108 protein-coding genes, 4 tRNA genes and 3 pseudogenes (1 of these 115 running past the window's edge) are annotated in these 115343 nt (G+C 51.6%); 67 read left to right on the top strand and 48 right to left on the bottom strand.

Annotated elements, in window-relative coordinates:
- The 3 genes from ACTHTA_RS07735 to nth form a co-directional block, all read left to right on the top strand.
- A protein-coding gene (locus tag ACTHTA_RS07735; RefSeq protein ID WP_308887819.1) for an alpha/beta fold hydrolase crosses the window boundary here: on the top strand, positions 1–105 show its 3' end. 519 nt of this gene lie to the left of the window's left edge; the window shows 105 of its 624 coding nt (coding positions 520–624); its start codon lies beyond the left edge, outside the window; the stop codon is at positions 103–105.
- Positions 106–285: 180 nt separating this feature from the next.
- The gene (gene nhaC / locus ACTHTA_RS07730; protein WP_308887821.1) at positions 286–1665 is read left to right on the top strand and encodes a Na+/H+ antiporter NhaC; all 1380 of its coding nucleotides are present in this window, start codon (positions 286–288) and stop codon (positions 1663–1665) included.
- A 136-nt stretch (positions 1666–1801) separates the two neighbouring features.
- The gene (gene nth, locus ACTHTA_RS07725; RefSeq protein WP_003685196.1) at positions 1802–2431 is read left to right on the top strand and encodes an endonuclease III; all 630 of its coding nucleotides are present in this window, start codon (positions 1802–1804) and stop codon (positions 2429–2431) included.
- 55 nt (positions 2432–2486) lie between these two features.
- Here the strand turns inward: nth and putA are convergent, their stop codons facing one another.
- The 4 genes from putA to ACTHTA_RS07705 all read right to left on the bottom strand — a co-directional run bounded on the left by putA (position 2487) and on the right by ACTHTA_RS07705 (position 11562).
- Entirely contained in the window at positions 2487–6095 is a 3609-nt protein-coding gene (gene putA, locus ACTHTA_RS07720) for a bifunctional proline dehydrogenase/L-glutamate gamma-semialdehyde dehydrogenase PutA (RefSeq protein ID WP_308887822.1), read from the bottom strand.
- Positions 6096–6319: 224 nt separating this feature from the next.
- Positions 6320–7846: a sodium/proline symporter PutP gene (gene putP / locus ACTHTA_RS07715; RefSeq protein WP_003684856.1), complete on the bottom strand. Its 1527-nt coding sequence runs from the start codon at positions 7844–7846 to the stop codon at positions 6320–6322.
- Between the two features lie 456 nt (positions 7847–8302).
- A complete protein-coding gene (locus ACTHTA_RS07710) occupies positions 8303–9097 on the bottom strand; it encodes a formate/nitrite transporter family protein (RefSeq protein WP_063076251.1) in 795 nt (264 codons plus the stop codon).
- Between the two features lie 251 nt (positions 9098–9348).
- Entirely contained in the window at positions 9349–11562 is a 2214-nt protein-coding gene (locus ACTHTA_RS07705; RefSeq protein WP_308887823.1) for a RelA/SpoT family protein, read from the bottom strand.
- Positions 11563–11650: 88 nt separating this feature from the next.
- Here ACTHTA_RS07705 and ACTHTA_RS07700 point away from each other — a divergent pair, with 88 nt between their 5' ends.
- Positions 11651–12361, top strand: a complete 711-nt coding sequence (locus ACTHTA_RS07700; RefSeq protein WP_308887825.1) for a GrxB family glutaredoxin — start codon at positions 11651–11653, stop codon at positions 12359–12361.
- A 56-nt stretch (positions 12362–12417) separates the two neighbouring features.
- Here ACTHTA_RS07700 and ACTHTA_RS07695 read toward each other — a convergent pair whose 3' ends face one another.
- Genes ACTHTA_RS07695 through ACTHTA_RS07685 form a run of 3 tightly spaced genes read right to left on the bottom strand, consistent with a single transcriptional unit; the run spans position 12418 to position 15904 of the window.
- The gene (locus ACTHTA_RS07695; protein WP_308887827.1) at positions 12418–12936 is read right to left on the bottom strand and encodes a PqiC family protein; all 519 of its coding nucleotides are present in this window, start codon (positions 12934–12936) and stop codon (positions 12418–12420) included.
- Positions 12936–14597: an intermembrane transport protein PqiB gene (gene pqiB / locus ACTHTA_RS07690; RefSeq protein WP_440364404.1), complete on the bottom strand. Its 1662-nt coding sequence runs from the start codon at positions 14595–14597 to the stop codon at positions 12936–12938. Before pqiB ends, ACTHTA_RS07695 begins: the two co-directional genes overlap by 1 nt.
- Positions 14594–15904, bottom strand: a complete 1311-nt coding sequence (locus ACTHTA_RS07685; RefSeq protein ID WP_083290081.1) for a paraquat-inducible protein A — start codon at positions 15902–15904, stop codon at positions 14594–14596. The genes pqiB and ACTHTA_RS07685 overlap by 4 nt, the downstream gene beginning before the upstream one ends.
- Before the next feature lie 402 nt (positions 15905–16306).
- On the opposite strand from ACTHTA_RS07685, the gene ACTHTA_RS07680 reads away from it, so the two are divergent.
- Complete coding sequence (locus ACTHTA_RS07680) at positions 16307–16930, top strand: biliverdin-producing heme oxygenase (RefSeq protein WP_070630747.1); 624 nt, start codon at positions 16307–16309, stop codon at positions 16928–16930.
- A 120-nt stretch (positions 16931–17050) separates the two neighbouring features.
- Here the strand turns inward: ACTHTA_RS07680 and ACTHTA_RS07675 are convergent, their stop codons facing one another.
- Positions 17051–18592, bottom strand: coding sequence for a surface lipoprotein assembly modifier (locus ACTHTA_RS07675; protein ID WP_308887829.1), 1542 nt, complete (start codon positions 18590–18592; stop codon positions 17051–17053).
- Positions 18593–18960: 368 nt separating this feature from the next.
- On the opposite strand from ACTHTA_RS07675, the gene ACTHTA_RS07670 reads away from it, so the two are divergent.
- Together ACTHTA_RS07670 and ACTHTA_RS07665 are read left to right on the top strand one after the other, a co-directional pair.
- The gene (locus ACTHTA_RS07670) at positions 18961–19953 is read left to right on the top strand and encodes a Slam-dependent surface lipoprotein (protein ID WP_440364405.1); all 993 of its coding nucleotides are present in this window, start codon (positions 18961–18963) and stop codon (positions 19951–19953) included.
- A gap of 56 nt (positions 19954–20009) precedes the next feature.
- Complete coding sequence (locus ACTHTA_RS07665; RefSeq protein ID WP_193617979.1) at positions 20010–22427, top strand: TonB-dependent hemoglobin/transferrin/lactoferrin family receptor; 2418 nt, start codon at positions 20010–20012, stop codon at positions 22425–22427.
- A gap of 209 nt (positions 22428–22636) precedes the next feature.
- On the opposite strand, the gene mnmC is transcribed toward ACTHTA_RS07665, so the two are convergent.
- Positions 22637–24247: an FAD-dependent 5-carboxymethylaminomethyl-2-thiouridine(34) oxidoreductase MnmC gene (mnmC, locus tag ACTHTA_RS07660; protein ID WP_308887832.1), complete on the bottom strand. Its 1611-nt coding sequence runs from the start codon at positions 24245–24247 to the stop codon at positions 22637–22639.
- Between the two features lie 125 nt (positions 24248–24372).
- On the opposite strand from mnmC, the gene ACTHTA_RS07655 reads away from it, so the two are divergent.
- Positions 24373–24963 carry a tyrosine-protein phosphatase gene (locus tag ACTHTA_RS07655; RefSeq protein ID WP_308887833.1) on the top strand — a complete coding sequence of 197 codons (591 nt, stop codon included), beginning with the start codon at positions 24373–24375 and terminating at the stop codon, positions 24961–24963.
- A gap of 73 nt (positions 24964–25036) precedes the next feature.
- Here the strand turns inward: ACTHTA_RS07655 and cysE are convergent, their stop codons facing one another.
- Positions 25037–25855: a serine O-acetyltransferase gene (gene cysE / locus ACTHTA_RS07650; protein WP_070749276.1), complete on the bottom strand. Its 819-nt coding sequence runs from the start codon at positions 25853–25855 to the stop codon at positions 25037–25039.
- A gap of 150 nt (positions 25856–26005) precedes the next feature.
- Here cysE and grpE point away from each other — a divergent pair, with 150 nt between their 5' ends.
- From grpE to ACTHTA_RS07635, 3 genes are all read left to right on the top strand, one after another.
- A complete protein-coding gene (gene grpE / locus ACTHTA_RS07645) occupies positions 26006–26578 on the top strand; it encodes a nucleotide exchange factor GrpE (RefSeq protein WP_308887835.1) in 573 nt (190 codons plus the stop codon).
- A 304-nt stretch (positions 26579–26882) separates the two neighbouring features.
- Complete coding sequence (gene dnaK / locus ACTHTA_RS07640) at positions 26883–28814, top strand: molecular chaperone DnaK (protein ID WP_308887836.1); 1932 nt, start codon at positions 26883–26885, stop codon at positions 28812–28814.
- Between the two features lie 267 nt (positions 28815–29081).
- Positions 29082–29300, top strand: a complete 219-nt coding sequence (locus ACTHTA_RS07635; RefSeq protein ID WP_154954394.1) for a hypothetical protein — start codon at positions 29082–29084, stop codon at positions 29298–29300.
- 73 nt (positions 29301–29373) lie between these two features.
- Here ACTHTA_RS07635 and ACTHTA_RS07630 read toward each other — a convergent pair whose 3' ends face one another.
- Positions 29374–30714 (bottom strand): DUF2868 domain-containing protein, encoded by a 1341-nt coding sequence (locus ACTHTA_RS07630; protein WP_308887837.1) that lies wholly within the window; start codon positions 30712–30714, stop codon positions 29374–29376.
- Positions 30715–30834: 120 nt separating this feature from the next.
- A tRNA-Leu gene (locus tag ACTHTA_RS07625) sits at positions 30835–30919 on the bottom strand.
- A 161-nt stretch (positions 30920–31080) separates the two neighbouring features.
- On the opposite strand from ACTHTA_RS07625, the gene ACTHTA_RS07620 reads away from it, so the two are divergent.
- From ACTHTA_RS07620 to ACTHTA_RS07605, 4 genes are all read left to right on the top strand, one after another.
- Positions 31081–31746 (top strand): hypothetical protein, encoded by a 666-nt coding sequence (locus tag ACTHTA_RS07620; RefSeq protein WP_308887838.1) that lies wholly within the window; start codon positions 31081–31083, stop codon positions 31744–31746.
- On the top strand, positions 31739–32332 hold the full coding sequence (gene ribA, locus ACTHTA_RS07615; protein ID WP_063068903.1) for a GTP cyclohydrolase II: 594 nt from the start codon (positions 31739–31741) through the stop codon (positions 32330–32332). The genes ACTHTA_RS07620 and ribA overlap by 8 nt, the downstream gene beginning before the upstream one ends.
- 124 nt (positions 32333–32456) lie before the next feature.
- Positions 32457–32532: transfer RNA gene (locus tag ACTHTA_RS07610), tRNA-Val, on the top strand.
- 33 nt (positions 32533–32565) lie between these two features.
- Positions 32566–32642, top strand: a tRNA-Asp gene (locus ACTHTA_RS07605).
- 187 nt (positions 32643–32829) lie between these two features.
- On the opposite strand, the gene parE is transcribed toward ACTHTA_RS07605, so the two are convergent.
- Entirely contained in the window at positions 32830–34815 is a 1986-nt protein-coding gene (gene parE, locus ACTHTA_RS07600; protein WP_308887840.1) for a DNA topoisomerase IV subunit B, read from the bottom strand.
- A gap of 68 nt (positions 34816–34883) precedes the next feature.
- On the bottom strand, positions 34884–35420 hold the full coding sequence (locus ACTHTA_RS07595; RefSeq protein WP_308887841.1) for an RNA pyrophosphohydrolase: 537 nt from the start codon (positions 35418–35420) through the stop codon (positions 34884–34886).
- Between the two features lie 328 nt (positions 35421–35748).
- On the opposite strand from ACTHTA_RS07595, the gene ACTHTA_RS07590 reads away from it, so the two are divergent.
- The 3 genes from ACTHTA_RS07590 to ACTHTA_RS07580 all read left to right on the top strand — a co-directional run bounded on the left by ACTHTA_RS07590 (position 35749) and on the right by ACTHTA_RS07580 (position 38645).
- Positions 35749–36894 (top strand): polyamine ABC transporter substrate-binding protein, encoded by a 1146-nt coding sequence (locus ACTHTA_RS07590; protein WP_308887842.1) that lies wholly within the window; start codon positions 35749–35751, stop codon positions 36892–36894.
- Between the two features lie 107 nt (positions 36895–37001).
- A complete protein-coding gene (locus ACTHTA_RS07585; RefSeq protein WP_308887844.1) occupies positions 37002–37274 on the top strand; it encodes an ACT domain-containing protein in 273 nt (90 codons plus the stop codon).
- A gap of 15 nt (positions 37275–37289) precedes the next feature.
- Complete coding sequence (locus tag ACTHTA_RS07580) at positions 37290–38645, top strand: PFL family protein (RefSeq protein WP_308887845.1); 1356 nt, start codon at positions 37290–37292, stop codon at positions 38643–38645.
- A gap of 48 nt (positions 38646–38693) precedes the next feature.
- Here the strand turns inward: ACTHTA_RS07580 and ACTHTA_RS07575 are convergent, their stop codons facing one another.
- From ACTHTA_RS07575 to ACTHTA_RS07565, 3 genes are all read right to left on the bottom strand, one after another.
- Positions 38694–39194 (bottom strand): glycosyltransferase family 9 protein, encoded by a 501-nt coding sequence (locus ACTHTA_RS07575; RefSeq protein ID WP_191620539.1) that lies wholly within the window; start codon positions 39192–39194, stop codon positions 38694–38696.
- Between the two features lie 208 nt (positions 39195–39402).
- Positions 39403–39891, bottom strand: coding sequence for a GNAT family N-acetyltransferase (locus ACTHTA_RS07570; RefSeq protein WP_440364367.1), 489 nt, complete (start codon positions 39889–39891; stop codon positions 39403–39405).
- Between the two features lie 130 nt (positions 39892–40021).
- The gene (locus ACTHTA_RS07565) at positions 40022–41551 is read right to left on the bottom strand and encodes a helicase HerA-like domain-containing protein (RefSeq protein WP_308888500.1); all 1530 of its coding nucleotides are present in this window, start codon (positions 41549–41551) and stop codon (positions 40022–40024) included.
- A 240-nt stretch (positions 41552–41791) separates the two neighbouring features.
- Between ACTHTA_RS07565 and ACTHTA_RS07560 the strand changes: the two genes are divergently transcribed.
- From ACTHTA_RS07560 to ACTHTA_RS07545, 4 genes and pseudogenes are all read left to right on the top strand, one after another.
- Positions 41792–43021 carry a multidrug effflux MFS transporter gene (locus ACTHTA_RS07560; protein ID WP_440364366.1) on the top strand — a complete coding sequence of 410 codons (1230 nt, stop codon included), beginning with the start codon at positions 41792–41794 and terminating at the stop codon, positions 43019–43021.
- A 61-nt stretch (positions 43022–43082) separates the two neighbouring features.
- A complete protein-coding gene (gene murI, locus ACTHTA_RS07555) occupies positions 43083–43892 on the top strand; it encodes a glutamate racemase (RefSeq protein WP_308888502.1) in 810 nt (269 codons plus the stop codon).
- An 11-nt stretch (positions 43893–43903) separates the two neighbouring features.
- Positions 43904–44095, top strand: a pseudogene (locus ACTHTA_RS07550) (UvrB/UvrC motif-containing protein); the annotation flags it as partial.
- Between the two features lie 24 nt (positions 44096–44119).
- Positions 44120–44776 (top strand): hypothetical protein, encoded by a 657-nt coding sequence (locus ACTHTA_RS07545; protein ID WP_308888503.1) that lies wholly within the window; start codon positions 44120–44122, stop codon positions 44774–44776.
- A 74-nt stretch (positions 44777–44850) separates the two neighbouring features.
- Here ACTHTA_RS07545 and ACTHTA_RS07540 read toward each other — a convergent pair.
- From ACTHTA_RS07540 to ACTHTA_RS07525, 4 genes and pseudogenes are all read right to left on the bottom strand, one after another.
- A pseudogene (locus ACTHTA_RS07540) lies at positions 44851–45006 on the bottom strand (IS110 family transposase); the annotation flags it as partial.
- A 234-nt stretch (positions 45007–45240) separates the two neighbouring features.
- Positions 45241–45906 (bottom strand): beta-phosphoglucomutase, encoded by a 666-nt coding sequence (pgmB, locus tag ACTHTA_RS07535; protein ID WP_313971310.1) that lies wholly within the window; start codon positions 45904–45906, stop codon positions 45241–45243.
- Positions 45907–45918: 12 nt separating this feature from the next.
- Complete coding sequence (locus ACTHTA_RS07530; RefSeq protein WP_308888225.1) at positions 45919–48177, bottom strand: glycoside hydrolase family 65 protein; 2259 nt, start codon at positions 48175–48177, stop codon at positions 45919–45921.
- A 74-nt stretch (positions 48178–48251) separates the two neighbouring features.
- Positions 48252–49604 carry an SLC45 family MFS transporter gene (locus ACTHTA_RS07525; RefSeq protein WP_313971311.1) on the bottom strand — a complete coding sequence of 451 codons (1353 nt, stop codon included), beginning with the start codon at positions 49602–49604 and terminating at the stop codon, positions 48252–48254.
- 340 nt (positions 49605–49944) lie between these two features.
- On the opposite strand from ACTHTA_RS07525, the gene ettA reads away from it, so the two are divergent.
- Positions 49945–51621: an energy-dependent translational throttle protein EttA gene (gene ettA, locus ACTHTA_RS07520; protein ID WP_049329133.1), complete on the top strand. Its 1677-nt coding sequence runs from the start codon at positions 49945–49947 to the stop codon at positions 51619–51621.
- 65 nt (positions 51622–51686) lie between these two features.
- Here ettA and mtrR read toward each other — a convergent pair whose 3' ends face one another.
- On the bottom strand, positions 51687–52322 hold the full coding sequence (gene mtrR / locus ACTHTA_RS07515) for a multidrug efflux system transcriptional repressor MtrR (RefSeq protein WP_250601116.1): 636 nt from the start codon (positions 52320–52322) through the stop codon (positions 51687–51689).
- Between the two features lie 228 nt (positions 52323–52550).
- On the opposite strand from mtrR, the gene ACTHTA_RS07510 reads away from it, so the two are divergent.
- Genes ACTHTA_RS07510 through ACTHTA_RS07500 form a run of 3 tightly spaced genes read left to right on the top strand, consistent with a single transcriptional unit; the run spans position 52551 to position 58506 of the window.
- Positions 52551–53819, top strand: coding sequence for an efflux RND transporter periplasmic adaptor subunit (locus ACTHTA_RS07510; protein ID WP_440364365.1), 1269 nt, complete (start codon positions 52551–52553; stop codon positions 53817–53819).
- A gap of 11 nt (positions 53820–53830) precedes the next feature.
- Entirely contained in the window at positions 53831–57043 is a 3213-nt protein-coding gene (locus ACTHTA_RS07505; RefSeq protein ID WP_107820280.1) for an efflux RND transporter permease subunit, read from the top strand.
- A gap of 56 nt (positions 57044–57099) precedes the next feature.
- The gene (locus ACTHTA_RS07500; RefSeq protein ID WP_440375752.1) at positions 57100–58506 is read left to right on the top strand and encodes an efflux transporter outer membrane subunit; all 1407 of its coding nucleotides are present in this window, start codon (positions 57100–57102) and stop codon (positions 58504–58506) included.
- A gap of 74 nt (positions 58507–58580) precedes the next feature.
- On the opposite strand, the gene ACTHTA_RS07495 is transcribed toward ACTHTA_RS07500, so the two are convergent.
- Both ACTHTA_RS07495 and ACTHTA_RS07490 read right to left on the bottom strand, forming a co-directional pair.
- Positions 58581–59918 (bottom strand): GTPase/DUF3482 domain-containing protein, encoded by a 1338-nt coding sequence (locus tag ACTHTA_RS07495; protein WP_440364603.1) that lies wholly within the window; start codon positions 59916–59918, stop codon positions 58581–58583.
- A gap of 575 nt (positions 59919–60493) precedes the next feature.
- Positions 60494–60955, bottom strand: coding sequence for a winged helix-turn-helix transcriptional regulator (locus tag ACTHTA_RS07490; protein ID WP_003747450.1), 462 nt, complete (start codon positions 60953–60955; stop codon positions 60494–60496).
- Between the two features lie 206 nt (positions 60956–61161).
- Here ACTHTA_RS07490 and alr point away from each other — a divergent pair, with 206 nt between their 5' ends.
- The gene (gene alr / locus ACTHTA_RS07485) at positions 61162–62220 is read left to right on the top strand and encodes an alanine racemase (protein WP_440364604.1); all 1059 of its coding nucleotides are present in this window, start codon (positions 61162–61164) and stop codon (positions 62218–62220) included.
- Positions 62221–62279: 59 nt separating this feature from the next.
- On the opposite strand, the gene ACTHTA_RS07480 is transcribed toward alr, so the two are convergent.
- Positions 62280–63023, bottom strand: coding sequence for a pseudouridine synthase (locus ACTHTA_RS07480; RefSeq protein ID WP_440364605.1), 744 nt, complete (start codon positions 63021–63023; stop codon positions 62280–62282).
- A gap of 330 nt (positions 63024–63353) precedes the next feature.
- Here ACTHTA_RS07480 and ACTHTA_RS07475 point away from each other — a divergent pair, with 330 nt between their 5' ends.
- Positions 63354–65435: a carbon starvation CstA family protein gene (locus ACTHTA_RS07475; RefSeq protein ID WP_308888216.1), complete on the top strand. Its 2082-nt coding sequence runs from the start codon at positions 63354–63356 to the stop codon at positions 65433–65435.
- Positions 65425–65619, top strand: a complete 195-nt coding sequence (locus tag ACTHTA_RS07470; RefSeq protein ID WP_308888215.1) for a YbdD/YjiX family protein — start codon at positions 65425–65427, stop codon at positions 65617–65619. The genes ACTHTA_RS07475 and ACTHTA_RS07470 overlap by 11 nt, the downstream gene beginning before the upstream one ends.
- Before the next feature lie 116 nt (positions 65620–65735).
- On the opposite strand, the gene ACTHTA_RS07465 is transcribed toward ACTHTA_RS07470, so the two are convergent.
- The 5 genes from ACTHTA_RS07465 to ppsA form a co-directional block, all read right to left on the bottom strand.
- Positions 65736–66026 (bottom strand): chaperone modulator CbpM, encoded by a 291-nt coding sequence (locus ACTHTA_RS07465; RefSeq protein WP_063076280.1) that lies wholly within the window; start codon positions 66024–66026, stop codon positions 65736–65738.
- Positions 66027–66041: 15 nt separating this feature from the next.
- Entirely contained in the window at positions 66042–67001 is a 960-nt protein-coding gene (locus ACTHTA_RS07460; protein WP_036491296.1) for a DnaJ C-terminal domain-containing protein, read from the bottom strand.
- A gap of 205 nt (positions 67002–67206) precedes the next feature.
- Entirely contained in the window at positions 67207–67689 is a 483-nt protein-coding gene (locus tag ACTHTA_RS07455) for a hypothetical protein (RefSeq protein WP_049352594.1), read from the bottom strand.
- A gap of 172 nt (positions 67690–67861) precedes the next feature.
- A complete protein-coding gene (locus ACTHTA_RS07450; RefSeq protein WP_308888214.1) occupies positions 67862–68566 on the bottom strand; it encodes a peptidoglycan DD-metalloendopeptidase family protein in 705 nt (234 codons plus the stop codon).
- 270 nt (positions 68567–68836) lie between these two features.
- Positions 68837–71221 (bottom strand): phosphoenolpyruvate synthase, encoded by a 2385-nt coding sequence (gene ppsA / locus ACTHTA_RS07445; RefSeq protein ID WP_440375751.1) that lies wholly within the window; start codon positions 71219–71221, stop codon positions 68837–68839.
- Positions 71222–71637: 416 nt separating this feature from the next.
- Here ppsA and ppsR point away from each other — a divergent pair, with 416 nt between their 5' ends.
- Positions 71638–72459, top strand: a complete 822-nt coding sequence (gene ppsR, locus ACTHTA_RS07440) for a posphoenolpyruvate synthetase regulatory kinase/phosphorylase PpsR (protein ID WP_049352599.1) — start codon at positions 71638–71640, stop codon at positions 72457–72459.
- Positions 72460–72514: 55 nt separating this feature from the next.
- Here ppsR and dcd read toward each other — a convergent pair whose 3' ends face one another.
- The 4 genes from dcd to ACTHTA_RS07420 all read right to left on the bottom strand — a co-directional run bounded on the left by dcd (position 72515) and on the right by ACTHTA_RS07420 (position 75423).
- On the bottom strand, positions 72515–73081 hold the full coding sequence (dcd, locus tag ACTHTA_RS07435; protein ID WP_003680541.1) for a dCTP deaminase: 567 nt from the start codon (positions 73079–73081) through the stop codon (positions 72515–72517).
- Positions 73082–73206: 125 nt separating this feature from the next.
- Positions 73207–73638, bottom strand: a complete 432-nt coding sequence (locus ACTHTA_RS07430; RefSeq protein ID WP_440364182.1) for a hypothetical protein — start codon at positions 73636–73638, stop codon at positions 73207–73209.
- 24 nt (positions 73639–73662) lie between these two features.
- Positions 73663–74445, bottom strand: a complete 783-nt coding sequence (locus tag ACTHTA_RS07425) for an ADP-ribosylglycohydrolase family protein (protein ID WP_440364219.1) — start codon at positions 74443–74445, stop codon at positions 73663–73665.
- A 78-nt stretch (positions 74446–74523) separates the two neighbouring features.
- Entirely contained in the window at positions 74524–75423 is a 900-nt protein-coding gene (locus ACTHTA_RS07420; protein WP_440364183.1) for a recombination-associated protein RdgC, read from the bottom strand.
- Between the two features lie 132 nt (positions 75424–75555).
- On the opposite strand from ACTHTA_RS07420, the gene ACTHTA_RS07415 reads away from it, so the two are divergent.
- Both ACTHTA_RS07415 and ACTHTA_RS07410 read left to right on the top strand, forming a co-directional pair.
- A tRNA-Glu gene (locus ACTHTA_RS07415) sits at positions 75556–75631 on the top strand.
- Positions 75632–75849: 218 nt separating this feature from the next.
- Positions 75850–76860: a site-specific integrase gene (locus ACTHTA_RS07410; protein ID WP_440364184.1), complete on the top strand. Its 1011-nt coding sequence runs from the start codon at positions 75850–75852 to the stop codon at positions 76858–76860.
- 25 nt (positions 76861–76885) lie between these two features.
- Here the strand turns inward: ACTHTA_RS07410 and ACTHTA_RS07405 are convergent, their stop codons facing one another.
- From ACTHTA_RS07405 to ACTHTA_RS07360, 10 genes are all read right to left on the bottom strand, one after another.
- The gene (locus tag ACTHTA_RS07405) at positions 76886–77173 is read right to left on the bottom strand and encodes a hypothetical protein (RefSeq protein ID WP_283119340.1); all 288 of its coding nucleotides are present in this window, start codon (positions 77171–77173) and stop codon (positions 76886–76888) included.
- Positions 77160–78494, bottom strand: a complete 1335-nt coding sequence (locus ACTHTA_RS07400; protein WP_440364185.1) for a DNA cytosine methyltransferase — start codon at positions 78492–78494, stop codon at positions 77160–77162. The genes ACTHTA_RS07405 and ACTHTA_RS07400 overlap by 14 nt, the downstream gene beginning before the upstream one ends.
- A gap of 2 nt (positions 78495–78496) precedes the next feature.
- A complete protein-coding gene (locus ACTHTA_RS07395) occupies positions 78497–78988 on the bottom strand; it encodes a hypothetical protein (protein WP_440364186.1) in 492 nt (163 codons plus the stop codon).
- A gap of 13 nt (positions 78989–79001) precedes the next feature.
- Positions 79002–79160 carry a hypothetical protein gene (locus tag ACTHTA_RS07390; protein ID WP_440364187.1) on the bottom strand — a complete coding sequence of 53 codons (159 nt, stop codon included), beginning with the start codon at positions 79158–79160 and terminating at the stop codon, positions 79002–79004.
- A gap of 60 nt (positions 79161–79220) precedes the next feature.
- Positions 79221–79478 (bottom strand): hypothetical protein, encoded by a 258-nt coding sequence (locus ACTHTA_RS07385; protein ID WP_440364188.1) that lies wholly within the window; start codon positions 79476–79478, stop codon positions 79221–79223.
- Between the two features lie 362 nt (positions 79479–79840).
- Positions 79841–80695 carry a DUF2303 family protein gene (locus tag ACTHTA_RS07380; protein WP_440364189.1) on the bottom strand — a complete coding sequence of 285 codons (855 nt, stop codon included), beginning with the start codon at positions 80693–80695 and terminating at the stop codon, positions 79841–79843.
- A 39-nt stretch (positions 80696–80734) separates the two neighbouring features.
- Positions 80735–81088 (bottom strand): hypothetical protein, encoded by a 354-nt coding sequence (locus tag ACTHTA_RS07375; protein ID WP_440364190.1) that lies wholly within the window; start codon positions 81086–81088, stop codon positions 80735–80737.
- 21 nt (positions 81089–81109) lie between these two features.
- Positions 81110–81592, bottom strand: a complete 483-nt coding sequence (locus ACTHTA_RS07370; RefSeq protein ID WP_440364191.1) for a hypothetical protein — start codon at positions 81590–81592, stop codon at positions 81110–81112.
- A gap of 46 nt (positions 81593–81638) precedes the next feature.
- Positions 81639–81869 (bottom strand): hypothetical protein, encoded by a 231-nt coding sequence (locus ACTHTA_RS07365; RefSeq protein ID WP_440364192.1) that lies wholly within the window; start codon positions 81867–81869, stop codon positions 81639–81641.
- Positions 81870–82049: 180 nt separating this feature from the next.
- Positions 82050–82742, bottom strand: coding sequence for a S24 family peptidase (locus tag ACTHTA_RS07360; protein ID WP_250589654.1), 693 nt, complete (start codon positions 82740–82742; stop codon positions 82050–82052).
- A gap of 118 nt (positions 82743–82860) precedes the next feature.
- Here ACTHTA_RS07360 and ACTHTA_RS07355 point away from each other — a divergent pair, with 118 nt between their 5' ends.
- From ACTHTA_RS07355 to ACTHTA_RS07280, 16 genes are all read left to right on the top strand, one after another.
- Entirely contained in the window at positions 82861–83082 is a 222-nt protein-coding gene (locus ACTHTA_RS07355) for a transcriptional regulator (protein WP_440364193.1), read from the top strand.
- A 150-nt stretch (positions 83083–83232) separates the two neighbouring features.
- Positions 83233–86115 (top strand): DUF5906 domain-containing protein, encoded by a 2883-nt coding sequence (locus ACTHTA_RS07350; RefSeq protein ID WP_440364194.1) that lies wholly within the window; start codon positions 83233–83235, stop codon positions 86113–86115.
- 406 nt (positions 86116–86521) lie between these two features.
- A complete protein-coding gene (locus ACTHTA_RS07345) occupies positions 86522–86917 on the top strand; it encodes a hypothetical protein (protein ID WP_440364195.1) in 396 nt (131 codons plus the stop codon).
- A 140-nt stretch (positions 86918–87057) separates the two neighbouring features.
- The gene (locus tag ACTHTA_RS07340) at positions 87058–87813 is read left to right on the top strand and encodes a hypothetical protein (RefSeq protein ID WP_440364196.1); all 756 of its coding nucleotides are present in this window, start codon (positions 87058–87060) and stop codon (positions 87811–87813) included.
- A gap of 217 nt (positions 87814–88030) precedes the next feature.
- Complete coding sequence (locus tag ACTHTA_RS07335) at positions 88031–88522, top strand: terminase small subunit (protein ID WP_440364197.1); 492 nt, start codon at positions 88031–88033, stop codon at positions 88520–88522.
- Positions 88482–90518, top strand: coding sequence for a phage terminase large subunit family protein (locus tag ACTHTA_RS07330; RefSeq protein WP_440364198.1), 2037 nt, complete (start codon positions 88482–88484; stop codon positions 90516–90518). The genes ACTHTA_RS07335 and ACTHTA_RS07330 overlap by 41 nt, the downstream gene beginning before the upstream one ends.
- 536 nt (positions 90519–91054) lie before the next feature.
- Positions 91055–91336, top strand: coding sequence for a hypothetical protein (locus ACTHTA_RS07325; RefSeq protein WP_440364199.1), 282 nt, complete (start codon positions 91055–91057; stop codon positions 91334–91336).
- 9 nt (positions 91337–91345) lie between these two features.
- A complete protein-coding gene (locus tag ACTHTA_RS07320) occupies positions 91346–92905 on the top strand; it encodes a phage portal protein (RefSeq protein WP_440364200.1) in 1560 nt (519 codons plus the stop codon).
- Positions 92886–94778: a phage major capsid protein gene (locus tag ACTHTA_RS07315; protein WP_440364201.1), complete on the top strand. Its 1893-nt coding sequence runs from the start codon at positions 92886–92888 to the stop codon at positions 94776–94778. The genes ACTHTA_RS07320 and ACTHTA_RS07315 overlap by 20 nt, the downstream gene beginning before the upstream one ends.
- Positions 94779–94835: 57 nt before the next feature.
- The gene (locus tag ACTHTA_RS07310) at positions 94836–95045 is read left to right on the top strand and encodes a hypothetical protein (RefSeq protein WP_049351691.1); all 210 of its coding nucleotides are present in this window, start codon (positions 94836–94838) and stop codon (positions 95043–95045) included.
- A complete protein-coding gene (locus ACTHTA_RS07305) occupies positions 95038–95343 on the top strand; it encodes a head-tail joining protein (RefSeq protein WP_440376368.1) in 306 nt (101 codons plus the stop codon). Before ACTHTA_RS07310 ends, ACTHTA_RS07305 begins: the two co-directional genes overlap by 8 nt.
- Before the next feature lie 97 nt (positions 95344–95440).
- Positions 95441–95878 carry a hypothetical protein gene (locus ACTHTA_RS07300; protein WP_440375749.1) on the top strand — a complete coding sequence of 146 codons (438 nt, stop codon included), beginning with the start codon at positions 95441–95443 and terminating at the stop codon, positions 95876–95878.
- Between the two features lie 11 nt (positions 95879–95889).
- Positions 95890–96063, top strand: a complete 174-nt coding sequence (locus ACTHTA_RS07295; RefSeq protein WP_082887733.1) for a DUF2635 domain-containing protein — start codon at positions 95890–95892, stop codon at positions 96061–96063.
- Positions 96060–97526: a phage tail sheath subtilisin-like domain-containing protein gene (locus ACTHTA_RS07290; protein WP_440364204.1), complete on the top strand. Its 1467-nt coding sequence runs from the start codon at positions 96060–96062 to the stop codon at positions 97524–97526. The genes ACTHTA_RS07295 and ACTHTA_RS07290 overlap by 4 nt, the downstream gene beginning before the upstream one ends.
- Before the next feature lie 53 nt (positions 97527–97579).
- The gene (locus ACTHTA_RS07285) at positions 97580–97948 is read left to right on the top strand and encodes a phage tail tube protein (RefSeq protein ID WP_049258259.1); all 369 of its coding nucleotides are present in this window, start codon (positions 97580–97582) and stop codon (positions 97946–97948) included.
- 14 nt (positions 97949–97962) lie between these two features.
- A complete protein-coding gene (locus tag ACTHTA_RS07280) occupies positions 97963–98256 on the top strand; it encodes a phage tail assembly protein (protein WP_049258260.1) in 294 nt (97 codons plus the stop codon).
- 202 nt (positions 98257–98458) lie between these two features.
- Here the strand turns inward: ACTHTA_RS07280 and ACTHTA_RS07275 are convergent, their stop codons facing one another.
- Positions 98459–99316 (bottom strand): phage antirepressor N-terminal domain-containing protein, encoded by an 858-nt coding sequence (locus ACTHTA_RS07275; protein WP_440364205.1) that lies wholly within the window; start codon positions 99314–99316, stop codon positions 98459–98461.
- 314 nt (positions 99317–99630) lie between these two features.
- Between ACTHTA_RS07275 and ACTHTA_RS07270 the strand changes: the two genes are divergently transcribed.
- The 18 genes and pseudogenes from ACTHTA_RS07270 to ACTHTA_RS07185 all read left to right on the top strand — a co-directional run bounded on the left by ACTHTA_RS07270 (position 99631) and on the right by ACTHTA_RS07185 (position 112431).
- The gene (locus tag ACTHTA_RS07270; RefSeq protein ID WP_440364206.1) at positions 99631–99975 is read left to right on the top strand and encodes a hypothetical protein; all 345 of its coding nucleotides are present in this window, start codon (positions 99631–99633) and stop codon (positions 99973–99975) included.
- A 46-nt stretch (positions 99976–100021) separates the two neighbouring features.
- Positions 100022–101776, top strand: a complete 1755-nt coding sequence (locus ACTHTA_RS07265) for a tape measure protein (RefSeq protein WP_440364207.1) — start codon at positions 100022–100024, stop codon at positions 101774–101776.
- A 10-nt stretch (positions 101777–101786) separates the two neighbouring features.
- Positions 101787–102053 (top strand): annotated as a pseudogene (locus tag ACTHTA_RS07260) (DNA circularization N-terminal domain-containing protein); the annotation flags it as partial.
- A gap of 9 nt (positions 102054–102062) precedes the next feature.
- The gene (locus ACTHTA_RS07255; protein WP_440376370.1) at positions 102063–103076 is read left to right on the top strand and encodes a hypothetical protein; all 1014 of its coding nucleotides are present in this window, start codon (positions 102063–102065) and stop codon (positions 103074–103076) included.
- A gap of 10 nt (positions 103077–103086) precedes the next feature.
- Positions 103087–104283, top strand: a complete 1197-nt coding sequence (locus ACTHTA_RS07250) for a phage baseplate assembly protein (protein WP_070826999.1) — start codon at positions 103087–103089, stop codon at positions 104281–104283.
- A complete protein-coding gene (locus ACTHTA_RS07245; RefSeq protein ID WP_371464692.1) occupies positions 104283–104834 on the top strand; it encodes a phage baseplate assembly protein V in 552 nt (183 codons plus the stop codon). The genes ACTHTA_RS07250 and ACTHTA_RS07245 overlap by 1 nt, the downstream gene beginning before the upstream one ends.
- 5 nt (positions 104835–104839) lie before the next feature.
- A complete protein-coding gene (locus ACTHTA_RS07240) occupies positions 104840–105262 on the top strand; it encodes a phage GP46 family protein (protein WP_371464693.1) in 423 nt (140 codons plus the stop codon).
- A 37-nt stretch (positions 105263–105299) separates the two neighbouring features.
- Positions 105300–106259: a baseplate J/gp47 family protein gene (locus ACTHTA_RS07235; protein ID WP_440364209.1), complete on the top strand. Its 960-nt coding sequence runs from the start codon at positions 105300–105302 to the stop codon at positions 106257–106259.
- A complete protein-coding gene (locus ACTHTA_RS07230; RefSeq protein ID WP_371464695.1) occupies positions 106250–106846 on the top strand; it encodes a YmfQ family protein in 597 nt (198 codons plus the stop codon). Before ACTHTA_RS07235 ends, ACTHTA_RS07230 begins: the two co-directional genes overlap by 10 nt.
- A 12-nt stretch (positions 106847–106858) precedes the next feature.
- The gene (locus ACTHTA_RS07225) at positions 106859–108187 is read left to right on the top strand and encodes a gp53-like domain-containing protein (protein ID WP_440364210.1); all 1329 of its coding nucleotides are present in this window, start codon (positions 106859–106861) and stop codon (positions 108185–108187) included.
- Between the two features lie 15 nt (positions 108188–108202).
- Positions 108203–108832, top strand: coding sequence for a hypothetical protein (locus ACTHTA_RS07220; RefSeq protein ID WP_440364211.1), 630 nt, complete (start codon positions 108203–108205; stop codon positions 108830–108832).
- Entirely contained in the window at positions 108829–109302 is a 474-nt protein-coding gene (locus ACTHTA_RS07215; RefSeq protein WP_440364212.1) for a hypothetical protein, read from the top strand. The genes ACTHTA_RS07220 and ACTHTA_RS07215 overlap by 4 nt, the downstream gene beginning before the upstream one ends.
- Positions 109295–109834 (top strand): hypothetical protein, encoded by a 540-nt coding sequence (locus ACTHTA_RS07210; RefSeq protein ID WP_440364213.1) that lies wholly within the window; start codon positions 109295–109297, stop codon positions 109832–109834. The genes ACTHTA_RS07215 and ACTHTA_RS07210 overlap by 8 nt, the downstream gene beginning before the upstream one ends.
- Positions 109831–110220 (top strand): hypothetical protein, encoded by a 390-nt coding sequence (locus ACTHTA_RS07205; protein WP_064089291.1) that lies wholly within the window; start codon positions 109831–109833, stop codon positions 110218–110220. Before ACTHTA_RS07210 ends, ACTHTA_RS07205 begins: the two co-directional genes overlap by 4 nt.
- A 270-nt stretch (positions 110221–110490) precedes the next feature.
- Complete coding sequence (locus ACTHTA_RS07200) at positions 110491–111039, top strand: TIGR02594 family protein (protein WP_440364214.1); 549 nt, start codon at positions 110491–110493, stop codon at positions 111037–111039.
- Between the two features lie 24 nt (positions 111040–111063).
- Positions 111064–111195 (top strand): hypothetical protein, encoded by a 132-nt coding sequence (locus ACTHTA_RS07195; RefSeq protein ID WP_440364215.1) that lies wholly within the window; start codon positions 111064–111066, stop codon positions 111193–111195.
- 4 nt (positions 111196–111199) lie between these two features.
- On the top strand, positions 111200–111697 hold the full coding sequence (locus ACTHTA_RS07190; RefSeq protein WP_440364216.1) for a DUF2514 family protein: 498 nt from the start codon (positions 111200–111202) through the stop codon (positions 111695–111697).
- A gap of 56 nt (positions 111698–111753) precedes the next feature.
- Positions 111754–112431 (top strand): DNA-methyltransferase, encoded by a 678-nt coding sequence (locus ACTHTA_RS07185; RefSeq protein WP_440364217.1) that lies wholly within the window; start codon positions 111754–111756, stop codon positions 112429–112431.
- 76 nt (positions 112432–112507) lie between these two features.
- Here the strand turns inward: ACTHTA_RS07185 and ACTHTA_RS07180 are convergent, their stop codons facing one another.
- Both ACTHTA_RS07180 and ACTHTA_RS07175 read right to left on the bottom strand, forming a co-directional pair.
- Positions 112508–112927, bottom strand: coding sequence for a type II toxin-antitoxin system HicB family antitoxin (locus ACTHTA_RS07180; protein WP_440364218.1), 420 nt, complete (start codon positions 112925–112927; stop codon positions 112508–112510).
- 68 nt (positions 112928–112995) lie between these two features.
- Complete coding sequence (locus tag ACTHTA_RS07175) at positions 112996–113178, bottom strand: type II toxin-antitoxin system HicA family toxin (RefSeq protein WP_225747594.1); 183 nt, start codon at positions 113176–113178, stop codon at positions 112996–112998.
- 365 nt (positions 113179–113543) lie between these two features.
- Here ACTHTA_RS07175 and serS point away from each other — a divergent pair, with 365 nt between their 5' ends.
- The gene (gene serS, locus ACTHTA_RS07170; protein WP_308888210.1) at positions 113544–114839 is read left to right on the top strand and encodes a serine--tRNA ligase; all 1296 of its coding nucleotides are present in this window, start codon (positions 113544–113546) and stop codon (positions 114837–114839) included.
- A 66-nt stretch (positions 114840–114905) separates the two neighbouring features.
- Here serS and ACTHTA_RS07165 read toward each other — a convergent pair whose 3' ends face one another.
- On the bottom strand, positions 114906–115145 hold the full coding sequence (locus tag ACTHTA_RS07165) for a putative hemolysin (RefSeq protein WP_250601081.1): 240 nt from the start codon (positions 115143–115145) through the stop codon (positions 114906–114908).
- Between the last annotated feature and the right edge of the window lie 198 nt (positions 115146–115343).

Raw genomic sequence — 115343 nt, 5'->3', positions numbered from 1 at the left:
GATCATGTCGTTTTGCCTGTCAGCCATAGCGGTATGCTGTTTAACCGTAAAACGGTCGAGCAAGTGGTGGCATTTTTGCATGACGGACGTTTCAAAAAGCAATAAAATTTCATTTATTTCTATTTAAAAATATTTAATTTTAATAATTCGATATATTTTAAAGAAAGTGTCGCAGTTTTACTGAAGCTGTTTTTATAAAATAACAGGCAGGCCGTCTGAAAATCGGGTTTCAGACGGCCTGTTATGCTAAAATCTGTTAAATACTTATTAAAAAGGCAAAGAACAATGTTTGCTTTCAAATCCTTACTGAATATGCCGCGTTTTGAGGCCATCGCTGTGGCCTTGGCTTTGGTGGCGGCAATAGGTTATACGATTATTTCGCTTGAATGGCTGCCGCATATGTCGATTGTGACGGCGATTGTGGTCTTGCTGTTGTACGGTTTGATGCGCGGCTTGAAATATCAAGACATGCAAAACGGTATGATAGGCGCGGTCGGGCAGGGTATGGGCGCGATTTATCTGTTTTTCTTTATCGGCCTGATGGTCAGCGCGCTGATGATGAGCGGTGCGATTCCGACGTTGATGTATTACGGTTTCGGATTGATTTCGCCGACTTATTTTTATTTCTCGGCGTTTGCGCTCTGCTCGATCATCGGTATTTCCATCGGCAGCAGTTTGACGACTTGTGCGACTGTCGGCGTGGCATTTATAGGTATGGCGGCTGCGTTTCATGCCGATATGGCGATGACGGCAGGCGCGATTGTGTCGGGTGCGTTCTTTGGCGATAAAATGTCGCCGCTTTCCGATACGACCGGTATTTCCGCTTCGATTGTCGGCATTGATTTGTTCGAACACATCAAAAACATGATGTACACCACTGTGCCTGCGTGGTTGATCAGTGCGGCGTTGATGTTGTGGCTCTTGCCCAATGTTGCTGCGCATGACATGAACAGCGTCGAAGCTTTCCGCGCACAATTGGAGGCAACCGGTTTGGTGCATGCCTATTCGCTGATTCCGTTTGCCTTGCTGGTTATCCTCGCCCTGATGCGCGTGAATGCCATTGTGGCCATGTTGTTTACCGTTATAGTGGCACTGATTGTGACTTACTTCCACAGTACGCCTGATTTGAAACAGCTGGGCGCGTGGTTTTACAGCGGATACAAACTCGAAGGAGAAGCATTTAAAGACATTGCCCGTTTGATTTCTCGCGGCGGCTTGGAAAGCATGTTCTTTACGCAAACCATCGTGATACTCGGCATGAGTTTGGGCGGACTGTTGTTCAGCATTGGTGTGATTCCGTCTTTGCTGGAAGCCATTCGTGCGTTCCTGACCAATGCCGGACGCGCTACTTTCAGCGTGGCCATGACATCGGTCGGCGTCAACTTCCTGATTGGCGAACAATATTTAAGTATCCTGCTTTCCGGCGAAACCTTTAAGCCGGTATATGACAAACTCGGCCTGCATTCGCGCAACCTTGCCCGTACGCTGGAAGATGCGGGTACGGTCATCAACCCGTTGGTGCCTTGGAGCGTCTGCGGCGTATTCATCAGCCATGCCTTGGGTGTGCCTGTTTGGGAATACCTGCCTTATGCCTTCTTCTGCTACTTGAGTTTGGCTCTGACGCTGGTGTTTGGCTGGACAGGGCTGACTTTGAGTAAGAAGTAAACCGCATTTAAAATAGCAATGCTTTTATCAAACAAGGCCATCTGAAAACAATTTCAGACGGCCTTATTTACTTGAAGTAGCCGTATCAGCATGATTTCACTATAATTGCTGCGCCAATAAGAAAATAATCTAAACAATGAACAAACAAATCCGCCAAGAAATTTTCGAGCGTTTCCGCGCTGCTAATCCTCATCCGACTACCGAGTTAAATTTTAGCTCGCCGTTTGAGCTGCTTATCGCCGTTTTATTGTCCGCTCAGGCAACTGATGTCGGTGTGAACAAAGCGACTGCCAAGCTCTTTCCCGTTGCCAATACGCCACAAGCCATGTTGGATTTGGGGCTGGACGGCGTAATGGAATACACCAAAACCATAGGCCTCTACAAAACCAAATCCAAGCACATCATGCAAACTTGCCGTATTTTGCTGGAGAAATACAACGGCGAAGTACCTGCTGACCGCGAGGCTTTGGAATCTTTGCCCGGTGTTGGCCGTAAAACAGCCAATGTGGTGCTGAATACTGCATTCGGGCAACCTGTTATGGCGGTCGATACCCATATTTTCCGTGTCTCCAACCGTACTAAAATTGCTCCGGGCAAGGATGTGCGCGAGGTTGAAGACAAGTTGATGCGCTTTATTCCCAAAGAATTTTTGATGGATGCCCATCACTGGTTGATTTTGCATGGCCGCTATACGTGTAAGGCTTTGAAACCGCAATGCAGCAAATGCCTGATTAACGATTTGTGCGAATATCCGGCAAAAATGTAAATAAAAACATAAAAAAGGCCGTCTGAATTTCAGACGGCCTTTGATTTGGCTACGATTAGTCGGCAACTGCCATCAGGCTGGCATTACCGCCGGCAGCGGTAGTATTGATACTGCAAGAGATTTCTTCAAATACTTGCAGAATGTCCAGACCTTGTTCGGAAGGCAGGATGCGGATAAGCGCACCGTCGCGGCCGGCCAACTCTTGTTTGCGCTCGCTGCTCAAAGGCTCGATGGCGGCAACATGGCTGATGCCTGCGTTTTCAGGTTTGCTGTTGACTTGCAACAAACCGTCCAAATCGGCTGAGTAGGAAGCCAGTGGGCTGTTTGGCTCAACAACGGTTTGAATGCCTGCGGCTGCCAGCTCGGTCAGGGCAGAGAAGGCTTGCAGCAGATTGCCGCCATGTACCCAAACACGTTTTGGAGAGCGCCAGCTCAATGAGTTGCGTTCGCCGGTCGGGCCGACCAATACGGTTTCGGCTTTGCGCAGAGTGCGAACTCGTGCGTGACCCAAAACTGCGGCTGCAGTTTTCTTCTCTTCTGCATCAAACGGCAGTTTGTGAACCAAAGTTTCCAAACGTTTGAGCGCGTCTTCGTCTGCTTGACCAATACGGCTGAGTGTTGGCGCAATCCATTCAGGAGTGCGAACCAAACGTTGCAGATAGAATGGGCCGCCCGCTTTAGGACCGGTACCGGACAAGCCGTGACCGCCGAAAGGTTGTACGCCGACAACGGCACCGACGATGTTGCGGTTGACGTAGATATTACCGGCTTCGATGCGGTCGCGGATGTGTTCGACAGTACCTTCGATACGGCTGTGTACACCGCTGGTCAAAGCATAGCCTTTGGCGTTGATTTGGTCGATGAGTTGATCCAACTCGCTGGCGCGGTAGCGGACAACGTGCAAAACAGGACCGAACACTTCGCGTTGCAACTCGTTCAAGTTGTTCAATTCAAACAGGATTGGACGAACAAAAGTAGAGTTGTTGCTATCAACGTCGGCGGCAGTTTTGATTTCGTGGTAAGCCTTCGCTACGCCTTTCATTCGGTTGATGTGAGCCAACAGGTTTTGTTGGGCTTCAGCATCGATGACAGGGCCGATGTCTGTGGTCAGTTGGGTCGGTTTGCCGACAACCAATTCGTTCATTGCGCCTTTGATGATGTTGACCATTTTGTCGGCAACATCTTCTTGAACGCACAAGATACGCAGAGCGGAACAACGTTGGCCTGCGCTGTCGAAGGCAGAGTTCAACACGTCGAGGCAGACTTGTTCCGGCAGGGCGGTTGAGTCCACAATCATCGCGTTTTGACCGCCGGTCTCGGCAATCAGGACAGGGTTGTCGTCGCGTTTGGACAGCGCTTTGTTAATCAGGCGTGCTACTTCGGTAGAACCGGTGAAGATCACGCCGCCGATGCGGGCATCGCCGGTCAGGGCAGAACCGACATCGCCTGCGCCGAGTACGAGTTGCAGCGCAGAAGTTGGAATACCGGCTTGATGCATCAGGGAAACTGCGTAAGTAGCAATCAGGCTGGTTTGTTCGGCAGGTTTGGCGATAACGGTGTTACCGGCAGCCAATGCAGAAACCACTTCGCCGGTAAAGATGGCCAATGGGAAGTTCCATGGGCTGATGGCAACGATTGCGCCGACAGCTTTGGCATCTTTAGGCAAGGTGTTTTCAGATTCGTTGGCATAGTAGCGGCAGAAGTCAACGGCTTCGCGTACTTCGGCAACGGCGTTGTTCAAGGTTTTACCGGCTTCGCGGACGGCCAGCATCATCAATGCAGGCGTGTGTTGTTCCAACAGGTCGGCAAAACGGCGCAGACAGTCGGCGCGTTCTGAAGCAGGTTTGGCGCTCCATTCAGGCAGGGCGGCAACGGCTGCACCAATCGCTTCTTGAGCCAAGGCTGCATCGGCAAAGCTGACAGTACCGACAACATCGTTGTGGTCTGCAGGGTTACGGACAGGTTGTGCTTCGCCTACGTTACGCGCTTCGCCATTGACGATGGAAGCAGCGTGGAAGTCTTCGGAAGAAGCTTGGTTGAGTTTTTCTTGCAGGTTTTGCAATACGGTTTCGTTGCTGAAATCCACGCCTTGAGAGTTCAGACGGTCTTTGCCATACAAATCGCGCGGCAGAGGCAATGCCGGATGCAGGTGGATGCCTTCTTCGGCGATGGTGTCGAACGGGCTCTTAATCAGGCGGTCGATGCTGATGTTTTCGTCAACGATTTGGTTCACGAAAGAAGAGTTCGCACCGTTTTCCAACAGGCGGCGTACCAAGTAGGCAAGCAGGGTTTCGTGTGTGCCGACCGGGGCATACACGCGTACGCGGCGGCCTAAGTTTTGCGGACCGACTACTTGGTCGTACAGGGTTTCGCCCATGCCGTGCAGACATTGGTGTTCAAAGTCTTTGCCTTTACCCATTTGGTAGATTGCGCCCAAAGTGTAGGCGTTGTGGGTGGCAAATTGTGGGAACACGGCATCTTGCGCATCCAAGAGTTTGCGTGCGCAGGCGAGATAGGAGATGTCGGTGTGGACTTTACGGGTGTAAGTCGGATAGCCTTCCATGCCGTCTACTTGGGCCCATTTTACTTCGCTGTCCCAGTATGCGCCTTTAACCAAACGGATCATCAGTTTTTGGTTGTTGCGGCGGGCCAGGTCGATCAGATAGTCGATAACGAACGGGCAACGTTTTTGGTAGGCCTGAACAACGAAACCGATACCTTTGTAGCCTGCCAAGTCAGGGTCGGAAACCAAAGCTTCCATCAAGTCCAAAGACAATTCGAGACGGTTGGCTTCTTCGGCGTCGATGTTGATACCGATATCGTATTTTTTACCCAAAAGGAACAATTCTTTCAGGCGTGGCAACAGTTCGCTCATAACGCGTTCGTGTTGGGCGCGTGAATAGCGTGGGTGGATGGCGGAAAGTTTAACGGAAATACCGTTGCCTTCGTAAACACCTTGGCCTGCGGCATCTTTGCCGATGGCGTGAATGGCTTGAACGTAGTCGTTGTAGTAGCGGTTGGCATCTTCTTCTGTGTATGCGGCTTCACCCAACATATCGAAAGAGAAGCGGTAACCCATTTTCTCGCGCTCTTTACCGTTTTGCAGCGCTTCTTCAATGGTTTGGCCGGTTACGAATTGTTTGCCCAATAGGCGCATTGCGTAGTTCACACCTTGACGGATCAGCGGAGCACCACCTTTGCTGATTATGCGGCTCAGTGCAGAACCCATATTTTTTTCAGAAGTGTTGGTGGTCAGTTTGCCGGTAATCAACAGACCCCATGCAGCCGCGTTAACGAAGAGGGAAGGGCTGTTGTTCAAGTGGCTTTTCCAGTTGCCTTCGGAGATTTTGTCGGCAATCAGGCGGTCGCGGGTTGCATTGTCTGGAATACGCAGCAGGGCTTCGGCCAGGCACATCAGTGCAACACCTTCTTCACTGGAGAGAGAGAACTCGTGCATCAAGGCATCTACGCCGCTTGCTTTGGTGCGGCTGGAGCGGACTTGAGTAACCAAACGGCGGGCAAGCTCAGAGGCGGCATTGCGCTCTTCGTCAGTCATCTGTGCACGTTGCAACATATCCTGAACGGCCTCGATTTCATCACGGCGGTAGGCATCGGTTACAGCTTGACGCAGAGGAGTTTGTGTTGGAAAAGCGAAGTTAAACATTATTTATGTTCTCCAAAGGTTTTTTTCATGGTTTCAGACGGCCTGAATTAAGTCTGCTAAAACAGGCATTCTGAAGGATAGTAATATCGTAATAAAATTATGATGCGGATACAAGATGCACCCACATAAATTGCTGTTTTTTCTGATAAGGCTCAGATTATTTTGAAACAGTTTATTTCATAAAGACGGCCTGCACGGAATCATGCAGGCCGTCTGAAAACGTCTTATTTAGAGGCGCGGTATTCTGCGTCTGCTTTTTCGAAACGTTCTTGCAATTCGCGTGAAGGTTTTTTGTCGATCAGGGAGACCAAAACAATTACGAGGGTACAAGCGATGAAGCCGGGAACGATTTCATAAACGGTAGAGAAGCCTGTTTCTTGTGCGGCCAAAGCAGGTTTTTTGATCCACTCAGCCCAAACAACCACAGTCAGCGCGCCAGCAATCATGCCGGAGAGTGCACCGTAGGCAGTAATACGTTTCCACAGAACAGACAGGATAACGACCGGACCGAATGCGGCGCCAAAGCCGGCCCATGCATAAGCTACCAAGCCCAATACTTTGCTTTCAGGATCAGAAGCAATCAGGATGGAAATCACGGCAATCGCCAATACCATTACACGGCCAATCCATACCAATTCAGCTTGTTGGGCGTTTTTACGCAGGAAGCCTTTATAGAAGTCTTCGGTAATCGCGCTGGAGCAAACCAACAATTGGCAAGACAGGGTAGACATTACAGCAGCAAGAATCGCGCTCAAGATGATACCGGCAATCCAAGGGTTGAAGAGCAGGGTAGCCAAAGCGATGAAGATACGTTCGTGGTTGCCGTTCATTTCTTCAACGTGGGCAGGGTTGGCGCCGAAGTAAGCGATACCGAAGTAGCCGACAGCCACGGCACCGGCCATACACAGAATCATCCAAGTCATACCGATACGGCGTGCAGAAACCAAAGATTTAGCGCTTTCAGCAGCCATGAAACGGGCCAAAATGTGTGGTTGGCCGAAATAGCCCAAGCCCCAAGCAGCGGTAGAGATAATGCCGATGAAGGTAGTACCGGCAAACAGGCTGCCGTATTCTTTACCGGTAGAGGCGGCAACTTGTTGGATGGCCGCGTTCATTTGATCTGCACCACCCAAGCCCAAGTACACCATTATAGGAGTCAGTACCAATGCAAAAATCATCAAAGAAGCTTGCAGGGTATCGGTCCAGCTTACGGCCAAGAAACCGCCCAAGAAAGTGTAGGCGATGGTCGCGCCGGCACCCAGCCACATGGCTTGAGTGTAAGATAGATCGTGGAACAGGCTTTGGAACAGGGTAGCACCGGCTACGATGCCTGAAGCACAGTAAATAGTGAAGAAGAACAAGATAATCAGTGCAGAAACCACTTTCATCAAGTGACCGCCGGCACCGAAGCGGTGGAAGAAGTAATCAGGAAGCGTCAGCGCGTTGTTGGCATATTCGGTATGTACGCGCAGACGGCCTGCAACCAAAAGCCAGTTGAGGTATGCACCCACAATCAGACCAATGGCGATCCAAGCTTCATTCAAACCGCTCAGGTAGATAGCACCTGGCAAGCCCATCAAAAGCCAACCTGACATATCGGAAGCACCGGCAGACATCGCGGTCACGAACGGGCCCAAGCTGCGGCCGCCGAGGATGTAGTCGTCGAAGTTTCGTGTTGAAAAATAGGCGGCGAGGCCGATCAGTAATACAGCGACCAGATAGATCGCAAAAGTGATATACATGGGATTCATGTACTTATTCCTCATCTAACTTATAAATACGGGTTTTGAAATTGCAAGCAATTCGTACCCAAACTTTTTTCTAATAAAAATACAGCTTAAAAATCCTGTTTTTCACGAGAGAGTCAGGATAAATTATTTTCAAATACAATAGGATATGTAACCAATCCACATTAAATTGTAAATAATTAAATTCAGAATACAGTAAATTTTTTGTTTTGCAAAGCACGGAACACGGGCTTTATGAAAAATCGTAGTGCTTTTGAGGGGAAGTCATTTGAAAACAAAAGATTGCAAAAATTATCTTAAATTGGAGAAAAGGAAAGGTAATGAAACTATCTTTCCTATAAATGAAACGTTACGCAGAGAGAAAGCGTAATTATGCGACACGAAAAGGCGTTTTCAGACGGCCTGATAACGGCACTACCCCGTATTTCTGATGAATACGGGGTAGCGAGTCAGCTTGAACTAAATAGAAAAATCATCTTTTAACAAATGTTTATAAGCGAAGAGATAGAAAGCGGCAACAAAAGACGATCCGCCGAGGACATTGCCTAAGAAGACGGGAATCATATTGTAGAAAAATTGACCCCAGCTGACATTTGCGCCCGCCCAAATACCGGCCGGAATGATGAACATATTGGCAACAAAGTGTTGGAAGCCGATTAACACGAAGATCATGACCGGAAACCAAGTTGCCAAAATACGGCCTGAAGTATGGCGTGAGCCGAAATAGAACCAAATACCCATGCACACCATCCAGTTACATGCGACAGCAGAAACGAATGCACGGCCAAAGTCCATATTAACTTTGGCTTCGGCGATGGCAATGGTTTTAGCCGTAGCCGCTCCCTCTGCCAGGCCGACGTAGTGGCCGAGGAAATAGGCCATGGCAACGGCGCCTGCCAGATTGCCCAAGCTGACGATGAGCCAGTTGCGTACCAGTTTGTAGGTGCTGACGCGGCCGGTCAATCTGCCCAAAGCCATAATCATCATATTGCCTGTTGCCAGCTCGCCGCCGCCGATTAAGATACAAATCAGCGCAATCGGGAACACAGACGCGCCCAAAAGGGCGGCCAGGCCGTTCCATTCGGCAGGAATGCCGCTGATGACGCGCAGGCAGGCAAGATAGCCGAAGCCGACATAGCCGCCACCTAAAAAACTCAAAATCACCAACATTTTGATGCTGAACTCAGACTTGGCGCAGCTCTTGCCGATGGCTTCCTGCAAAATCTCGTGAGGGTACAAATCTCGTGTATCCATGAGGCTCCCTTAAATTGGAAATATCTTGTTTATCATGAGAATAATAAGTTTGCCTGAGAATGATGCCGGTAGGAAATAACGACTGGTTGTAAGAATAGAAGAGGGGGTTATATATTGAAGCGGTTAAGGCTGCGGCTGACTTTTTAAGAAAGATAAGTTGAGGTGTTGAGATATTAGTGTATTAAAAACTTAAAAGGCCGTCTGAAAAAGTTGCTTTCAGACGGCCTTTAGATTTGCTTGGGTAATGAGAACTACAAGCGCGTTACGCTTAAAACGCCTTTGATGTCGCCCAAACTGGCTAATACACGCGGCAGGTCGTTGACTTGGCGGACTTCAAGGGTAAAGCGCATACTGGCTTCCAAATCGCGCGATTGGGTTTGCACCGCGGTAACGTTGAGTTTATGACGCGCCAGCGCATCCGAAACGTCGCGCAGCAAACCGGAGCGGTCTTGGGCGCGGATTTCAACATCGACGGCAAACACTTGTCCTTCTTGCAAGGCTGCCCAGCTTGCATTCAAGACTTTTTCAGGAGACTGTTCGGCAAGGTGGCGGAAAGAAGGGCAGGTGTTGCGGTGGACGGAAATACCGCGGTCGCGTGTAACGAAACCGATGATGTCGTCCGGAGGTGCCGGTTTGCAGCATTTGGCAAGCGTGGTCATCAGGCCGTCTTCACCGTCAATCAAAATGCCGTTTTTGCCGCCTTTTTTGATTTTGGACTGTTTGACGATATTGGTTTCATCAATCGGCACAGGAGGCGGTTCATTCAGCGCGCCACAGGCTTTGTGGATGGCGCGGTTGGAAACGTCGCCCTGACCGATGGCCGTATAAAGTTCGTCGGTTTTTTTGAAGCCGAGTTTTTCCGCTAATGCTTGCAGATTGGGTTTGGGGAAGATTTTTGACAACTGCTTATCCAACTGGGCGCGGCCTTCTTCGCGCACGGTATCCGCATTTTGTTGGCGGATGTAGGCACGGATTTTGCTGATGGCGCGGTTGGATTTGACCCAGCCTTCGTAGAGCCAGTTGACGGAAGGATGCCCTTCTTTGGCGGTAATGATTTCGACGCGCTGTCCGTTTTCGAGCGGGGTGGACAGCGGCACGATTTGCCCTTCGACTTTCGCGCCGCGGCAACGGTCGCCGATGCTGCTGTGCAGGGCGTAGGCGAAGTCGATGGGGGTTGCGCCCGTGGGCAGGGAGAGGACTTTGCCGTGCGGGGTCAGGACGTAAATCGTATCGTTGAAAAGCTCGGTTTTGAAGGCGGCGGCGAGGTCTTCCTTGCCGCTTTCCGCCATGTTTTCGCGCCAGTCCAAGAGTTGGCGCAACCAGGCGATTTTCTGTTCGTAGGCGGAATCGCCCTTGCCGCCCTCTTTGTAACGCCAGTGGGCGGCGACACCGAATTCGTTGAATTGGTGCATATCGAAGGTGCGGATTTGCACTTCCACGCCTTTGTCTTCCGGGCCGACGATGACGGTGTGCAAACTTTTATAGCCGTTGCCTTTTGGGTTGGCGATGTAGTCGTCGAACTCGCCGGGGATGGGCTGCCAGAGGCTGTGGACGATACCCAGCGTGGTGTAACACTCGGGAATGGTGTCCACCAAAATCCGTACGGCGCGGATGTCGAATAGGCCGTCGAAAGTGAGCTTTTTCTTCACCATTTTTTTGTAAATGGAGTAGATATGCTTCGGTCTTCCGGCAACTTCAAAATGAATATTGTATTTTTTCAGTTCCGTACGCAGGATATTGAGAAAGTTTTCGATGTATTCGAGGCGCTCGGTGCGTTTTTCGTCCAAAAGCAGGGCGATTTCGCGGTATTTTTCCGGCTCTTGATGACGGAAGCCCAAATCTTCAAGCTGCCATTTGAGTTGCCACACGCCCAAGCGGTTGGCGAGCGGGGCAAAAATGTCGAGGGTTTCTTTGGCAACGGCGCGCTTTTCAGGATTGTCGGGAACGTTGCTTAAGAATTGGAGGGTGCGCGTGCGCATCGCCAGTTTGATCAGGACGACGCGGATGTCGGTAACCATCGCCAACAGCATTTTACGCATGGTTTCGGCCTGTTGGCCGCGTTCTTCCGGCGTGGCAAGGCTGTCCACGCGTGCGAATTGGGTCAGTTTCTGTACTTCGTCCACGCCTTTGACCAGCTCGCAAACGGTGCTGTTGCAGCGTTCGGTAACCAATTCGCGCCAAGTGGGAACGTATTTGCCGATGTCGGACAAAATCGTAGCGGCCACGGCATCGGGCAAAAGGTCGAGTTCGCTGACGATTTGCATCGAGCCGAGGAAATGTTCCAGCAATGGCTCACCGTAAGTCGTTAGTGCATCGGCAGGATAATGTTCTTTAGCTAAGTCAAAGGCCGTCTGAATCAGGTTTTTATCGGAATCGGGCAGCGCGGCAACATAGCCGTCGAACCAAGCGAGGAGGCCTTCCAGCGTTGCACTCGATGTTTGGGGCGTTTGGCGAATAGTGGTCATGGCGTGCGTTTTTTTCTTTTTGATAAAAACGTTGCCATTGTAACAGTTTATTGCCGACAGCCCTAGATTTGTATGCGAATGTGGCACTATGTTTCAGGACACCTTGTTTCAGACGGCTTTGGGTGTTATGGTTAACCGTTTTGAAATTTTAAGGAGTATTTCGATGAAACTGTATATTTACGACCATTGCCCGTTTTGCGTCCGTGCGCGGATGATTTTCGGCTTGCGCGATGTGGCGGTGGAAGAAATTGTCTTGGCGAACGATGACGAAGCTACGCCGATTGGCATGATTGGTTCAAAACAAGTGCCGATTCTGCAAAAAGAAGACGGTTCGTTTATGGGCGAGAGTTTGGATATTGTCCGTTACATCGATCAAGGCCGTCTGAAAGAAATGGTTCGTCCCGAGGTTCAGGCGTGGTTGGACAAAGTGGGCGAATACAATAACAAATTGGTACAGCCGCGCATGGTCAAAATCAGTCTGCCTGAATTTGAGACCGATGAAGCGAAAAAATACTTTATCGACAAAAAAGAGAGAAGTATCGGCAATTTCGAGACTAATCTGAACAAAACGGCGCAATATTTGGAGCGTCTGCATCAAGACTTGGCCGAACTGGAAGCGCTGGTGTGCGAAGGCGAGGGCTTGGGCGGTGAAATCAGTTTGGAAGATATCCTGACGTTCCCTATTTTGCGTAACCTGACCGTTGTGCGCGGCATTCAATGGCCGCAAAAATTGATGGATTATTTGTTAGCGATGAGCGAGCGTTCCGGCGTGGCTTTGTATTTTAACCGTGCGTTGTAATGAATGTTTGAAACATGAAAAAGGCCGTCTGAACATCTTTCAGACGGCCTTTTGGTTTAATAGGCAATCGTATCGGCAACCTGTGACAAACCGTTTTCCAACGATTCGAGCATGGCGGTATAGCCATCGCCTTGTTGCGGCGTGACGGCGTTAAACGGTTTGTTGCGTCCGTCCGGCCATTGTGCATAACCGCTGATGGTGGTCTGCCCCTGATAGCTGCCTTGGAAGGCTTCGATATAGATTTTCAGGGTTTGGCTGCTTTGGCTGCGTGAAGCAGGCACAAAGGTGCGATGTGGATTGAGGCGGTTGAGCTTGTTGCTGAGGTTTGCTGCCAACGCGCCATCGAGCGGTGCCGCCCAAAGGTGGTTTTTCGCCAGATTCACATGATAGGCATCGGTTTGGTAAACGAGGCCGCCGTTGGCAAGCGGTTCGGCAAGGTTGACTTTAACCGCAATTTCGCTGCCATGCGTAGCAGGTCGGATATACTGGCTGTCGGGCAGAACGAAATATTGTGTGCTTTGCGCAGTGCCGCAGGCGGCAAGCGTCAGGGCGGCGGCAATCGGGAAGAGGCGCATTATCGGCTTCCTTTCGGTATAGGGTCTTTGCTGCTGCTGTTGAAAATCAGCGCGTTGGGTTTTTCTTTCAAAGTATTAATCACGGGTTGAACGTCTTTTAAGGTTTTGTCCAAACTTTGCAGCGTATTTTGTACGTCGCCGTAGATAGGCGATTGAGGTGATACGCCTTGCAGGGTTTGACGCAATTCTTTCAGGGTTTGGTTCAACTCGTTAGGGATGTTTTGTGTCTGCGGTTTGCTGACAAGTTTGTCGATGGAGCTTAGGGCGGCATTGGCAGATTTGAGTGTGGACTTGAGCTCGGCAAGCGAACCGTTCAAGCCGGCAACGGTTTTATCCAATGGCAGATTATTGAACTTGTCTAACAAATCGGCCACTTTTGCCTGTAAATCGTCCAAACCGCCGCCTTGGGTTGCGATAACGGTATCGCCTGCATAAACGGTATGCGGTCGCAGCTTAGGCGAGGTAGAAGGCTGATCGTTCAACTCAATCATTTTGCTGCCGGTCAGCAGGTTGTTGCTGGAGATGGTGGCGGTCAGGCCTTTGTTTAAGGCCGTCTGAAATTGTTGTTTCCAATGTTCTTTGCTTTGTTCGTCGGCATTGATTTCCAAACGGGAAGGCTCAATGCGGATGCGTACGGGAATCCAGCCGTTTTCAAACAAGTGCAGGCTGTCGTTGCGGTCGAAATAAGGAACATCGGAAACCACACCGACATTCAGGCCTTTGTATTCGACAGGCGAACCGGCAGACAGACCGCGTACGGATTGTTTGAAAAACGCGGTGTAGTACAGCGAGCGGTCATCAGGCAAGTTGGCGACTTCGCTGCGACTGTCGTAAAGCGTGAAGCTGTCTTCGCTTTTGACGTTTTTGCTGTCGCTTGTTTTAGGCGAGTCAAAGGAAATCGCGCCGGACAGCAGGGCAGGCAGAGGGGCAGAATTGAGTTTGACACCGCTGCCTGTGGTTTCGATATTAATGCCGCTTTCCAGCCAGAAACGGCTGGCGGAATTAATCAGTTTGTCGTTGGGGCTTTGGATGAAGATGGTGTAATGCACGCTTTGGTCGGACGGGTCGAAATGCGCGCTTTCTACTTGGCCGACCATAAAGTTTTCATACAAAACAGGGCTGCTGACGTTGAGGATGCGGTCGTTTTTGCCAATCAAATTCAGGCGCAGGCCGCTTTGACCGATGGCGGCAATCGGCGGAATGTCTTGGACGACAAAAACATCTTTGGTTTCTTGGCTTTTGCCCGGTGTGAATGCAATATATGAGCCGGAAAGCAAGGTCCCCAAGCCGGTAACGCCGCTTTGGTCGATACGCGGTTTGACTACCCAAAATTGGGTATCGCTGCGGATAAGGTTTTTGGCGTCGGCGCTGAGTTGGGCGGTGACTTCCACGCCTTTTTGGTCGTCGCGCAATTTGATGCGGGTAACGCGTCCGACATCGACGTTCAACACCTTAATAACGGTGTTGTTGACCTCGATGCCTTCGGCGCTGTCCATCAACAGCGTAACGACAGGGCCGCGGTTGCGGATGTCTTTAACCAAAAGCCAGCCGCCGGCAATCAGCGCAATCAGCGGAATCAGCCACACGACGGATGTGAAGACATTGGTTTTCTTGACACGCGCCGGGGCGTGATAATTGGGTGAAGAATCGTGTTTTCTCATTGTGTTAAGGTCTGGTCAGAATCAAGGCCGTCTGAAAGCTGTTGTTGCTTGTCCCAAATCAGACGGGGATCGAAATAATAGGCCGAAAGCATGGTCAAAATAACGACCAGGCAGAAGTAAATCGCTGCACCACCCGGTACAACGCGCGCCATATTGGTGTGGAACGAACTCATCAAAATGATAATCACAAAAATATCAATCATCGACCAGCGGCCGATGGATTCGGTAATCCGATACAAAACCGACATCTTGTCCGCGCTCATCACAGGTTTGAAGTATGCGGAATAAATCAAAACCGCCATCGCAATAATCTTCAAAACCGGCACCATAATACTGGCACTAAAGATAATCACGGCAATCAATCGGTCGCCGTCGTCCCACATATAAACAATGCCGTTGAAAATCGTGTTGATCTCCAAGGCCGTCGGGTTGGACGAAATCATAATCGGCAGGATGTTGGCAGGGAAATACAGGATAAACGCCGCGACTAAAAACGCCAGAGAAATGCTCAGGCTTTTCGGGCGGCGGCGGTATAAGTCCGCACCGCATACGCCGCAAGGCTGCTCGTCTTTATCGCGGAAATACAGGCAGCGGCTGCAACAGATTTTGTCTTCAGTGGCCGTCTGAACCGCATGGCCGCCGGTTAAACGGTGAATCTTATAATAAACCCAATGCTGCGGAATCGATACCGAAGTCCGAATCAGCATGACCGACAACGGAAACATCAGATAAAACGCCGAGCCGAATTCTACCGTAGCAACGGACGAGAGCTTGATATACGCCACCAGAGTGGAAATAAAAAACACATCCACCATAATCCAATGACGCAGCCGCACCAATACACGCGTTGCAAAGCGCAGCGCAGGGTAGGCCTTTTCACGTATCAAAGCCGTATAAACATAAAGGCAGAGCAGCAGAAACAGTAAAGGCGCGCCGAAGGTAAGGATAAACATCACTTCCGCCAGAAAACCGTAATCCAGCGAAATCAAAAGCCGCATCATTTGCGGCAACGACAAAATCGATGTCACGCCGAATAAATCGACGCGGATATACACCATATTGTACGCAAACGCCATCAGAATCAAGGTTGTCAGCGCATAGGCAATCGGCGCAATATACGGATTGTTTTCCACCTCCACAATTTCATGGTTGCACACCGGACAATGCGCTTCCTGCCCCTGACGCAGGCGCGGAATATCCATACGGCAGCCGCAATCCGGGCATTCCACCGTATGTGCAGGCAGCGTCGCATCAGGAAGATAAGACTTGTAGCGCCACCAGCGATGGTAGGCAGGAATCCGTTTCATGGTTCGGCAGGGGATAAAGAAGGTGCAAAGAGTGTCGCATTATAAAGGAAAACAGCAGGATAGCCCAAATTTAGGTTGATATTGGATTGAATAGCGGCTGTTTAATAAGGTTTGGCCCGTCTGAAAAGTTTGAAAAACTTTGGAAGATTATTGCTATGGGCTGTTAAATTTTATTAATAGGTCTTAGTTTGGTTTATTGTCATTAGGATAAAAATAATATATATTCTTATTCCTGAAAAACGCGATGAGACTTGTAGATTTGTGGAAGGTGTGCGATCAATGAACCTGAAGCAGGTTAAAAGTTATCTTCTTTGTTTTTAAAACGATTCTTTTCAAATTAGACGGTATTTTTAACCATAAAGGCCGTCTGAAACCATTTGTCCCTTATTCTAAGGAAATATCATGAGTGAGACCCAAGAGCTGACTTTCGCCAAACGCTTGAAAGAGCAAACCACGACAACGCACGACAGCGTTGATAACCTGGTTATGTCCGTTCAACCTTTTTCTAGCAAAGAAAACTACATCAAATTCTTGAAACTTCAATCTGTTTTCCATAAGGCTGTTGACCATATCTATAAAGATGCCGAATTGAACAAAGCCATTCCTGAACTTGAATACATGGCACGTTACGATGCCGTGACTCAAGACTTGAAAGACTTGGGCGAAGAGCCTTACAAATTTGACAAAGAATTGCCACACGAAACCGGCAATAAAGCCATCGGCTGGCTGTATTGCGCCGAAGGTTCTAATTTGGGCGCAGCATTCTTGTTCAAACACGCTCAAAAACTTGAATACAACGGCGAATTCGGCGCACGCCACCTGGCTCCGCATCCAAACGGCCGCGGCAAACACTGGCGCGCTTTTGTCGAGCATCTGAACGCTTTGAACTTGACTCCGGAAGCTGAAGCGGAAGCCATTCAAGGTGCGCGCGAAGCATTTGCTTTCTATAAAGTGATTTTGCGCGAAACCTTCGGTTTGCCGGAAGGTGCAGAAGCGCCTGAAGGTATGACACCGCACAGACTCTAAACAATAATTAAATCAAACAGACAAGGTCTCGGCGTAGATGTTTGCAGGGGCCTTTAATTACACTACAAAGTTTTGTTTGAACGGGTTGCTGTCTTATACCTACTCAGATTTGATTCTCCTTTAAAAATTCCATTCACCACCTAATGACCATTGATGAATATTACGCATTGCATATGGTGCATTGCTACGGATGTGACTATAACTATAATTCAAAGTAGGGGTAATGCCTTTATAAGATAATTTGTTGTGGCTAAGGTTGATAGAGAGGGAACGCTCTCGGTTGCGTTGTGGCTCGGTACCGAATGCCATAATGCCTTTATAGCGACGGTTGGCAAATGAAGCGGTAAGTCTGCTGTTAAGTCCGCCTAAAACCTGCCATTGCTGTATCCAACCTATATTGAAACCGTTGCGGTGGTAGGCCGCATTGTTGACAGTATTACGTATGTTTTTGTTTTCAGGAACAAAGCGGTTGTATTGCCAACCGCCGAACAGGGTCGTACTGCCGAAACGGCGCGCTAGGGAAAGATAAGTACTGTCGTGCCAACCATCGTTGCGCAGTGCACGATCAGTTTCCCGATAGTTTTGGCGGTAGCGCTCCAGTGAGTAATAAAGTTGTGTTGCGTTACCGAGATTGACCATATGCGAAAGCTGTACGCCAACCCCGTGTGCCAGCATATACGGCGCGGCGCGACGGTTATTTTCTTTTTTGCTGTCAAACTCGCTGCTGCCTGCCAACTGTGCCTGATAAAACGGTAAAACGCTGATGGTTTGTTTGCCATCCTTGCGCTGCCATCCCAAATAAGCCCTGCCGAACGCATCGTCGTAAGCCGATTGACGGTCGAAAAAATAGCTTGTGCCGCTGAGGTTGGTACGGAATTTGATGGCGTGATGCCCATACAATGGGGTGAGTTTTTCGGTGTTCAATTCGTAATTCAAGCCGTTGGCACTGACAGGTAAGGTGACACTGCATGCGGTTTGCCCCCTTGTTTCGATGCAATAACGCGGAGCAGCGTTGTTGGCATTATCGTTATGCACGGGGCTGATTCCGCCAGACCATTTCCATTCTGTCTGCCGTTTAACGGCTTCTTGAAAACGTTTGACATTTTCCAAAACGGGGGCAGGTATATCGCGTTGCGCGGCATGACGAAAATGCATCGTTGCCTCACCCAAACGATGGTCCTGAAACTCTGCAGCTGCCAAATCCAACAATATGCGGTCGTCTGAAACGTCAGATTCATAAAGGGTACGATAACGTTCGACCGCTTCGGAATTTCGTCCTTTCAACTTTGCTAGCAAAGCATCGGCACGCGCAATCAGTTTGGGATTGTGGTTGGGCTGTTTGCGGTAAAGGGCAACAAGCGAGGAAACCAGATCTGCGCTATTGCCGTTAAGTGCTTGAACTAACGCGTCCTCAAGAATATGCGGGTTTGACGCTAAAAAATCATCGTTAATCAGAGTCGGTCTGCCTATATTCTCATTCTTTTCAGGTGACCTTTCTTCCTCAGATAAAATATCTAACCATTGTTTCTGTTGTGCTTGTACAGCAGTATTCTGAGAAGAAATATTCTGCCGAACACCCTTTTCGGGAAATTCAGCAAAGACTGCCGACGGCAATAGGTAGCACAAAGAAGCTGAGACAATTTTTTGTTTTATTTTTAGCATTTAAAGTCATCCGAAATATATGTATATATTGCAGGGCAAACCGTTTCTAATAAGGGATTTGCTCTTATCATAAAACTGCCTGAGGCATCTCAGGTAATTTTATTTTTGCATAAAAAATACAGATTCGTATTTAGATTTATTATTATAACGGCAAATTTACGAAATATATATAACTTATTTATTTTTATAGGATTATAAATTACGTAAATATATTTAACAGAGAGAGGATAGCATAAAGATTCACCCTAACTACTGATAGAGAAAATATTGGTATTGCTAAAATAAAATATTTATTACACAATATTTCATATTATTAGTAATACTTATCATTATTGTATTTGAGAAGCTTGTATTTAGAGAGATTGGTTATGAAAATTAATGTATTTATAGTACCCATTGCAACTACCTTTATTTTGACTGCATGTGCAGGTGGAGGTGCATCTGAACCCAAAGTTCCCGTTGCTATTCCGACAGCGCAACCTATCGCCAATGTTAAGCTGAGCGATGAAAGCAGTGCGATACAGACCATCAATACCCTTTCCGGAAAAGGTGGCAGCCTGCATGAAGCGGAGCTCGAAGTAAAAACATCATGGGGCAGCTATACCGATAAGCAATATGTCTATCAAACCCCTTCAGGCAACTATTACAACATCAGCTCATATTCCGACCCGATTGTCCCCTCTTACTCCAGCCCATCTTATGCCCTGCGTACACGCCACGAAGGCCAGCCTTTGTCTGAGGGTGGAAAACTGTTTGTCTGTTGCAGCAATTCCGGACAATTCACCTATGCACCGGCAACCAAACATGACCACCTCAAATTCGGCGCATGGATAAATGCAGACGGCACAGCAGACCTGTTTGTCGGCGGCAAACCCGTCGGAACGGCGAAACCGTCTTATTACACTCCGTCAGACAGTACAGTGGCAAAAGGCAAGACTACATACGAAGTTTGGGCTGTCCGCGTCCGCAACGGCAATATCGTTACCTCAACCTACGATCCGGGCAAATCCTCCGGGTCGTCTGAAAAAAACACGCCCAAACTTTCACTGCTGACAGCCAATTTCAACACCAACAAACTCGGCGGCACGATTTTAGGTAATGCGGATTACGGTCCGGATGTTGTGATGAAAGATGTTGGCATCAACGGCGTTGATTTCTCAGGCACTGCTGAATCCGATGGTAAAAACGGCAAAGTCGAAGGAAAATTCTTTGGTCAATTTAACGGCGATAAAACAGAAGTCAGTATAGGCGGTAAAGTTACCTTTGATGCCGATAAATCGTTGGATACCGTATTCGGCGGCGTGAAGAATGATGACGACCGTAATACGACGGATACAAGCTTGACACCTGTCAGCAAGTAACCGTACGTCAAACATCCCAATAAACCGATAATCAGTACATCTTTAAGAGGCAAAAAATGTCCTTCCCCTTTAAACCCGTACTGCTGGCAGCTATTGTCAGCCAAACTTTCCCTGCCTTCGCTGCCGACCCCGTACCACAAGCCCATCAGGACTTGAATGAAGTCAAAGTCATCGGCGGCCGCAAAGTCCAAAAACTCGGTGAAGAGAAAGTCCGCCGTCAGGCATTGGATAAACAAATGGTCTCTGATGAAAGCGACTTGGTACGCTACGATCCGGGCATCAGCGTCGTCGAAGGCGGACGCTCAGGTTCTAACGGTTTTACCATACGCGGTGTCGATAAAGACCGTGTCGCCATCAACGTGGACGGACTGGCACAAGCAGAAAGCAGGTCGTCTGAAGCATTCCAAGAACTGTTCGGCGCATACGGCAACTTCAATGCCAACCGCAACACTTCCGAACCCGAAAACTTCTCGGAAGTTACCATCAACAAAGGCGCGGACTCGCTCAAATCCGGCAGCGGCGCATTGGGCGGTGCCGTCAACTATAAAACCAAATCCGCAAGCGACTATGTTTCCGAAGAAAAGCCTTACCACTTAGGCATTAAAGGCGGCTATATCGGACGCAACAGCCAAAAATTCAGCAGCATAACCGCCGCTGGAACCTGGTTGGGGCTGGATGCATTGATGGTTTATACCCGCCGTTTCGGTAAAGAAACCAAAAACAACAGCGACGCTGCCGATACCGTCATCACCGACAACAAACAAAGCTGGAACCCGAATGCCGGCAGCACCAACTACGGCAGCCGCGGCGTAGCCCGCAGCAAACCCGATCCACAAGATTGGGTAAACAAAAGCACCTTATTCAAACTGGGTTACAACTTCAACGATAAAAACCGTATCGGTTGGATTTACGAGGATTCACGCACCGACCGCACGACGACTGAATTATCTAATATGTGGGCGGCAAACTGGAAAGGCGAGGCACTAGGCGATACCCGTTCCCGCCAAGACATCTCCTACCGTAAACGCATCGGTTTTGAATACAAAAACCAACTTGACAAAGGACCATGGGACAGTCTCAACCTGCATTACGACCGTCAAACCATCGACATGAGTACCTGGACTTGGGACTTGCCGACCGATTACGCCAGCAACGGTGTGAACAGCGACGTGTACCATATGTTTCGCAACATCCGTCAAAAAAATACCCAATTTGGTGCCGATGCTGAAAAACAAATCGACTTTTCCAAATTGGTATGGGCAATGCAATACGGATTGGGTGGTTCCCAAAACGACAACGACAATAGAGATCATAGCTATTGGGTACGCCTATACGACCCGAAATATCAAACGTCCAACAACCAAGAATTGACTATGCTGGTCGAAAGCTCCTCCAAAAACCGTTTTGCCTACTGGAACAACACATTCCAATTCGGCGACAGCAGCCAATACCGCCTCAATGCCGGGCTTCGCTACGACAACAGCAGCAGCAAAGCCAAAGACAATCCCAACTACACTCCTGCCATCCGCGGTCAAATTCCTTATCTCGGCAGCGAGCGTAAACACAGCGGTTTCAGCTACGGTTTAGGATTAGACTGGAAATTCACGCCGCGTCTGAATCTTTTGGCAAAATATAGCACTGGCTTCCGCGCGCCGACTTCAGACGAAACTTGGCTATTGTTCCCGCATCCTGACTTCTACCTTAAAGCAAACCCTAACCTTAAGGCAGAAACCGCCAAAAACTTCGAACTGGGACTTGCCGGCAGCGGCAAAGCCGGAAACTTTAAATTCTCCGGTTTCCAAACCCGCTACCGCAACTTTATCGAACTGACCTACATGGGCGTGTCCTCAGACAACCCCAACAGCCCTAATTATGCGCCGATTTCCGACGGTACCGCCTTGGTCAGCTCACCCGTTTGGCAAAACCAAAACCGTTCCTCCGCATGGGCGAAAGGTTTGGAATTTAACGGCACATGGAACCTTGACAGCATCGGTTTGCCGCAAGGCACGCACGCAGGTATCAACGTCAGCTACATCAAAGGCAAAGCCAAACAGACCAACGGACAGGAAACCCCGATTAACGCCCTTTCCCCATGGTCTGCCGTTTACAATCTGGGCTACGATGCGCCGTCCAAACGCTGGGGCGTCAATGCGTACCTGACACACACCGCAGCTAAAAAACCGTCTGACACCGTTCACAGCAGTGATGATTTGAACAACCCATGGCCGTTTGCCAAGCACAGCAAAGCCTATACGCTTTTCGACCTGACAGGCTACGTCAACTTGGGCAAATACTTCACCCTGCGCGCCGGTGCGTACAACATCGGCAACAAAAAATACTACACTTGGGAATCGCTGCGCAGCATCCGCGAATTCGGCACAGTCAACCGCGTCGACAACAAAACCCATGCCGGTATAGAACGCTTCACCTCCCCCGGCAGAAGCTACAACTTCACGCTTGAAGCCAAGTTCTAAGGTAATTAGAACAGAAAGGAAGGTTGGTAAAGCTACAGCACCACCAACGGCGTTGACCGCGATGGCAAAGGCTTAGATCGCTACCGTGCCCCAGGTCGCAACTATGCCGTGTCTTTGGAATGGAAATTCTAAGCAGTTAACGGATAGCTAAAGGCCGTCTGAAAGTTTTAATGACTTTCAGACGGCCTTTTTTATTTACAGCGAAATCCTTAATCGGATAACAACGGCTGCTGCCGAACAATCGCGCGGATGATGGCGCGGTTGGGGTGTAGCGCGGTTCTCAGCCTTTGCGATAGCGGATGCGGCAAGCCGAGTATTTCGGCTGCAATGGCGGCGGCGCAGATGGGGGCTGTCGCCAGTCCGCGCGTGCCGTGTGCCGTATTGATGTAGGCATTGGGCAGGTAAGGGCAGGGGATATTGTCGAGGCGGTAGTTTTTGTCCAATGCCAGCTTGGCGTAAGCGGACTGCATGGCGGTGATGTCGCCGAGCGCGCCGACAACGGGTAAGTGGTCGAGGCTGTCGCAACGTAGGGCGGCATGGCCTTGTGTGTCGAGAAGGCCGTCTGAAAACGAATCTCGCTCAAACAGGGATTGTGCCAATGGCGGATTGAGCTGTTGCAGGGCGGCGCGGTTTTCGGTTTCTTCGTGCGGATACCAAGTTTCATCGTTGCTGTTGAGGATAAATGTCGCGCCGTAGCAGTGGCGGCCTTGCCAGCTTGGACTGATGTAGCTTTCGCCGGAAATGGCGCAACGCAGTTTTTGTGAAAACGGGCTGGCGGATACAACGCCGGTTTGTCCGCGGATTTGGCGGAAAGGCAGGGCGGAGACGTTGGTGTCGGCGGCAGTCGGGCTGTGCGCGCCCATACAGTAAACGATATGGCTGGCGTTGAAATGCGCGTCCAGCGTGTGTGCCGTCCATTGTGTGCCGTCATGTGATACTGCGGTCAGCGGCGAATGTTCGTGCAACTCAATCAGCGGATGATTCAATAAGGTATGCACGACGGCGGGCGGATTCAGCCATACGCCTTGCGGCCAGTAAAGGCCGTCTGAAAATACGTCTATGCCTGCGATGGACGCAGCCTCTTCGGCAGATACGCTGCGGTAGAGGTGTTTATGCTGGTGTTGCAAACCCAAGGCCTGATTGCGTTTGCGTTCGCTGTCGTCAAAATTCAAATGCAATACGCCGTCGCCGCCCCATACGTCGGAGTCGGACAGCAAGTCTTCCAACAATCGGCGCGTGTAGCCGTAGCCTGTCAGCAGCAGCTCGGTTTGTTCGGTATCGTGTGGCGAGATTTTGGCGTAGAGCAAGCCTTGGCGGTTGCCGCTGCCTGCCTGCGCCGCTTTGCCTGCCTCCAAAACCGTAACGCGTACGCCGTGTTCAGCCAGTTTGCGCGCGGTTGCCGCGCCGGCAATGCCTGCGCCGATGATCAGGACGTGTTCGGGCGCGGCTTGATGTTCGGGCCGTCTGAACCAAGGTTTTAGAGGAACAGGGGCGGATTGGGGTATGGCTTCGGTTTGCCATTCGATATGAGGGAAATGTTCGTGTAAGCGGTCGGCACGGTGTGGCGGAACCAGCCAGAGATGCATATCAGGCAATAGGTTTTCTAAAACGTTGACGCTGTTGAACTGAAGGCATTTCATGGCTTGAGCGAGACGGTTGTTCAGACGGCCTTCAAGCTCGGAGGGATGATTTGGCAGCGGAAAATCGGGAATATGGTTTTCAGGCAGGCAGACAATCAAATAAAGCGGTGCGGTATGTTGTTCGATTGCGTGGCAAAGGGTAGCAAGGGGAGGCGTGGTGTTCCAAGCAAGGCAGGTCATGATGAAAGGCCGTCTGAAAAAAGAGGCTTTATTGTAACGCGGTTTGCGCGGATAGAATATCCGAACGGGTTTTGATAGAATCGCATGATATTTTGATTTCCAATTGATTTTCATACAGGAATTTTATGCGCCGTCTTTTATTGTGCCTTCTCGCTTCCGGCTTGCCCATCGCTTGCTCGTCCGTGCCGCCGGATAAAGGCAGCAAAGCCGTTCAGTCCGAGCGTTGGGCAACCCCCGTCAAACACGATGCCAACCTTTATCGCATCGACGACAAGCTTTACCGCAGCGAGCAGCCTGTTGCCGAAGATGGCGAAGCCATCGTCAAACTGGGCATTCAAAGCGTGATCAACCTGCGCTTTTTCGACCGCAACGATGACGATCATTTGAAAGAGTATGGTTTGACCTTGTTAAACCATCCATTGCTGTCATGGAGTATTAAGCCGAAAGAGATTGCAGAAATCCTATACCTGATTGAAAAACAACAGCAAAACGGCGCAGTGCTTATCCATTGTTATCACGGCGCAGACCGTACCGGTTTGATTGCCGGAATGTACCGCATCATTTATCAAGGCTGGCCGGTGGAAGAAGCAAAAGCCGAAATGCAACATGGGCCTTACGGTTATCACAGCATTTGGAAAAACATTGCCAACCTGTTTACCGAAGAGAAAGTCAAGCAGGTTAAAATGCACTTGGAAGCCTTGCGCAAACGCGGTTAACACTAAGATTTAAATCATAAAAGGCCGTCTGAAAGAACAAATCTTTCAGACGGCCTTTTAAATGGCAGATTGCTTAAATCACAAAATCCGTAGTCGATAATTGAATGTTTTGATCCATATCGGCAGACGGGGTTTTGGACGAGCGGCCAACTGGTTTGGCCGGTACGCCGACAACGGTAATCGAAGACGGTACATCGGCAACCACCACGCTGCCTGCGCCGATTTTGGCATTTACGCCGATGCGGATGTTGCCCAAAATTGAGGCATTTGCACCAATCATCACGCCATCGCCGATTTTCGGGTGGCGGTCGCCGCTTTCTTTGCCCGAACCACCCAGCGTTACGCCGTGGAGGATGGAAATATTGTTGCCCAAGACAGCGGTTTCGCCGGCCACAAAACCGGTGGCATGGTCGAGCATCAGGCCGTGACCGAAACGGGCGGCCGGGTGGATATCGACACCGAAGACTTCCGACATGCGGTTTTGCAGGAAATACGCCAGCGTTTTACGGCCGTTTTGATAGAGCCAGTGGTTGATGCGGTGTGCCTGTACGGCGTGGAAACCTTTGAAATACAACAGCGGCAGCGAATATTCATCACAAGCCGGGTCGCGCTCATAAATGGCTTTCAAGTCGGCCTCGACGCATTTGCTGATGCGGGTGTCCACGCTCAAAGCCTGCTGATAAATTTCAAACAGCGCGCGTACATCCATAATCGGACTGCCGAGCTTGCTGGAAAGATGGTAGGCAAGTACCGAATCGAGCGAATCGTGGCGCAACACGGTTTGATGTAGGAAGCTCGCCAGCATCGGTTCGGCTGCGGCTGCGGCTTCGGTTTCTTCGCGGATGGTGTGCCACAGATTAAAATCAGTTGAATTCAAATGGTCTTTTTTCATATTCGAGGCCGTCTGAAGAATAAAATCAGATGGCTATCTTACCGTTTTCCAACGTCTTTTAACAAGGCATTTGATAATCGACGTTCAAATGCTTGAAGTTTTTTCAGACGGCCTTATATATGGGTTATTGAATGCTAACACTCTAAAAGGATGTCAGAAATGACGGATCGTAACGAACAACACCAAAACGAAGCCGAGGAAGCGGCAGCCGTAGAAACTGCTGAAGCAGTTGAAACCGAACAAGCCGAAGTACAAGCCGAGCCGACTTACGAAGATCTGCAGGCGCGTATTGCCGAGTTGGAAGGTCAGCTCAAAGACAGCGAGCTGCGCGGTTTGGCAAACGAGCAAAACCTGCGCCGCCGCCATCAGCAAGAAATTGCCGATACCCATAAATTCGCCGGACAAAAATTTGCGGCCGAAATGCTGCCTGTCAAAGACTATCTTGAAATGGCGCTGCTCGACCAAAGCGGTAATTTCGATGCCCTGAAAATGGGCGTGCAAATGACTTTGAACGAGTTGCAAAAAGCGTTTGATGCCACCCATATTAAAGAAGTCAATCCTCAAGCAGGCGAGAAACTTGATCCGCATTACCACCAAGCCATGCAGACAGTGGTCAGCGAGCAAGAGCCGAACACCATCGTCAGCGTGATGAAAAAAGGCTACACATTATCCGACCGCGTTTTGCGTCCTGCGATGGTTGTCGTGGCGAAAAAAGAAGATTGAAGGCACCGCTTGATAAAGTTTATCAAGCATAAAATCTTCAGACAGCCTTATCCGGTTTCAAAGCCCGATGTTCCACTATTGGAAAATCATTCCGATAAACCGGAATCGGAAAATTAAAACCGGCCGTCTGAAAAAAGAATAAACGGCTTGTGGATAAATAAATCAAGTTATTGAATTTAATTTGAAAAAAAATTCAAATTAAGCCTTGAAAAAAAATGAAGCAACCTTATTTACAAGCCATCGGAACGAAATGTTCCACAGGATTATTAATTTAGAAAAGTTTATTTATTAGGAGCAACATAATATGGCAAAAGTAATCGGTATTGACTTAGGTACAACCAACTCTTGTTTGGCCATTTCTGAAAACGGTCAAACCAAAGTGATCGAAAATGCAGAAGGTGCGCGCACCACTCCTTCCGTTATCGCTTATTTGGACGGCGGCGAAATCCTCGTCGGCGCGCCTGCAAAACGCCAAGCGGTAACCAATGCTAAAAACACTATTTACGCCGCCAAACGTTTGATCGGCCACAAATTTGAAGACAAAGAAGTTCAACGCGACATCGAATCCATGCCTTTCGAAATCATCAAAGCCAACAATGGCGACGCATGGGTGAAAGCGCAAGGCAAAGAGCTGTCTCCTCCTCAAATTTCCGCAGAAGTTTTGCGTAAAATGAAAGAAGCCGCTGAAGCTTACTTGGGCGAGAAAGTCACTGAAGCTGTGATTACCGTTCCTGCCTACTTCAACGACAGCCAACGTCAAGCGACTAAAGACGCAGGCCGCATCGCAGGTTTGGAAGTAAAACGTATCATCAACGAACCAACCGCAGCCGCTTTGGCATTCGGTATGGACAAAGGCGACAACAAAGACCGCAAAGTAGCCGTATATGACTTGGGTGGCGGTACTTTCGATATTTCCATCATCGAAATTGCCAACCTCGACGGCGACAAACAATTTGAAGTATTGGCTACCAACGGCGATACTTTCTTGGGCGGTGAAGACTTCGACCAACGCTTGATCGACTACATCATTGACGAGTTCAAAAAAGAACAAGGCATTGATTTGAAACAAGACGTGATGGCATTGCAACGCCTGAAAGAAGCTGCCGAAAAAGCCAAAATCGAATTGTCTAGCGGTCAGCAAACCGAAATCAACCTGCCGTACATCACCATGGACGCAACCGGTCCGAAACACTTGGCAATGAAAATTACCCGCGCCAAATTCGAAAGCCTGGTTGAAGACTTGATTGCCCGCTCTATTGAGCCTTGTAAAATCGCATTGAAAGATGCCGGCTTGAGCACCAGCGACATCGACGACGTAATCTTGGTCGGCGGTCAGTCCCGTATGCCGAAAGTGCAAGAAGCCGTTAAAGACTTCTTCGGCAAAGAGCCGCGCAAAGACGTGAACCCTGATGAAGCCGTTGCCGTAGGCGCAGCGATTCAAGGCGAAGTGTTAAGCGGCGGCCGCAGCGACGTATTGCTGCTGGACGTAACGCCCCTGTCTTTGGGTATCGAAACCATGGGTGGCGTGATGACCAAGCTGATTCAGAAGAACACCACCATCCCGACCAAAGCGTCGCAAGTGTTCTCTACCGCCGAAGACAACCAAAGCGCAGTAACCATCCATGTGCTGCAAGGCGAACGTGAACGCGCTTCTGCCAACAAATCTTTGGGTCAGTTCAACTTGGGCGACATTGCACCTGCACCACGTGGTATGCCACAAATTGAAGTTACTTTCGACATCGACGCCAACGGTATCTTGCACGTTTCTGCTAAAGACAAAGGCACAGGCAAAGCGGCCAATATCACCATCCAAGGTTCTTCAGGTTTGAGCGAAGAAGAAATCGAACGCATGGTGAAAGATGCCGAAGCCAATGCTGAGGAAGACAAAAAACTGACTGAATTGGTCGCTTCACGCAACCAAGCCGAAGCCCTGATTCACTCCGTGAAAAAATCTTTGGCAGACTACGGCGACAAACTCGACGCAGCCGAGAAAGAAAAAATCGAAGCCGCGCTGAAAGAAGCCGAAGAAGCCGTAAAAGGCGACGACAAAGCCGCCATCGATGCCAAAGCCGAAGCACTGGGCACAGCCAGCCAAAAACTGGGCGAAATGGTTTACGCGCAAGCACAAGCCGAAGCTCAAGCAGGCGAAAGCGCACAAGCCGAGCCGTCTTCTGCCAAGAAAGACGATGATGTCGTAGATGCAGACTTTGAAGAAGTAAAAGACGACAAGAAATAATTGAGGCCGTCTGAAAAAAGCGCGAATCGTAAGGTTCGCGCTTTTTGTCATTTGGGAAATGTGTAAAGACGCTTTGTCAAAATTGACGGTAAACTTTCAAAATCATGCTACATCATCGTGTTGCTATACTTCTATTGCCGAATTTTGAACAGATTTCGCCGAATGCTGACAGCAGCTGACAGTCAAAGCCATTAATATTTGTCCATCGCTTGAGTGCGAATAAATTCTTATTTTTACCTCAAATCAACCCCTTGAAAGAAGATAAATATGAAAAAACTGATTCAAATGACCTCTTTGATGGTTGCAGCTGCCGGTTTGGTATTGGCTCCAGTCGCTTCTGCACACGGTAAACACGAAATGCATCCGAAACAAGAACGTATGCACAAAAAAGCCAAACCGCAAAAAATGAAAAAACCTGCACCTAAAGCCAAACACCACGCGGCCAAGCCCAAACATCATCAAGAGCGTCGCCACGAATATCATTAATATGAATCCTCAACAATAAATAAGGCCGTCTGAAACCCAAACATCAGGTTTCAGACGGCCTTCGGTTTATCTGTCAAATAGAGTTTTGCCGTTTTTCTTGTGCCAAACGGGTCGGCTCCAACCAGGCAATGTTTCTTTCTGCCAACGCATCGCGCCAATAATCCAGTTTGGTATCCAAATCTTCAGAGAAACTGTCTTGATTCAAAAGTTGAATGATAACGCCGCCGTCCGTCGCTTCGGCCAAACGGCTGATTTGACGCAAAATGCCGCGGTCGGGAACAGTTTGCGTGCGTACGCCGATGAGAAGTTGCGCCGGAGTTTGTTTCAATTCGGCTTCTAATTGTTCCAAATCTTTTCTGCCGGCGGCCACGCCTTTATCTATCCATTCTTGTGCCAAAACGCCGGAAAACCAAAGCGGCTCAGGCCATTCCGTTTCCAGTGTAACTGCCCATTTGGGCGCATTATTCAGCGTAATTTTAGATGAAACAGGGATGATGTTTTCCTGAAAATCATCGGCATCGACAATTTTCGTTTGCCATGTGCGGAGGATGTTTTGATAGTACGGCTGATTCAAATCCAAACGTTCGCGAAGGGTTTTTAAAGTAATCTTGCAAGCCAGCCAAGCAAGCAAGCGCGGCAGAATGCCATAACAGATAATGCTGCCGATGAGTAAACCCGCCCAAGCGCGTGCATCTTCGATATGATTGTTCAGACGGCCTGCAATTACGGCCTGACTGTCGGGAACAGGAAAGCCCAAACGTTCCGGCAGCCATGACAAAGCCTCAACCGTTTTCACCAATGCCGTATTACTTAAAAGCGTGCTTTCCCAGTTGAATGTATATTGACGTACCAAAAGCAGCAGCAAAACAGAAACCAACATTCCCGACAGCGTGCATAGCCATAGACCGTGCGAAGTTGCACCAATCAGCCAACGCGTTTGCGGTTTGCGCCATTCATCCACATAAAGCCGCAAAATTGCCTGATTGACAGGATCTTTGTCTCGGAACCAAGTTGCCGGACTGCTGATAAAGTGCACATTTTTCAAACGCAGGAATAAAGTAGCCAGCCACACCAGCAGCATGATTGTATTCATGCCCAAAATCCCGGCCAAGACCAGAAAAAAGTTCAGCCCCTGATTGTCCATCAAAAGATAAGTACTGGAAAAACCGACCGTAAACAACAACGTCGCCGCAACAATCCAAAGCCAAAACGAGCCTGTCTCCACCTGTTGCAACACATATTTCAAATGCTGGTCGCGGTCAATAATTTGGGCACGGCGTAGTAGTTTTTCCTCGTTACCGCCATCAATATGTCGCAACGCTTCCGTCGCCTGCACAGGATCTCCCGGAAAAATATAGGCACGTTCTTCAAGGATACGGACCAATTCGACAAGTTTTTGCGATGGATTCAACATAAATGATAGGCCGTCTGAAAGATAAAATGGAAACGTCTGTAAAAGCAGTTTCGATTTTGAATAGGGTGTATAGTGGAATAGATGTAAAAAAAGCAGCCCGAAAGCTGCTCATTTTGAGTGTGGTGCGGACGGAGAGACTCGAACTCTCACACCTCGCGGCGCCAGAACCTAAATCTGGTGCGTCTACCAATTTCGCCACGTCCGCACTAATTTGAATCGTGGATTATACACAAGATTAATGGTGGCGCAAAGTCTTGTTTGCTTGAATTTTTCGGTTTATCCCTTATATAATGTTTTATTCCGGCCGTCTGAAAGCAGGGTTTGTTTTCAGACGGCCTCAACTTTACTATTGGTGAGGAAGGGCAGATGCCTGCTTTATTGATTAAAGATTTCTTGCAGACGCAAGGTTTGAAGTTGCCTGCGGATGATATACATGTTGCTTATTTGACTGCTCAGGCTGTGATTAAAATGGGCAATGCTTCAGTTGAGCGTTCGATTTTGTGGCCGTCTGAAGACGGTTGGCAGTTGGCGGATTATGTTGATGCCGAACATGAATTGTTGCTGAAACAGATTTTTATGGCTTTGGATTCGGTTGCCGAGCGCACCGAGCATTTGAAAAGTGCTGCGGTTTATACCGCGTTTCCGAAAGATGGCGCGTTGTCGCTGGTTCGACTGAGCCGTTGGGGCATGCCATTGGAAAATGTGATTCCAATCGACGAGCAGACCGGACAGGCTTTTTTGGCTGTGCGTACGGCGCAAAGCGGTTGGATGAATGTTTGTCAGAATGTGGCGTATTGGCAGGAAATTGGTGAATTGTCGGCCGAACGCAATCATCCCGGCTTGAGTCAGATTTCTGTTCCTGTCTGTATGCCCAGCGGTGCGGTTTTGGGTGTGGTGCATGCTGAGTTTGATGTCAAAGACGGCGCGCCCGACGAAGTATTGGTGGCTTGGATTGCCCTTGCCTTGGCTCTGTCGGATTCTTTGAAAAATCTGTTGGGTGTAGCTGAAAACGAGGAAGCGGAAAATGAGTAACGCCTTGAAGTTTGTCGCGTCATGCCGTTTGCCTACGGAATGGGGTGAATTTACCATGCACGGCTTTGAAGAAGAGGGCGGTCAGGAGCATGTCGCATTGACGATGGGCGATGTTTCAGACGGCCTGCCTGTGTTGTCGCGTATCCATTCAGAGTGTTTGACCGGCGATGCTTTATTTTCGGTGAAATGTGATTGCGGCCCTCAACTTCAAGCAGCGATGCAGGCCGTTCAAAAAGAAGGGCGTGGCGTTATCGTATATTTGCGCCAAGAAGGTAGGGGCATTGGTTTGATAAACAAAATCCGTGCTTATCGTCTGCAAGATCAGGGCTTGGATACGGTCGAGGCCAATGTTGCACTCGGCCTTCCTGTTGATGCGCGCGACTTCACTTTAGCCAAGCAGATTTATGATTATCTGCATATTCGTGAAGTCAAGTTGTTGACCAATAATCCTGAAAAAATCCAAACGTTGAAAGATTCCGGCATTAATGTGGTCGAACGGATTGCATTACATGTCGGCGAAAATGTGGAAAATGAACGTTATCTGCATACTAAAGCGGATAAATTGGGACATTTGATTTTTGATTGATAGATAGGCATAACGGTGTTTTTTCGGTTAAATAAAATATTCTACATTCTTTCAATGGGATATATTTTTATTTAAATAAAAACCTTGCGCGTGGTCTGATTTTTTGATTTAATGTCGGCTTATCGGGTGATTAGCTCAGTTGGTAGAGCGTCTGCCTTACAAGCAGAATGTCGGCGGTTCGACTCCGTCATCACCCACCAAGTTTCTTTTTCATTGTCTTTGACAGTGGATGCGCGGTGGTAGCTCAGTTGGTTAGAGTACCGGCCTGTCACGCCGGGGGTCGCGGGTTCGAGCCCCGTCCGCCGCGCCATTATTTAAAAAGTACTGATTATGTCAGTGCTTTTTTATTTGTCTTAAAGATACAATTAAGCTGCAAAAATAGAAACAGGTAAGTAACGGGGTATTGAAATACTGTTTAACCTTAAATTCTGATGATTTTAAAAAAGGCCGTCTGAAACTTTTAAAGTTTCAGACGGCCTTTAGTCTATTGAAACAGATTAAATATCCAATTCTGCCGTATCGCCTTCTTTTTCCATCCATGCGCGGCGGGCGGCGGCTTCGCCTTTGCCCATTAGTTTGACGAAGATGTTGCGTGTTTCGTCATCCGCGCCTTCGGGGATTTGTACCTGCAACAGGCGGCGGGTGTCGGGGTGCATGGTGGTGTCTTTGAGCTGGTCGGGGTTCATCTCGCCCAAGCCTTTGAAACGGCTGATGGAATAGGCGGTTTCTTTGACGCCTTCTTTTTGCAGCCGCTCTAAAATGCTGTCGAGTTCGTTTTGGTCGAGGGCGTAGAATTTGCGGGCGGGTTTGCTTTTGCCTTGTGCGTTGACGTCGACGCGGAACAGCGGCGGCTGGGCGACGTAGATGTGTCCGTCGGCGACCAGTTTCGGGAAGTGGCGGTAGAACAGGGTCAGCAGCAAAACTTGAATATGAGAGCCGTCCACGTCGGCATCGGACAGGATGGCGATTTTGCCGTAGCGCAGGCCGCTTAAGTCGGGATTGTCGTTGATGCCGTGCGGATCGACGCCGATGGCGACGGAAATGTCGTGGATTTCGGCGTTGCCGAAGAGTTGGTCGGGGTGGACTTCAAAACTGTTGAGCACTTTGCCGCGCAGGGGCAGGATGGCTTGGGTGGCTTTGTCGCGGGCGAGTTTGGCGGAGCCGCCGGCGGAATCGCCTTCGACGAGGAAGAGTTCGTTTTCGCGGATGTCTTCGCTTTCGCAGTCGGTCAGTTTGCCGGGCAGGACGGCGACGCCGCTGCCTTTTTTCTTTTCGATTTTTTTAACCGAACGCATCCGCGCCTGTGCCTGGCGGATGGCGAGTTCGGCGATTTTTTTGCCGAAGTCCACGTTTTGGTTCAACCACAATTCCAAAGGGTCACCCGATACGGCGGCGACGAGTTTCAGCGCGTCGCGGTTGGTCAGTTTATCTTTGGTCTGACCTTGGAATTGCGGGTCGAGAACGCGGGCAGAGAGGACGAAGGCGGTTTTGCTGAACACGTCGTCGCTTTGCACTTTTACGCCGCGCGGTAGGAGGTTGTGCAGATTGATGAAGTTGTTGACGGCGTTGAACACGGCTTGTTTCAAGCCTGCTTCGTGCGTGCCGCCCAGCGGGGTGGGGATGAGGTTGACGTAGCTTTCGTTGGCGCACGAACCTTCTTCCAGCCAGGTCAGGGCAAACGCTGCGCCTTCGCCGATGCTGAAATCGCCGTTGTGGTCGTCTGAAATGTAGTTTTCACAGGAAAACAGCGGTACGGCTTCCTGCGCGTCGGCAATCAGGTCGGTCAGATAGCTTTTCAGGCCGTCGGGGTAGTGCCAGGTTTGGGTGTGTGCTTCGTCTTCGCCTTTGACCGGACGGGTCAGGGAAACGCGCACGCCCGGCAGCAGAACGGCTTTGGCGCGCAGCAGGCGTTCGAGTTCGGGAATGCTGTAATTCGGGCTTTCAAAATATTTGCCGTCCGGCCAAACGCGCACTTCGGTGCCGCTGTCTTTGACGGCGCATTTGCCCACTTCCGCCAACGGTTCGACCACGTCGCCGCCGGCAAACACGATGCGGTGGATTTTGCCTTCGCGTTTGACGGTTACTTCGAGGCGGGTGGAGAGGGCGTTGGTGACGGACACGCCTACGCCGTGCAGGCCGCCTGAAAAGGCATACGCGCTGCCGCCGTCTTTTTTGTTGAACTTGCCGCCTGCGTGCAGACGGGTAAACACGAGTTCAACCACGGGCACGCCTTCGACAGGGTGCAGCCCGACGGGAATGCCGCGTCCGTTGTCGTGTACGGAAAGCGAACCGTCGTCGTGGATGCGTACGTCGATTTCAGTGGCGAAGCCGCCCAACGCCTCGTCCGCCGCGTTGTCGATGACTTCCTGACAGATATGGGTCGGGCTATCGGTACGGGTGTACATGCCGGGACGTTCTTTGACCGGCTCCAAGCCTTTGAGGACGGTAATGCTGGATTCGCTGTATTGATTGTTTTTAGCCATAGGAATAATGTAAAGGCCGTCTGAAAGGATGAAAAACAACGCTTTCAGACGACCTGAAAGCGTTTGGGTTATAGGTTTTCTATTGGATTGCTACGGATAAAGTCTTCATAGCTTTCTATGCCGCGCAAGAAACGGGAGAGTTCGGTCAATGCGTCCAAATACACGCCGCGCTTGAAGTCGATGACTTCGTCAACCGGCGCCCAGTATTGGTGCCAGCGCCAGCCGTCAAATTCAGGATGATGGCAGGCACGGAGGTTGACGTCGTTGTCGCGGCCGACCAAACGCAAAAGATACCAAATCTGTTTTTGTCCGCGATACGAACCGCGCCATTCACGGCGCACCCAATGGCTGGGTACGTCATAACGCAACCAGTCGCGCGTACGGCCAACGATTTTGATGTGTTGCGGCAACAGGCCGACTTCTTCGTACAATTCGCGGTACATGGCGGTCTCAGGACTTTCGCCCGGCTTGATGCCGCCTTGCGGAAACTGCCATGAGTGTTCGCGTACGCGTTTGCCCCAAAAGACTTCGTTACGTTCGTTAATCAGGATAATACCGACATTGGGGCGATAGCCTTCTCTGTCTAACACGGTGTCGCCCTTCATTAAATTCAATCGTGCAATTTTCCCACAAATTGGGCGGTTTTGACAAATCTTGAGGCCGTCTGAATAAGCCCACAGTTTTTTCCAGACGGCATGAAACCGTTTCTGAAAAAATGTTGTTTATGAATAAAACCATAGCTTCAGGCCGTCTTAAAAATGAAAATTTTTTCTGCTTTAATGTCTTGCATTCAAAAGCTTTTTGCCGTTTAATGCAAACCTTGCTGAATCAAGGGCAAAGGACACATGCCGGCCGCCCCCACAGTTTCCCTTTTGTAAGTGGCATCTGCCACCGCTGCAATATTTTTACCCCCCGAACAAAAGGTCTGAAACCATGAAAAAATCTTTGATGGCGGCGGCAATCTTGAGCCTCGTCTTGACTGCGTGTAGCGGTGGAAAAGAAACCGCCGCAGAATCTTCCGCATCTCAAACTCAAACTTCTTCCTCTCAAACGGATAAACTCAATATCTACAACTGGTCGGATTATGTCGATCCTGCCACGCTGTCTGCGTTTGAAAAAAATACGAATATCAACGTCCGCTACGATTACTACGACAGCAACGAAGCGCTGGAAGCCAAGCTGCTGACTGGCAAGTCAGGTTATGACCTGGTTGCGCCGTCTATTGCCAATGTCGGCCGCCAGATTAAAGCCGGCGCGTATCAAAAAATCGACAAATCGAAAATTCCCGATTACGCCAACATCGATCCTGATTTGTTGAAAATGATGGAGACCGTCGATCCGGGCAACGAATATGCCGTCCCTTATTTCTGGGGCATCAATACGCTGGCGATTAACAAACAGCAGGTTCAAAAGGCTTTGGGCACCGATAAGCTGCCTGAAAACGAATGGGATTTGGTGTTCAATCCTGAATACACGAAAAAGCTGAAATCCTGCGGCATCAGCTATTTCGACAGCGCTATCGAGCAAATTCCTTTGGCTTTGCATTATTTGGGCAAAGACCCGAACAGCGAAAATCCTGACGACATCAAAGCTGCTGTTGAAATGATGAAAAAAGTGCGTCCCGACATTAAACGCTTTACCTCGTCCGGCTATATCGACGATATGGCTGCCGGTAATCTTTGCGTATCGGTAGGCTACGGCGGCGACCTCAATATTGCCAAAACCCGTGCCAAAGAAGCCGGAAACGGCGTCGAAGTCGAAGTATTGGCGCCGAAAAGCGGCGTCGGTATTTGGGTGGATTCGCTGATGATTCCGCGTGATGCGCAAAATGTGGCCAATGCACACAAATACATCAATCACACGCTCAATCCGGAAACAGCGGCCAAAAACGGCAACTATGTGACTTATGCTCCGGCCAGCCGTCCGGCGCGTGATTTGATGGATGAAAAATACACCTCTGACGAATCGATTTTCCCAAGTAAAGAATTGATGGAAAAAAGTTTCATCGTCTCCCCTAAGTCAACCGATGCGAGCAAACTCAGCGTTCGCCTGTGGCAGGCTTTGAAAGCAGGGCGATAATCAAAATTGAAATTTGAATACTCAGGCCGTCTGAAACAGTTTTTCAGACGGCCTGAGTGTTATAATTGTCAACACTTTTCAAATATCCTATAAGGAGAAACAGCGTTATGAACAATTCAGTCATCACCGTCATCGGTAAAGACCGTGTGGGCATTGTGTACGACGTTTCCAAAATTTTAGCGGAAAAACAAATCAATATTCTCAACATCAGCCAACAGCTGATGGACGATTTTTTTACCATGATTATTTTGGTGGACACTTCAAAATGCACCAAATCGCGTCAAGAGGTTTTGGATTTGTTTGCGGAAGAAAGCAAAAAACTCGCGCTTGATATCCGTATGCAAAACGAAGAAATTTTCCAAGCCATGCACCGTATTTAAGTCGGAGGGAGAACCATGAGTATTCAATCCGGCGAGATTTTAGAAACCGTCAAAATGGTGGCCGACCAGAATTTTGACGTGCGCACCATTACCATAGGCATTGATTTGCACGACTGTATCAGCACCGACATCGATGTATTGAACCAAAACATTTACAATAAAATCACCACCGTCGGCAAAGATTTGGTCGCTACGGCGAAACATCTTTCCGCCAAATACGGCGTGCCGATTGTGAATCAGCGTATTTCCGTCACGCCGATTGCCCAAATCGCCGCGGCCACCCATGCTGATTCTTACGTCAGCGTGGCGCAAACTTTGGATAAGGCTGCCAAAGCGATAGGCGTGTCTTTTATTGGTGGCTTTTCCGCGTTGGTGCAAAAAGGCATGTCGCCTTCGGATGAGGTGTTGATCCGTTCCATTCCCGAAGCGATGAAAACCACCGATATCGTGTGCAGCTCCATCAATATCGGCAGCACGCGTGCCGGTATCAATATGGATGCGGTCAAGCTGGCAGGCGAAACCATCAAACGCACGGCTGAAATCACGCCCGAAGGTTTCGGCTGCGCCAAAATTGTCGTGTTCTGCAATGCAGTGGAAGACAATCCGTTTATGGCGGGCGCGTTTCACGGTTCGGGCGAAGCGGATGCCGTTATCAATGTCGGCGTATCCGGCCCGGGTGTCGTAAAAGCCGCGTTGGAAAATTCAGATGCAACGACATTGACCGAAGTTGCGGAAGTAGTGAAGAAAACGGCTTTCAAAATTACCCGTGTGGGCGAACTCATCGGCCGCGAAGCTTCAAAAATGCTGAATATCCCGTTTGGTATTCTTGATTTGTCGTTGGCACCAACCCCTGCCGTCGGCGACTCGGTGGCGCGCATTCTTGAAGAGATGGGTTTGAGCGTCTGCGGTACGCACGGCACGACGGCGGCTTTGGCATTGCTGAATGATGCCGTGAAAAAAGGCGGCATGATGGCTTCCAGTGCGGTCGGCGGTTTGAGCGGCGCATTTATCCCTGTCTCGGAAGACGAGGGCATGATTGCGGCTGCCGAAGCCGGTGTGCTGACACTGGACAAACTCGAAGCCATGACAGCCGTCTGCTCCGTTGGTTTGGACATGATTGCCGTCCCCGGCGATACGCCTGCTCATACCATTTCCGGCATCATCGCTGACGAAGCCGCCATCGGCATGATCAACAGCAAAACCACTGCCGTGCGCATTATTCCGGTAACGGGCAAAACCGTCGGCGACAGCGTTGAGTTCGGCGGCCTGTTGGGCCACGCGCCTGTAATGCCGGTCAAAGAAGGCTCATGCGAAGTGTTCGTCAACCGAGGCGGTAGAATCCCGGCTCCGGTTCAATCGATGAAAAACTGATTGGATTGATAAATAAAAGGCCGTCTGAAATTGATTTTCAGACGGCCTTTAATGCTGTTTTTTATCGGCGATGTTGCGGTTGAAAATGTGGTAGTTTTCTTTGGCAAAGCCGATGTTGTAGGGCGCGCTGATGCTGCGGATTAAAACCAAATCGCGGTTGCGCACCAATACGGTGGGATCGATAACGACATCATATTGCCCTGCAATCGAGCGGCCGGTTTCCCGATACGAGCGGCTGCTTTTGGCTTGGACAATATGCACCGCGTCGATATGCGGATTGGCGTCAAACAGGCTGCGGTTGGCCTCGGTGCAGACCACGCCGATGCGGATGTGCGGCGCGGATTTTTTGATTTCGCGAAAGGCAAACGAGCTGACGATGTAGTCGCCGATTTTGCCGTCTTGGCGCAAAAACAGAATGCCGCCGATATTCTCCGGCGCAAGCGGCTTTTCAGACGGCACCGGCGCACGGTCGAGCCACGCCTTGCCCGCACGGATGCGCAGCGTTTGCAGGCGTTTTTTGATGGCTTTGAACAGGGTTTTAGCGGTCATTTTTGGGGTCTTTTGGGTGCGGACGGCCTATTCGTTCCCTCTCCTGCTTGCGGGGGAGGGCTAGGGTGGGGGCGTTTGCGGCTTCGGGAACATTACGAGGCGGCGGCAAAGCGTTTCTGTGAAACGCCACCCCCTCCCCAACCCTCCCCCGCGCGAGCGCAGGAGAGGGAGTTGGAAACCGGTCGTTTTCAGTTTTTCAGACGGCCTTTTACCGAATCGTTTTGCTGTAAATATATTGCAGCCCCTTTGTGCCCATAAAGGTTCGCCCCGTATCGGCAAATCCGCAGCTTTGGTACAGGCCGATGGCGGCGCGGTTGGCGTGGTGTACGCCGAACACGATTTCGTCGCAGTCGGGCAATATGCTGCGGATGAGCGGCGCCAATTTATCGTCAGCCAGCGCCGCGCGGGCGCAGCCTTGACCCTGATATGCGGGGTTGACCGACATCGAGCGCAGCAATACGGCGCGGGGATTGGCGCTGTAAGTAAGGCGGTCGCTGCCTTTATCAAGGATGAAAAATCCGATGGGGCGGTTTTGGCACAAAATGGTTACGGACAAACAGTCGGGCGCGGCGAACCGGCCGTTTTGCAGCCGCTCTTGGGGCGAAACCGAGTATTGTGCTTGCTCTCCGTGCAGACGGTAGTCCAAATCGGCGGCGTGTGCGGGGTCGTACAGCACAAGGGTAACGGTTTGGGGCATGGCGTGTTTTCCTGTTTGGCGGGCACTTGGCTTGTTTTCAGGCTGCTTTGAGGCCGTCTGAAAGCAAGGTGTCGGATACAAGTATCCGACTTGCGGCTATTGCAATAAAGGCAGTATGTTTGCAGGCTGATTATTTGAACATATTTTTAATAATACCCATTACGCTGCGGGAAATGGCGTTGGTTACTTGGCGGTTGATTTGGCTGCCGATGGCGTCGGCAACGTTGTAGCCCAAACCTTGGCCGGATTTTTTACGTCCGCCGCTCAAACCACCGATCAGTCCGCCGAGGATGCCGGGATCGGCATTGGCAGCTTCTTTTTCTGCAGCTTTTTGCGCTTTTTCCTGCTCTTTGGCGGCATTTGCGGCTTCTTTTTCCGCAGCTGCTTGGCTGTCTGCTTCGGCCAATGCTTCAAAAGCGGAGTAATTGTCCACCATGTCTTTGTAGGTTGGATACAAATCATCGTTTTGGAACAAGCGGTTGCGTTCCTCTGCGGCAAGCGGGGTTAAGGAAGATTGCGGCGGCAGGATGAGGGCGCGTTCTACCGGCTCGGGCATACCTTTTTCATCAAGGAAGGAAACGAGGGCTTCGCCGACGCCCAGTTCGGCAATCGCTTCGGCAACTTTGATATTTGGGTTGCTGCGGAAGGTTTCGGCAGCGGCTTTGACTGCTTTTTGGTCGCGTGGTGTGAAGGCGCGCAGGGCGTGTTGTACTCGGTTACCCAGTTGGCCGAGAATAGTATCGGGCAAGTCGAGCGGGTTTTGGGTGACGAAATATACGCCCACGCCTTTGGAACGGATCAGGCGCACGACTTGTTCGATTTGTTCGACCAGTGCATTGGCGGCATTGTCGAACATCAAATGCGCTTCGTCGAAGAACATCACGAATTTTGGTTTGTCCAAGTCGCCGACTTCGGGCAGGGTTTCAAACAATTCTGCCAGCATCCACAGCAAAAACGCGCTGTACATACGCGGCGAGCGCATCAGTTTTTCGGAGTTGAGGATGTTGATGATGCCTTTGCCGTTGTCGGTTTGCATCCAGTCTTGCAGGTTGAGGGAAGGTTCGCCGAAGAATTTTTCTGCGCCTTCGTTTTCCAAAGTCAGCAGTTGGCGTTGAATCGCGCCGATACTGGCGGCAGAAACGTTGCCGTATTGCGTGCGGTATTCCGAAGCGTGGTCGGAAACGTGTTTTAACATGCTGCGCAGGTCTTTTAAGTCCAGAATGTGCCAGCCTCTGTCGTCTGCAACTTTGAATACGAGGTTGAGCAGGCCTTCTTGCGTGTCGTTCAGATTCATCAGGCGTGCCAAAAGCATAGGGCCCATTTCTGAAACGGTGACGCGTACGGGAATACCGGTTTCGCCGTAAACATCCCAAAAGCGCACGGGGAAATTTTGCAGCCATTGTTCACCCAAATCAAACTCGGCAATGCGTTCGCCCACTTTGCCGCTGTTGGCACCGGCTTGCGTGATGCCCGACAAATCGCCTTTGACATCGACCAAGAATACAGGGATGCCTTCGCTGCTGAAGGCTTCAGCCATGCGGCGCAGGGTAACGGTTTTACCCGTACCGGTCGCACCGGCGATCAAGCCGTGGCGGTTGGCCATTTTGCCTTGGATTTCGAGCGTTTTCCCGTCGGCACGCGCAATTTGAAATGTAGTCATGATTATTCCTTAGAATCCGTGATGTGAAACAATTTGTTGTCTTAAAAAACAAGCATTTTAACGTTTGCGGCGAGGGGATTCAACCAAGCAAAGTTTCAGACGGCCTTAAGTTTTGCAAAGGTTTTTTTCAGTGATTGGACAAGGTTGAAATCTGCTATAATTTCATCCAATCCGCAACCGTCTGACAAGGCGGTTGTTTTCTTTGTTTTTTGAATATTTTTTACGAAAGCGAAAGTCGGAATGACTGCACAACAAGCCCCTTTGGGCGAAAAAACCATGGCCGTGCTGATGGCGATGTTGGTCGCGCTGATGCCGTTTTCTGTCGATGCTTATCTGCCTGCGATTCCCGAAATGGCGAAGTCGCTGGGTTCAGACATCCACCGCATTGAGCAAAGCCTGAGCTTTTTTATGTTTGGCGTGGCGTTTGGTCAGGTGGTCGGCGGTTCGATTTCGGATATTAAAGGTCGCAAACCTGTCGCATTAGTAGGCTTGAGCATTTACTTTGCCGCCGTTATCGGTTTGACGATGGTGAATAATGTCGAGCAGCTGCTGAACTTGCGTGCCGTGCAGGCGTTTGGCGCGGGGATGACCGTGGTGATTTCCGGTGCGATGGTGCGCGATTATTATTCCGGACGCAAAGCCGCGCAGATGTTTGCCTTAATCGGCATCATTCTGATGATTGTGCCGCTGATGGCGCCGATGATTGGTGCCGGCTTGCAGAATTTGGGCGGCTGGCGCATGATTTTCGGCTTTCTGGCCTGCTATTCGCTGCTGCTTTGGGGGTTGATGTGGTATTTCCTGCCCAAGCCGCACCAAAAAGGCAAAATCAGCATGGATGTGTTCGGCGTGGTGGCAGGCAGGTTTAAACGCGTTTTGAGGACGCGCGCCGCGATGGGCTATCTGTTTTTCCAAGCTTTTAGTTTTGGTTCGATGTTTGCCTTTTTGACCGAATCGTCGTTTGTGTACCAACACCTGTATCATGTTTCACCAAACCAATATGCTTGGATATTTGCGCTCAATATCATTACCATGATGTCGTTTAACCGCGTTACAGCATGGCGTTTGAAAACCGGTACGCATCCGCAAAACATCCTCAAATGGGGCATTATCGTCCAATTTGCTGCCAATCTGCTGATGACGGTTTTGGTGTTGTCGTTGTCTTTGCCGCCTTTGTGGGCTTTGGTGCTGTGCGTGATGTTTTCAGTCGGTACGCAAGGCTTGGTCGGTGCGAACACTCAGGCCTGCTTTATGAGCTATTTCAGCGCAGAGGGCGGCAGTGCAAATGCCGTCTTGGGCGTGTTCCAATCCCTTATCGGCGCATCGGTCGGCATGGCAACGACTTGGCTGCATAATGGTTCCGCCTTGGTGATGGCCGGTATGATGTTGAGCTCGACCGTGTGCGGTATCGTGCTGTTGTGGATTTGCTCGCATCAGGCTTGGATGGAAAACGATAAAAAAGAATATGTTTAACCTTCAGGCCGTCTGAAAAACGGTTTCAGACGGCCTCAACTTTATATTGAAGAAATTAACCATGAGTACCAGCAAACAACGCCCCATCGGCGTATTCGATTCCGGCGTCGGCGGCTTGACCAACGTCCGCGCCCTGATGGAACGCCTGCCGATGGAAAACATCATCTATTTCGGCGATACCGCACGCGTTCCCTACGGCACCAAATCTCGCGTCACCATTGAAACCTTCGCCATGCAGATTGTCGATTTCCTGCTGGAAAACGATGTCAAAGCACTGGTTATCGCGTGCAACACCATCGCCGCCGTTGCCGGACAAAAAATCCGCCAAAAAGCAGGCAATATGCCCGTATTGGACGTGATTTCTGCCGGTGCGGAAGCCGCTTTGCAAACCACCAAAAACAACCGAATCGGTATTATTGCGACCAATACCACCGTCAACAGCAATGCCTACGCGCGCGCCATCCATTCAAAAAACAACGACACGCTGGTGCGCACACAAGCCGCGCCCCTGCTTGTGCCATTGGTAGAAGAGGGCTGGCTCGATCACGAAGTCACCCGCCTGACCGTACGCGAATACCTGAAGCCGCTCTTGGCCGACGACATCGACACGCTGGTGTTGGGTTGTACCCACTTCCCACTGCTCAAACCGCTTATCGGCCGCGAAGCACAAAACGTCACCTTGGTCGATTCCGCCATCACTACCGCCGAAGCCACCGCCAAAGCCTTAGCACAAGAAGGTTTGCTGAATACAGAAAACGATAATCCGGATTACCGCTTCTACGTCAGCGATATCCCACTGCGCTTCCGCACCATCGGTGAACGCTTCTTGGGCAGAAGTATGGAACAGATTGAGATGGTAACGTTGGGTTGATTGGAAATATTAAAGGCCGTCTGAAAGGTAAGAACAAGGTTAAAGTCGGCGAAATTCACAATGAAGAAGACGCGATTAAAGAAATCGCTAAACTGGAAAAAGCCATGCAGCAGGCTGCTAGAGATTTGCAGTTTGAAGAAGCGGCTGTGTTGCGGGATAGGATTCGGGGGATTAAGGAAGGGTTGTTGTTTGGGGCGGAATAATTTTTAAGTTTCAGAGACCGTGATATGGAAGAAAAGCTTACAGATTTAATTCTCAGTAACATTGAAAAGGGTAATTATGGATTCATTATAGTAATAATTTTTACTATGGTATTGGCTATTATCATTTTTAGATTCAGAGGAGTATTAGAATACTTATCAGAAAGACGAAATTTTCGTAGAAAATTTTTAGAAGAAGTTATATCCAATACAAAACATAAATCTAATGTGAGGAATTTCTTAGAAAATGAACTCATTAGGGAATATTTTGTTCGAATATTCAAATTTAATGCAGAAGTTGTTACTATAGAAAAAATAATAGATTTTCATAAATTTTTAAATGGTGAATTCACATTTAATCAACTTGTTAAAAGTTATAGGTATATGAGAATAAATGATGGGAAACTTACAATTCATATTTCCTGGCTTGATTGGTTTGTGGATGCATTTATATATTATATACTCGCATTTATTTTATTTTGTCTAGGAGTATATTCATATATTCTTGGCTTTGAACACAATAATTGGAAAATTTTATTATATATTTTATGTGCATTTTTCAATATTTTATTAAGTTTAATAATATATTTTCAATCAATTCCTTATAAAAATGCAAAGAAATTAAAATTAAGATTAGAAGCCTTTCAAAAACAAACCGTAGCAAACCGGAGTCTGTGTGCGTAGCGGGCGTGGCAACTGTATTTTTCACCCGGTCGGGTAAAAATACCAAAACTCAAATCAAGCCGTTTGGATACCGTTTCGGAGAAGTAATCACGCATCCGGGTATTCAATACCGTCAGCAGTTTGCGCATGCACGCCGTAACGGCAACCTTATACGGCTTACCCTTGGACAGCAGGCGTTGGTAGAAATCCCAAATTAGTGGTTCAAAACGTATTGCTACCACGGTAGTAAGCCGTAGCTTGCATCTCCACCAACTGCGTGCGTGGCTGGTGCCACACACCCTATCTGAGGCGACACAAACTTTAAAATCGAGGTGTAGGGTGTGTGCGGTACGCACGCACGCGTTGTCTGTCGTTCTCACCACTGTTTCAAACTTTCAGAAGACCTCAAACGTCGTCTGGAAACTTTTAGAATAAAGGCCGTCTGAAATCCAGTTTTCAGACGGCCTTTTTACTTCCTTAGTATTTTACCTGCCCGACTGTGCCCACACGTTTTGCAGGTAGGCGTAGGTCAGCTCGGCGGTGCCGGACACCAGCGCGATGTCGCTGCCTAAGTCTTCGGCTTTGCCCACTCCGATAGGCAAGGCGCCGGAGGCTTTGATGGCGGCTACTCCTGCTGCGGCGTCTTCGATGCCGATGCATTGGCGGATATCCGCGCCCACGCCCTCGGCGGCGGCGAGGAAGATGTCGGGGGCGGGTTTGGAATGCGCGACGGCGGCAGGGTCGGCGACGGCGTCGAAGAAGTGGGTCAGCCCCATGCGTTCGAGCAGGAACGGGCCGTTTTTGCTGGCCGACGCAAGGGCGATTTTTTTGCCGTTTGCCCTCAATGCTTCCAGCAGCGGCAAAATGCCGGGGTACACGTCTTCGGGTTTGACCGCCTGAATCATCTCGACGTAGTTGTCGTTTTTACGGCGGGTCAGTTCGGCGAACTCGGCTTCGCTGACGGTTTTGCCGCCGTGCGCGAGGATGCGTTTGAGCGAATCGTCGCGCGACACGCCTTTGAGCTGCTCGTTAAACTTGCGGTCGATGCTGATGCCCAGTTCTTCGGCGAGCTTTTTCCATGCGCAGTAGTGGTATTCGGCAGTGTCAGTGATGACGCCGTCGAGGTCAAAAAGCACTGCGGTGAAAGTCATTTTGCATCCTCCTTATTTTTCCAACGCAACGGTGTGGCTGCCGTTGAGCGTGATGTTTTTGCCGTACACCTGCAATTCGAGCGGCTTGCCTTTGAGCAGGGTGAAGACCACGTTTTCTTTGCCAACGGCGACTTTAATCAGACGGCCGCGGTAGTTGATGTGGAAGGCGTAGCCTGTCCACGCACTCGGCAGGAACGGGGCGAAGCTGAGTTTGCCGCCCCAGGTTTTCATTTGGGCGAAACCTTGGACGATGGCGAGCCACGAGCCGGTCATGGAGGTGATGTGCAGGCCGTCTTCGGTGTCGTTGTTGTAGTTGTCCAAGTCCAGGCGGGCGGTGCGCTGGTACATTTCCACGGCTTTTTCTTCTTTGCCCAGTTCGGCGGCGAGGATGGCGTGGATACAAGGCGACAGCGAGCTTTCGTGCACGGTCATCGGTTCGTAGAAGTCGAAGTTGCGGCGTTTTTCGTCCATGTTGAAACGGTCGCCGAAGAAGTAGATGCCTTGCAAGACGTCCGCCTGTTTGATGAAGGGCGAACGCAGGATTTTGTCCCACGACCATTTCTGGTTGAGCGGCAAATCGTCGGGCGAAAGCGCGGACACGGGGCGGATGTCTTTGTCGAGGAAGCCGTCGTGTTGGACGAATACGCCGAGTTCTTCGTCATGCGGACGGTACATATTCGCGCTGATGTCCGCCCATTTTTCCAACTCGGCGGCACTCACGTTCAAATCCGGACGCGGGTATCTCGCCAAGGCTTCGCGGGTGTAGTCCAATACCCATGCGGCGAGGGTGTTGGTGTACCAGTTGTTGTTGATGTTGTTTTCGTATTCGTTCGGGCCGGTTACGCCGTGAATCATGTATTTGCCGTTGCGTTTGGAGAAGTGGACGCGGTCCGCCCAGAAGCGGGACACTTCGACCAAGACTTCCAAGCCTTCTTTGGCAAGATAGCTTTCGTCGCCGGTGTAGTTGGTGTAGTTGTAGATGGCGTAAGGAATCGCGCCGTTGCGGTGGATTTCCTCGAAGGTGATTTCCCATTCGTTGTGGCACTCGATGCCTGTAAACGTTACCATCGGATAGAGTGCGCCCGCCAAGCCCTGTTCGCGCGCGTTGTGCTGCGCCTGCGGCAGTTGGTTGCGGCGGTATTGCAGCAGGTTGCGGGTAACTTCGGGTTCCGCCAGTGCGAGGTAAAGCGGCACGGCATAGGCTTCAGTATCCCAATAGGTTGCGCCGCCGTATTTTTCGCCGGTAAAGCCTTTGGGGCCGATGTTCAGGCGCGCGTCTTCGCCGTAGTAGGTGGAGAACAGTTGGAACAGGTTGAAGCGGATGCCCTGCTGCGCTTCGTCGCTGCCTTCGATGACCACGTCGGCAATTTCCCAACGGTGCAGCCAGCCTGCTTTGTGCGCCTCCAGCAAGGTTTCAAATGCAACGCCTGTGATTTTTTCCGACAAGGCGCGACCGGCGGCTTTCACCGCTTCCAAGCCTTGATAATCGCGGCTGGTGGTAACAATCACGCGTTTTTCAAAGGTTTCGGGCGTGCCGCTGACTTCAGCTTCAAAAGAATTGGAGACCTGCCAGTCGGTTTGGCTGCCGCCGAGGGCTTTGAAGCTGCCGGCGAAGGTTTGCTCGGCGTTGACGATAAATTGTTCCACGCCGAAGGGATTGGCGACGGTTTGGGTGGAAATGTAGGAGCGGTCGTCTGAAACGCCTTTGTCCAATACCTGCCAGAATTTTTCTTCGTAGTTGGAGTCTTCGTTTTTCACGTCGGCGTCGATGATGGAATCGATGCGGACTTGGTGGGTTTTGCCGTCGATGGATACGGCTTCCCAGCGGATGAGAGCCAGCTCTTTTTGCGCGACCGACAGGAATTTGCACACATCGAAACGCACGCCAAATACGGTGAACGAGCGGCGCAATACGCCGTGCTGCATATCGAGTTCGACGGAGAAGCCGGCAACGTCGTTTTTCGCCAAGTCCACTTCCTGATCGTCGACAAAGATTTTTACTTTGCTGAAATTGAGCGCATTGATGGCTTTGCCGAAATATTTAGGGTAGCCGTTTTTCCACCAGCCGACGCGGGTTTTGTCGGGGAACCACACGCCCGCGATGTAGGTGCCCAAGTGGCTGTCGGTGGAGTAGGTTTCTTCAAAATTGCCGCGCATACCCATATAGCCGTTGCCCAAACTGGTCAGGCTCTCTTGCAGCCGTTTGTGTTCTTTTTCCAGTTTTGCCGAACGCAATGTCCAAGGGCTGATTTCCATGATTCTTGTATACATTTATGAAGCTCCTGTTATTAAAATCGTAAGTTCGGCAAAGGTTTCAGACGGCCTTTGCCGATGGTATGGATAGATTATTCGCCGTGGGTCTCTTTAATCAGACATACTGAGAAGGCTCCCAGCAGCAAGACTGCGCCTGCAACCAAGAACATGGTTGCCTGATGGCTGCCCAGCATAGGGAAGAGGATAAAGCTCAGCAGGGAGGCGACGATTTGAGGCATACAGATAGAGCCGTTGAACAGACCCAAATAAGTACCCATGTGTTTGCCGGAGAGGGCATTGGTTACAATCGTCAAAGGATAGGTAATGATACCTGCCCACGCAATACCGATTAAAGTATAAGACAGGATTAATGCGTATTGATTGTGGATGAAGAAGATAGAGAAGAAACCGAGCGCGCCCAGAGCCAAGCAACCGAAATAACCGACTTTATGGTATTGATTCGGTACTTTTGCCAGAATAAACGAGCAGATAACGGCAGCAATGGATTGTACCGCCGCCAAAACGCCGTACCAGTTGCCCGCTTCCTGATAGCCTACGGAAGACGCATCGGTCGTATGCCAGACGTTTTCCGCAATCGCGCCTGCGGAATAAGTCCACATATATTGGAAGGCGAACCAGCAGAAAAACTGCACCAGAGTAACCGTCCAAAACGCTTTAGGCGCGGTTTTCAAGAGTTTGATCCAGTTGGTCTTCTCCTGATTCGCCGCCACGTCGATGCCGTGGTAGCGGGCGTAGGTTTCCGGATCGTATTCCTTCACTTTGAAAATCGTGAACGCACTGGTAATAATCAGCAACGTCGCGCCCACATAGAATGCCACGACCACGGTCTGCGGCACGACGCCTTTTTCTGCCGTGTTTTCCAAGCCGATATAGGCAAAGACGAATGGCAGGATAGCGGCGACGACTGCACCTGTATTGGCCAAGAAACTTTGAATGCCGTAGGCGTAGCCTTTCTGCTCCTCGTTGACCATGTCGCCGACCATCATCTTAAACGGCTGCATCGCCATATTCGACGATACGTCCAACAGCGCAATCATCAGCGCGCCGAACGACAAGGCCGCCAGCGACGCATAGCCGAAGCCGAAGCTGCCCGAGTTCGGCATCAAAATCATCACGATGACCGCAATCAGCGTGCCGTAAAGCAGATACGGCAGACGGCGGCCGCCCAGGCGCGGATTCCAAGTGCGATCTGAGTAGTAGCCCACAATCGGCTGAACCAACATACCGGCCAATGGGGGCAGAATGAAAAACCAGCCCAAATTGTGCGGGTCGGCGCCTAAAGTTTGAAAAATTCGGCTCATTTGTGAGCTTTGCAGGGTAAAGGCCGTCTGAACGCCGAGATAGCCGAAGCTCAGCATCCAAATCGTACTTTTTGCCAGTGACGGCAAACCTTGTTTTGCTGTTTTTTGCGTATTTTCCGACATGAGGTAAATCCTTTTTTTAAAAAGTATTTTTATTGAGAAATCTGAAAGGTTCCTTGGTGTGGTGTTCTCTGTCGTTATTGTTTGTGTGCGTACTTTCAAGGATATAGGTGCATTTTATGAAGCGCGCCGGATATTGGCAATGCCAGTTCAAGGATAAACTGGCTTAAATCAAATTTTTTGTGGTTTGGCATTGATACCGTCGGGCAATGAGGGTATCGGTTCGGTGCGGTGTATATTTTGATGCTTATTTCTATTTTCAGACGGCATTTGAACAAGCAAGTATTTGGGCAATAGGTTAAAATGGGCCATCTGAAATTTGTTTGATGAAAACGAGAAAACTATGTCCCAACAATACGTCTATTCTATGCTGCGCGTGAGCAAGGTTGTGCCGCCGCAGAAAACCATCATTAAAGATATTTCCCTTTCCTTTTTCCCCAGCGCGAAAATCGGTTTGCTCGGTTTGAACGGCGCGGGTAAGTCCACCGTGCTGCGGATTATGGCGGGCGTGGATAAAGAATTTGAGGGCGAAGCCGTGCCGATGGGCGGCATTAAAATCGGTTACCTGCCGCAAGAGCCTGAGCTTGATCCTGAAAAAACCGTACGCGAGGAAGTGGAAAGCGGTTTGGGCGAAGTGGCTGCCGCGCAGAAACGCTTGGAAGAAGTGTATGCCGAGTATGCCAATCCTGATGCGGATTTTGACGCGTTGGCGGAAGAACAAGGCCGTCTGGAAGCGATTATTGCGGCGGGTTCGTCCACGGGCGGCGGTGCAGAGCATGAATTAGAAATTGCTGCCGACGCGCTGCGTCTGCCTGATTGGGATGCCAAAATCGGCAATTTGTCCGGCGGTGAAAAACGCCGTGTGGCTTTGTGCAAACTCTTGTTGAGCAAGCCCGATATGCTTTTGCTTGACGAGCCGACCAACCACTTGGACGCGGAATCTGTCGAATGGCTGGAGCAATTCTTGGTGCGCTTCCCCGGCACAGTCGTTGCGGTAACGCACGACCGCTATTTCCTCGACAATGCTGCCGAATGGATTTTGGAACTCGACCGCGGACACGGTATCCCGTGGAAAGGCAATTACTCGTCTTGGCTGGAGCAGAAAGAAAAACGCTTGGAAAACGAGGCGAAGTCTGAAGCTGCGCGCGTGAAAGCGATGAAGCAGGAGTTGGAATGGGTACGCCAAAATGCCAAGGGCCGTCAAGCCAAGTCCAAAGCGCGTCTGGCGCGTTTCGAGGAAATGAGCAACTACGAATACCAAAAACGCAACGAAACTCAGGAAATCTTTATCCCTGTTGCCGAGCGTTTGGGTAATGAAGTGATTGAATTTGTGAACGTTTCCAAATCGTTTGGCGATAAAGTGCTGATTGACGATTTGAGCTTCAAAGTACCTGCTGGCGCGATTGTCGGCATCATCGGCCCGAATGGCGCGGGTAAATCTACGCTGTTTAAAATGATTGCGGGCAAAGAGCAGCCTGATTCGGGCGAAGTGAAAATCGGGCAAACCGTGAAAATGAGCCTGATTGACCAAAGCCGTGAAGGTTTGCAAAACGACAAAACCGTGTTCGACAACATTGCCGAAGGTCGCGACATTTTGCAGGTTGGCCAGTTTGAAATTCCAGCCCGCCAATATTTGGGACGCTTCAACTTCAAAGGCAGTGACCAAAGCAAAATCGCAGGTCAATTGTCTGGCGGCGAACGCGGCCGTCTGCACTTGGCAAAAACCTTGTTGAGCGGCGGCAATGTGTTGCTGCTGGACGAACCGTCTAACGACCTCGACGTAGAAACCCTGCGCGCGTTGGAAGACGCATTGTTGGAATTTGCCGGCAGCGTGATGGTGATTTCGCATGACCGCTGGTTCCTCGACCGTATCGCTACGCATATTTTGGCTTGCGAAGGCGACTCTAAATGGGTGTTCTTTGACGGCAACTATCAGGAATACGAAGCCGACAAGAAACGCCGTTTGGGTGAAGAGGGCGCGAAACCGAAACGTATCCGTTATAAACCGGTAACACGTTAATTAGGTTTGAACCAAAAGGCCGTCTGAAACTTTTAATGTTTCAGACGGCCTTTTATTTTTAATGTTTAAGATTGTTTTCTTAATTGCGGATGGTTTTCCAATGTATCAATGATGATTTCAATCATGCGGGGGGCGGTTTGCGCCAAATCGAAGCCTTGACCTGAAGAAAGCCAGCGCCAAATCAAGCCGTCTAATGAAGACTTGATGAAGATGACCGCCATATCGGTATCCAAATTATCCGCCAACGCTTTTTGTTGTACCGCATCAGTCAGGACGGCAATGATTTTTTCACGCCATAATGATTGGTGTTTTTTAGCGATGGCAATGACTGCCTCGTTTTGCTCGGTATGTTCACATTTTAAAAACAAAATGCTGTGGAATTTGTAGTGAAGCTCGTTATGTTGCAGTCGCTCGAAAAAACGGGTTAGGGTCAGGCGGAAGCTTGGCCAAGCCTGTTCGTTATTGTTGTTCGAGTCCTCTTTCATGCAGCTTTCGATGTCGTCGCAAATCCGTTGGAACAAGGCATCAAACAAATCTTCTTTGTTTTTGAAATGCCAATACAGCGCGCCGCGCGTTACGCCTGCGGCTTGGGCGATTTCGTTGAGCGAAGTGCGGGCAATGCCTTTCTTATAAAACGTATCTAATGCAGCAAGCATGAGATATTCTTTGGTTTTTAAAGCTTCGGTTTTGGTTCTTCTCATGGTTTTTTTGTAGGAAATGTAAATTTATGGTTCGGATTATAAAAAATTACTTCTGAACATGAAAGAATGTATGTATAATTCAATTTAGTACTTGATAGTGTTTCTCAACACTATATATAATCGGCCTGTTTTTTATAAAAACAGGCAATTTCTGTTTGTGAAATATGAGATTAAAGTAATCAATTTTTAATTAGTCAAACCCTTATTTATCATAGAGATAGGAAAATTATGGCTCTTTATGCTTCTAAAATGATGCGTATCGCGGCAATCGCAGCAGCTACTGCGTTGGCGCTTTCCGCTTGCGGCAAAGGCGATGAAAAAGCAGCCGGCCAACAGGCGCAAAGCAGTCAGCAACAGCAAAAACAACCTGCGCCTGAAGTCCGCGTGGTTACTGTACATCCGGAAACCGTTGCATTGACAACCGAGTTGCCGGGCCGTCTGGAATCATTGCGTACTGCGGAAGTTCGCGCCCAAGTCGGCGGTATTCTGCAAAAACGCCTGTTTCAAGAGGGCAGCTATGTGCAAGCCGGTCAGCCTTTATATCAAATCGACAGCTCATCTTATGAAGCAAACTTAGAAAGCGCACGCGCCCAGTTGGCGAGTGCGCAAGCTACTTTGGCTAAAGCGAATGCCGACTTAGCCCGCTACAAACCGCTGGTTGCCGCCGATGCCATCAGCCAACAAGAATATGATGCGGCCGTAACGGCCAAGCGTTCAGCAGAGGCAGGTGTCAAATCCGCTCAAGCAGCCATCAAATCTGCCGGTATCAGCCTGAACCGCTCCCGCATTACTGCGCCGATTTCCGGCTTTATCGGTCAATCTAAAGTTTCTGAAGGTACGCTGCTGAATTCCGGCGATACCACTGTTTTGGCCACTATCCAACAAACCAATCCGATGTATGTCAACGTTACCCAGTCTGCGAGTGAGGTCATGAAACTGCGTCAACAGGTTGCCGAAGGCAAATTGTTGGCGGCAAACGGCGCGATTGCAGTGGATATCAAATTTGACGACGGTACGGTTTACCCTGAAAAAGGCCGTCTGCTGTTTGCAGATCCGACTGTCAATGAAACGACCGGTCAAATTACTTTGCGTGCAGCCATTCCTAACGACAGAAATATCTTGATGCCGGGCTTGTATGTGCGCGTATTGATGGAACAAGTGGCTGTGGATAATGCATTTGTAGTGCCGCAACAAGCAGTTACCCGCGGTTCGCAAGATACTGTGATGGTAGTGAATGACAAGAGCGAAATGGAAGCGCGTGTCGTGACCATTGCCCAACAGCAAGGTAGCAATTGGGTTATTACAGACGGCCTGAAAGACGGCGACAAAGTGATTGTTGAAGGCATCAGCATTGCCGCTATGTCGGGTGCTAAAAAGGTAACGCCGAAAGAATGGACACCACCTGCAAGCGCTGCGGCAGCAACACCGGCAGTTTCAGACGGCCAGGCTGCATCCGAGGCCAAGCCTGAAGCTAAAGCTGCATCTGAAGCCAAATAAGGAACGCATGAATGTCTAAGTTTTTTATTGACCGCCCCATTTTTGCATGGGTTATTGCGATTTTTATTATCGCAGCGGGTATTTTCGGCATTCAAAAACTGCCGATTTCCCAATATCCGTCCGTTGCTGCACCGACCATTACTTTGCGCGCTACTTATCCGGGCGCTTCTGCTCAGGTAATGGAAGACAGCGTACTGGCCGTTATCGAACGTAATATGTACGGTGTGGAAGGTTTGGACTATATGACGACTTCTGCCAATTCCAGCGGCAGCGGCAGCGTCAGTCTGACGTTTACACCGGAAACCAATGAAGATTTGGCGCAGGTAGACGTGCAGAACAAACTGTCTGAAGTGTTGTCCACATTGCCGTCTACCGTACAGCAATATGGTGTAACCGTATCTAAAGCGCGTTCCAACTTCTTGCAAGTGGTCATGCTTTCTTCTGAAAAGCAATCCATTGAGGAAATGAACGATTACGCCCAGCGCAATATCATTCCTGAACTGCAGCGTATCGACGGCGTAGGGCAGGTACAATTGTTTGGTGCGCAACGCGCCATGCGTATTTGGGTTGACCCGAAAAAACTGCAAAACTACAACCTGTCTTTTGCAACGGTAACCAACGCACTGGCTACTCAAAATATCCAAATTTCTGCAGGCTCTATCGGCTCTTTGCCGGCGGCTGCAGGTCAGACCATTTCAGCAACTGTGACGGCTCAAGGTCAGCTGAGCACTGCTGAAGAGTTTGGCAACATCATTTTGGTATCCAATACCGATGGTTCTAATGTCTATCTGAAAGACGTTGCCAAAGTCAGCTTGGGTATGCAGGACTATTCTACTTCCACACGTTTGAACGGCGTGAATACCACCGGTATGGCAGTGATGCTGTCCAACAGCGGTAACGCTTTGGCAACGGCGACTGCCGTGAAAGAAAAAATGGCAGTTTTGCAGAAGTATTTTCCAGACGGCATGAGCTGGAAAGTTCCTTACGATACTTCCAAATTTGTGGAAATTTCGATTGAGAAAGTGATCCATACGCTTTTGGAAGCCATCGTATTGGTATTCTTAGTGATGTATCTCTTCCTGCAAAACATCCGCTATACGCTGATTCCGACCATTGTTGTACCGATTTCCCTGTTGGGCGGTTTTGCCTTTATCTCATACATGGGTATGTCGATTAACGTATTGACCATGTTTGCGATGGTATTGGTGATCGGTATTGTGGTCGATGACGCGATTGTGGTCGTTGAAAACGTTGAGCGTATTATGGCGAGTGAAGGTCTGTCGCCTAAGGCTGCAACCAAAAAAGCGATGGGTCGGATTTCCGGCGCGGTGATTGGTATTACTGCCGTGTTGATGTCCGTATTTGTTCCGCTGGCAATGTTTAGCGGTGCAACAGGTAACATTTACAAACAGTTTGCCTTGACCATGGCGGCATCGATTGCATTCTCCGCATTCCTTGCCTTGACGCTGACTCCGGCATTATGTGCCACCATGCTCAAACCGATTCAGAAGGGTCATCACGAAGAGAAAAAAGGTTTCTTCGGTTGGTTTAACAAAAAATTCGACAGCTGGACACACGGCTACGAAGGCTGGGTTGCCAAAGTCTTGCGCAAGACTTTGCGCATGATGGTTGTCTATATTGGTTTGACTGTTGTGGGCGTATTCCTGTTTATGCGTCTGCCGACTTCCTTCTTGCCGACTGAAGACCAAGGTAACTTGATGTTGAGCGTACAGCTGCCTGCCGGCGCGACCAAAGAGCGTACCGATGCAACTTTGGCTCAAATCACTCAGCTGGCAAAATCTATACCTGAGATTGAGAACATCATTACCGTTTCCGGCTTCAGTTTTTCAGGTTCCGGTCAAAACATGGCTTTGGGCTTTGTCATTCTGAAAGACTGGAGCGAACGTACTGCCCCGGGCAGCGATGCGACTTCTATTTCCGGTAAGTTGACCGGCATGATGATGGCTACGCTGAAAGACGGTTTCGGTTTGGCGATTGTGCCTCCTGCCATTATGGAATTGGGTACAGGCTCCGGCTTGACGATTTACCTGCAAGACCGTAACAACAGCGGCCATGCCGCATTATTGGCCAAGCGCAATGAGTTGATTGACAAAATGCGTAAAAGCGGTTTGTTTAACCCAAGTACCGTCCGTGCGAGCGGTTTGGAAGATGCGCCGCAGTTGAAAATCGACATCAATCGTTCCGCCGCAGCCGCACAAGGTATTTCGTTCTCTGATATCCGTACTGCTTTGGCTTCTTCTTTGGGTTCGTCTTATGTCAACGATTTCCCGAATCAAGGCCGTCTGCAACGCGTGATGGTACAAGCTGATGCGAGTGCCCGTATGCAGCCTGCCGATATTCTGAACCTGACCGTGCCGAACAAATCCGGCGTTGCTGTACCGCTTTCTACCATTGCTACTGTTTCTTGGGAAAACGGTATGGAACAAAGCGTCCGCTTCAATGGTTATCCGGCAATGGAGCTTTCCGGCTCGCCTGTTAATGGCGTATCTTCCGGTCAGGCCATGACTGCGGTACAGCAAATGGTTGATGACATGGGCGGCGGTTACAGTCTGGAATGGGGAGGCCAGTCTCGTGAAGAGGCTAAAGGCGGCTCGCAAACTGTCGTATTGTACGCATTGGCCGCTGCCGCTGTATTCTTGGTATTGGCTGCTTTGTACGAAAGCTGGTCTATCCCGTTGGCGGTTATCCTTGTGATTCCGTTGGGCTTGATTGGCGCGGCATTGGGTGTGACTGGCCGTAACATGTTTGAAGCATTACTGGGCAGTATTCCGGCATACGCCAACGATATCTACTTCCAAGTCGGTTTCGTTACGGTGATGGGTTTGAGTGCGAAAAACGCGATTTTGATTATCGAGTTTGCCAAAGACCTGCAAGCGCAAGGCAAGAGCGCGCTTGAAGCTGCGCTTGCCGCCGCACACTTGCGTTTCCGTCCGATTATCATGACTTCGTTTGCCTTCATCTTGGGCGTGGTACCGCTTTATGTTGCCAGCGGTGCCAGCTCCGCCAGCCAACGTGCGATTGGTACGACCGTGGTCTGGGGTATGTTGATCGGTACGATTCTGTCTGTGTTCCTTGTGCCTTTGTTCTATGTGGTTGTGCGCAAATTCTTTAAAGAAACCGCACACGAGCATGAGATGGCCGCCAAACACGCCGCTGAAGCCGGCATGATTGAAGACGGTAAACAAGATTCAGACAAGCACTAAAGCAAAGGCCGTCTGAAAAATTTTCAGACGGCCTCAAAATGCTAAAGGATTCTAAAATGAAGAAGATTACATTCAAACCTGTACTGACCGCCGTTGCCGCCGCCGTGGCTTTGTCGGCCTGTACCATGATGCCGAAATATGAGCAGCCTCAAGTTGCCGTGGCCGATACGTTTAAATACGACACTGTTGACGACGGTATCCGTGCAGCCGAATTGGGTTGGCAAGATTACTTTGCCGATCCTCGCCTTCACCGCCTGATCGACATCGCATTGGAACGCAATACCGATTTGCGTACAGCCGCGCTGAATGCGGAAATCTACCGCAAGCAATACATGATTGCGCGTAATAATTTGTTGCCAACCGTCAATGCCAGCGGTACAGGTTCGCGTCAAGGCAGTTTGAGTGGCGGCAGCGTTAGCAGCCAATACAGCGTGGGTTTGGGCGCAGCCTCTTATGAGCTTGACCTCTTCGGCCGTGTCCGCAGTACCAGCGAAGCCGCGTTGCAAGGTTATTTCAATGTGGCTGCAAACCGCGATGCCGCCCATTTGACCCTGATTTCTACCGTTGCCAAAGCCTACTTTAACGAACGCTACGCGGAAGAAACCATGGCATTGGCACAACGTGTGTTGCAAACCCGTGAAGCGACTTACAAGCTCTCGCAATTACGCCATAAGGCCGGCGTGATTTCCGCCGTTGATTTGCGCCAACAGGAAGCGCTGATTGAATCAGCCAAAGCCGATTACGCATCCGCGGTGAAAAACCGCGAGCAAGCGCGCAATTCCTTGGCTATGTTGATTAATCAACCTTTGCCCGAAGACTTGCCTGCCGGTCTGCCTTTGAACAAACAGTTCAAAATGACCAAACTGCCTGCCGGTTTGAGTTCAGACGTGTTGCTCAACCGTCCGGATATCCGTGCGGCCGAACATGCGCTCAAACAAGCCAATGCCAATATCGGCGCGGCACGTGCGGCCTTCTTCCCGCGCATCAGCCTAACCGGTTCTGTCGGTAACGCTTCCGGCGAGTTGAGCGGCCTGTTTAAGAGCGGCACAGGTATTTGGGCTTTTGCACCATCCATCACCCTGCCTATCTTTGACTGGGGCACAAACAAAGCCAATCTTGACGTAGCCAAACTGCGCCAACAGGCACAAATCGTTGCTTATGAAGCCGCTGTTCAATCCGCATTCCAAGACGTTTCCAATGCGTTGGTTGCACGCGAACAGCTGGATAAAAGCTATGACGCTTTGAGCAAACAAAGCCGCGCCTACAACGACAGCCTGCGCCTCATCAGCCTGCGCTACAAACATGGTGTATCCAGCGCATTGGATTTGCTGGATGCCGAGCGTAGCAATTACAGTGCAGAAACTGCTCTTTTGGCTAATCAGCTGACCCGTTTGGAAAATCTTGCCGACTTGTATAAAGCACTTGGTGGCGGTTTGAAACGCGAAACCAAAGCTGCCGAATAAGTATTTGACCACTAAGATTAAAAGGCCGTCTGAAACATTTGGATTTCAGACGGCCTTTTTGTTATGCGGCAATTCTAAGCTTTTAATTTCTCGCTTAAAGTGGCGACATAGGCTGCGCGTTCGTTACGGCTGGCTTCGGGCTGGTGTGTGTTGAGCGAAGACCATTTGCGGTTGCTGCGCGCTTTGTTGAGTTCGCTTGGCAATTTGGCTGCATTCCATGGCGCTTTGCGTTCTTTTAGCTCGATATGCGATTGAGCCGCATGGCCGCGCGTTTGCAAGACGTGCAACAAATCCAGTGCGCGTGCGGCGAGTAGGGTAAGGGTTTCTGGATCGGTATGCAGGGTTTGTCGACCGTTGATTTTGTCGGTGATGTCTTGGGCATTGGGCAAAATACCGCCTAATAGTCCACCAATGGCTGTACCCAAACCAAGCGATCCGCCAAGTGTAGCAATGTCCAAGCCTAAGCCGATGAGCGCGCCTGCGGTTGCGCCGGTGCCGGTACGGATGCCGTAATGTTTGAGCAACTCGCTATCAAACGGGTCTTGTTTGAAGGCTTTGGGCATCCATGTGCTGTCGCTGCCGACTTCGTCGTGATAGAAGTGGTAAAGTGTGAACAGGCGTTGTTGCATTTGCCGCTCAAGTTGGCGGATTTCCGATTGCATGACTTCCAAAGTCGGGGCAGGGTCGTCGTTTTCGGCAATTTCTTGGGTAAATGCGGCGGCATCCAGCAGAAAATCGGCAATTTCACGACGCGCTTCCGTATCCAGCCGTTGCCACTCGCGACGGCGCATATTGATGAGGCGGTCGAGGATGTCGCGCTTAGGTAACATGGTGGCAAAGTTGTCCCACAATCGGATTTCGCCTTCAAAGTCGAAGGCAACGGTATCGAAACCGGCGTAAACATGCAGGGTTCGACGGGCGAGCATGTTGGTCCAAGTGGTCAGGTCTTGATTTTGGGTAAAGTTGAACACGGGCATGATGGGCTTGGCGCACCAAGACAAAATGGTCAGCTCGTCTTTGTATTTGTCGAGGACGGGTTCCCGCGCATCGATGACGTACATGGCCATATCGCTTTGCATGACTTGGCGCAGCACTTTGGCCTCTTGGTTGAACTCGTGATGCGCCTCATGACTGCTGAGGAATTGCTTGATGCGTTCGATACCGTCATCGCGTGCGGATGTGTGGGTTTCCAGCCAGTCCAACACGCCGCCTGCATCTTCAAGGCCAGGGGTATCGTAGAGGTAAACCAAGCTGTCGTCGCCATCGTTGATGAGGGCTTCTTCGACATGGCGCGTGGTGGATGGCGCGTTTTTCACTTCACCGAAGGTGCTGTCGCGCAAAAGCGTACGTAAGAGCGAGGTTTTGCCTGTGTTGGTATGGCCGACGACGGCAAGGGAAAGTGGGGCGGTCATGGTCTTTGGGTTGGGTTGATATGGACGATGAATGTGTGAGTATGGAGCCGTTTATCTTTAGTGGCAATATATGTTTCAGACGGCCCTAAATTCTTTTTATATATGGGCGAAAATAGCAAGAAAAAGAGGGGAATAGCGTATTTGTTGTTTTTTAGCAAAATACTTGAAAATAGATGGGAAAACAGTTGACAGTCGGGTAGAAGGCTAGGATAATTCGCGCCGTTGAGTTGCTTGATGCAGCTTGATTTTTCTCCTCTATTTCTCCTTTGTAGACTTGGCGCATATCGAAACGGTATGCGCATTTTTTTATCTATATTGAAATATGATTACATTTAAAATTTGTAAATTGAATAATTAAGAAACTTTACAAGAAAAATACTTGCGCGGTTGAATCTCTTGTTGCATAATTCGTTTCGTTAGCTGGTTCGAGTAGTCAGTTAATAGTTTCTCCTCTATTTCTCCTTTGTAGACTTGGCACACATTCTATCGGATGTGTGCATTTTTTTTTGCCTGTTTAAAACAAAGGCCGTATGAATGTTGTAATCTTTCAGACAGCCTTTGTTGGTTGAATGGTATTAGATGTCTAATACTACTTCTTCTTTGACTTCTTCCATGACAACATAGCTGCGGCTTTCGGCTGCTGCCGGCAGTTGCAGCAGGATATTGCCGAGCATATCGCGATAGGCGGACATATTGGGCAGGCGGACTTTGATGAGGTAGTCGTATTCGCCGGAGACTAAGTGGCATTCCAAAATTTGCGGAATCTTCAGCACTTCGCGTTTGAAGTCTTCAAAAATATTGCCGGATTTTGAACGCAGTTTCAGTTCGACAAAGACCAAGAGGCTTTGACCTAAGGCATGTGGATTCAGATGGGCGTGATAGCCGGTAATGAGGTTGTCGCGTTCCAAGCGGCGGACGCGTTCGGTTACCGGCGTAGTGGAGAGGCCGACTTTTTCAGCCAATTCGGTCATGGGGATACGTGCGTTTTGTTGTAGGAGCTTGAGAATTTTTAAGTCGGTTTTGTCGAGTTCTTTCATGGCTTTGATGCTTGTCGTTTTCAATTTGGATAACATCATAACCTTAAAACAGGCTCAGAAGAAGCATAAATCCTTAAAGGTAAGGCGGAAGGAAGATATTAATCTTGTGTATTTCATGGAATCCTGTATGGTTTTTGACCTATAATATTCGCTTCAAAGTAATAGGGCAGGCCGTCTGAAACGGATGCCGATAAGAGGAATACATTATGCGTCCGCTCAATGCGCAAATCCGTTTGGATAATTTACGTCAAAATTATCGTCTTCTCAAAGAGTTGCACGGCAATAAATTGTTGGCTGTGATTAAGGCCGATGCTTACGGGCATGGCGCGGTCAGATGTGCACATGCGTTGGCGGATATTGCCGACGGTTTTGCGGTGGCAACGGTAGATGAAGGCGTGGAATTGCGTCAAAACGGCATTAAAAATCCGATTGTTTTGTTGGAAGGCGTGTTTGATGCTGCCGAGTATGCGGATGTTGACCGTTATAATTTGTGGCCGGCAATCGGCAGCCAATGGCAGCTGGAGGCGTTTGTGCATCATGAGTGGCAACGTCCGACAACCGTATGGCTGAAAATGGACTCGGGTATGCACCGTGCCGGTTTCTTCCCGCATAACTATGCTGCGGCCTATACTGCATTGAAACAATCCGAATTGGTTGAAAACATTGTGAAATTCAGCCATTTTGCCTGTGCGGACGAGCCGGAAAACGGCATGACCGAAATGCAACTTGAAGCGTTTGATTTGGCCTGCGAGGGTTTGGAAGGAGAGGAGAGTTTGGCCAATTCCGCCGCGATTTTGAACGTGCCTGAAGCACGACGCGATTGGGGACGTGCCGGTTTGGCCTTATATGGTATTTCGCCTTTCGGCGGCGTGGATGAGCGTTTGAAACCGGTTATGCGCCTGACTTCCCGCGTTTTCGGCGAGCGTGTGTTGCAACCGCATTCTCCGATTGGCTACGGCGCAACGTTCTATACCAGCAAATCTACCCGTGTCGGTTTGATTGCATGCGGCTATGCCGACGGTTATCCGCGTCGTGCTTCCACTAATTCCCCTGTGGCGGTGGATGGCAAACGCAGCCGCATTATCGGCAGGGTATCTATGGATATGATTACGGTTGAGCTGGAAGCCTCGAAAGAGGGCTTGGGCGCGGAAGTAGAGCTTTGGGGCGATGTGATTAATATCAATGAGGTTTCCGAAATTGCCGGTATGATTCCGTACGAAATCCTCTGCAATATCAAACGTGCGAAGTTTACTTATATCGAGTAAGCAGTAAAAGATCAGGCCGTCTGAAATGTGTTTTCAGACGGCCTTTTTGTTATCTGCAATTAAAACGATTCGTCAGCGCGTAAATAACGCCATTTTCCCGGCGGCAGTCTGCCGAGTTTGACCTTGCCCATACGGATGCGTTTCAAACCGATGACACGCAGGCCGACCAGTTCGCACATACGGCGGATTTGACGTTTTTTGCCTTGTCGCAAAATAAAGCGCAACTGGTCTTCGTTTTGCCATTCGACTTTGGCGGGGCGCAATTTTTCTCCGTCCAAACTCAAGCCGTGGTTGAGCAGGGCAAGGCCTTTGTCGTCCAGCTTGCCACGGACGCGGACGAGGTATTCTTTTTCGCTGCTGCTGTTTTCGCCAATCAGCTGTTTGGCGATGCGGCCATCTTGGGTAAGCACCAACAATCCGACAGAGTCAATGTCCAAGCGGCCGGCAGGGGCTAAACCAAATTTGTGTTTTTCGCTGAAAGGGATGCGGCTGTCGTCGCCTTCCCAATGGTTTTCGGCGGTAATGAGTTCGGCGGCGGATTTATAGCCTTTTTCTGCTTGCGCGCTGACGTAGCCGACGGGTTTGTTCAGCAGGATGGTTACGCGCGCGGCTTGTTTTTCATGGGCTTGTTTGTTGAGGTCGATACGGTCGCGCTCGGTGACTTTTTGGCCAAGTACGGCGGTTTGGCCGTTGACTTTGACCCAGCCTTGCTCGATGTAGCTGTCTGCCTCGCGGCGCGAGCATAAGCCTAATTGTGCCATGCGTTTGGAGAGGCGCATGGTTTCGGAATCGTTGTTTTGCATGGTATGGCAATATAGAGAAATGGGAATATCGGATTATAGCATTGACCGTTTGTCAGGCCGTCTGAAAACTGAAGATTTGGGTTTTCAGACGGCCTTTCGTTTGCTATATGTTAAGGAATATTTGGTTTTGAAGTAAAAAATGAAGGGTATATTGTCTGTTTGTGTTAACCTTACGGACGAACTAATCATTTTGTTTTCAGTCGAATTTGGGTTGAAATGACATTTCACTCATGAAATCATGAAGACTATAATGACTGGTCTTTCTGAAGCGCATTAAGGCAGTTTGTCGCTAAAGCAAGCCTTGGTGCATCACGTTTTAAGGATAAATCAATGAAATCGCTCAAATCATTTTTGATCTGGGGCATTGTGGTTTTGGTAGGCTTGGCCTCCTTTACTACTTTAGCTCTCAGCCGTGGCGAGCAAGTCAGTGCGATTTGGATGGTTACGGCCGCCATTTCGGTATACTGCATTGCCTACCGTTTTTACAGTCTTTACATTGCCAATCGTGTGATGCAGCTTGATCCTAACCGTCTGACTCCGGCAGAACGCCACAATGACGGCTTGGACTATGTTCCTACACATAAAGGCGTACTGTTCGGCCACCACTTTGCCGCTATTGCCGGCGCAGGCCCTCTGGTTGGTCCTGTATTGGCAGCGCAAATGGGTTATCTGCCCGGTACTTTGTGGATTATTTTCGGCGTGGTATTTGCCGGTGCCGTACAGGATATGATGGTACTGTTTGTTTCTATGCGCCGTGACGGTAAGTCTTTGGGCGATATCGTGAAACAAGAACTCGGTACTGTTCCCGGCGTGATTGCATCCATCGGTATTTTGATGATTATGGTCATCATCATGGCGGTGTTGGCGCTGATTGTTGTGAAAGCATTGGTTCACAGCCCTTGGGGTACGTTCACCATCGCAGCAACTATGCCGATCGCTCTGTTTATGGGTATCTACACGCGTTATATCCGTCCGGGCAAAATTGGCGAGATTTCCATCGTCGGCTTTATCTTGTTGATGCTGGCGGTGATTTACGGTGAAGATGTTGCTCACAGCTCCTTCGGTCACTGGTTTGACCTTGACGGCATTCAGCTGACTTGGGCGATTATGATTTACGGTTTCGTGGCTTCCGTATTGCCGGTTTGGCTCTTGCTGACTCCACGCGATTATCTGTCTACATTCCTGAAAATCGGTACGATTGCAGCTTTGGCTTTGGGTATCGTTATTGTTAACCCGACTCTGCAAATGCCTGCAGTTACCCACTTTATCGATGGTTCAGGCCCGGTATTCTCCGGTGCATTGTTCCCATTCTTGTTCATTACCATTGCTTGTGGTGCGGTTTCAGGCTTCCATGCGCTGATTTCTTCCGGTACCACACCAAAAATGCTGGAAAACGAAACCCACGTCCGCATGATCGGTTATGGTGGCATGATTATGGAAAGCTTTGTGGCAATCATGGCTTTGGCCGCTGCCGCGTCGCTTGATCCTGGCGTGTACTTTGCGATGAACAGCCCGGCCGCGCTGATTGGTACAGATGCCAACACAGCTGCCGAAGTCATCACCACTAAACTGAACTTCCCTGTTGATGCCGCAACCCTGTTGCACACTGCTAAAGAAGTGGGCGAAAACACCATTCTGTCTCGTGCAGGCGGTGCGCCAACCCTCGCAGTCGGTATGGCACACATCATGAGCCGTCTGATTCCGGGCGAAGCCATGATGGCGTTCTGGTATCACTTTGCCTTGCTGTTTGAAGCCTTGTTCATCTTGACCGCGGTTGACGCCGGTACACGCGTTGCCCGTTTCATGATTCAAGACTTGGGCAGTATCTTCTACAAACCATTCGGTAATACCGACTCTATCCCTGCCAACTTGGTTGCAACATTCTTGGCTGTGGCATTGTGGGGTTACTTCCTCTATACCGGCGTAACCGACCCTCTGGGTGGTATTAACTCGCTCTGGCCGTTGTTCGGTATCGCCAACCAAATGCTTGCAGGCGTAGCGTTGATTATGTGTACCGTTGTATTGGTGAAAATGAAACGCGACCGCTATGTTTGGGTCACCTTGGTTCCTGCTTTTGGCGTATTGTTTGTCACCTGCTATGCCGGTTTGCAAAAACTGTTCCATAGCGATCCGCGCGTCAGCTTCTTGGCTCACGCAAGCAAATACCGCGATGCCTTGGCTTCAGGCGAAGTCCTTGCCCCAGCTAAAGACATTGGCGAAATGTCGCAAATCATCTTCAACGACCAAATCAATGCTGGTCTGACCGCTTTGTTCCTGGCAGTTGTCGTGATTGTCGCCGTGTATGGTTTCCGTACCGCCATGAAAGCCCGTAAAGTCGGCTGGCCAACTGCTAAAGAAATTCCAGCAGTGTACCGCGACGGTAAACAGCCGGAGGTTCAGAGTGAAGCATAAGCTCGCATCTTGGTGGAAAACCATCAAGTTGACAGCAAACTTGATGGCCGGTGTTCCAGATTATGAAAACTACGTTGCCCGCCAGCGCAGACATAATCCCAACGCGCCGATCATGACCGAACTACAATTCCAAGACTACTGCCGTAAACGCCGTTGCGGCGCCAATGGTGGACGCTGTTGTTAATGAAGGCATAAAAAGGCCGTCTGAAAATACTTTCAGACGGCCTTTCATTATAGAATATCAATAAACATCAAAAACTTTTTTTGTCATCAATATTTAATCGAACAACTTGTCGATATTTACTCTTCTTCGAGTAGTACCAGCGGACGCTGTATTTTTCTGAGCTCTTCCACCTCGTCCAACAGCCGCATAATCAGCCCCAATGCGGGAATGCCGGCCTCAAAATCACGGCTTAAGCGTTGTGCGCGACGGATGCGGGCAAGATGAAAACCACTGAAGGTGCTTTTTTCGGGCACACCATCGATGCTGATGATGTCTTCTGCTATAAGTTCCAACAGCCAATCGCGACGGCAGCGGCTGGCGGCAACGATTTCTTCAAAAGTAAGGGTAATATCGGAGGACTGAATCATAATTTATCCTTTCTCTTATGCTTGTTTTGCGGCAAAGTGTTCGGCCAATTTTTCCCATGCGGCACGGTCGGCTTCGCTCTCTACTGGCGGAACATTAATGCGGATATTAAGATAAAGGTCTCCGGCTTCTTTTGCAGGAATACCTTTGCCTTTAAGGCGGATGCTTTTACCGCTTTGGCTGTTGGCAGGCAGATTGACCTGTAAGCGGCCTGAAGCGGTAGGGACGATGATTTTGCCGCCCAATACGGCTTCCCAAGGTTTGACATCTATTGTTTGATATACGTCTTTCCTGTTTTTGACATATAAATCAGGTTGGTCGTGGAACTTGATTTTTAAGTACAAGTCACCGTTTTCCCCACCGTTGTATCCCGGCAAACCTTGACCGGCCAAACGGATTTGTTGGCCTTCTGCAATACCTTTGGGAATTTTAACGTTGAGGGTTTTATTTTGATAAACCGCACGTCCGTATTCGTCTAGAGTCGGCACATTCAAAGTCATGCTACGTTCTGCACCAACATACGCTGCGTAAATATCAATACTCAATTCAGCATGTTGATCCTCGCCTTTTATTGGGCCGCGGGGTTGCTCGGAACGAGTGTGGGATTGGCGGAATGATGAAAAAAGATCTTCAAAATTGAAGTCTCCCGCTCCGAACGGCTCGCCTTCATGACGTTCATAGCGGAAGCTGCCACCGTTAAATCCATTGCCAAACGGATTGCCGCCTTGACCGAACGGATTTCCTCCGGCGCTGCGTCCGTAAGGATTAGCCAACATTTCATCGTATTCAGCCCGCTTTTCTTTGTCGGAAAGCGTTTCGTAGGCACGGTTGATTTCTACCGTACGTTCGGCTGCGTCAGGTTCTTTGCTGACATCGGGGTGGTATTTGCGCACCAGTTTTCGGTAGGCTTTTTTGATTTCGGCCTCATCCGCATCTTTGGCAACGCCCAGTATTTCATAATAGTTTTTTTCTGCCATGTTATTCCTTTGACTGCTAATATACAAAATTCTTATGGTGTTAATAATTGAGGGTAGGTATTCTAAAATCAAGGGCGTTAGAAATAAAATTCTCTATTTCTGACAATGATTAATGGATAATTTATTTCTTTGTTCCTAGAGAAATAGAAAATATATAGGCCGTCTGAAATACGGTTTTTCAGACGGCCTTTATCAAATTGGGGTTTTATTTATCTTGAGCGTTTTTTTGTTCGCGGACCACCCATTGGGCAATATCTGAACCCAATACTTTAGAAGTGCGGTTCAAGACGGCGCAAGAGCTTTTATAAGCGCCAAACATGCCGCCGGAAGAGTTGCGGGTGAAGGTTTTTTTATTAACTTGTTTGCCGTCAACATACAAAGCGGCTGAAACCGCCATACCTTTGGCGTGACCGATAAAGGCATTGCCTGCGCTCATAGCGGAAGTAATGGCGATATCTGCGTATGTGCCTTGTTTTTTACCGTCACGGATAACAGTTACATCACTTTTGGCTGCAGTTTCTTGCAAAGATTTGGACATAATGCTGCCCACTTCTAAACATTCAGAAACGATACGGGTATCGATTTCTTCTTTGTCGCGGTAAGGGATGCTTTCATCAATATGGACATCTGCGCTGGCGAATGCAGAAGCAAATAAGAATGCGGTTGCAAGGATGCGATTAGGAGACATAGTAGGGCACCTAAAATAGAATGTTAAAAAGAATTGTCATTGTATAACGGCGTTCTCACTCAATCAACATAAGTTAAGTTGGTCAATACTTTGTTGAAATGAGTGTTATGGTGAGACAAATCAAAAGGCCGTCTGAAATAATTTTGTTTCAGACGGCCTTTTGATTGAGGTATTAATTTGTTCTGGTCAAATAAGGCAGGGGATCGACTGCTTTGCCGTTTAGACGTACTTCAAAATGAAGTTTGACGCTGTCTGAATCGCTGCTACCCATGGTGGCGATAACTTGTCCTGCTTGGACTTTTTGATCTTTTTGTACCCAAAGCGTGTCGTTGTGAGCGTAGGCGGTAATGGTGTAGTCATTGTGGCTGATCAAAATCAGCTTACCGTAGCCGCGGACTTCTTCGCCAACGTAGATAACGGTACCTGCTGCGGCGGAACGGATTTGTTGGCCTTGTGTGCCTGCAATATCTATGCCTTTGCTGGTTGTGCCGTTGTAGCGTTGGATAATGGAGGATAAGGCGTTATCGGTCGGCCATTGCAGGTTCAATCGGTTGATCGGGGTAACGGCAGTGGTTTGGCTTTGCTGCGTTGCAGTGCTGCGTGAGGCAACATGACGGCGGACGCGCAATACTTGGCCGACTTCGATTTGTGAGGCGTTGGGAAGATTATTCCAGGCAACCAGTGTGTTGACATTTTGTCCGTAGCGTTTGGCGATTTGGGTCAGGGTATCGCTAGGGCGGACTTTGTAGTAGCCGTCAGGTACGGCGCGGTTGGAAGAGGTATTGTTGCCGGCGCAGGCTGCTAAGACGGCAATGGTGCCGATGAGTGCTAGACGTTTTAAGGCCGTCTGAAAGGTGGAAATAAAGTTTGTATTCATGGGATATTTCAAATGTATCGTTATGCTGTATATGATAGATAGGAAGAGTGAGAAAAGGTTCACTCAAAAGGCATGGGGTAAAATACAGAAAGGCAGTATATTAACATTGAAAGTTTGTGGATATGGCTGCATATTTTTTTTATCATTTTGATGATAAAGGATTTTTTTATTAAGGTAAAAGAAAGTGAAAGTTTTTTCAGACGGCATTGAATAAGGCAATAAAAATCCCCTGCCGGGATAAACGGGCAGGGGATTTTTGTCTTATCGAACTTATTTGTTCAATTCGTTAGCCAGATACAGCCAGGTTTCAATGACGGTATCAGGGTTGAGCGATACGCTTTCGATACCTTCTTCAACCAGCCATTTGGCGAAGTCCGGATGGTCTGATGGGCCTTGACCACAAATGCCGACGTATTTGTTTTGTTTGCGGCAGGCAGAGATTGCCAAGTGCAACATCACTTTAACGGCAGGGTTACGCTCGTCGAAGGAGTCAGATACCAAACCGCTGTCACGGTCGAGGCCGAGGGTCAGCTGGGTCATGTCGTTAGAGCCGATGGAGAAGCCGTCGAAGTATTGCAAGAATTGTTCTGCCAATACAGCGTTGCTTGGCAATTCGCACATCATGATCAGGCGCAGGCCGTTTTTGCCGCGTTCCAAACCGTTTTCTTTCAGGGCTTTAACAACAGCTTCTGCTTCACCCAAAGTACGAACGAATGGAATCATGATTTCGACGTTGGTCAAACCCATTTCATCGCGAACGCGTTTCAAGGCTTTGCACTCGAGTGCGAAGCAGTCTTTGAAGTTATCGGCTACATAACGCGCTGCACCACGGAAACCCAACATTGGGTTTTCTTCGTGCGGTTCGTAGATGCTACCACCCACCAAGTTAGCGTACTCGTTGGATTTGAAGTCAGACATACGAACGATGGTTTTGCGTGGATAAACCGAAGCAGCCAAAGTTGCCACACCTTCTGCGATTTTATCGACATAGAAGTCAACAGGAGAAGCGTAGCCGGCGATGCGGCGGGTAATTTCCGCTTGCAATTCATCGTCTTGTTTATCGAATTCTAACAAGGCTTTAGGGTGGATACCGATTTGACGGTTGATGATGAATTCCATACGCGCCAAGCCGATACCTTCGCTAGGCAGGTTGGCGAAGCTGAATGCCAATTCAGGGTTGCCAACGTTCATCATTACTTTTACAGGTGCTTTAGGCATGTTGTCCAAAGCAACATCGGTAATTTGTACGTCCAGCAAGCCGGAGTAGATGAAGCCGGTATCGCCTTCGGCGCAAGATACGGTAACTTCTTGGCCTTCGGACAGCAGATCGGTAGCGTCGCCACAACCTACAACAGCCGGAATACCCAATTCACGTGCAATAATCGCTGCGTGGCAGGTACGGCCGCCACGGTTGGTCACGATGGCAGAAGCACGTTTCATTACCGGTTCCCAATCCGGGTCGGTCATGTCGGTAACGAGTACGTCGCCTGCTTCAACGGAATCCATCTCGGATGCATCTTTCACCAAGCGAACTTTACCTTGGCCAACTTTTTGACCGATGGCTCGGCCTTCGCACAAGACAACCTTTTCGCCGTTGATAGAGAAGCGGCGCAGGTTGCGGCTGCCGTCTTCTTGAGATTTCACGGTTTCAGGGCGCGCTTGCAGGATGTAGAGTTTGCCATCCAAGCCGTCACGGCCCCATTCGATGTCCATTGGGCGGCCGTAGTGTTTTTCGATGGTCAGCGCGTAATGAGCCAACTCGGTTACTTCGGCGTCGGTAATGGAGAAGCGTTGACGGTCTTCTGCAGGTACCTCAACGTTGGTTACAGATTTACCGGCTTCGGCTTTGTCGGTAAAGATCATTTTAATTTGTTTCGAACCCATGGTTTTGCGCAGGATAGCTGGTTTGCCTGCTTTCAAAGTAGGTTTGAATACATAGAATTCGTCAGGGTTTACCGCGCCTTGTACGACGTTTTCGCCCAAACCGTAAGAAGAGGTAACGAAAACGACTTGGTCGTAACCGGATTCGGTATCGATGGTAAACATCACACCGGAAGCACCGCTGTCAGAACGCACCATGCGTTGTACGCCGGCAGAAAGGGCAACGATGTCGTGTTCGAAGCCTTTGTGGACACGGTAAGAAATGGCACGATCGTTGTACAGGGAAGCGAATACATGGTGCATTGCTTCTTTAACGTTATCCAAGCCGTTGATGTTCAGGAAGGTTTCTTGTTGGCCGGCGAAAGAAGCGTCCGGCAAGTCTTCTGCTGTTGCGGAAGAACGTACGGCAACGGAAATGTCCGCACCGCCGGCATCGGCAACCATTTTGTTCCAAGCTGTTTCGATTTCAGCATCCAGCTGCTCAGGGAACGGAGTATCCAAAATCCATTGACGGATTTCTTTACCCATGCGTGCCAATTCGGCAACGTCTTCAACATCCAGCTGTTTCAGGGCTTCGGAAATACGCTCGCTCAGACCATTGTGAGCCAGGAAAGCACGATAAGCTTCGGCTGTGGTTGCAAAACCGCCGGGAACGCGCACGCCTTTTTCAGTCAGTTGGCTGATCATTTCGCCCAACGAGGCATTTTTACCGCCCACTCGCTCAACGTCAGTCATACGCAGGTTTTCAAACCAAATAACGTAGTTTTCGGCCATTTGTGTGTCCAATCCAATCCAAAAATGTTAAAAAAGAAACAAATCCGCCTGCTTATTGTAGCCATTCGTTTGATGGCTGTCATGTGTTTTATCTTTTTAAAAATCACAAATTCGTCTGTGATATTGTGCTTTTCAGGCGTGTAGCCTTCTGAAATATGAATATCAGATTCATGTTTTTACGTGTTATCTTCTTGTTAAATATGGAAAACAAAATAAGTTAATAAATTTAAGAATCGAAATTTATTTTGCAAATATGGAATATAATTCCAATAAATCTAAAAAAATAAAATTTTATTCTAATTTAAAATTTGTTCAAATTTGTTGTAATCCTGTGTAATCTACCGGGAATCGCTTTATTGCAAAGGCTGTAACTGCTATGATTGCCGTCTGAAATGTTACCCTCAGAAGGATTCACTATGACTGCTCCACGCCAAGTCTTCTATATTTCCGACCGCACCGGTCTGACCGCCGAAAATATCGGTGAAGCCCTGTTGAACCAATTCGGCAATGTCGAGTTCAAGCGCCATGTTTATCCATTTATCGATACGTCTGAAAAAGCGTTGGCCGTAGTGGATGAGGTCAATAAGACAGCCGAACAGTTTGGCGATCGTCCGATTGCTTTTGTCAGCGTGGTAAATGATGCAATCCGTGAAATCATCAAAAAATCCAATGCATTCCATATTGATTTCTTTGAAACGTTCTTGGGTTTGCTGGAAAAAGAATTGAATGTTGAAGCAACGATTGCCGAACGAGGCCATCATAGTATCGGCAATACCAAGCGTTACGATGCGCGTATGGAAGCAGTAAACTTTTCGCTCAACCATGATGACGGTGTCAGCGATAAAAACCTGCAGGAAGCGGATGTGATTTTGATGGGCGTATCCCGTTCGGGCAAAACGCCGACTTGTCTTTATTTGGCTCTGCAATACGGTATCCGCGCCGCAAACTATCCATTGATTCCCGATGACTTGGAATCAACCGATTTGCCGCGTATGGTCAAACCTTATAAAGATAAGCTGTTCGGCTTGACCATTCAGCCCGAGCGGCTGCAGGCTATCCGTCAGGAGCGTCGTCCTAATTCGACCTATGCCAAAATCGATACTTGCCGCAGCGAGATTGCCGATGCGCAAAATATGTTCAAGCGCCACGGAGTGCCGTTTACCAATACAACGGATAAATCTGTGGAAGAACTCGCCGTTCATATCTTGCAGGCTTGTAAGCTGAAACGCCGTTTCTAAATGAAATGATAAAAGGCCGTCTGAAATTTCAGACGGCCTTTTTTTATTTGGTACATTAGGTTTTAGGCAGGGTAACACCGGTTTGTCCCATGTATTTGCCGTTGCGGTCTTTGTATGAAGTTTCGCAGACTTCATCGCTTTCAAAGAACAAGACTTGGGCCACGCCTTCGCCTGCATAAATTTTGGCAGGCAAGGGGGTGGTGTTGGAAAACTCAAGCGTAACGTAGCCTTCCCACTCGGGCTCGAACGGGGTAACGTTGACGATAATGCCGCAGCGAGCGTAAGTGGACTTGCCTAAGCAGACGGTCAGGACGTTGCGCGGGATGCGGAAATATTCGACTGTGCGCGCCAGTGCAAAGGAGTTGGGCGGAATGATGCAGCAGTCGTCTTCGACTGTAACGAAGTTTTTCGGGTCGAAGTTTTTCGGGTCGACGATGGTGCTGTTGATATTGGTAAAGATTTTAAATTCGTTGGCACAACGGATGTCGTAGCCGTAGCTGGATGTGCCGTAGGAAATGATGCGTTGGCCGTTGGCCTCTTTGATTTGATTGGGCTCGAACGGCTCAATCATGCCGTGTTCTTCGGCCATGCGGCGTATCCATTTGTCGGATTTAATGCTCATGGTGGTTGTCCTGGGGTAAGGGTTGTTTGGAAATTCTTTAAAATCAACACAACAGCCTTTAGACGGGCTTGTTCATTGATGTTTCAGACGGCCTAGAAGATGGATAAGGCCGTCTGAAAGGCTGTTTATTTGGTTTTGGAAGCAGATTTCTTAGGCAGTTTGACCTCTTTAATCATACCGTCTTCGCATTTCATGATGAAGACGGGTGTGCCGTTTTGAGAGGCGGTAAAGTTTCCGTGCGCCTTGCCTTTTTTGAACATGCCTTCCAACGTCATATTGCGTAATTTAGCGCTGTTGGAGGAGAAAGGTTCGATAAAGGTTTCGCTGTTGCCGGAAACGGTATATGCGCCTTTGCCGTCAAATTTGCCGTTTTTAAATGAGCCGACATAGCTGCGGCCGTCTTGGCATTTCCATGTACCTTTGCCGGATGGTTTGCCGTCTTTGCCGACATCGCCATCATAAGCGCAACCTTTTTCCTGATAAGGATTGATGGTTTCGGCAGTGGCAGGCGTACCCAGCATGAAGGCGATAGGGAGTAGGGCGAGGTATTTCATCATTATTATTCCTTTTTGCAGGCGGTTTCAGACGGCCTGATATTGGGATTCAAAAGTCAGCAGGGTTTCAGCAATACGGCGTGGCAATATGGCTAAAGCGTGTTCACGCATGGACGTAGGGATACCGTAGCAGGCTTCGGCAATACTGCCGGTAATGGCTGCCAAGGTATCGCTGTCGCCGCCCAGGGAAACTGCCAGTCGGATGGCGTGTTCAAAATCATCGCTTTCAAGAAAGGCAGTAATCGCTTGAGGTACGGTTTCCTGACAGCTTTCGTTGAAATAATAATGCGGGCGGATTTGGTCGCAACTTCGGCTCAAGTCGTAGCCGAATTGCCGTGTAATGTTTTCTTTGATTTGCGCTTTTTCCATGCCGGTACGCACCCAAAAGATGGCGGCGGCTACGGCTTGCGCACCTTTAATGCCTTCCGGGTGGTTGTGCGTTACGATGGCGGATTGTTCGGCAAAATGCAGGGTTTCTTCCAATGTGGCAAATGCCCAACCAACGGCAGAAACACGCATGGCCGAGCCGTTGCCCCAGCTATTATAAGGTTCTGGATCTTTCCATTCTATCCATTGTGAGAAGCGGCCGCCATATGCGCCTTTCGGACAGGGATATGCCCTACACCAGCCTTGCAAAATAGAGGCCAAATTATCGTTACAACCTTGTAAAACCCAATCGGAAATGGCAACAGTGCAAATCGTGTCATCGGTAAAGTCGCTGTCGGGACTGAAAATGTCAAAATCGGTATGACGGTAGTTGTCAAACTCGAATCGTGATCCGGCAATATCGCCAATGACTGCGCCCAACATCATGACATCCTTTCTGATACTTCTATTTATATTTCAGACGGCCTTTGATATTTCCCAATCAAAAGGCCGTCTGAAAAATTACTCTTGCCAGCCGCCCAAATAAGAAACCAGTTCTTCCAACATGGTGCTGATGGCTTTGGTCATCAGGATTTGCGAGGCAAAGGCAAGGCTGGCGGCATCGTCGCCGTTGCTTTCCGCTTCTTCTTGCAAAACGTCCAGATACTGGATGCGTTTGAGTGTAAAGTCTTGGGTAAGGATGAACGCGATTTGTTCGCGCCATACCAAGCCCAGTTGGGTAACGGTTTTGCCGTTTTTGACGTGTTGTACCACTTCATCGGCGGTCAGGTCTTGTTTGGAAACTTTGACAACCGGAACAACATCGCCTACGCCTTTGAGTTCGCAATCACTGTCCAATTCAAAACCGCCTTCGCAGTGGCCTTGCAGCAGCCAGCTGGTCATCAGGGAGGAGGGCGATTGTTTGGTGTTAGGCAGGGCTGCATCCAAACCACCTAAGGCTTCGCGCAGTTTGGTCAGGATATTTTCCGCTTTGGCAGATGCGGCATTGTTGACCAAAAGATACCCGTGGCGCGTGTCAAAAATCGCCTGTGTGCGGCTGCTACGCGTAAAGGCACGGGGCAGCAGGTCGTCAGTAATCTGTTCTTTCAGCTCTTGTTTTTCCTTACGGCCGACATTGCGCGCTTCGTTGTTTTGGATTTCCAAAACCTTTTCATCCAAAATATCGCGGATGACGCCGGCAGGCAGGACTTTTTCTTCTTTTTTCAGAGCAACGCGCCAAGTGTAATCGGCAGGGAAAACCAGCTCGGGCGAAAAGGAAACAGGCGTGGCAAAGCCTTCGCTAAACCAGTCCAAACCCTGACAATGGGCAAATTCGGATTGCGCCAATTTGTCAGAAAGGACTTCCAATTCGGGCAACTTGTCTTTGTTGAGCGGATAAAAACTGATTTGCTTAAACCACATGGCGAGTTTTCCTTTTATTAAAACCGGCATTATACAGGGAAAATAACATACGGAAATCGGCAGCATCTTTAAAAATGCAGTAAAGGCGTTGACAGAAGAAAAGGCTTTCTGTATAGTTCGCGCTTCGGTTACGCGCCCATCGTCTAGAGGCCTAGGACACTGCCCTTTCACGGCGGCAACCGGGGTTCGAATCCCCGTGGGCGTGCCAGTTTCCATTAGCCTGCAACCTGAAAAAGGTGCAGGCTAATTTCATTTAATCTTTATAATTCAATATTATATTTCAATTTCCGGCTATTCATAGCCTACTCTTACTTTGCCTATTATTTGTGCTTTTTTGCTTCTGTTTTGGTCTGTTTATGCCTATAATTGCAACGGATTTGCAACGCAATTTGCAACAGCGTTGCAACGGCTCGGAGGTAAAAAGCAATGGCATCTATCCGCAAAAAATCTAACGGTATGTGGTTGGCGCAGGTGCGGCGGGTGGCTCGGGATGGGCTACCGGCGCTAAACCGCTCAGCTTCGTTTCCGCGCAAGGCGGAGGCGGAAGCCTGGGCGGCGAAAATTGAAAATGAGTGGCGCACGCTGCGCTTTGGTGGCGCGCCGAATGTGCCGTTTTCGGAAGTGTTGGAGCGGTATAAAAACGAGGTATCGGTGCACAAGCACGGCTGGCGCAATGAGACTAATATCATCAACCGCGTGCTGCGCACGCCGTTGGCGGAGGTGCGGCTGCCGCATTTGTCGGAGCTGCAGTTTCAGGCTTGGGCAGATGAGCGCAAAAAAGAGGTGAGCACGTCCACGCTGCGGCGGGAGTGGGTGTTGCTGTCTAATGTGTTGACGGTGGCATCTAAGCAATGGCGCTGGCTACCTGAAAACTTTATGCAGCGGTTGGATAAACCTGCAGATGGGTTGGCTCGCACGCAGCGGGTAACGGATGAGGATGCGGCGGCGGTGGCGTTTGCGGGCGGTTATACGCCTGACTGCGTACCGAGCGCGCGCACGCAGCGGGCGGCGGCAGCGTTTTATTTCGCGCTGGAAACGGCGATGCGGGCGGGGGAAATTGTGATGCTGACGTGGGATTGTGTGTTTTATGATCGCCGCTATGTGTATATCCCGCTTACCAAAAACGGCCATCCGCGCAATGTGCCGTTAAGCAGCAAGGCGGTGACGATTTTGCGACAGATGGAAACGGTGCGCGAAAATTCTTTTGTGTTTAATATCACCAGCGGCTCGCTTGATGCGCTGTTTCGCAAACTTAAGCGGCGCAGTCTATTGGAAAACCTGCATTTTCATGATGCGCGGCGTGAAGCGCTGACGCGGCTGGCTAAGATATATTCACCGATGGAGCTTGCTAAGATTTCGGGGCATCGAGATTTGCGGATTTTGCTCAATACCTACTACGCGCCCACGGTGGAAGACTTGGCGGATAAGCTGGAATAAGGAAAGCGGCCGATTGGCCGCTTGTTTATTGCTGTCTGCATGATTTGATGTATTTCACCACATCCCCGGCTATCCAGCGGCGGTTTTTTTTGCCGCTGCTGCGCGGGCGTTTTTCGGGGTCGACCGGCGCGGGAAAATCGGGGCGGCAGACAATTTTATTATAAGTGTAGCTGTAAGAGTAATTCATCATTTCGGCGATGTCGGCGGTATCGATCAGGATAGCCGAATCTTCGGTGAGCCCGGCCAGCCTGCCGCGCTGCTGATTATTATGCAGCTCCTGCACCATTGTTAGGATGGTTTTAATCTCGTTCATTTTTTACCTCTAGTTCCATTGTGTGGATTTGGTTTACTTGCTCGATGCGCTCGCCTATCCAGCGCATCACCGGCACGGCCATGCTGTTGCCGATGGCTTTGTAGCGCAGGCTATCCGGACAGTCTGCAGCTGGTTTGCCGCGCCACGGGATTTGCGTGTGGTTGTCCGGAAAGCCTTGCAGGCGTTCGCACTCTACCGGCATCAGGCGGCGCACCTGCAGGCCGTCTGAAACGGCATGGCGGTCGGTGGTGGTGATGGTGTAGCAGATGCCGCAATCGTCTACGCCCAGTCCGTTTCCGCCGTTGTGGTGCTGCCTGTCGATGATGTTTCCGGCAATGCAAACAACGTTGGTATTGCCGCTGTGCTGGCAGTCCAATGTAAATGCCTTGTCGGAGGTGCAGGGGTCTTGCCGTCCGTGGACGACGATTAGGTCGGTGGCATCCTTGTGGTCGCGGGCTTTGACGGTGCTGGCGGTGTTGTCTTGGACGTAGTCGCCGAAGCCGCGCATCCTCACGGGTATCAGGCCGCCGCCGCGCTGGCTGAATATCTCCTGGTTACTCTGCTCGATAATGCCGCCGCTGCCGCTTTGGTTTAAGGTTGGGTGCGGGTTGGTAGGGTCGTCCCAGTGAGAGCCTGCAGGAGCAGCGGTGGCAGGGTTTTGCCCCGCCTCTGCGCCCGCTGCAGGATGCCAAGCTTGGCCTTGTCGCTCAAAAAGTATTTCGGCGGGGCGGATTGCTCTAGCACTTGCGACAGCAAAGACACGGCGGCGGCGCTGGGGGACTCCGAAAAATTGGGCATCGAGGACGCGCCAGGCGATTTCGCGGGTTGGACCAAACACAGCACCCGCGTTTGTCCATTTTTTCCCTGCCGGCTCAAGCGGTAGGTTATCTCCGGCCAGTCCGCCCAAAAAACAGCCGAAGGCGTTGTCTTTGGTGTTGAGCACACCCGGCACGTTCTCCCAAACGAGGATGCAGGGCGGCTGCCCGTTTCTGGCGCGAATAAAGTCAATTGCATCTAATATCCTAATCAAGACTAAGGTTAAATTGCCGCGCTCGTCGTCCAAGCTGCCGCGCAAACCGGCCACGGAAAAGGCCTGGCAGGGCGTGCCGCCGACAAGGATATCTGGCGCTTCGACCACGCCGGATAGGATTTTGCCGACAAGCAGGGTCATGTCACCGTGGTTGGTGACGTGCGGCCAATGGTGGGCGAGCACCGCGCACGGAAACGGCTCGATTTCGGCAAACCAAGCGGGCTGCCAGCCCAATGGTTCCCACGCCACGGATGCGGCTTCAATGCCGCTGCACAGGCTGCCGTAGCGCATTTTCAGACGGCCTCCGCTGCCTGTATGCGCATGGCCGCGTCGATTTCCTCCCGGCTATCGGCATATACGTCCCCGCACCAGCCCGGCAGGATCGCGTGCTTGGTTTTTATTAACCAGTCAAGACGGTCGGTGTCGGCCCAGCCTTGGTCGATACTTGGATGAGTCTCGAGGGTGGATGACTCTAGGTTGATAATTTTGTTGTCCGGTAAAAATACGGCATCAAGATTACCAGCGGCGCGGGTGATGTGGGCGCTCTCCGCAATCTCGAGCAAGCGGAGCAGGCAGCGGCGGCAAATGTCGAGGGATTCTTTTTGCAGGGATGCGGGGATGTCATCGTGCAGGATGTTGATGAGGTTGCCTGCGCCGATGTGCTCCCATTCGTCCTCTTCGCCGCCTTCGGCTGACGGGATGCTGCCTGCGTTGATGGCATCTACGGCACCGGCTAGGTCGCATAAAGCATTAATATCTTCGGGGGTGGCTCTGGCGATTTTCATTTTTTCGGTCTCCTTATCTGTAAGGCGTGTTTTGGATTTCGGCGATTTTTTCTTCCCGTCGCTGCAAGGCGGCGGGGCTGATGGCTTGGTATTTGTTGCAAGCCGGGGTTTTGTAGGGTAGAGAGCTCCAGCTTTCGCCATGGGCGCAGGCGGCCATTCGATGGCGCAGCATGGGCGCGGGTTTGATTTCGCCACTGCTGCTTTTGTAGGTGGTTTTCCAGTGGCGGCAGGTTCATTTCCCGCCCTCCGGCTCGTACACCACGCCGCGCATGATTTGGTAGTCGGTCATTTCTTCGTACTGTCTTGCCGCTGCGGCGGCTTCGGCTTCGGCCTGCAGGTCTTTGGCGGCGATGATTTCGGCGCTGGATGGCTCGCTGGCGGTGTTTTGCGCGGCGGGCTGCAGATAGGGATCGTGCGCGTCGATGCTGGGCACCGCGGCCAGCGCGGCGGCGATGGCGGCGCAAATCAGTTTGAGGATGATGGGTTTCATGGTTGGTCTCTCTTTTCAGGTAGCCTGAAATGGGTTTGGTGCAGGCCTCCGGCTCCGTATTGGGGTGTTGCGGTAAGGCCGGTCTTTGCTTTTTCCGTGGCCTGCTGCCGCTGTTTGCCCACCTGCGGCTGGGGCATGGGCACTACCACATGATTACAATAGGATGCAGGCTGCCTGAAACAGCACGATGGCCTGCATGATAATGGCTAGAGTGATAAAGGTAAGTTGTACGTTGGTTTCGTTCATTTTTTGCTCCTCGGCATGGGGCAGGCGGCTGTGATGCGCGGATAGAGGAGAGACCGCTCCGCCGTTGTTGGCGGCAACCGCCTGCCCGATGCCGCCTGATTCAGGCGGCGGGCGGCTTAGTCCGGTTTGCCGTTATAAATCGGAAGTTCGGGCAGCGCTTCGCGCAGGGCTTTGGCGATGTCTTGGGTGGCCAGCTCCATTACCCGGTGCAGCTGTTGCAGCTCGTACCACAGGATCAGCCCACCGTTGTTTTTGTCGATGCGGAATTTGAGCAGCGCCTCGACAAAGTAGGTTTTGCCGCCCAAAAACGGGGTAAAGGCCACGCCGAATTTCTCAAAGGCTTTGAGGGTGGTGTCGGTTTTGCCCGCATCCTCGCTCTGAAACACAAAATTCATGCGGCCGTCTTGCTCGCGGTAGCCTTGCTTAAAGGTGGTTTTCTCGGTGTATTCGAGGTTCATGGCGAAATCCAACACTTCGGAGCCGGTGGGGTATTTGGCTGCCGAGTCGTCCGGGTTGGAGCTCACGATGTCGCGGGCGTTGTTGGTGAGTACGGAGGCAAACTGGATTTGGTTCAGCTTTTCGCCGTTGTAGCGTTTCCACGCGTCGGCTGCGGGGGTAAATACCGGGCTGTAGTGGATACCGAAATCTTTAAAACCGGCGGCTTCGGCGGTGTCGCCGTTGAGCACAGCGCAGATGCCGATGTTGCCGCGTAAGAAATCGGCGTTGATATAGATTTCTGTGCCCTCGGTTTGGTGCTTTTTAATGTAGGCAATCAGACTGTCCAGATCGTGCGCGGTAGCGAAGCCTTTTTTGCGGTCGGGGGTGGCGCGGTATTTGGGCATAGTGTCAAAAGACCAATCGCCGTTTTCGCCTGGGGTGAAGAGGACCGGCGTGCCGTCGGGCATCTCGGCAATAATGGGTCTTTGTGCCGCATTCAGTGCGGTGCGGATAATGTCGTTTTGGTTTTCCATAGTCGGATTTCCTGTTTTAAGTGGGTTGGTAAATGGCACTTATTTGGTGCCGGTGAGTTTGATTAATTTGGATTGGCCCGTGCCCTGCAGGTCAAGCTTGGCTTGGGCGGGGTCTTCGGTGGTGAGGTTGCCTTCGGGGGTGGCAAATACGATGCCGCCCTCACGTTTTTCTTTCGGCAGCTTGCTGGCGATGTCGTGGCTGATGCGCACGGTGCCGTCTTTGATGTTTTGCGAGTCAATCGTCAGCTTGAGCGTGACCGTGGCGCGTTTGCCGTGCGACAGGCAGGCGGCGACGGCGGCGCTGATGGCTTCGCCCAGCTCGGTATCGAGTAGGCCGCTGTTGATGGCGCGCAGCATCTTGGTGGCGGGGATGATTTTTTTATCTTGGTTCATGATGATCTCCATATGAGAGGGTTAGGCGGCGGGATTGCCGTATTGCTTGGGTCTTTCTTGCAGCCAGTGCATGGCGTCTTGAATTTTGTCGGATAGCGGCTGGCCGGTGATGGTGTACTCCGGATTGATTGGGTCTAGGCGGATTTCGTACATCTGATGGCTGCGGCCGGTATCGTGGTATAGCTTGGTGTCGATACAGATGGCGCGGTTTCTGCCGAAAAACTCCACTTCAATTTGATAGGTTTCACTATTCAGGCGCACGGCGAGGTTCAGTAAGTCGCCCAATGTGGGCTCGGGCGCGGCTTCGGGCTCGATGCGCACGGCTTCGGCGATGTAGGCGGACGGCCAGCGGCGTTTGATGACGTCGATGGCGGCGGCTTTGTGGTCAGTGGTGACGGTGCTGCCGGTTTCGATAACGCAGCCGCCGTCGGCGTATTCGGTTAGGGTGGCGGCTTGTACGTCTTCGCCGCTATGGCTGGGCAGCATGATGGGGTAGGTTTTCACTTGGCTTCCTTTTCAGGTAGCCTGCCCGGGCGGGCAGGCGGCTTTTTTAGTGGATAATGGGCTCGATAAAGTAGGTGTAGGATAGGTTGCGGGCTTCGGCGCAGGCTGCCACGCGGTCTGAACAAATGATGCGGTTGCCGTCAAGCATCTCGATTAGGTAGTGCGGGCGGCGGCGGAAGTTGCAAACCTGTTTGAAGATACGGCCAACGGTGCAATCTCGATGAGCGTTGGCGATGCTGGAATCCATAACGTTTGCAATGTGGATGGTGGATGACATTGTTTTGCTCCATGTGTTGTTGATTTGATGGAGTAGATATTAGCAAATTGCTATAGATTAAGTAAATAGCAAAATGCACTATTTTTGTGTATTTTTGCTATTTTGTTGATATATAAGATAATTATTTTGATAAAAAAATCCCGCAATCCGTGGTAGATTGCGGGATTTTTTATATTTTGATTACAGGCTTATGATTTCTAATGGTAAAACTGCTACAAACTTAGAGATAATGACAAATTCCCCTTCATGCTCGGGATTGATTTCAAATGGGTCGTATAGTGGGTTGTCAGATTTAGCAATCATTTTGCCGGGCAGCTTTTGCAGCCGTTTCATATAACAGCCATCCCGATAATAAAAGGCGTAAATGCCGTCGCCGTCAAAATAGTTGATGCGCGTATCGACAAATGCCAGCCCTTTTTGCGGCAGGGTGGGCTCCATTGAATCGCCGCTGATGCCAACAATATCTAAATGTTCTACATCATGCCGTCCGAACAGCTTTATTACTTGATTGGTTGGAATTTCTAGTGTTCTGATAACTTCGGGGAAATCTGCATTTACCATGCCAGCGCCACAAGATACCAGAATTTCTTTGTGGCGGAATGTGATGCTATCCCCTGCTGTAGGCTCTTCCTCTTCCATTTCACCAAGCGGACGATCAAGCCAACCTGTCGGCTTGTTCACTCGTTTTTCAATTTCGCGGGCTGTAGTGTTCCGCAAAGAGCGAGGTGTACCGGTTACGCTGGGCGTACCGTTAATCCATTGCCATATTTGGGTTGGGCTCTTATCAATTTTCCGCGCCAGCTCCGCTTGAGAGCCATATTCCTGTACCAGCATATTCAAGCGTTCTCTGCGGATTTCTTCAATCGATTTCATGCTGCACACTCCTTTTTCCTAAATTATAGCAAAACGCTATATAAACAAAATATGCAATTTGCTATTGACTTGTAAATAGCAAATTGCTAGTATATTGCTATTGATAAAAGGACTAGCGATGACAATCACAGAATTTTTGGAAACACGACAAATGACGGTAAACGCGTTTTCCCGGTTGCTTGGCTGCCATCAGCCGGATTTAACCCGTTGGGCTAAAGGTACGCGCCCGGTACCCGCGCATTGGTGTGTGGTTATTGAGCAAAAAACAGATGGGGCGGTTACTCGAAAAGACCTGCGCCCAAACGACTTTGCGCAAATTTGGCCGGAGCTGGCCGCCTAGTTTCCTCTTTCTTCGGCACTCCCTCCCTTGTGCCGGGGTTTTCGGCGGCTTTCTATTCTTCTTCCCCGCCGTTTTTTTATACCGCCTGCCGCCGTTTACGCAGGGGCAGGCTTTTTTTACGCCTTTTTCAGGCTACCTGAAAGCTGTGTTATGAGCCAACCTATTGATTTTGCCACTATTTCAAGTGCCGCCTTAAGCTCGGTGGACAATCTGCTGGCGGAATGGCTGCCTTCCGGCCGCTATGACGGGCATGAATTTGTGGCGCTCAACCCTACGCGCGCGGATAAAAAGCTGGGCAGCTTCCGCATCAATACCCGCACGGGGGCTTGGGCGGATTTTGCCACGGGCGACAAGGGCGGGGATTTAATCGACCTGTACGCTTACCTGAACAGCTGCAATACGGCGCAGGCGGCGCGCTCGATTGCCGAGCGTTTGAGCCTGGGCGGTTTTGCACCGGTGCAAAAGGTGGCGCTGGATGGTGGCAATGCGGCCAAGCCGGGCAAAAATGCGCGCTGGCAGCCGATTGTGCCGGTGCCGCCCTATGCGCTGAAAACGATGAATTTCCGCCATTCGTTCCGCCAAGGCGAGCGGGCAGAGCCGGTGTTTACTTCGGTGTTCCGCGATGCGGCGGGGCAGGTGCTCGGCGCGGTGGCGCGGTTTATCAAGTCGGACGGCAGCAAACTCGACCTGCCCTACACCTTTTGCGAAAACTTGGATACGCACGAAAAAATGTGGCGCTGGCGCGGCTGGCAGGGTTTGCGCCCGCTGTACGGTTTGGACGCGCTGGCGGCCGATCCCACGCGCCCGGTGCTGGTGGTGGAAGGCGAAAAGTGCAAAAACGCGGCGGATGCGGCGCAGCCGGGCTATGCGGTGATTACTTGGCACGGCGGCGCGGGCAACTGGGATAAGACGGATTGGGCGGCGGTGCAAAACCGGCGCGTGATTCTGTGGCCGGACTGCGATTCGCAGCGCGAAAAGCTGACTGCCGCCGAACGCAAGGCGGGCGTGGATGCGGAGAGTAAACCGTATTTGGACAAATACGCGCAGCCGGGCATGGCGGCGATGCTGGGTATTGCCGAGCGGCTGACGGCGCAGGGCTGCAAGGTGGCGTTTGTGCACACGCCTGAGCCGGGCGTGTGGCCGCCGGGCTACGATATTGCCGATGCGCTGGCCGACCGCGGGCAGCTTATCGATGCGTTGGCGGCGTTGAGCTGGCAGCATTTGGCAGATTATACCGACGAATATGCCGAGGTGTTGGCGGCGGCGCAGGCTTCAGGCTACCTGAAACAGGCTGCCCCGCCTCCCGCACCCGCCACGGGGGGCGAGCCGCCGGAAGGTGAGGCACGCGAAAACACGGGGGGCGGCGGGGAAAATATGCCGGAAACCGCCGAAACGCCGGAGGGCGAAAGCCGCTATCAGGAAAACTTTGCCCGGCTGAAACGGGAATTTGCCCTCATCGAAGGCAAGAGCCGCGCGGTGAGCAGGAAAACGGGCGTGGAATACAGCCGCAAGGCGCTGACCGACCATTTTTGCAAAAAATCGGTGGATAACTGGTTTAATTGGGGGCGTGCGCCGGTGATGACCCAGTATGAGGTGAATAAGCTCAAACGCGACCGGGCGGCGTTTCAGGTAGCCCAAGACGACGACCTGAAAGACATGATGGAGCGCTATGTGTATTTGGACGGTAGCTCCAGTATTTGGGATAACCAGCTGTGGCGCATGATTGACCAGGGCTCTGCCAAGCTGGCGATGGGCAGCCAGTTTAAGATTTGGCAAGACAGCCCGGCGCGTATCGTTAAGCGTTTTGACCGTGTGGTGTTCGAGCCAGGTCGGGAAATGTCGGACGAGTACATCAATATTTATCGCGGGCTGCCGTTGGCGGACAAGGTGCAGTTTCCGCGCCCGCGTGAGGAGATGCCGACTTGGTGGCTGGATGTGTTGGATTTATATCCGGGCTGCCGCGCCATCCAAAAGCTGATCGCGCATTTGTGCAACCATGATTTGCAAGTGATGGAGTTTGTGTATAACTGGCTGGCTTATCCACTACAGCACCCTGGCGCGAAACTGACTACTTCGCTGGTGATGCACGGTGATGTGCACGGTGCGGGCAAATCCTTGCTGTTTGAAGAGATTATCAAGCCGATGTACGGCGATTACGCGGCCACGTTGGGGCAGTCGGATTTGGAGAGCAATTACACGGGCAACCGCTCTGGCAAGCTGTTTATCATCTTCGAGGAGATTTTTAATAACAAACAAAAATATGACCAAACCGGTGCCATGAAACACATGATCACCGGCAAAACGATGCGCATCGAGCGCAAGTTTGTGGACAGCTACGAGGAGGCCAACCACATCAACTGCGTATTTTTATCCAACGAGGCGCAGCCGTTTAAAATCGAGGAAAACGACCGGCGCTACTTTGTGATTTGGCCGAAAAACAGTCTACCTGAAAGCCTGCGCGCGGAATTGGAGGTGGAGCTGGGCGCGGACGGGATACTGCAGTTTTTTATGTTGCTGTTGTCTTTGCCGCTCACTATCAATTACACTAGGCAGCCTGCCGATGACCCCACGCTGCCGGATGTGGTGGTGGAAATCGAAGAGGGCGGCCCGCGTTTCGACCCGCACACCAAACCGCCGATGACGGAGGCTAAGGCCAATGTTATCAATTATGGGCGGCATGGGTGGCAGACGTTTTATATGGAGTGGGAGCGCGGCGAAATCGAGAATATCCCCTACTGCGCGGCGATTACCGGCGATGTGTGGGATTTGTATTTATGGTGGTGCACCAAAAACAACGAGCGGCAGATTTCCAAATCCAAATTCCTGCAGCACATTGCCAGCAAGATGCCAAGGGCGCGGCGGTGGTGGCGTTTGCCCAACGGCCCGCGACCGGAGAAAAAGATGCAGGATAATATCTTCCTCCCGCCCGGCACCCGCCCGCCGCAGGGCACGCCCGAAATGGACTTTATCGGCCCGCAGGTGCTTAGATTCCAGCAGGCGGTGCAAAACCTGCGAAACCCGATAGGCTACTAAACGCTGCACAACTGCACAAAAATGCACTTTTGCCCCTCCCAGCAAATCCACGCCGGGCGGGGCTTTGTGCACTTTGTGCAGTGTGTGCAGCGTTTTTTCGCGCACGCGTACGCGCGTTATATATGGCGTATTTCCTCCTACTCTGCCCGCCTTTTTATTTTTTTTCTCCATGCGTGTAAAAATATACTGCACATACTGCACAAAGTGCACAAATGCCCACCAGATAAGGCTTTCAGTGATTTTCAAAACTGCATAAATATGCACTTTGTGCAAAACTTATAAATACAGGATTTTTTGCCGCTTTATCTGTTGTTTTATTGCGGTTTTTAGTAAAATAGCGGCACAATAAAAAAGCGGCAGAGGGCTGCCGCGTAAGAGGTAACAAAAGGGGCATGAGTATCATGCTGTGTTTGATTTTTCAGAAGATGCGAAAGATGCGCTGATGCGCGAATGGGCGGATTGGAGACGTCGGGCCGTGCAGGTAGGGCCGAACGGCTACAAGCCGAGTTCTTTAAACATTTTGATGGCAGGCGGCACGCCCGGCGGTGGAGGTTTCCATTCAGTGGTGCTCTCCTACGGTGCGGATGTGGATTCGGTGTTTGTGCAAATCGACCGTGCCGTGAACCAACTGCCGATGATTCCTAGGTCGGTGGTGCGCCGATACTACCAGCAACCCGGCACCGTGGATCAGATGGCGGCGGATTTGGGGGTGTCGCGCCGAACGATGTATAAGCTGCGCGATTCGGCTGTTAATTCGGTGTTTACCGATGCGCGGTTAAAAAAGATGTTAAAAGCTGCTTGACAGTTTATGTAAACTGCGCGTAGCATAATATGCAAGCATGGGTTAAGTTGTATATAGCCCATGCGGTCTAGTGCAAAATGTATTACTCCAAAGCCGCCCAGAGTTAAATCTGGGCGGCTTTGGTTTATTGGGAGTGTGCTGTGTTTGTTGTTTCCGCCCGTGTGAAAGCCGATACTGCCACGGCACATCTCAATGCGCTGGAGCGCAAGCAGCTGCCGTTTGCGTATTCGCTGGCGGTAAACCGCACGGCAAAACTGGTAAAGCAAGCGGAAATCGACAAAATGCGGGCAGTATTCGACCGCCCCACGCCCTACACACTCAATAGCCTATATGTAAAACCCGGCACTAAAGCCAACCCATCTGCTTACGTTTGGCTTAAATACGATACCTTCAAAGGCACACCGGCAGAAAAATACCTGCTGCCGCAAATCGATGGCGGCAGCCGCAGCCACAAACGCTTCGAGCGTGCGCTGCAAGGAGTGGGGGCGATGCCGAAAGGCTATTACTGCATACCGGGTAAGTTTGCGCAGCTGGACAATTACGGCAACTGGAGCCGTGGGCAGATTGTGAAAATCCTGTCCTATTTTCGTGCCTTCCCAGAAAGGGGCTACCGCGCAAATATGACCGATGCCGCCCGGCGCCGTTTGGCGCGGGGTACAAAAAATAAACGCGGCTATACCTTCGTGGCTATCGGTAAACGCCAAGGCCGCCGCCGCCCAGGCATCTACCAAATCTTGGCAGACGGCAAACACTGGCGGCCCATTGCTCTGTTTGTTCGGCGGGCTGGATACAGTAAGCGCTTCCCTTACTTCGAGACGGCGGAACATACAATTGATCGTGAGTTCCCCGAGCAGATGCGCAAGGCCATCGAGGCTGCCATAAAATCGGCGCGCTGAAACAAAAGGTACTCCGCCGGCCATCCGAAACGCGGGTAATTCGAACCCCGATTTCTGTTAAGCGACAGGTTGTATTAGCTTCCTTACTTGGTTTTGATAGAGTGGTTTTATTAGATTTAGTTTTTGATTGGACTTGGTTTTTTATTTTTGCCGGGTAGGTTGATTTATTTGGGTCAAATAGTTTGGGTTGGGTGAGTTTTGAGGGGTAAAGGTCGTTATGCTGGTGAACAAAAGGCAGCTTTCGGAAATTGTTGGTGTTTCCGAACGGTCGCTGACGGAATGGCAAAAGGAAGGTTTGCCGGTTGCCAGTTATGCGGACAACCGAGGGCAGGCCAATGAATATGAAAGTGCGGCGGTTATCAGCTGGATGGTGCAGCGGGAGTTGGAGCGGCTGAATAAGGAAAAACCCCGCGACAGGCTGGACAGGCTGAAAGCAGATGCAATAGAACTTGATTTAAAGGAGCGCACGGGGGAATTAGCTCCAGCCGCTTTATTCGAACGTGCATGGGCTGACCATATTTTGGCGGCGCGCACAGAGTTTCTCACTTTGCCGGAGCAGTTGGCGATAGAGTTGAGTGCGACGGCAGGGGTGGAAATTGATCCTGATGCTATTGCTTCGCATATAAACAAAGCGTTGGAAAAGCTGGCGAATTATGGGGCGGAAGACGATGCAGACGACAATGGCGGATATGCAGGCGCGGATGGCTGAAACGGTGGCGCGGGTGTTGCGGCAGGCGTGCCGGAAATGGGCGCCGCCGCGCAAAATTAAAACCCGCGACTGGGCGAACAAGTACCGCTATCTTTCCAGCATAGAGGCCGCCCGACCGGGCAAATACGTTTTGGACGTAACACCGTATCTGGCATGGGAAAACAGCCCGCTTGATGCGCTGGACGACCCGTCCGTGCAAGTGGTTGTTTGCCAGAAATCGGCGCAAGTGGCGTGGACTTCGGGTGTGCTGGGTAACTTTTTGGGCAAATCCATCGATACCGAACCCAGTCCGATACTGGTTCTGTTCCCGAAAGAGGGGGCAGCTAAAGAGTACATGGACGAAAAATTCGTTCCGATGGTCGAAGCGACGCCCGCCTTGCGCGAGAAAGTCGATACCCGTATCCGTGCGCAAGGGCAGCGGCAGTTGTTCAAGAAATTCCCCGGCGGTTTTCTGAAGCTGGTGGGCAGTAACAGCCCCGCCAGTGTGAAATCGTCGCCGGTGCCGATTGTGTGTGTGGAGGAGCCGGACGACTGTAACCTGAACCTGCGCGGTCAGGGCGACAGTATCAAGCTGGCGAAGGAGCGCACCAAAACCTACCGCCGACCGAAAATCGTATTAGGCGGTACGCCGACTATTGCGGGCGTCTCGACAATCGCCGCCGAAATGGAGTTGTCGGACAAGCGCGTCGGTATGGTGCCGTGCCACGAATGCGGCGAAGCCCATGTGTTGAGCTTCGATTACCTTTCCTGCGACGAAGACCCGAACGGCAATCATCCCGTTTTCGGCAAAAAGCTGCCGGAAACGGCGCATTACACCTGCCCGAACTGCGGTGCGGTGTGGAACGACATGCAGAAAAACCGTAATGTGCGTCGCGGTTGGTGGCAGGCGACCGCGCCTTTTCACGGCACGGCAGGTTTTTACCTGAACGAGCTATACAGCCCATTCCCCGGCAGTGTGTTTTCCGAACTGATGAAAAAATGGTTGACCGCGCAATACGAAGCGGACAACGGCGATATATCGCCGATGATTGCCTTCGTCAATTCGTCCATCGGCATTCCGTTTGAGATGACCAACGACGGTGTAAAGGAAGACGAACTGGCAGAACGCGGCGAAGACTACGCCGAAAACACCGTACCGCGCGGCGGCCTGATTCTGACTATGGGCGTGGACGTGCAACATGACCGGCTGGCCGTCATCATCCGCGCATGGGGGCGCGGCGAGGAAAGCTGGCTGATTTGGTGGGGCGAAATCCACGGCAACACGGTGGACGTCAAATCCGACGTGTGGCGCAAACTGGCCGAGATGATATTTCAGACGGCCTACAAGCACGAAACCGGTGCGGGAATGAAAATCGCGGCGGTATCGATAGACAGTTCGGACGGCAATACCTCCGACGCGGTGTATCACTTTGTGCGCGGCTGCCGCGGCGTGAAAGCGGTGAATGTGATGGCGGTCAAGGGCAGCACCAACCCCGATAAAGAGATTTTCAGTCGGGCGCGGGCGATTGACTTGAAACACAAAAACACCAAGGCCGACAAATTCGGCGTACAGGTGTATAGCGTTGGGGTGAGCCGTGCGAAAGACCTGCTTATTGATGAGCACGCCCGAATTAATTTAGAAGGTAGCGGCGCCGGCCGTATGCACTTTTATTCAGGCGTACGCGCCGATTACTGCGGTCAGTTGTTGTCTGAAATCAAAGTGCCGAGCCGGATGAATAAGCACAAAAAAGTGTGGCAGAAAAAAGTAGGAGTGCGAAACGAAGTGTTGGACTGTGAAGTGTACGCACTTCATGCCGCCCGTTCGCTGGGTACGCATACCATGTCTGCCACGCGGTGGGCACTTTATGAATCGGCCTTGTTGCAATCGGAACTGTTTTCAGAACCGAAAGCTGAAGCTGATCAGGTTGTTGGATCTGAAACCGGCCACAAAAACAGCAGCGGTTATTCGGCCGTGAACCGTCGCAAGCGTGGCAGCAATTTTGCAACTAATTTTTAAAATCGTATCCTGATTGCGTAGAATGTCAGGCAACTTCACAGGGATAAGCAGCCTATGTTTCTGTGTCGGAATATTGCTGCCGGGGATTTATTCGCCTCGTTAGACAGTTAGGATATGACAGCCGGAAAGACGGCTTTTAAATCATTGACACGTCGGCGGTGGCACTGCACGACGGTGAAGGACCGAGGCCGGAGAGATGTAGCCGGTACAGTCTGTAAACAGCCCGGCGGTGGCGCGTCGTTAGCAAAGGCAACTGCTACTGTTACTCTCAACCGCCGCCCGGCCTGTAAGTTATGCTTACAAGTTAGGGCGGTTTATAACCGCTTAAAACTATGAAACCAAAATTTTAGACTACATCCGCGCCAATCCCGGCTGCACAACTACCAGTGTTAATAAAGCAGTGCGAGAAGATCGAAGCTGGGCAGATTGGATTAATACGCGCAACGATATAGACAACCTGATTAAAGAAGGGTTGGTCAAATCGAGTGAAGGAAACTGTATCACTTTATTTTATTTAACGGATAAGGCCGTCTGAAATGACTATCCAGCAAATCACCGCCGATCAGCGTGAACAGCAGTTCATAGCCGAATTGGATGATGCCCGTGAAATCTTGCAGGTGCTTAAAACCGCCTATAAGGAACATGCTACCGGCCGTGGCTTGACCAAGCGCTACAAAATTAAAGACCGTGAAATGGAGTTTGTCGATTTGGCAGATTTGCTGAAGCAAATCTGCTATTGGGAAAACGAAATCCGGAAATTTGAAGCTGCTTTAGGTTTTTCAGCCCGGCGTAGCGGACGTATTATTTGCCGATTCTAGGATTACACCATGCCAACAAATAACCCAACCGTGCAAAAGCGCGGTTTTTTTGCGCGGTTGTTCGGCAGGCGGGAAGCCGTCCCGAAAACAGCCCGCCGCAGCTTTGCCGGAGCACGTCCGGTCGGATCGCTGGCTTCATGGCAGCCGCAAAACTGGTCGGCGGATGCCTTGGCGCGGTCAGACCTTGACCGCCTGCGCGCCCGCGCCCGCAGCCTTGCGCGCGACAACGACTACATGCGCAAGTTTCTGAACATGGTCGAAAGCAACGTTATCGGGCGCGATGGTTTTGCCCTGCAAATGCGTGTTTTGCTGGATAACGCCGACAAGCCCGATAACTTGGCGAATAAGGCCATCGAAGAAGCGTTTTCGCGCTGGGCAAGGCGCGGCGTGTGCGACGTTACCGGCCAGATGTCTTTTACCGACCTGCAACGGCTGCTGATTCGCAGCGTGGCGCGGGACGGCGAAGTGCTGATTCGTCATATTTCAGGGTTTGACAATGATTACGGCTATGCGTTGCAGGTGCTGGATATTGACCGTTTGGATACGGGATACAACGTTCCGCAGCAAAACGGGCACAACGCCGTGCGCATGGGTGTTGAGTTAAACAGCTATTCCCGTCCTGTGGCGTACTGGTTGCGGACGGCACATCCGGGCGAATCATACGGACAGACGAATACGGGCAATTTACGCGAACGGGTGCCGGCAGAGCAAATCAGCCATATTTTCCTGCACGACCGCCCGGAGCAGCGGCGCGGCTTTCCATGGGTGGCTTCGTCCATCATCGGCCTGCAAAACCTGTCGGGCTATCAGGAAGCGGCCATTATCGCCGCCCGTGTCGGTGCATCGAAAATGGGCTTTTTCAAACAGACGGAAGACGCCGACAACTTCATGCCGCCGATTGACGGGCAAGAGGTCGATAACGGGCGCGGCAGCATCGATTTAATCGATTCGGTCGAGCCGGGTACGTTCCACGAACTGCCGCAGGGTTACGACTTTACGCCGTTCGACCCGGATTACCCGCACGCCAATTACGACGCATTCGTCAAAGCCAGCCTGCGCGGTATCGCCAGCGGTCTGAACGTGGCTTATCACAGCTTGGCGAACGACCTTGAGGGCGTGAACTTTTCCAGTATCCGCAGCGGGACGCTGGAGGAACGCGACACATGGATGACGTTGCAAAACTGGTTTGCCGAAGCGTTCTTGTATGACGTATTCGATCGCTGGATTGAGGCGGCGTTGCTAATGGGCGCAATCAAGATGCCGTCCGGCAAATCGCTGCCTGCCGGCAAACTGGACAAGTTCAAGGCCTGCAACTGGCAGGGGCGCCGCTGGTCGTGGGTTGACCCGCTGAAAGATATTAATGCGCATAAAGAGGCGGTGGCGCTGACGGTCAAATCCCGCCGCGATATTTGCGCGGAAATGGGTTTGGATTTTGAAGATGTTATTACCCAAATCGAACAGGAAAACCAGATGTTGGCAAGGAAAGGAATCATTGCCGACGTAAAACCGGCCGCATCGGCGGCAGAACCGGAATCGGAGGATAACCCGAATGAAGAAAATGAAGCCTGATAAGGCGCAAATGCAGCAAATGAGCCGCTTTGCCGTATTTCAGCGCGAAAGCGTTGATGTTGAAAAACGGACGGTCGAAGTGGCGTTTTCCAGCGAAGAACCGGTACGCCGCTGGTTCGGTGATGAAGTATTAAGTCATGCGCAGGGTGCTGTTGATTTAAGCCGCCTGAACGGCGGTGGCGCGGTGTTGTTCAATCATGACTGGGACGACCAAATCGGCGTCATCGAACGTGCTTGGATTGATGCCGACAAGCGCGGCCGTGCCTTGGTACGTTTTGGCAACGGTACGAAAGCAACGGAAAAATTCCAAGACGTGCAAGACGGCATCCTACGCCATATCAGCGTCGGCTACCGAGTGGAGCATATGGTATTGGACAATCCTGATGCTGACGATGAGGACTACCGTTACATCGTTACCCGCTGGATGCCGTATGAAATCAGTTTTGTAACCGTTCCTGCAGACCCGACAGTAGGTGTCGGCAGGTCGGTGGAGCCATTTATTGAAAACCCTGTAAACCCAACCCCTGAAAAAGGAAATCGAAACATGGATAAAAATCAAACGCCCACTACGGTGGAAACTCCCGCTGCTGCAACCCCTGCCGCCGCAGCAACCGATACCAACAACACTGCCGAACGCGGTATGCAGAATGAACGCGCCCGCGTTTCCGAACTGTTGGCCATTGGTCGCAGTTACGCCGCCCACGGCGGTATCGAAGCCGCCGAAAAGGTTATTAAAGAGGGTGGCAGTGAAGCCCAATTACGCGCCGCCATCATGGCAAACATGCAGACGAAGCCGACCGTTACCGCCGGTGAAATCGGCATGACGGATAAGGAACAGCGTGAATTTTCCCTTCTGCGCGCCATGTCTGCCGCCGCAACCGGCAAATGGGACAAAGCGGGCTTGGAACGCGAAGTGTCGGAAGAGTTGGAAAAACGACATGGTCGCGCAGCGGCAGGCTTCTTTGTGCCGACTGATTTGATTGCCCGCGCTTACAGCAAAGGCTATGCGGCAAACGGCGGCAACGTCATCGAAAACGACTTCCGCGAAGACTTGTTCATCGAACTGTTGCGCAACAGACTTGCCGTTGCCCAGTTGGGCGCCACCGTACTGGACGGCTTGGTCGGCGACATCACCATTCCGAAACACCTGACCGGCAACACCGTTCAATGGGTGTATGAAAACGGCAGCGCGTCCGAATCGAACGCCACTTTCGGACAAATGAGCCTGAAACCGAAAACCATTACCGCCAATACCGAATTGAGCCGCAAATTCATTTTGCAGTCTTCGCTGTCTGCCGAACAGTTCGCCCGCAGCGAATTGTTGAAAGCGATGATGCTGGGTATCGATTTGGCGGCCATCAACGGCAAAGGTACCGGCAACGAACCGACCGGCATCCTGAACACTGCCGGCATCGGCGCGGTGGAAATCGGTGCGAACGGTGGTGCGCCCGAATGGAAGCATATCGTCGCTTTGGAAAGTGCCATTGCCGCCGCCAATGCCGACATCGGCGATTTGGCCTACATCACCAATGCCCGCGTGCGCGGTTTGCTGAAAACCAAGCTGAAGGCCGACGGCGTGTCCGGCTACATCTGGCAGGACGGCGCAACGCCGTTGAACGGCTACCGTTGCGCGGTATCAAACCAAATTCCGTCCAACCTGACCAAAGGCACGGCGGCCAACAACTGCAGTCCGCTGATTTTCGGTAACTGGTCTGATCTGATGATTGCACACTGGGGCGTTTTGGATGTGATCGTTGATCCGTACACCAAGTCTACTGCGGGCGCGGTACGCATCACCACGTTGCAAGATGTGGATATTGCCGTCCGTCATGTCGAATCCTTTGCCGCCATTAAAGACATCGTGGCTGCTTGATTGTGAAACCCAAGGTCGTCTGAATTTCAGACGACCTTATTGATTGAGGTATTAAAAATGGCAAAAATCAAAATTATCCCGACTCGTAGTTTTTTCGATGGTGAACAGATGTTTGCCGTAGGGAAAAAATATTCGGTGGACGAATCTGCGGCGGCTGTCTATATCCGCGAAGGTTGGGCGGCAGAAGCGCCTGCCAAAGAGGCTGAATCCTCTGGTGCCGATGGCGGTAACGCATCCGGTGAGGGCGGCGAGGGCGGCAGTGTTTAATGAGCCGCTGAACGTGTTTACCAATCCTGCCGATTTCGGTGAAACCGTGATGATTGACGGGCAGCCGGTACGCTGCATTTTCGACCGCGAATACGCCGCAGATAACGGCTACGGCATCTCGGCGGGCAATGCCGATCCGTATTTAATCTGCCTTTCCGCCGAGCTGCCGGACACGGTGGCGGAAGCGGAAATACAGGTGCGGGGCGTTGCCTACCGGGTCGCCGAAGTGCAGGCGGACGGCACCGGCATCACCGTTTTACAGTTGAGGGCGAAAAATGAGCCGGCACCAACTTACTGACATCCGCGCCGCCGCCGTGGCGCTGCTGCGTACCAAGTTTAGACGGGTGTATCCCTATCGTTGGGTGGCGCCAGCGCAAAACAAACTGCCGTGCGTGGTGGTATCGGTGGCATCCCGCAGCAGCAGCGTATTTAACGCCGCGCCGCTGGAATTGCGGCACGAAGCACAGCTGGCCGTTACCTGTATTGTGCAGGGCAACGAAAAAACCGAAGACGTGGCGGAGGAAATGACCGCGCTGGCGGAAAAACTGTTTTATGCCAACCCCACACTCGGCGGCGAGCTGGGCGAGGATTTGCTGCCGCTGTCGCTCACCATCGAGGCCGAAGACCAAGGCGAATACGTGAGCGTATTTTACACCCAGCTGTGGCAGGCGGTGTGGTATGAGCAGGCCGGCGATTATGTGGGCGATGAAAACCACCACCCGCAGGCGCATATCGGCCCGCAGCTGATCACCGAGGCACAACTGGCCACGCACTGGCAACTGTATGGCAGCAATCACGAGATTGATGCCGAAGACAACATCCCGAAAAGCTGAAAGGGGCTTTTATGACTACGTTTTATGTGCGACCGGTTGGCGATTATCTAATCACCGACCCGGCCACCGGCGAGCCGCTGCCGAAAGACGGCGCGCAGGTGGAGAAAAACAACTACTGGCTGCGCCGCCTGAATGCGGGCGAAGTAGAGGCGGTGGCCGGCAAAGACAAAGAGGCTAACAAATGACGATTGCATTTAATGAGATTCCCGGCACCCTGCGCGCGCCGGGCAGCCGCACCGAATTTAACAACGAGCTGGCCAAAAAAGGCGCAAATATCAAGCCTTATCGCGCCTTGCTGATTGCACCGGCCACCGGCGGCAGCGCGGAAGCAGGCAAGGCCGTGCCGATTACCCGCCTGGAGCAGGCTGCCGGTATGTTTGGCGCGGGCAGCCTGATGTATTGGGCGGCCAAAGGCTGGTTTGACAACAAAGGCGGCGACATCGAAACCTTCGCCCTGCCTTTAGCCAACACCTCCGGCTCGGCGGCCAGCGGCAAAGTCCAAATTGCCGGTATGGTGCAGGATGGCGGCGTGGTGTATCTCTACATCGGTGGGCAGGCAGTCAAGCTGGCGGTAAAAGCCAATGATGGCGCTGCTGCCGTGGCTACCGCGCTGGCAGCCGCCGTGAATGCCGCCGCCGATTTGCCGGTGAGTGCGCAGGCAGATGCCGGTGCAGTAACGCTGACGGCCAAAAACAAGGGCTTGCCCGGCAACGAGATTGACCTGCGGCTCAATTATTATCCGCGCGACGAGCAAACGCCAACCGGCCTCACTATTTCCATCACCGCAATGGCCGGCGGCGCGGGTACGCCGGATTTGTCCGCCGCCTTGGCCGGGCTGGGCGATAAACAGTTTGATGTGATGGTGATGCCGTTTACCGATGCCGCCAGCCTGAAGGCGGTGGAGGATGAATTGGCTTCCCGTTGGGGGCCGATGCGCGCTATCGGCGGTTTGGTGTTTGTCGCCAAGGCCGACAACTACGCCGGGCTCACCACGCTGGGCAACGGCCGCAATAGTCCGTTTTCGGTGATCGGCGGTTTGCCCGGTGTGCCTAATTTGCCGGTACAGCTGGCTGCAGCGACTGCCGCACAGGCCGCGTTTGCCGCACAAAACGACCCGGCACGCCCGTTCCAAACTTTGGAACTCAAAGGTATCCTGCCGCCCGCCGACAGCGCCCAGCTTACCCTGCAGGAGCGCAACCTGCTGCTGTATAACGGCATCTCCACCTACCGCACCAACGCAGGCGGCGCGGTGATGATCGATATGCTGATCAGCACCTACAAAGTGGGCAAACTGGGGCAGTCCGATGAGAGCTACCTGCTGATTAACACGGTGTGGACCTTGAGCTATCTGCGCTACGACTGGGACACCTATATCCAGCAAAAATACCCACGGCACAAGCTGGCGGATGACGGCAACAAATTCCCATCCGGCCAGCCGATTATGACCCCCTCCGGCATGAAGGCCGAAATGGTGGCGCGCGCGCAGATTTGGCAGGCATTGGGCTTGGTGGAAAACATCGACCAGTTCACCGCCGACAGCTACGCCGAACGCAATATCGGCAACCCAACCCGTCTTGATACATTCATGGTGCCCGACCTCGTGAACCCGTGGATTATCACCGGTAACGTGATTGCGTTTATCGTTTAACCCCTAACGCCCCGCAGGCTGCCTGAAAGCCTGCGGGGTTTGGAGCAAATATCATGGCAAAATCAAACCGCCGTGCTGGCGTGATTTTTTTCAAAGTCAATGGCAACCAGCTGGATGCCAAAGGCAACTTTACCTACAACTTGGGCAAAGGCAAGCGTGAGGCGATTATCGGCGCGGACGGCGTGCACGGTTACAAAGAGACCCCGCAAACGCCGTTTATCGAGGGCGAAATCACCGACCGCCCCGATTTGAAACTGGCCGATTTAACCAGCATCGACAATGCCACCGTTACCCTGCAGCTAGCCAGCGGCAAAACCGTGGTGCTTTCAGATGCCTGGTATGCCGGCGAGGGCACGGGCAACACAGAAGAGGCTAATATCGGCGTGCGCTTCGAGAGCAAATACGAAGCGCAGGAAATTTAAAGGAAAACAAGCAAATGGATAAACTTATTATTCAGTTGAGCAGCCCGATCCAGTTCGGGCGCGAGGAAATCAGCGAACTGGACATCCGCCGCCCGACCGGCCGCGATTTGATGGGCTTGGAGATTAAATTCAGCCCGGACAGCTTGATTTTGGATGCCAAAACCCTGTTTGCGCTGGTGGGTAAACTGACCAACATCCCGCCTAACGTGCTGGCGCAGATGGATAGCGCAGATGCCTTTGTGTTGAGCGCGGAGATGCAGGGTTTTTTGCTGTCTGGCCGTCAGACTGGGCAGACTACGCCGCAGTAGTGGCCTATACCTTCAAGGGCAGCGCCGGCGACGTGCTGGCGCTGGATATTGACGAGCTGCAGTGGTGGTATGAGCGGGCGGGCTGGATTCGGGAGCAACTGGAAGAGTAAGGCTACCTGAAAGCGGTTTCAGGTAGCCTGACGGTTTAGCCGGTGATGACGCGGCTGATGAGGTTATGCAGCTTGCCCACTTCGTTCAACACCTAATTCAAGGTGTTTTCGGAGGTGCCGGGCAGCTCGTTGTAATCGCGCTTGCGCTCGTAGGCTTCGATCAGCACCTCGTGCAGCAAGGAAACCATAAACAGCCCGCCCCTGGTGCGGCGCTCGTATTCGCCGCGATCCAGTGTGTCATATTCGAAATCGGCCAGGATGGCGTCGAGCATATCGCCGCCGTTGCCCGCCGAGAGCCAGCGGAAATGATGCTGCAGTTCGTCGCCGCCGCTGCAGCTTTCGGCCTGCCCTGCCACCATCGGCAGCCCGGCGGCGGTTTGCGTTTTGCGGTGCAGCCGCCGGATCATGCCCACCAGTTCGTGATAGGTGGCCTCATGCGGCCGCTTGCCGAAGGTGTCGATAAAGAAGCGCTCCACGTTGCCGTCGCACCAGTTGTGGATTTCCTTTAAGCGGTCGCACAGCATGAGCAGCACCTGTTGCAGTTCTTTGCGGGTGGGCAGTTCGGTGACCACGGCGGGCAGCGCCACGGCGGGCGGCTGCTTGGGCTGCATAAAATGCGCGGCGAGCACTTGGAAGCATTCGCGCTGGTATTGCAGCAGGCGTTCGCGGATTTGCGGTTTCGCGCGGCGGGCATCGACGCCGAACAGCCAGCCGTTGAGGTATTCCAGCGGCAGGCAGAGGGTTTGGCGTTTTTTGCCGTCTTGGGCAACCATTTCCATCATGGAAATGGCTGAATTTAAGATGTCGTTACGTTTGATGCGTTTGAATTGCGCTTCCCACTGCAAGCCGATATTTTCACAAATCGGCTTCATGGCAACGTAGTGCCGGTGGTTTTGGGTGAAGACGGGGATGGTTTGACCGTGGAACGGGATTGATTGGGGGTAAGCCATGATTATTTCCTATACTGTATTTTCGAAGTTGCCCGAAACGGGCGGCCGCGAGGTTCGAAAACCTAGTACAAAGGCCGGCGTTATTCCCCTTTCGGGTATTGTATTCCGCGCCCTCGCGGCCATAGGAAACATTGGCTGTAACAAATCAACAACACGGGAGCCGTGAATCTTATGGACGTAAAAATATCGCATTAACGGTTGCGATACCGTGTACTAGGAGGTTTTCGACGCCTCGTGGACGGGAATATAGCGCCGCTGGCGGTGCAAAGTCAAGCGGCAGGCAGTAAAATGTTTCCCTTTTTAGGGGAATGGTTATGGCAAAAGATGAGGCAACTGCGGAATTTAAGATGGATGAGGTGGTTTTGACCCGGTTTTATGATCGGGAACTGCCGCAAATCCTACCCCTTGAATTGAAGGCTAGGATTTTATATAAAGATACGAGATTCAGCTGGAATTACCATGATGTTGCAATACGCCGTTTCACACAAGACCGCCGTGTCGGCGGAGTGGAGGCATGGTGCGGCGAACCGCCCTCCCTTCGCGGGTTTGCGTATCTGATGATACTGGATTTTATCAACCTCGCCACAGGGGAAGTAATCGAGCCGCGCGATATTCCTTATTATTTATTTGATTTATATATACAAACTATAAAAGATTAGCTACAGGCCGCCTGATATTCGGGCGGCTTTTTTATGGGGTAGCAAAATGTCTAGAGCAAAAACCGAAATCGAAGTAACCGTACAAGACCGAGCCAGCCGCGCCTTGCGCACCATCCGCGAACGTTTCGGCGCGCTGAATAACGGGCGCGTGGGGCGGGCAATGGCGCAGGTGTCGCGGGCTACCGATCAGGCCACTGCCACCCTGAAACATTATGCGGCGGCCGGGGCGGTGCTGGCTGCTGGCGCGGTGTTTATGGTTAAGGGCGTGGTGGATACCGCCAGCGAATTTGAGCGCTACCGTAGCGTGCTGGAAACCATCGAAGGCAGCAGTGAAAAAGCCAGGCAGTCGATGGCGTGGGTAAGCGAGTTCGCAACGAAAACGCCATACGAATTGAGCGAAGTGAACGAAGCCTTTGTGAAGCTGAAATCCTACGGCCTCGACCCGATTAAAGACGGGCTGCTGACCACACTGGGCGATACTGCTGCCGGTATGGGCAAGCCGCTGATGCAGACGGTGGAGGCGATTGCCGATGCCATGACCGGGCAAAACGAGCGCCTGAAAGAGTTTGGGATTAAGGCCTCGGCACAGGGCAACCGCATCATCTACGAATACACCGACAAAAGCGGCCGCCAGATGCGGGCGATGGCAGACAAGAACAACCGCGAACAAATCCGCGCCACCCTGCAAACCATTTGGAACGAAAAATACGGTGGGGCGATGGACAAGCTGTCCAATACTTGGGGCGGCATGATGTCCAACCTCTCGGACAACTGGGAGCGCTTTAAGCTGATGATCGCCGATTCGGGCGTGTTTAGCTATTTGCAGGATAAGCTGCGCGGCCTGTTGGAAAAAATCGATGCGATGGCGCAAGACGGTAGCCTGCAAAAACTGGCCGAAAGCATCGGCAAAAACTTGGTAACCGCGTTTGAAAAAGCGTGGGAATTTGGTACCAAACTATACGACAAATTCAACGAAATCAACAACTATCTCGGCGGCTTTGGCAACACAATGCTGGTGGTGGCGGCGATTCTATCCCTGCCGCTGGTAGCGGCGTTTGTGAATGCGGCGTGGGCGGTAGGCTCGCTGGCAGTGGCTTTAATCGGCGCGCTTCCTGCGATTTGGGGCTTTACCGCTGCGCTGCTGGCTAATCCTCTCACGTGGATTATCGGGCTGGTGGCGGCGTTTGCCGGTTTGGTATATGTGATATGGCGCAACTGGGACGACATCGGCGCCTATTTCAGCCGATTGTGGGATGAAGTGTCGGGTGCGTTTGCCGTGGCGTGGGAGCTGATTAAGGAGCTGTGTGCTTCGGCGTTTGAGGCGCTTGGCAACTTATTTCTCAATTTTACGCCGGTGGGCTGGATGATCCAGTCGATGACGGCGGTGTGGAGCTACCTGAAAGGGGTGTGGCCGCAAATCCGGCAAACCTTTGTTGCCGCACTTTCCGCCATCGGCGGGGTGTTGTCCGGCTTCTCACCGCTCAACCTGATGCGCGGCGGTTTTGAGGCGCTGAAAGGCTATATTGCAGGGGTGTGGGACTGGATACGCGGAAAGCTGCAGTGGGCATTGGACAAGTTGGAATCACTGGGCAATACGGTGCGTTCGGTGTTCGGCGGCGGCGATGGCGCGGCGGCTCCGGGTACGGGCCCTGCAGGTGCGCTGGTGGGTAAAACGCAAAACCTGAATAAGGTGGCGGTACATATTGACCACAGCAATGTGCCGCGCGGCACGCGGATGCAGGCTCGGGCCAGCAACGGCGTGCAGTTGAGCACTAAGCAAGGTTACAGCCTGGCAACTTAGGAGCAAAAAAATGGCGTGGAAAGACAGGCTGCGGCCGGCCTCTTTTAAACAGGCGGCATTCGGCGTGGAAGCGCACAGTAGCGAGCAGGGTCGGCGGGTGGTGGTACACGAATACCCAGGCCGCGACAAGCCCTACGTGGAAGACCTCGGCGCGAAGGCACGGGGTTTTACGCTGCGCGGCTTTGTGGTGGGCAAGGACTACCAGCAAGCCCGTGATGCGCTGCTGGATGCGGTAAACGCTCCCGGGCCCGGCCAGTTGGTGCACCCGTATTTCGGTGCGCTGCGCGTGGTATGCACAGCGGTAAGCGTGAGCGAGAGCGGCGAAGCCGGCGGCATGGCGGTGTTTGATTTAACCTTTGTGGAGGCGGGCGAGAGCCGCTATCCGGCGGCGGAATCCGACCCGGCAGGCAACCTGTTGGATGCGGCGGATACGCTGGACGGGCAGCTGGCCGAAGCCTTCGGCAAGTGGTTTGATTTGGACGGCTTGCCGGATTTTTTAAGCCGCGACAATCTGCAGGCGCTCAACGAGCGCATCCAGCGACTGACTACGGTGGGCGGTCTGCTGGATTTGTCCAAACAATCGCCGTTTTTGCGGCAGGTGCGGCAGTTGTTGGATGCGGTGGGCGAGCTATCGGCAACACCGGCGGTGTTGGGTAGCCGCATCATCGGACTGTTTACCGATTTAACCGGCAGCTTCGGCCAGCCTTTGGGCGGCATTATGGGGCTGGCCAAGGCGTTTCGCACAGGGAAGCGCGAAGTATCGCGCGGGCTGCCAGCCAACCCTACGCCGTATCAGCGTGCCGAATCCAACCGGCAGGCGGTGCAGGTGTTGTTTGAGGCTGCGGCTTTAAATGCGGCTGCGGCCACGGCGGTTGTGCGGCCGGATGATGTGCATATCGAGCTGCCGCAGCCGGGTGGCAATTTCGGTGGCGGCAGCAACCAACCATCCAGCCGCATTGCGCCGAAGGCGGCCGCCGCCCCGCTGTTTGAATCGCTGGATGAGGCGGTGGCGCTGCGCCGCCTGCTATTGGCGTGGTTAGACGAGCTCGCGCCGCAGCTGCCGGATTCGGCATTTTCAGCGGCGCAGGATTTGCGCGCCGCTATCGTGCAGGCTTTGCCGGACACGGAAAACGAACTGCCGCGCCTAGTGGATTACACCCCGCAGCGCCCGCTGCCGGTGGTGGTATTGGCTTATCGCTTGCACGGCGATGCGCGGCGCAGCAGCGAGATTTTGCGGCATAACCCGGTCGCGCATCCGGGCTTTATGCCGGTGCGCCCGCTGCGGGTGTTGTCGGATTAAGGAGCAGTAAATGGCTATCGAGCTATTGGTAAACGGCGTTTTGTACGGCGGTTGGACGAGCGTATCCATCAGCCGTAGCATCGGCACTGCTGCTGGTGCATTTAACATCGAGTGCACCGAAAACGTGGGCGGCGAGGCAATACATTGGCCGATCCGCCCGAACGACGAGTGCGAAGTGCGGGTGGCCGGGCAGGTGGTGATTAAGGGCTATATCGACAAAACCACGCTCGATGTATCGGACAGCAGCCACAGCATTGCCGTGGCCGGACGGGATAAAACCGGCGATTTGGTGGATTGCGCCGCTGCCGTGAAGCAATGGCGTAATGTGTCGATTTTGGACTTGGCTAAAGAGCTGTGTGCGCCGTTTAGTATCGAGGTGGTGTTGGAGACCGAGCCGGGCAAGCCGCTGGCGGTGTTTAAAACCGAGCCGGGCGAAACGGTATTTAAAGCCTTGGAACGGGCGGCGAAAATCGCCGGTATTTTGCTGGTACAGGCACGGGGCGCATTGGTTTTGACCCATGCCGGAGCACAACAGGCGGCTACGCCGCTGGTTTTAGGCGGCAACATCAAATCCGGCACGGCCGATTACGATTATTCGGAGCGGTTTTCAGAATACACCATCACCGGCCAGCGGGCGGGCAAAGACAACGACCACGGCAAGGCGGCGGCTCATGTGCGCTCTGCAGTTAAGGATGAGGCCATCAAGCGCCACCGGCCGTTTGCCAAATCCGCCGACGGGCAGGCTACGCCCGAGATGGCACGGCGGCAGGCGGAATGGGAAAAGCAGGTGCGCGAAGCGAAAAGCACTCAGCTATCCTGCACAGTGGCGGGCTGGACGCAGCACAATGGCCAGCTGTGGGACATCAACCAGCGGGCACAAGTGGAAGCGGCTACGCTGGCAGTACAGGGCGAATTGCTGATTTCGGCGGTCGAGTACGGCTACGATGATTCGGGCGAGATAACCAAAATCGAGCTAATCCGCCCGGAAGCGCTGCTGCCATCGCCCGAAGCAGCGGAAAAAGCCAACCGCAACACCGCCGCCAAACCCGCACGCGGTAAAGGCCACAGTGGCGGTAAAGGCCGCAGTGGCGGCAAACGCGGGCGGCAGGGTAAGGGGCAAAACGCGGTATCCGGCGATGTGCTGGTGATCAAACCCGATGCGCAAGGCAATTACAAACCCGGAAACTTTGAAAGAGGAAAATCATAATGCAGGCGCTGAAAAACATGATCGGCCGCGCGATTTTAAATTTAATTAACGATGCCGCCGCCACGCAAACCGTTACCCTAGAGGCGCAGGCGGGCGATGTGCATGACGAGGTGGAGCTGTTCCAGCCATTCGGTTTTTCGGCACATCCGCCGGTGGGCAGCGAGGCGGTGGTGGTATTTGTGGCGGGAAACCACGACCACCCGATTGCCTTGTGCGCCGAGCACAAGGGCACGCGCCGCAACAATCTGGCCGAGGGTGAGGCGGCGGTTTACAACCTATGGGGGCATCACATCACGCTGTACAAAGACAAATGCGTGATAGAGACCCCTGTGTTTGAGGTTAATGCCAAAACATCAGCCACCATCAAAGCGCCGAAAATTACGCTGGACGGCGAAGTAAACGGCACCAAATCGGCGGTGTTTGCCCAAGACGTGAAAGACCAAGGCGGCAAATTTAGCATGGGCTTGATGCGCGCGCTGTTTAACCGCCACACCCACCACGAAAACGACGGCGGCGGCAATACCGACCAGCCGAACGAACAAATGGAGTAAGCATTATGCTGGGACTGATGCCTCAAGCAGACGGCGGCTGCCGCCTGTTGTTTGCCGGGGTGGATTGGCTTAAATCGGCAGTATGGATGAGCCTGGGCACCGACCGGCGTGCCGAAAACGACGATGTACTGCCCGGCGGAGACGGCGACAAGCGCGGCTGGTGGGGCGATAGCTTCCGTCCGCGCCGTATCGGCTCGCGGCTGTGGCTGCTGGAACGGCAGAAAATTACTGCCGACACCTTGCTGCGGGCGGAGGAATATGCCGCCGAGGCGCTCGCCTGGCTCACAGAAAAAAAAATCGCAGCGGCAGTGCGGGTGCGGGCGGAGCGGCACACGCTCACTTGCGCGATGTTGTATATCGAAATCGAAAAAGACGGCGGAGAAATCCGCCGTTTTGATTATTTGTGGAGCGTAAATCATGGCGTTTGAACGACCAAGCCTACCGGAATTGTGCCGGCGGGTGGAATTGGACATCAGCAGCCGCCTCTCGCCCTACCCGCACCCGCAGGAAGGTGATGTGGCATCGGTATTCGGCGCAGCTTTGGGCGCGGCATCGCACCTCTTGCACGGGCATTTGGATTGGATTGCTCAACAAATGCTGCCAATCACGGCCGCCGGCGATGAACTCGACCGCCACGCGCGCACCTGGCTTACCGTGCCACGCAAACCTGCGGCGTTTGCCAGCGGACAGGCCACTGTGTCGGGCAGCCTGCCTTTGGTGGGTGATGAGCTGCGGCGTGAAGACGGTGTGCGCTATTCGGTGCGCGCGGCAGCAGGCAATACAGTGCAGCTGGATGCGTTGGAGCCGGGCCCGGCAGGCAACGCCAGCGCCGGGGCAGTGTTGCGCCACAGCGGCGGCATGGCCACGGTGGATAGTGGCGGTCTCTCCGGCGGCGCAGCGGCAGAAAGCGACGAAGAGCTGCGCGAACGCTTACTGCAGCGCATCCGCAACCCGCCGATGGGCGGCAGTGTAGCGGACTATATCCGCTGGGCGCTCGAGGTGCCGGGTATTGCCCGCGCTTGGGTTAAGCCAAACAGCGGCGAGATTAACCACGTGGTGGTGTATGTGGCAGGCGGCGACAACATCGTGCCCAATAGCACGCTGCTGGATGCGGTACGGCAGCATTTAGAGCTGCTGCGTCCGGTAACGGCGCGGGTGTCGGTCGTCGCGCCGCGCCTGAAAACCGTGGCGCACCGCATCAAAGTGTATCCCGATACCGCCGCTGTGCGGCAGGCGGTGGAAAACTCACTGCGTCTGTTTTACCGGCGCGAAGCTTCGCTGGGCTCGGTTATCCGTATCTCGCGCATCAGCGAGGCGGTTAGTTTGGCGGCGGGCGAAACACACCATATGTTGCTTGCGCCCACAGCGGATGTGGTGTGTGAGCAAGACGAAATCGCGGTGCTGGGAGGTATCTCGTGGACTTAAGCATCAGGCAGGCTGCCTACCGCAGCCAACTTACCGCGCTGCTGCCCACCGGCCGCGCCTGGGCAACCGAATCCGACCCGGCGCTGGCCGATTTTATTGCGGCGCTGGCATTAGAGCTAGCCCGTATTGAGCAACGCGCCACCGAACTGCTGGCGGAAGCCACGCCATACGGCGCATACGAAACATTGCCGGAGTGGGAGGCTACTGCCGGGCTGCCGGATGAATGCAGCGCAGCGGCAGCCGGCGATATTCAGGCGCGGCGCATGGCGCTGGTAGCGCGGCTGGCAGGCGGCGGGGCGCAAAGCAAGGCGTTTTATCTGCACCTGTTGCGCGTATCCGGGCAACCACAGGCGGAAATCACCGAGTTTTACCCGGCCACCTGCAATGATGACTGCAATGCCGCGCTGTACTCCGACAATGACAGCTATTGTTGGGCGGTATCGTTGCGCGGCAGCGGAGACCACCGACCGGCCAACTGCAACGATGATTGCAACAGCCCGCTGCAGCTGTATCAAAGCAGCGCTATTGAGTGCGTGCTCAACAGGCTTAAACCGGCGCACACTTATCTGATTTTTAAATATGTTTAGGAGCGATTGATTATGCAGCGGATTTCCACTTCTTCCGCCGTTGCCGACCTGTTCGGCAACGGCAAAGCAGGTTTTAGAAACGGCGATTTGCCGCGTGGCGTGCTGCCTACGGCGTTTAACGCCGAATGGTGCAACCATGTGCAGGAGGAGATTTGTAATGTGATTGAGGGCGCGGGTGTGGCGCTTAATCCCGATAAGCGCGACCAGCTGCTTGCCGCCCTGAAAAAACTAATCGACGAGCAGGCCGGCGGCAAAGGCCTGCCCGTAGGCGCAGTAATCGGCTTTCCGCGCGCCGTCACCAACCCCGAAGGCTACCTGAAAGCCGACGGCAGCACCTTTAATCAATCTACCTATCCCGACCTATACCGCGTATTGGGTGGCAACAAGCTGCCCAACCTCACGCGCTCCAACGTAGGCATGACCGCCTACTTCCCGGTTGCGGACATCCCGGACGGCTGGATTAAGTACGACGAGATTGCTGTCAAGGTCACGCAGGCCGCCTATCCCGAGCTGTACCGCAAGCTGGTGGCGCAGTACGGCTCAATCGATGCGGTGCCCAAGGCCGAAGACCGCTTTATCCGCAACGCTGCGGGCGGCCTCACAGTTGGCACACAGCAGGGCGACGCCATCCGCAATATCAAGGGCAAAACATCGTTCTGCGGCGACGACAATGGCTCGCTAGGTATCGGCCCGAAAGACCCGAATGGAGTGTTCGGCGGCGAAGGCTCACCGAGCGCCTACACCTCCGATGGTGACGGTCGACGCCAAGGTTATAACTATCTGACGTTTGATGCCTCACGCAGCGTGCCGGTGGCTGACGAAGTGCGCCCCAAAGCCATTGCGATGGTATTGTGTATAAAGGCTCAAAATAGCCTGGACGACGTGGTGATGTGGGTTAAGGCATACGGCAAGGTTACCAATGCCGGTGTGCTGGATGCCGCCACGCTGGCCGCCGGGCTGCAAAACAAGTCCGACAAGGGACACACCCACCGTGCCGCCGAGATTACCGATTTAAGTGACACCATCGAAGCGGTAGTGGGCAGACTGTTTGCCTCCAAAAAATCTGCTTCAGGCTACCTGAAAATTCCCGGTGGGCTGATTATCCAGTGGGGAAACGTGGAAGTAGATAACGACGTGTTTGCCACCGTTTTATTTCCGATAAGTTTTCCGACAGCCTGTTTAAATGTGCAGGTCAGCGCGGTTTGGGGCAACGTGGCCGGTGGAGCAAACGTGCTGTCCGCCCATGTCGGCAAAATCAGTCAGACTGGCTGCTCGGTAACTGTGTCTGAAAACGGCATATTCGGGCGGCGAATCGTGAATTGGCTGGCAATTGGTCATTAAAAAGGGAGTTAAATCATGACTATTTACTACTCAAAATCCAATCAGGCGTTTTTCGACGACCAAATCCACAGCAGGCTACCTGAAGATGCGGTAGAGATTAGCCCCGAGCAGCACGCCGCGCTGTTGGCCGGGCAATCGCAAGGGCAAGTGATTATGCCTGGCAAAGACGGCATGCCGGTTTTAACACTCCCAGCGCCCAGCCATCTGCACCAATGGAACGGAAAGGAGTGGGTGTTAGACAAGGCCGCTGCATCGCAACTGCTGGCTGAAGCCATCGACAAAGGCACGGCTGCCATCAATGACGTTGTAGAGCAGGCATACCACCACGTTACCCGCTTCGAAGCTGAATATAAATTGCGCGAACAGCAAGCGCGCGACTACAAGGCGGGCGGCTGCAAAGGCGAAGCCCCGGAACAGGTGGCCGCCTTTGCCAAGCCGGCAGGCAAGACGGCGTGTGAAGCGACCGACATCATCATCGCCCAAGCCGACAACTTGCGCATGGTGCTGGGCAAACTTGGGGTACTGCGGATGCGGAAGCTTGAGCTGAAAGACCTAAAAACCGCTGCTGAGGTGGATAAAAGGACGGCAGAGATTTTGGCTGAAATCCAACCGATTGCCGACAAATTACAGGTGGTGGGCAAATGAATAATCATCAAATCTATCTGGCCTTGTACAAAGGCCGCCGCGACGGTACAGGCTGGCGCGTGTGGGCGGCACGGTTTACCGATGGGCTGACCCGTGTTTTGACACGCGGGCGGTACAGCCACTGCGAGATTGCGGTGCGCGAACATACTCAGGCATCGGTTTATACCTGCTACTCCGCCTCCATCCGGGACGGCGGCGTACGCTGTAAAGTGATGCCGCTGCCGTCTGCCAACTGGGATTTAATCCCGCTGCCGGATAGCGTGGACGGGCGGCTGAAAACCCTGTGGTCACGAACCCAAGGCCAAGGTTATGACCTGCTCGGCGCGTTCGGTGTGATATTCGGGCTACCTGAAAACCGCCGCCGTTGGTTTTGCAGCGAGTGGGTGGGCGCGGCTTTGGGGCTACCCGAAAGCTGGCGTTTTAGTCCCAATGATTTAGCCGCTATTTTTAAAGGAGACTGTCATGTTTGAGCGAGCAAAAGCTTGGTATAACCGTTTGACTTCCTGCCGCTTTTGCAGATACGCGAAAGCGGCTTTGTCTTGGTTGTGGAATCTGCGCTTTTTGCCGGATTCAGCGCGGCGCTGGGTATTCGGCACGGGCACGCGGGCGCTGCAAATCGTCAATATCGGCTTTTTGCTGGTTTGGGCTTGGGTGTTCGGCGTAAACGGTTTTGGCTCGCTGCCGCTGTGGACGGGGCTCACCAAATTGCCGCGCTGGTTTGTGGTGCTCCTGTTGTTGCTGTTGGCGCTGCTATCGGCGTGGTCGATGTGGAGCAGCAGTCCGCGCAGCCATGCGGTAGGGGTGGGTGCGCTGCGGATTACGCCGCTGATTTGGCTGCTGCTGGCAACCAGTTTTTGGGTGTGGCATACGCTGGCGGCGCAGGTGGTGGGCTATGTATTCGGCATTTGGAGCCTGGCGGTTTGGCTGGTGGGCGAGCATTTGCAGGATATGTTGCGTGATGAGAGACAGGCTGCGCAGACGGCCGGAAAGAAGGCATCGTGAATGATTTGCTTGCGGGATTTTTTGCCAGCAAAACGCTGCTGGCGGTGGTGGGCGCGTTTGTCGGCTCGCTGCGGGTGTCGATGCGTGCCAAAGATAAAAGTACCTCGGCTAAGTGTGGCGACCTGATTGCGGCGCTGTTTTTGTCGCTGGCGGTGGTGGACGACCTCACGCCCAAGGATATGCCGCGCTTGGCATTGATGGTGGGGATACTGGCCGGGACGATGTGCGATGTGCTGCTGGATTCGGCGCGCGCTCTCTCGCCCGATACGGCGGGCGGCATTTTGGATTTTGTGCTGGGCAAGCTGGGCTACCACCGCCAGCCTGCCGCCGAGAAGCCGCCGGTGGTGGTTGCGGATGATGACGAGCCGCCACCGCCGCCGGAATAGTTTGACGACCGCCGCCTCTGCCCGCTGTATCCGGGTACGCGGCGGTTATTACTTCAGGCTACCTGAAAAAAGATAGCCCCTAACCGTGTTGCTCCGACCGCGTAGGCCGGCATGGTTAGGGGAGTTATTGGGGTGCATTATAGCCATCTTCAGGCTACCTGAAAACCAGTTATTAAGTAATCCTTAATAACTGAAATAAGTCTAGCTTGAAAAATCAATAACTTACGTTTCTGCCCGCTATTACGCGGGCTTTTTGTTTGGAGGTTAAAAATGACGAAACAAACCGAATTGCCGTGGATTGCCAAGGCGAAAAGCCACTTGGGCTTGCGTGAGATACCGGGCCAGCAACACAACCCGGAAATCCTAAGCTGGCTGAAAAAGTTCGGCGGCTACAACGGCGAAGAGAAAGCCTGGTGGGCAAACGATGAGGTGGCGTGGTGCGGCTTGTTTGCCGGTATGTGCTTGGGCGAAGCTGATCGCTTTGTCGTGCCGCAATGGTATCGCGCGGGCGCGTGGGCGGATGAGTGCTACCTTACCCGCTTGAGCAAGCCGGCCTATGGCTGCCTGGCAGTCAAAAAACGCACCGGCGGCAATCATGTGATGTTTATCGTTGGCAAAGACAGACAAGGCCGCCTGATGGGGCTTGCTGGCAACCAAGGCAACCGCGTGAGCATCATCCCGTTTAACGCGGCGGAATTGAGCTTTTGGTGGCCGAGCTACTGGCGCGATAAGCAGTGCGTTAAATCCGAGCCTACCGCCGTCCGCTACGAGCTGCCGCTGGTGGATGCCACCGGCAAACAGGGCGAGAGCGAGGCATAGTATACAGCCGATTAGGTGCGCCGCATGATTGCCGAGCAGGAGGCGGCGCTGGCCGATGCCGAGGCCATCGGTGATGCCTATGCCGCCCGCCATGCGGAGCACGAATTGCGCAACTATCGGCAGTTTTTGGGGCGGCTCGAGCCGCAGAAAGAGTAAAAAAATGTGGATTGTGAAATATTGGAAACCGCTTGCCATTGCCGCCCTGCTGGCGGCGGTGGTGGGCGGTGAATATTGGTACGGTGAGCAGCGCTACAGCGCGGGCCACCGTGCTGCCGAGACCAAGCTGAAGAAACAGCAAACCGAAGCACTGGCGAAGCAAACCGGTGCAGTATTGGAAAAAGAAAGGCAGGCGCAGGCGGCATTGACTGCCGCGCAGGCCGAAGTGGAAAAGGAAAGAGAAAATGCAAAAATTGCTGTGGATAATCTGCGCGGCGAGCTTGAGCGCGTGCGCGCCTACGCCGCTGCCCGTAGTCGCTCCCTGCCCCAAGCCGCCGGCACCGCCGGCGCGGTTGATGAAGCCGCTGCCCGAGGCTGGCAGCTATTCGGACACTGCGCAAAAGAATATGCAGGATTGGCAGAAATAGCCGACACCCAGCGCAACGACCTGGCCGAATGGCAGGTGTATGGGCGCGTGGTGTCCAAGATGACGGACAAATAGCCTATTGCACGGAGGGCGGTTGAGGCCGCCCTATTGCACGGAGGGCGGATATGGTTATGGATAAAATTATAAAACGAGATTTTGCCGGCGCAACGCTCTACCTGGGCGATTGCTCCGGCCTTTTGCCGGCGGTACTGGCTGAAAACAAGGTGGATGCGCTGATTTCCGATCCGCCGTATTTAATGCAGGCAAGTGGCGGGAATTTGGGTGGGCAGCGTAAATATATGGCCGACATCAACAAGCATTTGGATGGTGGTTTTGATATTGGCTTGCTTGACCGGTTTGAGAATTGGTTTGTGTTTTGTGCAAAAAGCCAAATTGTGGATATTATCAACCAAGCGAAAAACCAAAACCTGAATTGGATGCTGCTTACCTGGAACAAGAAAAATCCCACACCGCTCACCTGCGGCACCTATCTGCCGGACACGGAATACATGGTGCACGCCTACCGCCGCCACATTTGGGAGAGCAAAACCCGCTTTGTGGTGGGCAACGTCGAAAAAAATCCCTTTGACCATCCCACGGTAAAGCCGCTGTATGTGATGTACAAGGCTATTGCCAGCGCATCCGCGCCGGGCGATTTGGTGCTTGACCCGTTTATGGGCACAGGTAGCACGGGCGTAGCGGCTTTACAGCGCGGCCGGCGCTTTATCGGCATCGAGCGCGAGCCGAAATACTTTGATATTGCCTGCCAGCGCATCGAGCACGCACTGGCGCAAGGGCAGTTGTTCTGATTTCAAGCTACCTGAAAAAAAAGGCTACCTGAATTTTCAGGTAGCCTTTAATTTTCACTGTATAAGAAAGTAGGATTTACGAGAAGCTAATATTTAGACTTTTACCGAGCTTCGAGGCGGCTTTTTCCAAAAAGTCTATTTTAGTATTATGCCGCAGGTCGAATAAGCGGTCAATTTGCGGCATGTGCACATCTAGCCGCCGTGCCATTTCCGCCTTGCGCACGCCTTGGCTGACCATCTCGTTGAGCAGCAGCACTTTGGCTGTTTCCAGCGCCGGCAGTGCTACAACAGGCTGCCCTTCGGTAGGCTCTGAAGGCAGGGGCACAGCCCGACGGTCTTCAAAGTATCCGTCCAGTGCGCAAAGCAGCCCGTCCAGCGCCTCAATCGCCGCGCTCTCTTCATCTTCGCTTACCGCCGCCGCCTCCGGAATATCCGGAAAGGTTACTAAAAATGTGCCGTTGTCGTCCGGGGTTAAAATATAGGGATAAGCTAACATAGTATTTACCTCCGTTTTGTTTTTCTTACTTTTCTGTCTGCAAGGCAGCCCTTTCGGGCTACCTCCTATTATTTAAGACCTAAGTCTTTCTTGATTTTTCTAACTAAACCCGAACCGATTTCTTTGCTGCCGTGGTCTGGGAAAACCGAAGTTTTATTTCCTAATCTGATGTTTTGGTGGCTTCCGCGTTTTTGTGTTGTGAACTCAACGCCTTGAGCCTTTAACCATTTCTTAAATTCACTGTATTTCATCTCTACCTCCTTTCTTATACAGTAAGGATATAATACAACAGAAATGTTGTATTTGCAAGCGAAAACGAAACATTTTTGTTGTGTTTTTGCGGATGGGCAACAGTGCAACAAGTTCTAAATTTTTAGTTTGGTTTTTTCTGATTGTTGGCGCGGTTTTGGGGTTGCTCTGTTTATTATTGCAATGTAGTCATGATAATATTTTGTTTTTAATATAAATCAAGAATCCCCGTGGGCGTGCCAGAATTCTTAAAAAACGCTCCTGCTTTTTGCAGGGGCGTTTTTTGTTTTCAGACGGCCTGTCGCTGTGAAAATATCTTTAAATTGGTTTACAATAATGCCATTCTGAATCTTAACGAGAGAAAACAATGTTAGACATCCAATTGCTCCGCAGCAATACCGCCGCAGTCGCCGAACGTTTGGCCGCCCGCGGTTACGAGTTTGATACCGCGCGTTTCAACGCTTTGGAAGAACAACGTAAAGCCGTTCAAGTGAAAACAGAAGAGTTGCAGGCTTCGCGCAACAGTATTTCCAAACAGATCGGCGCGTTGAAAGGCCAAGGTAAACATGAAGAGGCTCAAGCTGCAATGGATCAGGTTGCCCAAATCAAAGTGGATTTGGAGCAGGCTGTCGCTGATTTGGATGCCGTTCAGAAAGAATTGGACGCGTGGTTGTTGACCATTCCGAACCTGCCGCACGAAAGCGTACCTGCCGGTAAAGATGAAACTGAAAACGTTGAAGTCCGCAAAGTGGGCACGCCGCGCAAATTTGACTTTGAAATCAAAGATCATGTTGATTTGGGCGAGCCTTTGGGTTTGGATTTTGAAGGTGGTGCAAAACTGTCCGGGGCGCGCTTTACCGTGATGAAAGGCCAAATCGCCCGTCTGCATCGCGCTTTGGCTCAGTTCATGCTGGACACGCACACGCTGAAACACGGCTATACCGAACATTACACGCCTTACATCGTGGACGATCTGACCCTGCAAGGTACGGGTCAACTGCCTAAATTTGCAGAAGATTTGTTCCACGTTACTCGCGGCGGCGATGAGAGCAAAAAAACGCAATATCTGATTCCGACCGCCGAAGTGACGCTGACCAATACTGTTGCCGACAGCATCGTGGCAGGCAGCGATTTGCCGTTGAAATTGACTGCGCATTCTCCATGTTTCCGTTCCGAAGCGGGCGCATACGGCAAAGACGTGCGCGGTTTGATTCGCCAACACCAATTCGACAAAGTGGAAATGGTGCAAATCGTTCATCCAGAAAAATCATACGAAGCGCTGGAAGAAATGGTCGGCCATGCTGAAAATATTTTGAAAGCGTTGGAACTGCCCTACCGCGTGATTACTTTGTGTACCGGCGACATGGGTTTCGGTGCAACCAAAACCTATGACTTGGAAGTTTGGGTTCCTGCGCAAAATACTTATCGTGAGATTTCCAGCTGTTCCAACTGCGAAGATTTCCAAGCTCGCCGCATGAAGGCGCGTTTCAAAGATGAAAACGGTAAAAACCGTTTGGTGCATACTTTGAACGGCTCAGGCTTGGCTGTCGGCCGTACTTTGGTGGCGGTATTGGAAAACCATCAAAATGCCGACGGCAGCATTAATGTTCCTGCTGCATTGCAACCGTATATGGGCGGCGTAACCAAACTGGAAGTAAAATAATCGCTGTTTAAAAGAAAAAGGCCGTCTGAAACTTGGTTTCAGACGGCCTTTTATATGATTGAGCAATTATTTGTTGTGTTGACGGAAATATTCCCATTCTTCAACAACGGTACCGTTAGGCAAGTGGCACACGCCGTATTCGCCACCGTCTTTATCTTTTTTGATTTCGGATTTGCCGCCTTGTTTGACGCAGAATTCGGAAGCCGGATTGGACATGCCGATCTTAGGAGATTCTTGTTTTTCAGAAGCGGAGCAGGCGGCCAAAGCAGTTGCGGCCGCGAGGCTGAGGATAACAGGTTTGATCATGGCGAGTCTTTCATTTGAAGGATAAAAACAAGCGGATTATAGGGGATGCTTGCGTTTAATTGAGTTAACCAGATTAAAGGCCGTCTGAAAGCTTTGAACTGCACCCCAAAAGTTGGACATCCCCCCTCCAACTCACAAGGTGCAGTTTTTTTATGAGCAAATATACATTACACTTCAAATACCAAGCCGTACTCCACT

The organism is Neisseria sp. P0013.S005 (genome assembly GCF_051958425.1).
GTDB lineage: Bacteria > Pseudomonadota > Gammaproteobacteria > Burkholderiales > Neisseriaceae > Neisseria > Neisseria subflava.
Note: the sequence above shows the minus strand (reverse complement) of the source record. Positions and strands in the feature narration are given on the sequence as shown.

Coding starts and splice junctions, on each gene's coding strand:
- nhaC (WP_308887821.1), top strand. CDS start 286: ATGTTTGCTTTCAAATCCTTACTGAATATGCCGCGTTTTGAGGCCATC.
- nth (WP_003685196.1), top strand. CDS start 1,802: ATGAACAAACAAATCCGCCAAGAAATTTTCGAGCGTTTCCGCGCTGCT.
- putA (WP_308887822.1), bottom strand. CDS start 6,095: ATGTTTAACTTCGCTTTTCCAACACAAACTCCTCTGCGTCAAGCTGTA.
- putP (WP_003684856.1), bottom strand. CDS start 7,846: ATGAATCCCATGTATATCACTTTTGCGATCTATCTGGTCGCTGTATTA.
- ACTHTA_RS07710 (WP_063076251.1), bottom strand. CDS start 9,097: ATGGATACACGAGATTTGTACCCTCACGAGATTTTGCAGGAAGCCATC.
- ACTHTA_RS07705 (WP_308887823.1), bottom strand. CDS start 11,562: ATGACCACTATTCGCCAAACGCCCCAAACATCGAGTGCAACGCTGGAA.
- ACTHTA_RS07700 (WP_308887825.1), top strand. CDS start 11,651: ATGTTTCAGGACACCTTGTTTCAGACGGCTTTGGGTGTTATGGTTAAC.
- ACTHTA_RS07695 (WP_308887827.1), bottom strand. CDS start 12,936: ATGCGCCTCTTCCCGATTGCCGCCGCCCTGACGCTTGCCGCCTGCGGC.
- pqiB (WP_440364404.1), bottom strand. CDS start 14,597: ATGAGAAAACACGATTCTTCACCCAATTATCACGCCCCGGCGCGTGTC.
- ACTHTA_RS07685 (WP_083290081.1), bottom strand. CDS start 15,904: ATGAAACGGATTCCTGCCTACCATCGCTGGTGGCGCTACAAGTCTTAT.
- ACTHTA_RS07680 (WP_070630747.1), top strand. CDS start 16,307: ATGAGTGAGACCCAAGAGCTGACTTTCGCCAAACGCTTGAAAGAGCAA.
- ACTHTA_RS07675 (WP_308887829.1), bottom strand. CDS start 18,592: ATGCTAAAAATAAAACAAAAAATTGTCTCAGCTTCTTTGTGCTACCTA.
- ACTHTA_RS07670 (WP_440364405.1), top strand. CDS start 18,961: ATGAAAATTAATGTATTTATAGTACCCATTGCAACTACCTTTATTTTG.
- ACTHTA_RS07665 (WP_193617979.1), top strand. CDS start 20,010: ATGTCCTTCCCCTTTAAACCCGTACTGCTGGCAGCTATTGTCAGCCAA.
- mnmC (WP_308887832.1), bottom strand. CDS start 24,247: ATGACCTGCCTTGCTTGGAACACCACGCCTCCCCTTGCTACCCTTTGC.
- ACTHTA_RS07655 (WP_308887833.1), top strand. CDS start 24,373: ATGCGCCGTCTTTTATTGTGCCTTCTCGCTTCCGGCTTGCCCATCGCT.
- cysE (WP_070749276.1), bottom strand. CDS start 25,855: ATGAAAAAAGACCATTTGAATTCAACTGATTTTAATCTGTGGCACACC.
- grpE (WP_308887835.1), top strand. CDS start 26,006: ATGTCAGAAATGACGGATCGTAACGAACAACACCAAAACGAAGCCGAG.
- dnaK (WP_308887836.1), top strand. CDS start 26,883: ATGGCAAAAGTAATCGGTATTGACTTAGGTACAACCAACTCTTGTTTG.
- ACTHTA_RS07635 (WP_154954394.1), top strand. CDS start 29,082: ATGAAAAAACTGATTCAAATGACCTCTTTGATGGTTGCAGCTGCCGGT.
- ACTHTA_RS07630 (WP_308887837.1), bottom strand. CDS start 30,714: ATGTTGAATCCATCGCAAAAACTTGTCGAATTGGTCCGTATCCTTGAA.
- ACTHTA_RS07620 (WP_308887838.1), top strand. CDS start 31,081: ATGCCTGCTTTATTGATTAAAGATTTCTTGCAGACGCAAGGTTTGAAG.
- ribA (WP_063068903.1), top strand. CDS start 31,739: ATGAGTAACGCCTTGAAGTTTGTCGCGTCATGCCGTTTGCCTACGGAA.
- parE (WP_308887840.1), bottom strand. CDS start 34,815: ATGGCTAAAAACAATCAATACAGCGAATCCAGCATTACCGTCCTCAAA.
- ACTHTA_RS07595 (WP_308887841.1), bottom strand. CDS start 35,420: ATGAAGGGCGACACCGTGTTAGACAGAGAAGGCTATCGCCCCAATGTC.
- ACTHTA_RS07590 (WP_308887842.1), top strand. CDS start 35,749: ATGAAAAAATCTTTGATGGCGGCGGCAATCTTGAGCCTCGTCTTGACT.
- ACTHTA_RS07585 (WP_308887844.1), top strand. CDS start 37,002: ATGAACAATTCAGTCATCACCGTCATCGGTAAAGACCGTGTGGGCATT.
- ACTHTA_RS07580 (WP_308887845.1), top strand. CDS start 37,290: ATGAGTATTCAATCCGGCGAGATTTTAGAAACCGTCAAAATGGTGGCC.
- ACTHTA_RS07575 (WP_191620539.1), bottom strand. CDS start 39,194: ATGACCGCTAAAACCCTGTTCAAAGCCATCAAAAAACGCCTGCAAACG.
- ACTHTA_RS07570 (WP_440364367.1), bottom strand. CDS start 39,891: ATGCCCCAAACCGTTACCCTTGTGCTGTACGACCCCGCACACGCCGCC.
- ACTHTA_RS07565 (WP_308888500.1), bottom strand. CDS start 41,551: ATGACTACATTTCAAATTGCGCGTGCCGACGGGAAAACGCTCGAAATC.
- ACTHTA_RS07560 (WP_440364366.1), top strand. CDS start 41,792: ATGACTGCACAACAAGCCCCTTTGGGCGAAAAAACCATGGCCGTGCTG.
- murI (WP_308888502.1), top strand. CDS start 43,083: ATGAGTACCAGCAAACAACGCCCCATCGGCGTATTCGATTCCGGCGTC.
- ACTHTA_RS07545 (WP_308888503.1), top strand. CDS start 44,120: ATGGAAGAAAAGCTTACAGATTTAATTCTCAGTAACATTGAAAAGGGT.
- pgmB (WP_313971310.1), bottom strand. CDS start 45,906: ATGACTTTCACCGCAGTGCTTTTTGACCTCGACGGCGTCATCACTGAC.
- ACTHTA_RS07530 (WP_308888225.1), bottom strand. CDS start 48,177: ATGTATACAAGAATCATGGAAATCAGCCCTTGGACATTGCGTTCGGCA.
- ACTHTA_RS07525 (WP_313971311.1), bottom strand. CDS start 49,604: ATGTCGGAAAATACGCAAAAAACAGCAAAACAAGGTTTGCCGTCACTG.
- ettA (WP_049329133.1), top strand. CDS start 49,945: ATGTCCCAACAATACGTCTATTCTATGCTGCGCGTGAGCAAGGTTGTG.
- mtrR (WP_250601116.1), bottom strand. CDS start 52,322: ATGAGAAGAACCAAAACCGAAGCTTTAAAAACCAAAGAATATCTCATG.
- ACTHTA_RS07510 (WP_440364365.1), top strand. CDS start 52,551: ATGGCTCTTTATGCTTCTAAAATGATGCGTATCGCGGCAATCGCAGCA.
- ACTHTA_RS07505 (WP_107820280.1), top strand. CDS start 53,831: ATGTCTAAGTTTTTTATTGACCGCCCCATTTTTGCATGGGTTATTGCG.
- ACTHTA_RS07500 (WP_440375752.1), top strand. CDS start 57,100: ATGAAGAAGATTACATTCAAACCTGTACTGACCGCCGTTGCCGCCGCC.
- ACTHTA_RS07495 (WP_440364603.1), bottom strand. CDS start 59,918: ATGACCGCCCCACTTTCCCTTGCCGTCGTCGGCCATACCAACACAGGC.
- ACTHTA_RS07490 (WP_003747450.1), bottom strand. CDS start 60,955: ATGAAAGAACTCGACAAAACCGACTTAAAAATTCTCAAGCTCCTACAA.
- alr (WP_440364604.1), top strand. CDS start 61,162: ATGCGTCCGCTCAATGCGCAAATCCGTTTGGATAATTTACGTCAAAAT.
- ACTHTA_RS07480 (WP_440364605.1), bottom strand. CDS start 63,023: ATGCAAAACAACGATTCCGAAACCATGCGCCTCTCCAAACGCATGGCA.
- ACTHTA_RS07475 (WP_308888216.1), top strand. CDS start 63,354: ATGAAATCGCTCAAATCATTTTTGATCTGGGGCATTGTGGTTTTGGTA.
- ACTHTA_RS07465 (WP_063076280.1), bottom strand. CDS start 66,026: ATGATTCAGTCCTCCGATATTACCCTTACTTTTGAAGAAATCGTTGCC.
- ACTHTA_RS07460 (WP_036491296.1), bottom strand. CDS start 67,001: ATGGCAGAAAAAAACTATTATGAAATACTGGGCGTTGCCAAAGATGCG.
- ACTHTA_RS07455 (WP_049352594.1), bottom strand. CDS start 67,689: ATGTCTCCTAATCGCATCCTTGCAACCGCATTCTTATTTGCTTCTGCA.
- ACTHTA_RS07450 (WP_308888214.1), bottom strand. CDS start 68,566: ATGAATACAAACTTTATTTCCACCTTTCAGACGGCCTTAAAACGTCTA.
- ppsA (WP_440375751.1), bottom strand. CDS start 71,221: ATGGCCGAAAACTACGTTATTTGGTTTGAAAACCTGCGTATGACTGAC.
- ppsR (WP_049352599.1), top strand. CDS start 71,638: ATGACTGCTCCACGCCAAGTCTTCTATATTTCCGACCGCACCGGTCTG.
- dcd (WP_003680541.1), bottom strand. CDS start 73,081: ATGAGCATTAAATCCGACAAATGGATACGCCGCATGGCCGAAGAACAC.
- ACTHTA_RS07430 (WP_440364182.1), bottom strand. CDS start 73,638: ATGATGAAATACCTCGCCCTACTCCCTATCGCCTTCATGCTGGGTACG.
- ACTHTA_RS07425 (WP_440364219.1), bottom strand. CDS start 74,445: ATGTTGGGCGCAGTCATTGGCGATATTGCCGGATCACGATTCGAGTTT.
- ACTHTA_RS07420 (WP_440364183.1), bottom strand. CDS start 75,423: ATGTGGTTTAAGCAAATCAGTTTTTATCCGCTCAACAAAGACAAGTTG.
- ACTHTA_RS07410 (WP_440364184.1), top strand. CDS start 75,850: ATGGCATCTATCCGCAAAAAATCTAACGGTATGTGGTTGGCGCAGGTG.
- ACTHTA_RS07405 (WP_283119340.1), bottom strand. CDS start 77,173: ATGAACGAGATTAAAACCATCCTAACAATGGTGCAGGAGCTGCATAAT.
- ACTHTA_RS07400 (WP_440364185.1), bottom strand. CDS start 78,494: ATGCGCTACGGCAGCCTGTGCAGCGGCATTGAAGCCGCATCCGTGGCG.
- ACTHTA_RS07395 (WP_440364186.1), bottom strand. CDS start 78,988: ATGAAAATCGCCAGAGCCACCCCCGAAGATATTAATGCTTTATGCGAC.
- ACTHTA_RS07390 (WP_440364187.1), bottom strand. CDS start 79,160: ATGCTGCGCCATCGAATGGCCGCCTGCGCCCATGGCGAAAGCTGGAGC.
- ACTHTA_RS07385 (WP_440364188.1), bottom strand. CDS start 79,478: ATGAAACCCATCATCCTCAAACTGATTTGCGCCGCCATCGCCGCCGCG.
- ACTHTA_RS07380 (WP_440364189.1), bottom strand. CDS start 80,695: ATGGAAAACCAAAACGACATTATCCGCACCGCACTGAATGCGGCACAA.
- ACTHTA_RS07375 (WP_440364190.1), bottom strand. CDS start 81,088: ATGAACCAAGATAAAAAAATCATCCCCGCCACCAAGATGCTGCGCGCC.
- ACTHTA_RS07365 (WP_440364192.1), bottom strand. CDS start 81,869: ATGTCATCCACCATCCACATTGCAAACGTTATGGATTCCAGCATCGCC.
- ACTHTA_RS07360 (WP_250589654.1), bottom strand. CDS start 82,742: ATGAAATCGATTGAAGAAATCCGCAGAGAACGCTTGAATATGCTGGTA.
- ACTHTA_RS07355 (WP_440364193.1), top strand. CDS start 82,861: ATGACAATCACAGAATTTTTGGAAACACGACAAATGACGGTAAACGCG.
- ACTHTA_RS07350 (WP_440364194.1), top strand. CDS start 83,233: ATGAGCCAACCTATTGATTTTGCCACTATTTCAAGTGCCGCCTTAAGC.
- ACTHTA_RS07335 (WP_440364197.1), top strand. CDS start 88,031: ATGCTGGTGAACAAAAGGCAGCTTTCGGAAATTGTTGGTGTTTCCGAA.
- ACTHTA_RS07330 (WP_440364198.1), top strand. CDS start 88,482: ATGCAGACGACAATGGCGGATATGCAGGCGCGGATGGCTGAAACGGTG.
- ACTHTA_RS07325 (WP_440364199.1), top strand. CDS start 91,055: ATGACTATCCAGCAAATCACCGCCGATCAGCGTGAACAGCAGTTCATA.
- ACTHTA_RS07320 (WP_440364200.1), top strand. CDS start 91,346: ATGCCAACAAATAACCCAACCGTGCAAAAGCGCGGTTTTTTTGCGCGG.
- ACTHTA_RS07315 (WP_440364201.1), top strand. CDS start 92,886: ATGAAGAAAATGAAGCCTGATAAGGCGCAAATGCAGCAAATGAGCCGC.
- ACTHTA_RS07310 (WP_049351691.1), top strand. CDS start 94,836: ATGGCAAAAATCAAAATTATCCCGACTCGTAGTTTTTTCGATGGTGAA.
- ACTHTA_RS07295 (WP_082887733.1), top strand. CDS start 95,890: ATGACTACGTTTTATGTGCGACCGGTTGGCGATTATCTAATCACCGAC.
- ACTHTA_RS07290 (WP_440364204.1), top strand. CDS start 96,060: ATGACGATTGCATTTAATGAGATTCCCGGCACCCTGCGCGCGCCGGGC.
- ACTHTA_RS07285 (WP_049258259.1), top strand. CDS start 97,580: ATGGCAAAATCAAACCGCCGTGCTGGCGTGATTTTTTTCAAAGTCAAT.
- ACTHTA_RS07280 (WP_049258260.1), top strand. CDS start 97,963: ATGGATAAACTTATTATTCAGTTGAGCAGCCCGATCCAGTTCGGGCGC.
- ACTHTA_RS07275 (WP_440364205.1), bottom strand. CDS start 99,316: ATGGCTTACCCCCAATCAATCCCGTTCCACGGTCAAACCATCCCCGTC.
- ACTHTA_RS07270 (WP_440364206.1), top strand. CDS start 99,631: ATGGCAAAAGATGAGGCAACTGCGGAATTTAAGATGGATGAGGTGGTT.
- ACTHTA_RS07265 (WP_440364207.1), top strand. CDS start 100,022: ATGTCTAGAGCAAAAACCGAAATCGAAGTAACCGTACAAGACCGAGCC.
- ACTHTA_RS07250 (WP_070826999.1), top strand. CDS start 103,087: ATGGCTATCGAGCTATTGGTAAACGGCGTTTTGTACGGCGGTTGGACG.
- ACTHTA_RS07245 (WP_371464692.1), top strand. CDS start 104,283: ATGCAGGCGCTGAAAAACATGATCGGCCGCGCGATTTTAAATTTAATT.
- ACTHTA_RS07240 (WP_371464693.1), top strand. CDS start 104,840: ATGCTGGGACTGATGCCTCAAGCAGACGGCGGCTGCCGCCTGTTGTTT.
- ACTHTA_RS07225 (WP_440364210.1), top strand. CDS start 106,859: ATGCAGCGGATTTCCACTTCTTCCGCCGTTGCCGACCTGTTCGGCAAC.
- ACTHTA_RS07220 (WP_440364211.1), top strand. CDS start 108,203: ATGACTATTTACTACTCAAAATCCAATCAGGCGTTTTTCGACGACCAA.
- ACTHTA_RS07215 (WP_440364212.1), top strand. CDS start 108,829: ATGAATAATCATCAAATCTATCTGGCCTTGTACAAAGGCCGCCGCGAC.
- ACTHTA_RS07210 (WP_440364213.1), top strand. CDS start 109,295: ATGTTTGAGCGAGCAAAAGCTTGGTATAACCGTTTGACTTCCTGCCGC.
- ACTHTA_RS07200 (WP_440364214.1), top strand. CDS start 110,491: ATGACGAAACAAACCGAATTGCCGTGGATTGCCAAGGCGAAAAGCCAC.
- ACTHTA_RS07195 (WP_440364215.1), top strand. CDS start 111,064: ATGATTGCCGAGCAGGAGGCGGCGCTGGCCGATGCCGAGGCCATCGGT.
- ACTHTA_RS07190 (WP_440364216.1), top strand. CDS start 111,200: ATGTGGATTGTGAAATATTGGAAACCGCTTGCCATTGCCGCCCTGCTG.
- ACTHTA_RS07185 (WP_440364217.1), top strand. CDS start 111,754: ATGGATAAAATTATAAAACGAGATTTTGCCGGCGCAACGCTCTACCTG.
- ACTHTA_RS07180 (WP_440364218.1), bottom strand. CDS start 112,927: ATGTTAGCTTATCCCTATATTTTAACCCCGGACGACAACGGCACATTT.
- ACTHTA_RS07175 (WP_225747594.1), bottom strand. CDS start 113,178: ATGAAATACAGTGAATTTAAGAAATGGTTAAAGGCTCAAGGCGTTGAG.
- serS (WP_308888210.1), top strand. CDS start 113,544: ATGTTAGACATCCAATTGCTCCGCAGCAATACCGCCGCAGTCGCCGAA.
- ACTHTA_RS07165 (WP_250601081.1), bottom strand. CDS start 115,145: ATGATCAAACCTGTTATCCTCAGCCTCGCGGCCGCAACTGCTTTGGCC.